This is a genomic window from Lacinutrix himadriensis (genome assembly GCF_001418105.1).
In the GTDB taxonomy this organism is placed as follows: domain Bacteria; phylum Bacteroidota; class Bacteroidia; order Flavobacteriales; family Flavobacteriaceae; genus Oceanihabitans; species Oceanihabitans himadriense.
In genome coordinates this window covers 173,015-288,357 of sequence record NZ_LIQI01000022.1, presented here as the reverse complement: position 1 = coordinate 288,357, position 115,343 = coordinate 173,015, and the positions used below count along the sequence as shown (strand labels likewise).

Sequence of the window (115,343 nt, the reverse complement as noted above, 5' to 3'; positions counted from 1 at the left end):
ATGCATCGTATTTTTACGATGAATTACGACATAATCAGTGGTTAGAAATTAAAGATACCGATAGTTTTCAATTAGATCACGCCAAAAAGAAGGATTCTAAATTTGGAACCGTTGGTGCCGTTGCTTGTGATAAGGATGGCAATATTGCTGCTGCAACTTCTACAGGAGGAATGACCAATAAGAAATGGGGACGCGTAGGCGATAGCCCTATGGTTGGCGCTGGAAATTATGCCAATAATAAAACCTGTGCTATATCCTGTACGGGAAGTGGGGAGTTTTTTATTCGTGGTGTGGTTGCTTATGATGTTGCTTGTTTAATAGAGCATAAAGAAATGTCTTTAGAAGCTGCTGCTAACGAAGTAATCAACAAACGTATTTTAGAAATAAAAGGTGATGGTGGATTAATTGCTGTCGATACCAAAGGGAATATCGCCATGCCTTTTAATACCGAAGGGATGTATCGTGCTAGTAAATCTTCTACTGGTACAGAAGAGGTTTCTATTTATAAATAAGACTTCTCGATACATTTGTTCATGCTTCACAAATCACTCGAAGTGACAAAACTAGAATTTTCATTAGATCGCATTGTCAGTTCGAGTGAAATTGCTTTTTTGCAATTTTGTATCGAGAACTATTTGGTAGTTCCATCTACTGCATTGTAGTCTTTTAAAATAAGCGCTTCTCGATACAATTTGTTCATGCTTCACAAATCACTCGAAGTGACAAAACTAGAATTTTCATTAGATCGCATTGTCAGTTCGAGTGAAATTGCTTTACGGCAATTTTGTATCGAGAACTATTTGGTAGTTCCATCTACTGCATTGTAGTCTTTTTAAAATAAGCGCTTCTCGATACAATTTGCTCATGCTTCGCAAATCACTCGAAGTGACAAAACTGTAATTTTCATTGGACCTCATTGTCAGTTCGAGTGAAATTGCTTTTTTGCAATTTTGTATCGAGAACTATTTGGTAGTTCCATCTACTGCATTGTAGTCTTTTTAAAATAAGCGCTTCTCGATACAATTTGCTCATGCTTCAAAAATCACTCGAAGTGACAAAACTTTGGTTTTTATTAGACCTCATTGTCAGTTCGAGTGAAATTGCTTTTTTGCAATTTTGTATCGAGAACTACTTGGTAGTTCCATCTACTGCATTGTAGTCTTTTTAAAATAAGCGCTTCTTGATACCATTTGCTCATGCTTCACAAATCACTCGAAGTGACAAGGCTAGAATTTTAATGGAACTTCATTGTCAGTTCGAGTGATTTCGATTTTTTATCGAAATTGTATCGAGAACCTATCTATTATCAAACTTCTTTTTAGAAAGATTAGGCAGTTTTTCAAATGCATTATTTATTAAAGCCTCTTTTTTAGCTCTGGACCATTTCTTAATTTGTTTTTCTGAAGCGATAGCGTGATTTGGGTTTGTAAACTCGGTATGAAAAACTAATTTGATTGGTCTTCTATTAAACGTATAACAATCTGGATATTTGCCTGTTTTATGCTCTATAATTCTAACATTCAATCTGGAGCTAAATCCTGTGTAGTAGCTTTTATCGGAACACTCTAGTATGTAAACGTAATATGTTTTCATGTTTAAAGTTAATAAAAAAGGTTGGCTTCTCGATACAAAATTGCTTTTTTGCAATTTTGTATCGAGAACTATTTGGTAGTTCCATCTACTGCATTTTAGTCTTTTAAAATAAGCGCTTCTCGATACAATTTGCTCATGCTTCACAAATCACTCGAAGTGACAAAACTATAATTTTCATTGACCGCATTGTCAGTTCGAGTGATGCGACCCAAGGAGCATTGTATCGAGAACTATTTGTGTTGACTTCTCGATACAATTTGCTCATGCTTCACAAATCACTCGAAGTGACAAAGCTGTGGTTTTTTGCGTTAAGGATAGCAACGGCATCCTTTTTATTTTTCATAAAAAGATATAGTGAATAGCCTGACGTTTTGTGATCCTGCGAGGTTTTTTTAACCTTGTAGGTATGCGCAAAAGGTAACGCCCAACCTTCGTTAAAACTTCGGTTGGCTAACCAGGCCTTCGTTAAAACTTCGGTTGGCTAACCAGGTCTTTCATTAAAACTTCATTAGATAATCAGAAAATATTAAGCTTCTACAAGCGTAGGAGTTCAGATAAAAGGAGCTTCCATTGGTAGCACTTCTACTTCTTTGTTTTCAATATTAAAACGGTCTCCATTAGATAGAATATGCGTTTTTAAATTGGTTAGAGACATTGGTGTGCCTTCTTTTAAAACCTTGTGGTTATTGTGTTTAAGCTTTCTTCCGTCAAAAATAATAACCATTCCAGAACCGATAACTTCTAGCATACCATTTTTAATGATAAGTCCGGTGTCTTCTGCTAAACCAAGTCCGACAAGCTTTGGAAATTGTGCAACAGCTTCCGATATGCGTCCGAAACGACCTCTTTTGATAAAATGGGTGTCGATAATTAATTCTGGGATTAAAGCTAATCCTTTATACATTGTAACTGCTCCTTTAATAAATGCTTCAGAAGCACTTCCTCCAGCAATCATTTCTTGAGACATCATCATTGCTCCAGCACTGGTACCGGCAATAACAAAACCAGCTTCATTTTTATAGCGATCTACCAAGATTTCATGTATGGCAGTACCTCCAATTTTATCGGTGATTTTAGATTGATCTCCGCCAGAAAACATCACGCAATTGGCAGTTTTAATTAAATCTATAGATGCTTGTTTTTCAGAGTCTTCTTTGCTTCTAATGTCTAAAATGGTAACATTTTTACAACCTAAAGTGGTAAACGCTTCCATGTAATTCTCACCAACTTCTACAGGGATACTAGATGCCGTAGGTATCACAACAATATTAGCGTCGATGCCACCAGCTTCTTTAACTACATGAAACAAAATACCTTCGCTTATAAACTCTAGCGTGTATTGTTCACTTTCTTCAATTCCTTTGTCTTCATTTCCTCCTATAGGAATTAACGTTCCGTTAAATCTATGCATCTATTTTTTCACTTAAAATTATATTGTACAAAAATAGGCTAATTTTTTTACAGAATTTGTATATATTTATAATCTTTCACATGAACTAATTAAACCAAAAACTGCATGAAGATACGCGAAATAAATGCCATGAGAGGACCAAACTACTGGTCTATAAGACGACATAAACTAATAGTAATGGTACTTGATTTAGAAGAAATGGAAGAATTTCCATCGAATAAAATTGAGGGATTTCCAGAACGATTAAAAGCGATGTTTCCTACTATGTATTCACATAGATGTTCGGAAGGTTGCGAAGGTGGTTTTTTTATGCGTGTGGATGAAGGTACCTGGATGGGACATATTATCGAACATATTGCTTTAGAAATACAAACCTTGGCCGGAATGGATACGGGTTTTGGAAGAACTCGTGGTTATGGCGAAGAAGGCGTGTATAGCGTTGTTTTTTCTTATATGGAAGAATCTGTTGGACGCTTTGCAGCAAAAGCAGCTGTTCGTATTTGCGAAGCATTAATTGCTGGCGAAGACTATGACTTAACCGATGATATTCAGGAAATGCGAGAACTTCGTGAATCGGATAGATTAGGTCCAAGTACAGGTTCTATTATTGAAGAAGCCGAGTCTAGAGGGATTCCTTGGATTCGTTTAAATAAATATTCCCTTTGCCAATTGGGTTATGGTGCCAATCAAAAACGTATTCAGGCAACAGTTACTAGTGAAACAAGTAGTATTGGTGTAGAGTTAGCATGTGATAAAGAAGATACTAAATATTTATTAGAACAAGCGGAAGTAGAAGTGCCTCGTGGTGATATTATTCGTCGCGAACGTAGTTTAGAGGAAGCATGTAGTTATGTTGGTTATCCTTTAGTGATTAAACCTGTAGATGGCAATCATGGAAGAGGAATTACCGTAGATATTAATAATTATGAAGATGCTTTAGCTGCTTTTCATCATGCAAAAGAAAGCTCTCGTAGCGGTGCTATTATTGTAGAGAAATTTATTACTGGTCAAGATTATAGACTTCTAGTGATTAATAATAGGTTGGTGGCTGGAGCCATTAGAACTCCTGCACATGTTATTGGTGACGGGAAATCTACAATACAAGAATTAATAGATAAAGTAAATAGTGATCCTCGTCGTGGTTTTGGACATGAAAATGTACTGACCAAAATTACTACCAACGAGTTAACGCAAACCATAATAAAAGATGCTGGTTATACTTTAGAGTCGGTTTTAGCAGCAGATGAAAGACTGATATTAAAAGATACTGCAAATCTGAGTACAGGAGGAACTGCAGAAGATATTACAGATATTATTCACCCTGCAAATATTGCTATGGCAGAACGTATTTCTAAAATTATAGATTTAGATATCTGCGGAATTGATATTATGACCACCGATATTTCTAAACCACTTTCAGAAACTGGTGGTGCTGTTTTAGAAGTAAATGCTGGTCCAGGATTTAGAATGCACTTAGCACCAACTACTGGATTACCACGTAATGTCGCTGCTCCAGTAATTGATAAATTATTTCCAGTAAAAGGCGAAACAGGACGTATTCCTATTGTCGCAATTTCTGGAACCAACGGAAAAACCACCACCACAAGACTTATTGCACATATTGCAAAAATGAATGGCCATCGTGTTGGTTATACCACAAGTGATGGTGTTTATATACAAAATAGATTACTAATGACAGGTGATTGTACAGGTCCGGCAAGTGCCGAATTTGTACTGAAAGATCCTACCGTAAACTTTGCAGTTTTAGAATGTGCAAGAGGTGGATTGCTTCGTGCTGGATTAGGTTTTAAAAAGTGTGATGTCGCTGTGGTAACAAATGTTGCAGCAGATCATTTAGGCTTAAAAGGAATTCATACGGTAGAACAATTAGCAAAAGTGAAAGCTGTAATTCCAGAAACCGTTTTACCAGATGGCTATGCGATTCTAAATGCAGACGACGATTTGGTGTATGGTATGCGTCGCAACCTAGATTGTAACGTTGCTCTATTTTCTATGGATGAAAACAATCCGCACATAAAAGCATTGCAACGTCTTAATGGTATCACTGCTGTGTACGAAAATGGTTGGGTAACTATTTGTAGAGGCGAATGGAAAATGCGTATTATGGAAGCGGTGCATATTCCGTTAACCTATGGCGGAAAAGCGAAATTCATGATTCAAAATGTACTTGGTGCGGTACTTGCTGCACATGTGCAAGGGATTAGTATTGAAGATATGAAAGCCGCTTTAGAAACCTTTATTCCTTCGGCAACACAAACGCCTGGTCGTTTAAATTTATTCGAATTTAATGACTTTTCCATTCTTTTAGATTATGCACATAATCCAGCAGGAATGCGTGCCCTTCAAAATTTTGTAGAAGAATTAGATGCCACCGTTAAAGTAGGAATTATTGCAGGAATTGGAGATAGACGCGTAGAAGATAATAATGAAATGGGTAGTATTGCTGCCGAAATGTTTGATGAAATTATTATTAGACAAGACAAACGCTTACGCGGAAAAACGGAAGAGGAGCTTATTAAAATGCTGAATGATGGTATTAAAATGAAAGATCCGAATAAGAAAACTACAATCATTCCATCGGAAAAAGAAGCCATTAAATTTGCAGTTAAAAACGCGGTGAAAGGTTCGTTGATTATTTTGTGTAGCGATGTGATTCCGGATGCTTTAGAACTAGTGAAAAAGTTTAAAGAGCAAGAAGCGAATGGTGAATTGAATTACGCGGATTAATTAGAAATAAAGCTTTCGAAAATAATATATAATGTCAGTTTGAGCGCAGTCGAAAACCTGAATATCTTTACCTTTAAAGTATTTGGACTGCGCTCCATATGGCATTTTTGGATTATAAACCTTTTAGTCAGCTTCTCGTTGATTTTAAATAATATTTAGTTAACAATGAATTACTCCGATAATAAATACGCTACTTTATTTAATACGCAAAAAGCAAATCAATACAACATAGGAAACACAACCTATACACAGCGTATTGCAAAACTGAATGCATTAAAAAAAGCGGTGGAGTTTACGTATAAGGATAAAATCCGTCAAGCATTGTTTGATGATTTTAAAAAGCCTTTTACAGAAACGGATTTAACAGAAATCTATCCGGTTATTGGTGAAATTAAATTCGCTAAAAGTCATTTGAAATCTTGGATGAAACGTCAAATTGTAGACACACCAATGTCTTTACTAGGGTCGTCTTCGTATTATATTTACGAACCAAAAGGCGTTTGTTTGCTTATTTCTCCTTGGAATTTTCCTTTAAACTTAACTTTCGGACCATTAGTTTCTGCAATTGCAGCAGGAAATACGGTGATTATTAAACCTAGTGAAATGACGCCAAACATTTCAAAAGTGATGGCAGAGATTGTAGTCGATTTATTTGATGAAAACGAAATTGCTTTGGTAGAAGGCGAAGTAGAAGTATCTCAAGAGTTATTAAAACTTCCTTTTAATCACATCTTTTTTACAGGATCTCCACAGGTTGGAAAGATTGTAATGCAAGCAGCATCCAAGCATTTAACTTCGGTAACTTTAGAACTTGGTGGGAAATCACCAACCATCATTGATGAAACGGCGAACTTAAAAGCGGCCGCTAAAAAAATTGCTTGGGGAAAGTTTTTAAACAGCGGACAAACCTGTATTGCTCCAGATTATATTTTGGTGAAAGATGCGGTGAAAGATGCTTTTGTTACCGAATTAAGAGAACAATTAAAAACGTTTTATACGGTCGATGCTTCGGCTTCTGATTCGCTTTCTCGTGTAGTGAATGCAAAACATTATGAGCGTTTAGTAGCGCATTTGGAAGATGCAAAATCCAATAATGCGACGATTGAAATTGGAGGTAAAACGACTTCCGAAGATAACTTTATAGAACCAACCGTAATTTCTAACGTACCAGAAAGTGCTTCGCTTTTGCAAGACGAGATTTTCGGACCTATCCTTCCTATAAAAACATATAAAACACTAGATGAAGCGATTACTTATATTAATGCTAAAGAAAAACCCTTAGCGCTTTACGTGTATTCTAAGAGTAAAAAGAATATAAATACGATTATAGCAAACACTAGAGCAGGAAGTACAGCAATTAATAATAACGTATTGCAATATACCAATCATAACCTGCCATTTGGAGGTAGTAATAATAGCGGAATTGGTAAAGCACACGGCGTTTTTGGTTTTCAGGAATTCTCGAATATGCGTTCTGTGTTAAAACAACATACCATAGGATCTATCGAGTTTTTGTTTCCGCCATATACCAATTTTAAACAGAAATTGGTAGACTTGACCATCAAGTGGTTTTAATAAAAAAAAGAGGCGTATTAGTTTTACCTAATTACCTCTTTTCTCGATTAATAGCGTCTTTAATGTTTTATTGAATCACAATTCTTTTGGTTACTTGTCCTTTTTCGGTTTCTATTTTTAGTAGATACATTCCTGTTTGAAAACTACTAACGTCGATAGTTTTTGCTGTAGTTGTGAGTACCTTTTTTCCTAGTAGATTATATAATGTAATAGAAGAAATGGATGTATTATCTGAAATAGAAATGTTTAAAATAGTATCTGCTGGATTTGGATATATTTGTATTGAATTAGTATCAAGAATGCTGTTTTCCGTAGAAAGTGTTGTGAATATAAAACTATCCAGCCCAGCTTGAGGCATTAGAAAGTAATCTAATGTACCACTACCAAGATTTGTGTTATAAAAACTATCTAATACACCACCAGCACCCATGGCAATAGGGTCAGAATTTAGTAAAAGAGACATGTTGCCAGAAGTCGGAGAATTCGTTACAGAGAAGCGTACTAAATCTATTTGATCTCCAACGTTATGAGCGAGTACACTTTGTCCAGGAGGTAAATTAAATTGAAAGACATCTTTAGAGCCATCACCAAGACCAATTCCTGTTAAAAAAGCAGCATCAAATTCCTGAACGGTCCAAGGTCTAGCAGAGAGCAGTCCGATAGGACTAGTAGCATCTGCAACACCTGTAGGAAGCACAATAGTGAAGCCAATATCAGATACATCCGTATCTCCAGTAGATGTAAAATCTGGGATTGCGATAATTTTAAAGTCGTAATTCGATATGTGAACAATACCTAGGTTGTAGTTTTGAGCAAAACCAAAATAAGAGATAAAAGCTAAAGTTAGAAGGAGGTAATATTTTTTCATAATTGTGTGTGTTTAAGATTAGTTGTTTGGTACCGTTTGTGAAATGGTAAACGTTGGTGAGTTAAAGCCATTACCAGGATGTGCTAGAACATTATCTTTTATGATATTACTATCGTTTCCGGAACCTGAAAATTTCGCGTTGCCATTCATATTGACATCTATATTTAAATAGCCAATTGAAGAAAATGTCACGGAATTAAATCCATTGGCTGGATCTGCTAAAACATAATCCTTTATAGCATTAGTGCCATTTTCTGAACCCGAAAACCTAATCCTATCACTCCTATTTGTGTCTCCTGCCCAAAGGGCTGTGTTTCCTGAGCCTAAAATTACTTGTGCATGATTTCCAAAAGTTGCAAAGCCGCTATTAGTAAAATCTACAAGGGTAGCAGTGTTTTCGTTTAATCCAATGGTTGTAGCACTCATGGCTCCTAAATGGTTTCTGTGTTTAACTACTACATAATAGTTGGTTGGCGCTGCTTGCAGCACCAAATGAGATAGACCATCTAAGGCAACCACATCACCGTCGCGTTGTAGTAAAGCCGACTTTCCGTTTATCAATTTTTGATTGTCGTTAGCAGCGCGTAGTTCTATCCAAACCCAATCTACAATGGCATTGTTTCCTGTTACTGAAAATACAGATGCATCGCAAGTAGCAATGTCAGGATACGGACTTGTAGTTGGAAGATAATTTAAACTACGCAGGTTATCATTCATTAATCCAGCAGTAGCAGGATTTAAAAACGGACCTTGTAAAAATAATTTTGTATCTAGTTTAACTTTTAAGATTCCGTTAATAAAACCTTCTGAAACCTGTGTGTTTGCAGCGCTTAATTCTTGTGTGTTTAATTCGCCAATAGTGTAAAGGATTTCTATGCCTCCAGCAGTTGCACTTGCACCTCCGCTATCGATACTGAATCTTTCTATAGTTTGCGCATAGCTCCATGTGGTGGAGCAAAATAGGATTACTATGCTTAATACTGTTCTCATAATTATTAGTTTTTAATTAATTGTATATGCACTATAACTTTTAGTTTCTGATATTTGATTAATTATAAGTGCCGTACCTGTGCATGGGTGAGTATAATCTGAAACTACACCGTTACTTACTCTTAATCATGTATTCTAAGGGTTATTGTCATTTGGTTTATCTAATACGTGCTATCTCAAAACTTGAAAATGGAGTTCCAATTACTATTTCTGCGGTCTCACTTTCATATTGTTACGAAAAAATTTCTATATGTTCACCAGATACTAGGTGTTCTATAGACGAAACAGAGATAGTATTATCGTATTGGTTGGTGTCAGTAAACCGATTTACTTCCCTTTATTATTGCGCTGTTTATTTGGATAGCTAGCTGTATAAAGTAATTTATACTTTATGCCGTTTTGGGCAAGGGTACTTGTTGAAACTAGCAACGCAATAATAAAAGAGTAACTATTTTTCATTGTCTGTAATTTTTTATTTTTTAACGGAAGTATTTTGAGTTATCAAATTTGGAGTACCACTTTCTATTTTAGAGGCAAGTGATAATACTAAATTTTCAAGTGAAGCATATTTGTCATTCTGAGCTTCAATAATTAACTGTTGTTCCTGAATAGCTTTAATCAACACCGGAATCAATTCGGTATAACTTACACTTAAGGTTTGTTCTTCATCGGTACCTATTTGCACCACATTAGGAATTACTTCTTCAATTTCTTGGGCTATTATACCTAAAGATTTATACGGTGTATTTTCCTTGTCTTTCCAGTTGTATTGCACAGGATTTAGTTTTAATATTTCGGCGATACCAAAATCTATGGTTTCAATATCTCGTTTTAGTCGTTTGTCAGATGCATGCGCAAGACTTCCGTTTACAAAAACATTACCACCTCCCGTCAAATACATAATATCTCCACCATCACTGTTATTAAATGTTAAGCGATCTAAGGAGGAGCTAGTTCCCGATATAAATGCGTCTAAGTCCCAACGATCATTTCCGCCACGGCCAGAACCCTGCATTCTTAGAGATACCGTGTTAATACCTTCTGATTTTAAAACGAGTAAAGGGATACCTATATCATTTTTAATCTCTAACCATCCATTTAAATCTACATCACCAAAGCCACCTAAGGACATTATATTTCCCTGATAACTACTAAAAAAATTGAGCCTGTCATCAATTCCCTGTTCTCCTATGAAGCCAGCAATATCCCAGTAACCATCACCTGGGCGATTGGAGTTCGTGAATTTTAATCGTGCAAAACCTGCATTATTTTCTACTAAAGATAGCTGGGGTGTACTTAATGAGCTATTACCTTCTATTTCTAACATACCGTTTAAACCGCTATGTTTTCCTATGCCTACACGCCCATTTTTGAGTACGGTTAGCGCATTAGATAGATTGCTAGTAGAAGTACCATTTCCTATTTCAAATAATGGGTCTGTGGATAACCAATTTGTTGGGCTACCTCCTCCAATATTATATTGACCAATTGCAGTATTGGAAAGGGCTTCGGCTTTTGTGTTTTTACCTAAAGACGTTGCGAAATTTGCGGAAGCTTGTGTATTCCTACCCAAAGCCGTAGAAGCAGTTCCTGAAGATATGGTGTAATCTCCCATTGCTGTAGACACAATACCAGAAGCAGTAGTGAAATTTCCTATTGCTGCAGAGGCATAACCTGCGGAAGTAGTATGGGAACCCTGAGCGAAAGATTTATCACCAGTAGCGCCATACGTTGTCGATGCGATACTGTTTATACTTAAATCGGTTGCGCCAACTCCAATATTTCCATAATTAGCTGAGTTTGTACCTTTTATTCGATATCCTATTCCGTTACCTTCGTCTATAGCCTCTAAACCAGAAGTTACTAAATTAATGTCAGCGTATTCTTTAGTAATAAGTGCTTTATCATCTATAATTTCTGCAATATCAAAACTAGGAGCCGTTATAGTTCCATTTTGTAACACAGTAAAGGCATTGCTTCGCGTACTATTTGTACCATTTCCGACTTCAAACAATGGGTTTGTAGAAGCGAAAGTGGATGGAGCACCTCCGCCTACATTATAAGAACCTATTGCTAAAGAAGCTAATGCCTCTGCTTTTGTGCGGTATCCCATTGCAGTGGCGTTACCACCAGAAGCTTCGCTTTCAAAACCAAAAGCAGCAGTGGAACTGTTGGAAGCAATCGTGTTTGTCCCTACAGCGAATGATCTACTACCAGTTGCTCCGTGGTCATCTGACACTTCGAAAGAAGTACTTAAATCTACAGCAAGACTACCAATATTTCCAAATTGTATCGGATTTTTCCCTTTTAATCTCCATCCTGGGCCAGCACCCTCATCAATGGATTCTAGCCCCGAAACATTACCGGCTTCTGTAGCAAAGGAGGCATAAGGCACAGTGCCAAATTGTGTTGTTCCAAGATCAACAAGTCCATTTCCGGTATCCATTTGCACATTTAAAAAATGATCATTTTCTCCCCATTCAATCGTTGAGAAATCATTAGAAGTAGTACCTTCTCCTATGTTTACAATAATAACCCCATTAGCATTGGTTGTTGGTGTATGGGTTTCTTGATATACGTTAGTTAGACCTTTTCGAATGATAAATTGAACGGTAATATTTTGGTTTGCTACTACATTACCAAGGTTGTCTTTTACAATAGCTTTATAGTTAATGCTATTGCCTTGCGCAAATGTAAAATGGATAATGAATAAGAAGGCGATACTTAAAATTGTGTTTTTCATAATCATGTTTTTTATGGGCTTTTTTATAGAAAGCACCGGATTGACTGCTTTTTATTGCGGCTTTATTTTCTAAAAAAAAAGGGTTTATTGAATAACTAATCTTTTAGTGACTTGACCTTTTTTGGTGGTAATTTTAACGAGATACATTCCTGTTTGAAAATCACTAACATCGATAGTTTTTGCTTTCGTTGTAAGTACGTTTTTGCCTAACATATCGTATATTTTAATAGCTGTGATAGTCTGATTTTCTGTAATAGAAATGTTTAAAATAGTATCTGCTGGATTAGGATATATTTGAATACTATTTTCCAATGTATTGCTATTGGTGCTTAATGTTTTTGAGCTGTAAATGGTAAAGCTTTTGTAAGATTCATTGTCTGCAAGTGCTAAGGTTCTAAACACACGAAGTTTGTAGGTAGTTCCCATTGTTAAGCCTGCGATAGTGCCTTCATCCTCAAAACAGCCTAGTTCATTACCATTGCAGGCATCGTATAGTGCAAAATTATTCCAGCTTAAAGTACCGTCGATAAAGAGATAACCATCAATTGGCATCGTGAAATCATACCAAACATCTGCGTAATCTGCTGCGGTTGTTCCGGAGCAACCGACTTCATTATTAATAGCGGCACCACCAATACCAAAGTTAATAGTGGTTGGTGTGTTGGTAACGCTAATGTTTTCTGCAGAAGCGCAATCGTCGTTATTAATTATTTCGAAAGCTTGAATAGTAAAGCTTCGGTAAGCATTATCTACATTATTTTCTGTTCTAAAAAGTCTTAATTTATAATCTACTGCAGCGCTTAATCCTGTAAAAAGTTGGTTGGCACTACTACATTGCATTTGTGTGCCACCGCAAGAATCATAAAGCGCTAAACGGTTCCAACTTACACTTGCATCTACATAAAGGTTTCCGTTTACAGGCATGGTGAAATGGTACCAAATGTCTGCATAGTCATCTACGGTTCCGGTGCATCCAACTTCGTTGTTTATAGATGCTCCACCAATTGCAAAATCTATGGTAGTTTCTGCTGTAGATACGGTAATGTCTTCCGCGGAAGCGCAATCGTCGTTGGTTACATTTTCGTACGCCTGTATGGTAAACGATTTGTAACTGTTATTATCGGCTGTTTCCAAAGTTCTAAATACTCGTAATTTATAATTGGTTGTCGCTGTTAAATCTGTGAATAGTTCGTTTGAATCTCCGCATTGTATTCGTGTACCACCACAAGCATCATATAAGGCAAATTGATTCCAGCTTAGTGTGCCATCTACATATAAGTTTCCGTTTACAGGCATGGTGAAATCATACCAAATATCTGCGTATTCTGCTGTAGTTCCTGTACAACCTTCTTCATTATTTATAGTAGCACCACCAATTTCAAAATTAACGATAGATATTGCTGTGGTTACCATAATGTTTTCTGCGGAAGCGCAATCGTCATTTGTAACGTTTTCAAAAGCTTGAATGGTAAACGATTTGTAACTGTTATTATCGACTGTTTCTAAAGTTCTAAACACACGTAATTTATAATTGGTTGTTGCTGTTAAATCTGTGAATAGTTCATTTGTTGGTGCACATTGTATTCGTGTGCCACCACAAGCATCATATAAAGCAAATTGATTCCAGTTTAGTGTGCCATCTACATAAAGGTTTCCGTTTACAGGCATGGTAAAATCATACCAGATATCTGCGTAATCTGCTGTAGTTCCTGTACAACCTTCTTCATTATTTATAGTAGCTCCACCAATTTCAAAATTAACGGTAGATACTGCTGTAGTTACTACAATGTTTTCCGCGGAAGCGCAATCGTCATTTGTAACGCTTTCAAAAGCTTTAATGGTAAAGGATAGGTAACTGTCATTATCGGCTGTTTCTAAAATTCTAAACACGCGTAATTTATAATTGGTTGTCGCTGTTAAATCTGTGAATAGTTCATTTGAATTTCCGCATTGTATTTGTGTACCACCACAAGCATCGTATAAAGCAAATTGGTTCCAGCTTAGTGTGCCATGTACATATAAGTTTCCGTTTACAGGCATGGTGAAATCATACCAAATATCTGCGTATTCTGCTGTAGTTCCTGTACAACCTTCTTCTGTATTTATGGTAGCACCACCAATTTCAAATTCGACGCTCGTTTCGTCTGTAGTAATGGTTAGTGTTTGTGCAGAAGCGCAATCGTCGTTAGCCACTTCTGGAAATACTTTTATGGAAAAGTTGGTGTAAGTAGCATTTGTTGCATAAGCAGCTGTTCTATAGACACGTAATTTATAGTTTGTTCCCGCTGTTAAACCAGAATACATTTCGTCGCCAGTACCACATTGTATTTGTGTGCCGCCACAAGTATCATAAAGCGCAAAACGATTCCACGAACTTGTTCCGATAATGAAAATATTTCCATTTATAGGCATGTTGAAATCATACCAAATATCTGCATAATCGGCTGCTGTATCGCCATCGCAGCCAACCTCGTTATTAATTACTGCGGTACTAATATCAAAATCAACAGCAGTGAAATCGGTTGTAACGTTTATAAATTCTGCATTAGCGCAATCGTCATTTGCAGGTTGTGCGAATGCAGACGGAATTAAGAATATTAATAAGATTGAAAAGTAGCGTTTTTTCATGATGATAATTTTTAATTGTTAAAAGTATTGACTAATTATTATTAGTTTTACTTGTGGTGTAAAATTCATACATTACCTACAAAATTTTTTCATCCTAATGGGTGATTTTTTAGAAAACAAGATGTTGTACTTTTGTATTCTAATGCTTACTAGTAAATGAAATTTTATTTAAAACTATTTTATACCTGTACTCTAATTTGCTCTTTGTCTTACGGGCAAGATGCAAAACCAGATGCCTACCAGGATAGCTTGCAATCTGTAATAAACGCGAGTACCATTAAAAAAGAAAAAAAAGAAGCTCTCTTAGTATTGGGAGAATATTTAGTGCAACGCGATCCTGAGTTGGCAAAAAAAATAGCCAACCAATTACAAAGTGAATTTATTCTAGAAAAAGATAGTATTGAAATAAGACGCAATAATTACATTTTTGCTGCAAGCAGTAGATGGCATGGGGATTATGCTACTGCACTTAACTATTATCAAAATATTTACGACTATTCTAAAACGCATAAAGACGCTTTAGATATTGCAATTAGCGGACATTTTATAGGTACCTTAAATATGTATTTAGGTAATAATGTGGTTTCCCAAAAGCATTTAATTGAAGCTGCTAAAATTTACGATAGTATTGGAACTGCCGAACAGAAAGCTAGAATAAATAATTCGTTAGCTGGTTTTTATATGAATTTAGATCAGCTTGAAAAAAGTAAAGAACAATATTTAAAAGCATTACAGCAGTTCGAAACTTTGCAAGATAGCTCTGGAATGGCAGGAACCAATGCAAATTTAGGTCTGTTGTATACGGAGTTGGGAGAATTTGATAAGGCAGAAATGCATTTAATGAAACAAAAAGAACTCAATAAGGTGTTTCCTACGCTAAGAGAAATGGGTTTTCATCATGACTTTTTAGGACTTTTACGTCAAGAACAAGGTAGGTTAGAAGAGGCGTATTCAGAACATTTTAAAGCCTTAAAAATTAGAGAGCAATTAAGTAGTACTTATAATTTATGTGAGTCTAAATTAAATATGGGAGAAATTTTAATTAAACTACAAAGGTATCCCGAAGCTATTACTCATTTACTAGACGTTTTTAAATATGATGAACACGAATCGTTGTATCAGCAACAAACAGCGTATCAGTTATTATCCGAAGCTTATGAAAAAAGTGGACGTTATAAAGAAGCCTTAAATGATTTTAAGTCCTATAAAAATATTAGTGATTCTATTTACTCTAAAGAATCGATAGAAATTATAGCAGAAAAGGATGCCTTGTATAAAAAACAAAAACAAGATGTTAAAATAGAATTGTTAAATAAAGAAAAGGAAGTTTCTGAAGCTAAATTTTCTAGAACGAGAGCCTTATCCATAAGCACGTTTATTGTATTGTTATTATTAACTATTGCAGTGTTTAGTCTTTATAAAATGTATGATAAGATAAAAACGAAAAATCAAATTATTACCAAAGCACTAAAAGATCGCGAATTACTATTACACGAAACCCATCATCGTGTAAAAAATAATTTACAAATGATTTCTAGTTTACTTAATCTACAATCTAAATATGTAAATGATGAAAAAGCATTTGAAGTACTTCAAAATGGAAGGAATCGAGTGCAATCTATGGCGATTTTACACAAAAACCTGTATGCTGGTAAAGATTTAACATTGGTAAATATTCAAGATTATTTTCAAGAGCTTGTAAATAGTATTCTAAACTCGTACAAAAAAGCAGAAAAAGAAATACAAGTTACTATTCAAGCAAAAGGTATTGTCATGGAAATTGAATCGGTTGTACCTATTGGTTTAATTGTAAATGAATTGGTAACGAATTCTCTAAAACATGCTTTTGAAGGTGAAATAGTAGCAAAACCTGAAATCAAAATTGTAATGAAAGAAGATGCTAATACCTATTCATTATCAGTTAAAGACAATGGTGTTGGTATTAATCAAGCAATTAATCTAGAAAAAGCAAAAGAAACATTTGGGCAACGATTAATTAAATCCTTTGTCCAAAAACTAAAAGCTACTCTAAAAATAGATAACAAAAACGGTACGGAAGTAGTATTAACGATTCCAAAAAAATTAACGAAGTAAGTTATTTAATAAGTTTATAGTTTCTAGGCGTGTATGCGTATTTAGTTTTTCGTAAATGTTTTTAACATGTGTTTTTGTAGTATTGATGCTAACAAATTGTTCGTCTGCTACTTGTTGGTTGTTTTTACCATCATATATTCCTTTTAAAACATCAAACTCTTTTTGTGTTAATGGCGTAGAAATTAGTTTGTTAATAACTTCTCTGTCCAGTTTTAAAGGAAGAATAAATTTCGAAAAATTATAAAAAGCAATTTCAATACTTGTAAATAGTTCTTGCTCATTAAAAGGCTTTACAATATAGCCCATTGGCAAAGTTTGTTTTGCTTGATTAATGATGTCTTTTCCAGAGTAAGAGGTTAAATAGAGAAAAGGAATTTTACGCGTTTTATTAATATGCTCTGCAATTTCGAAACCTTCATAATTGCCATCTAAATTAATATCTAATAAAACGACATCGGGTTTTGTTTTTTCAATGCAATGCAATGCTTCTTCCATATCATAGGCGATACCAGCAACTTGATAGTTTACGCTAGTAAGCATGTCCTTAATATCTTCAGCAATAATAGGGTCATCTTCAATAATTAATATTCGAATAGCTGGCATACAAATTCTATTTCAATTTTAATAAATAGTTATTACAAGCTAAAGTAAAGTTATTTGTAATTTATAAATAGTTTTTTCGATAAAATTATAAAAATCAGTTGTTTAGTTCTTTTTAATTTTGTGTTTAAAGCAGATTATGGAATTATTTATAATATTAATATGCTACCCCTTGTTTGTCTAATACCGTTTTTGTTCTAAAGGCATAGAATAATAAATAGGCAAAGCATAAAACAGCAATCCAGTAAGAAGATTGGATATTAAAAACATCTGCTAATTTTCCTTGAAGCGGAGGGATAATTGCACCACCAAGAATCATCATGATTAAAAAAGCAGAACCTTGAGAGGTGTATTTTCCTAGACCAGCAATACTTAATGTGAAAATACATGGCCACATGATTGAGCAGAATAATCCTCCAGATAAGAATGCAAATAAAGCCACATTTCCAGAAGAAAATAAACCGATTAACATCGCTAAAACCCCAAATAGGCTGAATATTTTTAAAGTTTTTACAGGGTTGTCTTTCGCTAAAAAGAAGCCAAAGATTTGTACTGCTACACAAATTCCGAAAAAGAGTATTTGATCGGATGAATATTTGCCAAAGTTTACTAATAAGATAACGCCAAACGCAAGGTATGGTACTATAATTAATAATGCTTTTTTAAGTCCTTTACTAGGATTGAAAACCGTTATTGCTCCAACCCAACGACCAACCATTAAACCTCCCCAATATAGCGAAATGTATGGTGCTAATTGTCCGTCATTTAATGTTGCTAAACCTAATGCGTTTAAGTTTGTTCCGTTTACAGCTTGTTTTAATAGTTCCCCTAAATTACTACCAATAGTAACTTCTACACCAACATAGGTGAAGATGGCCAACATACCTAGAACAAGTTGTGGGTATTTCATAGCTCCCCAACCTTCGGCTTTTTTAGAAGAACTAGAATACGCAAAAATAAGACTTCCAATTACAGCAAATAACGCTATAATTAAAAGGATTAGCCTAGTGTGTTCTAAAGCTTCCGAAGACACTTCTCCGCTAGTATAGGTACTGAAAATATAACCGAAACAAGCCATGATAATTACCGTTAAAACGAGTAGTGTATTTTTTGCTTTGTTTGCTGGTTCAAATGCTGTTTCCGATTTTAAAGCTGGTAGTTTTTTTGAAAAATGAAATAAAGCTGCAGCTACTAAAAACAATAACCCAACACCAATATAAAGTGCTTGAATGGTGGTTAGTTTTATTTCATTGTTTTTAATCATGGTAGTTAATTCTTCACCAGATAAAGGCGCAGAACCAAAAATGATAAATGCAACTACTATTGGTCCAATAGTGGTTCCAAAAGAGTTTATTCCTCCTGCTAAATTTAGTCGGTGTGATCCCGTTTCTGGATCACCAAGAGCAATGGTAAAAGGATTGGCTGCGGTTTGTTGTAACGAAAACCCTAAGCCGACTATAAAAAGGGCGATTAAAACAAAGTAGAAAACTTGTGTTTGTCCTTGTTCTGCTCCCATAGTTGCTGGATACATAACAAATGCACCAATTGCAGAAAGCAGCAAACCGTAAACAATTCCGTTTTTATATCCCCAAGAATTTAGTATGTCTTTTTTAATAGAACTAGATAAAACAAATAAGAATAAAGCACCTAGATAATATGCGCCATAAAATGCAAAATCGACTAGTTGTGATTGAAACTGATCGATGTTAAAGTAGGTTTTACAAAAAGGAATAAACACGCCATTAGACGCTGCTATAAATCCCCAAAAAAAGAAAACAGTAACTAAAGTAGTTAGTGCTGATTTGTTATTTTGATTGTTCATTTAGTTGGTTTTATTATTTAACGAATTGTAATATAATAAATCTTAAGGTATAGTTAAATATAAATGTGGAATGTTAAAATGGGCTTTAAAGAATTACATTTGATGAAAATTCATTAAATGAGATTTGTCATCACCCTAATAATAGTTTCCTTAGTCTTATTTTTTATAGAGTTTTATGCATTTCAAGCTTTAAAAACGATTACAAAAAACAAAATAATAAAATGGATTTGGATTCTTATTGCAGTAGCCATTTATACTCATTTATTTTATATTGTTTTTACAACACCTAGAAGTGCAGGACAAACCAACGGGTTTCAATTAGCAACAGGGTTTTTACTTACGTTTTTAATTCCTAAAGTACTGATTTTAGTAGTCATGTTTGGCGAAGATGTTTTTAGAGGTTTCGTAAAGCTAATATCTGTTTTTTCAAGTGGAGAAACGCAATCTATAACAGGAAGACGTGCGTTTATTTCTAAAATAGCATTGGGATTGGCAGCAATACCTTTTGCTTCTTTTTTATATGGAATAATTCAAGGGCGATACAATTATAAAGTACTTAAGTATCAATTGACTTTTGACGATTTACCAGCCGCTTTTGATGGGGTAACCATTACGCAAATATCCGATATTCATTCTGGTAGTTTTACCAATAAGGAGAAAATAGAATATGGTGTAAAAATGATTAATGATCAGCAATCGGATATTATTTTATTTACAGGAGATATTGTAAATAATAAAGCAGAAGAAATGAACGATTGGATTGACGTTTTTAAAACACTAGAAGCGCCAATGGGAAAATATTCGGTACTTGGAAATCACGATTATGGCGATTATGTGCAATGGGAAAAACCCGAAGATAAGATTCAGAATTTTCAAGATGTAAAGGATATTCACCCAAAAATTGGTTTTGATTTATTACTGAATGAAAACAGGTACATTGAAAAAGATGGTCAGAAAATAGCATTAGTAGGTGTAGAAAATTGGGGGAAAGGTTTTAACCAAGCAGGAGATTTAGAAAAGGCTTCCGAAGGAATTGATAAAGACGATTTTAAAATCTTGATGACCCATGATCCTTCGCATTGGGAATATAAAGTGAAAAATCATGATTTCAATTATCACTTATCCTTAAGTGGGCATACACACGGACTGCAAATGGGAATAGAAATCCCTGGTTTCTTTAGATGGAGTCCATCACAATATGTATATAAACAATGGGCTGGTTTATATAATGAATTTGGTCGTTTTATTAATGTGAATAGAGGTTTTGGTTATCATGCTTTTCCTGGAAGAGTTGGAATTTGGCCTGAAGTAACTGTAATAGAGCTTAAAAGAGGTTCTAGCAACACATAATTTCTAAGAAATGTTATTTTTAATATGAAAATGCTTATTTTTATAAATAACACGCAATTCAGCTATTAGGTGTTTGGATTTTAAGTAGATACGTGTTGGATTAAAAAACGATAGTATATGTCAAAATTTGGAGAACTTATAGACGTAGAGATTCCTGTACTGTTAGACTTTTTTGCAGTAGATGAGAAATCTAGTAATATGCATGCCATACTAAGAGATGTTGCTGCTGCTCTTGGCGATAAAGCAAAAGTGATTAAAATTGATGTAGATAAAAATAAAGAATTAGCTGAAGCTTTGCGAGTTAAAAATGTGCCGACTTTAATTATCTATAAAAATGGAGAAATGAAATGGAGGCAAACCGGTGAGCAGGATTCGGATACGCTTATTGGATTGATTCAAGAGTATGTGTAACTAAGTAATACTTTTAAAAGTATAGCCTTTATTGCTAAAATGTTCTAATACCTTAGGTAGCGCATATTGCATGTTTTTTGAAGCTTTTATGCTATCATGAAAAACAATAATACTTCCAGAATCCGCCTTAGTAATTACATTGTTTAGGCAGATTTTTCTAGAAACAAAATCATCCCAATCTATAGAAAGTACGCTCCACATAATTATTCTATAACCAAGTTTTATTATTTCTGAGCCTTGCTTTGGAGTTATTTGTCCGTACGGCGGACGAAAAAGATTGGAGATTGAAGATTGTGGATTGTTGATTTTTAAATCTATTACTTCTTGTGCAAGCTGTACATTATCTAAATAATCTGAAACCGAAGTTTTCCAGCCTTTAATATGATTATGCGTGTGGTTGCCTATGGCGTGACCTTCCGTTATAATATTTTGAAAGATCTCTGGATGCTTTTCAATATTATTTCCAATACAGAAAAAAGTTGCTTTTGCTTGGTATTGTTTTAGTAGGTCTAAAACCCAATTGGTGATTTCTGGCGTTGGGCCATCATCAAAAGTTAAGTAAATCTCTTTAGTACTAGAAGATATTTCCCAAGTATAATTTGGGAATATCTTCTGTACAACTAAAGGTGTTTTTACGGGTGTTAAATTCATGTTTTCCAGATTTTATTCTGGTGCAATAACCGTGTCTTTTTGTATTAAATCGATATCTTTTTCTTGCGTTCTTGGTGTTTCCTTAGAAATGCCAGCATTAAAATGATCGAATAACTGTAAGAAGTTAGTGAACGTTTTAGCTTCGGTTTTTGCTAATTCATCATCATAATCTAAAACAACATCTACAAGTGCTTTGTAGCGTTCGATATCTGTAATAATAAGCTCGCCTAATTCACGCTGTTTTCTTTGATCTAGCGTACTGTAATACGTTAGGTTTTCTTGATACTTAATACTTACATCTTTAAAAAGTTTACGTGCTTTTTCTTTAGCGCCAACTTCATAATAACCACTTATGTATGGTTCTAGTAAGGTGTAGTAGCCAAAATAGTCTACAGGCATTTTATCCATTGCTAAATCTGCAATTTCTTCTGCTTTTTTGGGTTGGTCTTCGTTTATAAATTGCTCCATTAAACGTGCAAGATTTCCTCTGTAGGTAATCGAGTTTGTTCTGGTTTCTATATCGTGATAAATGTCTGGGCTGTTACTATTTCCCCAGTCCCATTTTTTAACAATGTTGTACATTTTCTCGCTATCTACTCTTCCCATATCAAAAGGATTTGCTCTATCTACAGGCGTTTTAATAGGAGTTAATTTATAACACATACCATCTAATTGAAGGTAATCTTTCATCCAGATATAATCGTCTTCAGAAAAAGCACCACCTGTAAAGTAGATAGGTCTTTTCCAATCATTATTAGCAACAATATCTAACATAAGAAGGCGATTTTTGTATAATACACCATCTGTAATTTTAATCTGAATATGATCTTCAATTTTATCTGCATCTTTCGCAGCTACAATCCCATATTTTAAAGCATTTTCTTTATTAACAGGGATTACCACGTCTTCCACAGGGAAATAATTAGAATTCATATATTGATTAGGGTAATCATTAGGATTGTCACCTTGTTGTTCAATAATATATTTAAATTTTGTTTTAGGGTTTTCACTTCCTACAAAATCTAAGAAATCTTTAATTAACATGGTGTCTTTAGAGATCGCTCTTTTCATAATATAATCTCGTGTTCCATGTTTGTATTGGTCATGGGTAAATTGAGAAGGGATTGGGTCACTCTCATAAGCTTTACGCTTCATCTGGTCTATATACCAATCGGTTTGAAAAAGACTAGTGTTTACCACACGAACATCTGTTCTGTATCCTTCAATTTCTTGGGCATACCAAAGCGCAAAGGTGTCGTTATCTCCAATAGAAAATAGAATGGCATTTTCGTCACAAGAGTCTAAATACATTTTAGCCATTGCTTCTGCAGTGTATTTTCCAGATCTATCATGATCATCCCAATTGTTTGCTGCTAAAATTGCAGGAACTAATATTAGACAAACTAATGTGATTCCTGGAGCTAGCATTTTTGAAGATGCGTATTTTTTAAGAGTATCATAAATAGCGTAAACACCAAAGCCAATCCATAATGCAAATACATAAAACGAACCAACAACAGAGTAATCTCTTTCACGAGGTTCAAAAGGTCTTACGTTAGTGTATACTTGGATTGCTATTCCTGTAAATAGGAAGAAAACAAGCATTGTCCAGAATATTTTTTTGTCTTTATTGAATAAAAAGAACAAGCCAAGTAGTCCAAGAATTAATGGGAAGAAATAATAGGTGTTTCTAGCTTTATTGTTTTTTACATCTCCAGGAAGGTCTATTTGTGATTGACCTAAATGCCAAGAATCAATAAAGTTAATACCGCTAATCCAGTTTCCATGATTATCATATTTACCTTGAATATCATCTTGTTTTCCTGTGAAATTCCACATAAAATAACGCCAATACATGTAGCCTAATTGGTATTCAAACATGTAAACAATGTTACTCATTAAGGAAGGTTTTTCAATATCTATGTATTGTCCAAACTGCTTTAAAAAGTTGTTGTAATCTTCATAATCAATTAGTCCTTGAGATACATCCGATTTAAAATCACTAATTGTTTTTTTAAGTTCTGTTTCTTTAAAATATGCAGAAATTAATCCTCTATTCGAAGTAATAAAGTTTTCATAATCACTTTCCGATATCTCTCCGGATTGATAACGTCCAATAATTTCAGAAATATTAGAGCGTTGTTCATGATCTAAAGAGACTTCTGGTTTTAGTTTAAAATCTAAAATACCAGTAAACATTAAATAGTTTTCGGCATTTTCAGGACTCCACATTCTTGGAAGAATAGAAGCGTGCTTATGATTGTAGTTTTGCTTCGCGTTTTTATAATCGTTTACAATAACATATTCCCCTTTTACTAAGTCTTTCTCGTATTTAGGTTTGTCGTCTACATAAGGCTCAATGTCATCTAATCCAGAATATTGATCTGTAAATTGTGGTCCGTAAAACAGATGCGTTTCAGGATATTGTTCTAAATTATAATATGCTAATAATTCTCTAGCACTAGAAGGATTATTTTCATTAATAACCACATTAGCGTTTGCACGAATAGGAAGCATAGTCCATGAAGAAAAACCAATTATAATAAAGGTTAAACAAAGAATTGCAGTATTTAAATGTTTGTAATTTTTCTTTCTAGTGTATTGTAAACCAAAGTAAACCAATGCAATTAAAAGTATAGCAGCAATTATCGAACCTGAATTAAATGGCAGACCAATAGAGTTCACAAAGAACATTTCTAAAACACTAAAGAATCTTAGAATATTAGGAGCAAGAAGTTTAAAAATAAAAAGAAGAATGGCAACGGTAGCCACGTTTGCAATTATAAAATTCTTTACAGTAATTTCTTTATAATTTTTGAAATAATAAATTAATCCGATAGCAGGAATAGTTAGTAACCCCATAAAGTGGACTCCAAAAGAAAGACCAATAACAAAGGCTATTAAAATTAACCAACGGTTTCCTCTAGGTTTATCCATGTCTTGTTCCCAGCGTAATCCTAACCAAAATAAAATAGACATGATTAAAGTAGCCATGGCATATACTTCTGTTTCTACAGCATTAAACCAAAAAGAATCTGTAAAAGTAAAAGCTAAACTACCAACTAAGGCAGAACCTAAAATAGCTAAAGATTGATTCTCATTTAATTCTGAATCGTTTGCAACTACCTTTTTAAGTAAAAGACTAATAGTCCAAAACATAAATAATATGGTAAAAGCACTAGAAACAGCACTCATCATATTCATTAATAACCCAATTTGAGAAGGTTCTAAAGCGAATATGGAGAAAAAAGCGCCAAGCATTTGAAAAAGAGGAGCTCCAGGTGGATGTCCTACTTGTAGTTTTGAAGCGGTTAAAATATATTCACCAGCATCCCAAAAACTTACTGTAGGCTCAACAGTTAAGCTATAAGTGATTAAAGCTATTAAAAAAGAAAACCAGCCTAAAATGGTGTTCCATTTTTTAAAATTAAATTGTGTCATGTATCTATCTTGTTAACATGGCGAATTTAATAATAAATATGAAATGAGCATCGGTTTTAAGGTTTTCATAACTAAATTCGTACGAATATTAACTTGTTGTCAGGATTCAATTAGTTGATTTACTGCTGTTTTTAAAAAAAAATTAAAATTTATATTTTTTTTCTTCAAAAAAGTTTGTGCAAATAAAACTTTGTGTTAGATTTGCACTCTCGTTTTGAGATATTGGCCCATGGTGTAACTGGCAACACGTCTGTTTTTGGTGCAGAAGAGTCTAGGTTCGAGCCCTAGTGGGCCAACATTAATCAAATTAATCCTTACTTTAATAAAGTAGGGATTTTTTGTTTTATAATATGTTTGGGCGAGAAGTTTATACTGAGCGCAGTCGAAGTGAGCCCTAGTGGGCCAACATTAATCAAATTAATCCTTACTTTAATAAAGTAGGGATTTTTTGTTTTATAATATGTTTGGTGAGAAGTTTATACTGAGCGCAGTCGAATTGAGCCCTAGTGGGGCAATAAAAAAGTCTTCCTTGTTTAGGAAGACTTTTTTAATTTCAATACTTTGGTAAATTATATTTTAAAAGTAATCACTGGTCTTTTAGCGTGATTAACTAGGTCTTCACTAATACTTCCGTTAAAAAAATGAGCTATTCCTTGTCGGCCATGTGTGCTAATACCAATTATGTCTGCTCCAATAATATGGGAGAAGTTTAAAATACCGCTTTCTACAGATTCGTCATTAAAAATATGAATCTCATAGTTTGTGAAATCAGAATCCGAGATGAAATCTAATATTCTTGTGTTGGCTGTTGCTGTGGTTGTAAATCTATTTGGTGTGTTTACAAATAATAAATGAATTTTAGAATCAAAAGCTTTTGCTAGTTCTGTAGCTTGTTTATAGGTTTCTCTGCTGTCGTTTTTAAAGTCTGAAGCAAAAACAAAATCATTAATGGTGAAATCTTCGTGTTTGTTCTTGATAACAAGTACTGGGACATCCGAAGAGCGGACTACTTTTTCTGTGTTAGAGCCGATAAACATTTCTTTTAAACCGCTTGCTCCGTGAGAACCCATGATTATCATATCGACATTATTCTCTTTGCAAGTGTTTTTTATGCCTTGAAAAGTTTGGTGGAAATCTACGGTTTCATGAATAGTAATACCTTTTAAAAAGTCTTGACTTAAAATTTCTTCAAACTTATTATGTGCTAATTTCATAAAAAACATAGCTTCAGGTATATTGCCTACAGTTTCTCCTCCAAGTTCTGGTATTTGATTTAAAGGTAAATCTAGCATGTGTAGTAAGTAGATTTCTCCGTTGTATCTTTTTGCGAGTTGTGCTGCTACTTCTAGAGCATAATTTGCTTGTTCTGAAAAGTCTGTTGGTACAAGTATTTTTTTCATGTTATTTAAAGATTTAATTAGGAATTATAGCTTCTTAAATTTAAGAAATATAAATGACAATTTTTTGTTTTGTATGAATTTTCCCGTTTTTATGTGGAAACCTATTGTGATTAATGAAAAAATACCATTATATTCTAGAATATCATTAAACCTGAGAATGGTTAGCAATAGGTTACTTTTATTTAGTGTTTTTTTTATTAATCCTTATTAGGATGCTGTATCGTGTGTTTAAAGTGTGCAATGCTATTGATTAAAGACTGTTTTATCACGAAAGCTTAAGAAAAAGTAGGTGTTTAAGTGTTGTAAATAATAGTTTTTGTGCAAAGGACGATTTGCTGTTTAAAGAAGTTATTTTTTCTTCTATTACTATAAATTATGTGTATTCTAACTATTGTGTTTCAACAACTTTTGCAAATCAATATAAAAATTGTATATTTGCAGCGTTGAAACGAAAAAGAAAAAGATGAGGGGACGAAAAGTCCCCTCTTTTTATACCAAAAAATGTTTAAGAATACAGTAAAAGACTTATTAGAAGCAGCGCTTGAAGAAAAGCCAAATCTATTCCTTATAGAATTATCTATAACAACAGATAATTCTGTGAAAGTTATTTTAGATGGTGATGATGGTGTAACAGTAGAAGATTGCATATTTGTTAGTAGAGCTATAGAGAATGATTTAGATAGAGAAGAAGTTGATTTCTCTATAGAAGTAGCATCTGCAGGAGCAACCTCTCCATTAACACACAAACGCCAATACATTAAAAATATAGGTAGGCTTTTAGAAGTTAAGACAACAACAGAAAACATGGAAGGTACTTTAATAGAAGCTACTGAAAATGAAATTACTTTGCAATGGAAAAGCAGAGAGCCTAAACCAGTAGGTAAAGGTAAAGTAACGGTCCAAAAACAGGCAGATATTGCCTACGAAAATATTGTAGAAGCAAAAGTTATGATTAAATTTTAATTTAAAGGAGTTATGGAAAATCTTGCATTAATTGATTCTTTTTCAGAATTTAAAGACGACAAATTAATAGATCGTGTAACCCTAATGGCTATTTTAGAAGATGTTTTTAGAAACGCTTTAAAAAAGAAATTTGGTGATGATGATAATTTTGATATTATTATCAATCCAGATAAAGGGGATTTAGAAATTTGGAGAAATAGAATAGTAGTAGCAGATGGTGAAGTAGAAGAGCCAAATCAAGAAATATCGTTAACAGAAGCACAAAAAATAGAGCCAGATTTTGAAGTTGGTGAAGATGTATCCGAAGAGGTGAAATTAATAGACCTTGGTCGTCGTTCTATATTAGCATTAAGACAAAACTTAATATCTAAAATTCACGAACACGATAATACGAATATATACAAGCAATTTCAAGAGTTAGTTGGAGAGATTTATACAGCAGAAGTACACCATATTCGTCATAGAGCGGTAATACTTTTAGATGATGAAGGAAATGAAATCATCTTGCCAAAAGACAAACAAATTCCTTCCGATTTTTTCCGTAAAGGAGATAACGTAAAAGGAATTATTGAAAGTGCAGAGCTAAAAGGAAATAAGCCAGCAATAATTATGTCTAGAACATCACCATTGTTTTTAGAAAAATTATTTGAGCAAGAAATTCCTGAAGTTTTTGATGGTTTAATTACGATTAAAAATGTAGTTCGTATTCCTGGTGAAAAAGCTAAAGTAGCTGTAGATTCTTATGATGATAGAATTGATCCAGTAGGAGCATGTGTAGGTATGAAAGGATCTAGAATTCACGGTATCGTTCGTGAATTAGGAAACGAAAATATTGATGTAATTAATTACACAAACAATTTACAATTGTATATTACAAGAGCATTAAGTCCTGCTCGTGTAACTTCAATTAAAATTGATGAAGAGAATAAAAGAGCAGAAGCAATTTTAAAACCAGAAGAAGTAAGTAAAGCTATTGGTCGTGGAGGTCACAACATACGTTTAGCAGGAAAACTAACAGGTTATGAAATTGATGTATTTAGAGAAGGAGCAGAAGAAGACGTAGAATTACGCGAATTCTCTGACGAAATCGAAGCGTGGATTATTGCTGAATTTAGCAAAGCTGGACTAGACACCGCAAAAAGTGTACTAGAACAAGAAGTAGCAGATTTAGTGAAACGTACCGATTTAGAAGAAGAAACAATAAACGAAGTCGTTAGAATTCTTAAAGCAGAATTCGAAGACTAACACATTTTTAGGTTATATTACAAGCAATTTATGGCTGGAACAGTAAGATTAAATAAAGTATTACGCGAGCTTAACATCTCTATCGATCGTGCAGTAGATTTTCTAGAATCTAAGGGCATCGAAATAGAGAAGCGTCCTACTACAAAAATTTCAGAAGAAGTTTATCAAAAACTTTCAAACGAATTTCAAACGGATGCTTCCAAAAGGATGGCGTCTCAAGAAGTTAGTGAGGCAAAACTCAAAGAAAAAGAGGCTTTGCGTGAACTACGTGAGAAAGAACAAGAGGAAAAGCTAAAAGCTGAAGCGAAAAGAGAAGAAGCAAAACAACAAGAAATTGTTAAAGCGAAATCTACGCTGTCTGGACCAAAACAAGTTGGTAAAATAGACTTAAACCCGAAAGCTAAAAAAGCGAAAGAGGAACCAAAACCTAAAACCGAAGAAGTTAAGCAAGTAGAAGCGGTTAAAGAAGAAGTAGCTCCAACGCCTAAAGAAGTTGAGAAACCTCAGGAAGTTAAAAAGACTGAGGAAGTAAAAGCTGCTAAACCAGAAGTGCCAGTTAAGGTAGAGAAGGTGGTGAAAGTTGAAAAAACGGAAAATGTAGAGAAAACGGTGAAAGTAGAGAAGGTGGAAAAAGAGGTGAAAGCCGAGAAGCCAGATACTACTAAAAAAGAAGTGCCTTCTAAAAAAGAGGAAGCTACTAAAACCGAAGATCAACCAAATGTTGAAGAAAGAGTAGAAACAAAATATCAAAAACTTACAGGTCCGAAAATTGCAGGTACTAAAATTGATTTAAGCCAATTTAACAAACCTAAAAAGAAAAAAGAGGATCCTAAGAAAGACGATAAATCTTCAGATAATAAACGTAAACGCCGTAGAATTTCTAAACCAGGAGATAATAGACCAGGAGGAAATACAGGAGGTAATAGCAGATTTAAAGGAAAACCAGGCCAAGGAGGAAGAGGTAGAAAAACCATTGTAAAAGAAGAGCCTAGTGAAGAAGATGTTAAAAAACAAGTACGTGAAACCTTAGAAAAACTGCAAGGAAAGTCTAATAAAGGTAAAGGTGCTAAGTATAGAAGAGACAAAAGAGATCAACACAGAGAACAAACTGAAATTGATCAACAAATAGAAGCAGCTGAAAACAAAATTCTTAAAGTAACAGAATTTGTAACAGCAAATGAAGTTGCTACGATGATGAATGTTCAAGTTACACAAATTATATCGGCATGTATGTCACTTGGTATGATGGTAACCATGAACCAACGTTTAGATGCAGAAACACTTTCTATTGTTGCAGATGAGTTTGGCTACCAAGTAGAATTCATAACAGCAGATCTTGAAGAATCTATAGAAGAGGTTGCAGATAAACCAGAAGATTTAAAACCACGTGCACCAATTGTTACGGTAATGGGACATGTAGATCATGGTAAAACATCCCTTCTAGATTATATACGTAAAGAAAATGTAATAGCAGGAGAGTCTGGAGGAATTACACAGCACATTGGTGCCTATGGAGTGACTTTAGATAACGGACAAAAAATCGCGTTTTTAGATACACCAGGTCACGAAGCTTTTACAGCGATGCGTGCTCGTGGTGCACAAGTAACAGATATAGCAATTATTGTTGCAGCAGCAGATGATGATATCATGCCGCAAACTAAAGAAGCTATTTCGCATGCACAAGCTGCAGGAGTGCCAATAATTTTCGCAATTAATAAAATAGATAAGCCAGACGCTAATCCAGAAAAAATTAAAGAGAAATTAGCACAAATGAATCTTTTAGTTGAAGATTGGGGAGGTAAAATTCAATCCCATGATATTTCTGCTAAAGTAGGAACAGGTGTAAAAGAGTTATTAGAAAAAGTGCTTTTAGAGGCAGAGTTGTTAGAGTTAACAGCAAACCCAGACAAATTAGCACAAGGTACGGTTGTGGAAGCATTCTTAGATAAAGGACGTGGATATGTATCTACTATATTAGTACAAGCGGGTACATTACGTATTGGAGATTATGTTTTAGCTGGTAAAAACAGTGGGAAGATAAAAGCAATGCATGATGAGCGTGGAAATGAAATTATAGAAGCTGGACCATCCATTCCAGTATCTATTCTTGGTTTAGATGGAGCGCCACAAGCAGGAGATAAATTCAATGTATTTGAAGACGAACGTGAAGCAAAACAAATTGCAACCAAACGTACACAATTACAACGTGAACAATCTGTACGTACGCAACGTCATATAACACTAGATGAAATTGGTCGTCGTATTGCACTTGGTGATTTCCAAGAGTTAAATATTATACTAAAAGGAGATGTAGATGGTTCTGTAGAAGCATTAACAGATTCTTTCCAAAAATTATCGACAGAAGAAATTCAAATAAATATTATTCATAAAGGTGTTGGACCAATAACAGAAAGTGATGTATTATTAGCAACTGCTTCAGATGCTATTATTATAGGATTTAATGTACGTCCGATGGGTAATGCACGTCAAATAGCTGACAAAGAAGAAATCGATATCAGAATGTACTCGATTATCTATGATGCTATTAATGATCTTAAAGATGCTATGGAAGGTATGTTATCTCCAGAGCTTAAAGAAGAAATTACAGGTACTGCAGAAATTAGAGAAATCTTTAAAGTTTCTAAAATTGGAAGTATTGCAGGTTGTATGGCATTAACGGGTAAAATATTTAGAAGTTCTGGAATTCGTTTAATACGTGATGGTGTAGTAATTTATACTGGAGAGTTAACTTCATTAAAACGTTTTAAAGACGATGTGAAAGAAGTTGCTAAAGGTTATGATTTTGGTACACAAATCAAGAACTATAACGATATTAAAGAAGGAGATGTTATTGAAGCATTCCATGAAGTAGAAGTAAAAAAGAAATTAAAATAATTTCTATTATATAAAATGAAAAAGCGACCAATAGGTCGCTTTTTTTTTGTTTAAATTTTTGTTGTAAATAGATTTTCTCGTTCTTTGAGAAGCTAATTACAATTTTATGTTTAGTACTATCCCTAGTTTTTTGTAATATAACAAATGCACAAGAACCATTTCTTGGTGAAATAAGAATGTTTGCTGGAAAATTTACGCCTGTAGGTTGGGCAAAGTGTCAAGAGTAATCAATGCAATAGCTCAAAACTTAGCTTTATTTTCGCTTTTAGGGACCATGTATGGAGGAGATGGTGAAACAACATTTAATCTGCCAGATTTAAGAGGTCCTGTACCAATGCATTATGGACAAGGTCCTGGTTTGCAAAACTACCAACAAGGTGTAGGTACGGATGCTGTTTATCTAAACGTAGGTGATTTACCAGCACATAGTAATGCTTTTAATGCAGTGGTAGGAGTAGGAGATACTTCTTCGCCAGAAAACAACTATCCTGCAGATATAAAACTACTAGATAAAGAATATGCAGCAGGAGGGGAAGCCACTACAATGAACTTTTGTATGATAGGTAATACCGGAAGTAATCTTGCAGTAAATATTATGCAACCATATCAAACCGTTACATTTATTATAGCCATAACTGGTACTTTTCCTTCACCAAATTAAAATGTGGTTTAAGAAACAAGTAACAAACATTTTAACTATGTTTTTTATTATGATTTGTACAAGCGTTTTATCGCAAGCAACTATACTTAATGCATATCATTCATTAATAGAAACAGAAGACTTCACATTTAATCAAAACACATTGGATGTAACTGGGAGAAATACTTTATAAACCAATCCTGTAGATGAAAATTCCCCTTGTGGAGGAATTGCGAATTTCAAATTGCTTGGAATGCCACTAATTCTCGTTGGGAAATTTTAGCAGATGATGGAGATGGTACCTTTTTAAATACCTATGTATTGTATTATAATACCGAAGCATCAATGCTAAATCCTCCAAGTTTAACTTTAGGTACTTGGGTAGAAGATACTAATGTAACACAATCGCTTTGTGGTGTAATTAATAGTTTAACAGGAGATGTACAAGACATGACGCTTCGTGTTGCAGATGTAGTAATAGAACATACCATTAGCATGTATCCTAATCCGGTAAACAAACACTTTTCATAAAGCATGTTAATGCAAATATAGATACTGTTTCCTTTTATAATGTTTTAGGAGAACTCGTTATTGATACTAGTAATTCACGTGCTGTTGATGTTTCTAAACTTAATACAGGTATTTACTTTGTTGCCTTTAAAATTGATGGGAAAGAAGTAATTAAAAAAGTAGTTAAAGAATAAAAAATTGATTTTATATAAAAAAGAAAAAGCGACCATTGGTCGCTTTTTCTTTTTTATCCTTACTCTTTCTTCTTTTTAGGTTTAAAAAGAAAAGCATTTGGGAATTTCTTTTTTACTTTCAATAAAGCTCTTTCTGCTTCTAATCTAGTTCTAAAACTACCAATCCATACTTTATAGTTTGGTGTTTCGTAAACTAATTTACTAGACCATTGCGAATAATTACCTTTAAAATCGGTTTGGTTGCTTTCTGCGGTAGTTCTTCGTCCAGAATAAATCTGTATTTTATATCGGTCACTAGCGTCTTCATTGGTGTTTATTTCTTTTTTGAGCGCTAATAATTCCGTGATTTCTGTATCTTGATTCACAATTACAGTGCCTTGTTGTGCATTACAAATACCTGTAAATGCAAATGTTATAAATGTGTAAAGAATGGTTTGCTTTATTTTTAATAATTTCATTTTTCAGACTGTTTAATGCAAATGTAAATGTTCTAAACTAAATAGTTAGCTGTTTTATTATTTAGAATTTCTCTAAATTAGCAATTAACACTTCCCTAACATTTCTAAAATCGACTTTTAATATTACTTTTGCTTGAGATTTTATAACTGTATTTTTTCTTTTAGTAAATGAAAAAACCATACCAAAGTTTAGAAGTTAATTCAACAAATAATATGAAACAGGTGATTCACCGTAAATTAAGTGCAACTATTCTTCGTTTAAGCTTAATTATCTTACTAACGTTTTCCATGGCGCTTTCTGCTCAAGAAGGTGATCCAGCAAAGGGTAAATCTTTATTTAATGCAAATTGTGCTGCTTGTCATAAGTTAGACAAGAAAATGACCGGGCCAGCTTTACGTAATGTAGAGCAACGTTTGTCAGATGATGAAGGTTTAGATAAAGCATGGCTTGCTGCATGGATTCGTAATAGTTCAGGAGTAATTAAGTCTGGAGATGCATACGCAAACAAGATTTACAATGAGTTTGGAGGAGCTGCAATGACTGCCTTCCCTCAATTGTCAGATGAAGATATTGATAATATTTTAGCATATACTGCTGAAGAAGCAAAGGCGCCAGCGCAAGGAGCATCTACGCAAGTAGGAATGACTCCAGCTTCAGGAAGTGGAGATACTGTTTCTAATAAGTTAATTCTAGGAGCCCTAGCTGTATTGTTTGGTCTTTTAGCATTAGCATTAGTTTTAGTAAACAAAACGCTTCGCAGATTTGCCGATGCTAAAGGAGTAGATGTTGCTGCTAAAGATAAAAGTGTTCCGTTATGGAAAGCATTTGCACAAAACCAATTCTTAGTATTGGTTACTGCTATCTTCTTTTTATTAGCTAGTGGCTATTTTGTTTATGGCTTTTTTATGCAAGTAGGTGTAGATCAAGGGTACCAACCGGTACAACCAATACATTTTTCACATAAAATTCACGCTGGAGATAACGGTATCGATTGTAAATACTGTCACTCTTCTGCTAGAGTAAGTAAGACATCAGGTATTCCTTCCTTAAATGTTTGTATGAACTGTCATAAATCTGTTTATGAATATACTGGAGAAACATCTGCAGAATATACTAAAGAGTTTTACGATGGAGAAATCCAGAAATTATATGCAGCATCCGGTTGGAATGATGCAGATCAAAAATATTCAGGGAATCCACAACCAGTAAAATGGATACGTATTCATAACTTACCTGATTTTGCATACTTTAATCACTCACAACACGTAACGGTTGCAGGGTTAGAATGTCAAACATGTCACGGTCCTGTTGAAGAAATGGAGATTATGTACCAACATGCACCATTAACAATGGGTTGGTGTATTAACTGTCACAGAGAAACAAACGTAAAAGTTAAAGACAACGCTTACTATACAAAAATTCACGAAGAACTATCTAAGAAATATGGTGTTGAGCAGTTAACTGCAGCGCAAATGGGTGGATTAGAATGTGGTAAATGTCACTACTAATAATACAGTAGTTTTCCTTTTCGCTTTCGCGGAAAAATTTTAAAAATAATTAATAAGAAGTAATTCAATTATATAATATGTCATCAAACAAGAAATACTGGAAAAGTGTTGAGGAGCTAAACGAAAATAGCTCTATTGTTGAGACGCTAAAACAAAACGAATTTGTTGAAGAAATTCCTACAGACGAATTTTTAGGAGATAAAGACACTTTAGAGTCTTCTTCAACTACACGTCGTGATTTCTTAAAATATGTTGGTTTTAGTACAGCAGCAGCATCTCTTGCTGCCTGTGAAGGACCAGTTATTAAATCGATTCCTTATGTAGTGCAACCAGAAGAAATTATTCCTGGAGTAGCAAACTACTATGCAACTACCATTGCAAATGGATTTGATTTTGCATCTGTTTTAGTTAAAACTCGCGAAGGTCGTCCTATTAAAATCGAAAACAATACCATGGCTCCTTCTAATGGAAGTGCTAATGCTAGAGTTAATGCTTCGGTTTTAGGATTGTATGATAGTTTAAGAGTTCAAGGTCCAATGCAAGGCGAAAATGCTATTTCATGGACAGAACTTGATAATGCAATGATGCAAAAACTAGAAGCTGTTAAAGGTTCTGGTAAAGACATCGTTTTATTAACACAAACTTTTGCAAGTCCGTCAACTTCAAAATTAATTTCAGAGTTTACATCAAAGTATGGTAATGTTCGTCATGTAGTTTATGATGCTGTTTCAGAATCAGCTGCATTAGATGCTTACCAAGCGAAGTATGGTGAACGTGCCTTAGCAAATTATGATTTCTCTAAAGCAATGACCATTGTTTCTGTTGGTGCTGACTTTTTAGGAGATTGGCAAGGTGGAGGTTTTGATTCTGGATATGCGAAGAACAAAATTCCAACACATGGAAAAATGTCTCGTCATATTCAAATAGAGTCTAATATGTCTTTATCTGGAGCAAATGCAGATAAACGTATTCCTTTAACACCAAGCTTACAAAAAGTAGCTTTAGCGAAACTTTATTCTTATGTGGTTGGTGGTTCTGTTTCAGGAACCTTACCAGAAGCAACGGATAAAGCAATTCGTCAAGCAGCTTCTCAGCTTAAAAAAGCGAGAAGAAACGGAGTTGTTGTAACTGGTTTACAAGATGTAGATGCGCAAACAGTAGTTTTAGAAATAAACGAAGCTTTAAACTCTAAAGCTTTCGATACTACTTCGCCAATAAAAACAAGACAAGGAAATGATAAAGCAGTAAATGCTTTAGTTGCTGATATGAAAGCAGGTAAAGTTGGTGCTTTAATTATGAGTGGAGTAAATCCATTATATACCTTACCAAATGCTTCAGATTTTGCTGAAGGATTAAATAATAAAGATTTAGTTTCTGTTTGTTTTTCAATGAAAGCAGACGAAACAGCTACAGCTTCAACGTATGTTGCAGCAGCACCTCACTATTTAGAATCTTGGGGAGATGTAGAAATGAAAAAAGGACAATTCGCTTTAATGCAACCAACAATTCGTCCTTTGTTTGATACTAGACAATTTCAAGACACTTTGTTAAAGTGGACAGGAAGTGAAGTATCTTTTCATGATTATATTAAACAAAATTGGAAGTCTAGAATCGTAAGTGGCGGTTCTTTTAACAAAGCATTACATGATGGTGTTTTTGTTACTGGATCAACTCTTGGAGGAGCAAATGGTGCTTCATCGAATACTTTACATACGACTTCTACAGAATTAAACGATAAAAAAGATAGAACTTGGGTTGGTGGTGTCATTCATGATGCTGCTGTTGGAGTTGGTTTAAAAGAAGAAGATAAAGATACGTTTACAAGTACTACCTCTTCTACTACCACATCAAGCGCTAGTTCTGTAGGAATATCTGCTAAGTCTGGTGGTGATGCAGCAAGAGCTCTAGCAGCTTCAGCTAAAACGTCTCCATTAGAATTAACTTTATATTCTAAAGTAGGAATGGGAGATGGTCAACAAGCCAACAATCCTTGGTTACAAGAGTTTCCTGATCCTATTACAAGAACAACTTGGGATAACTACTTAACCATGTCTGCTAAAGATGCCGAGAAATTTGGTGTTAAAAACTGGCATGTTGCTACAGGTGGTTTAAACTCTAGTTTAGTAGAATTAACCGTTAATGGTGTTGCCGAAGTTCTTCCAGTAATTATTCAACCAGGTCAAGCTGTTGGTTCTTTAGGAATGTCTTTTGGTTTTGGACGTAAAAACGGATTAAAAGAAGAAATGCAAACGGGTAAGAATGCATTCCCTTTTTACCAAGACTTTAATACGGTTCAAAGTGATGTGTCTTTAAAGATTGTACCAGGAGAGCATGAGTTTGCTTGTGTACAATTACACAATACATTAATGGGACGTGGAGATATTATAAAGGAAACAACTTTAGAAGTATTTAATACGAAAGATAAAAAACACTGGAATGCAGTTCCTGTTGTTTCTTATAACCATGATGAAATTCCAGTAACCTCAAAAGATGCAGATCTTTGGGATGAGTTTGATCGTTCTATCGGACATCACTTTAACTTATCTATTGATTTAAATGCTTGTACAGGTTGTGGAGCATGTGTTATTGCATGTCACGCAGAAAACAATGTGCCAGTTGTAGGTAAAGAAGAAATAAGACGTAGTCGTGATATGCACTGGTTGCGTATTGATAGATATTATTCTTCGGAAACTACTTTTGCAGGAGATAACGAAAAGAAAGATAATATATCTGGTCTAAGTAGTTCATTAAGTGAATTTGGAGAATTGGAGCATGCTTCAGATAATCCTCAGGTAGCTTTTCAACCAGTAATGTGTCAACATTGTAACCATGCACCTTGTGAAACTGTTTGTCCAGTTGCTGCAACATCTCATGGTCGTCAAGGTCAAAACCACATGGCGTATAACCGTTGTGTAGGTACAAGATATTGTGCAAACAACTGTCCGTATAAAGTACGTCGTTTTAACTGGTTCTTGTATAATGGTAACGATGAGTTTGATTATCACATGAATGATGATTTAGGACGTATGGTATTAAACCCAGATGTTGTTGTTCGTTCTCGTGGTGTGATGGAAAAATGTTCTATGTGTATTCAAAAAACACAAAAAACCATTTTAGACGCAAAACGTGATGGACGTGAAATTAAAGATGGTGAATTCCAAACGGCTTGTTCAGCTGCATGTAGTAGTGGAGCAATGGTATTTGGAGATATCAATGATAAAGAATCTAAAGTTGCAGAACTTTTAGAAGATAACCGTATGTATCACTTATTAGAAAGTGTTGGAACTAAGCCTAACGTGCAGTACCATACTAAAGTGAGAAATACAACCGAAGCATAAAAATTAATTAAGAATCAATTATAAAGCATTATGGCGTCTCATTACGAAGCACCTATTAGAAGACCTTTAGTTACAGGTGAAAAATCATACCACGATGTTACTGTGGATGTGGCAAGACCTATAGAAGGTACAGCAAATAAGCAATGGTGGATAGTATTTTCTATTGCATTAGTAGCTTTTCTTTGGGGAATTGGATGTATACTTTACACCGTATCTACAGGTATTGGAACTTGGGGTCTAAACAAGACCGTTGGTTGGGCTTGGGATATTACTAACTTTGTTTGGTGGGTAGGTATCGGTCACGCAGGAACACTTATTTCTGCAGTACTACTACTTTTCCGTCAAAAATGGAGAATGGCAATTAACCGTTCTGCAGAAGCAATGACAATTTTCTCAGTGGTTCAAGCAGGATTATTTCCAATTATACACATGGGAAGACCATGGTTAGGATATTGGGTATTACCAATACCAAATCAATTTGGATCTCTATGGGTAAACTTTAACTCCCCATTACTTTGGGATGTATTTGCAATTTCTACGTATTTATCTGTATCGTTAGTTTTCTGGTGGACAGGTTTATTACCAGATTTCGCAATGATTAGAGATAGAGCAACAAGACCTTTTCAAAAGAAGATCTATGCTTTACTAAGTTTTGGTTGGTCTGGACGTGCAAAAGATTGGCAACGTTTTGAAGAAGTATCTTTAGTACTTGCTGGTTTAGCAACTCCTTTAGTACTTTCTGTACACACGATTGTATCTTTTGATTTCGCAACATCTGTTATTCCAGGTTGGCATACTACTATTTTTCCTCCTTACTTTGTTGCAGGAGCAGTATTCTCAGGATTCGCAATGGTAAATACACTTCTTATTATTATGAGAAAAGTATGTAACCTTGAAGACTATATTACAGTACAACATATCGAGTTAATGAACATTGTAATTATGATTACAGGTTCTATTGTTGGTGTAGCATATATAACAGAGTTATTTATTGCTTGGTATTCTGGTGTTGAATATGAACAATTTGCATTCTTAAATAGAGCAACAGGACCTTACTGGTGGGCATATTGGTCAATGATGACATGTAATGTTATTTCTCCGCAGTTCATGTGGTTTAAAAAACTAAGAACAAGTATTATGTTCTCATTCTTTATATCTATTGTGGTAAACATTGGTATGTGGTTTGAACGTTTCGTAATTATTGTAACATCATTACATAGAGATTACTTACCATCATCATGGACAATGTTCTCTCCTACATTTGTAGATATAGGAATATTCATTGGTACTATAGGGTTCTTCTTTGTATTATTCTTATTATACTCAAGAACTTTCCCAGTAATTGCACAAGCAGAGGTTAAAACAATTTTAAAATCTTCTGGTGAACGTTATAAGAAAATTAGAGAAAGAGGAGATAGCCTAGTTGGAACAGGAGCAGATTCTAGAACATCTGAAAAACCAGTTACAGCTTCTAAACCTAAAGTAAAGAAAGTAGTAGATACTTCAGCTGAAGATAATTCAAGTAGAGTAACAAACCTTTTGGGTACTATAGGAACTTTTGATCCGAATACACAAACAGCAGATGATCTTAAAAAGATTAATGGTGTTGGACCAAAAATGGAAGAAGTATTAAATAGCATTGGTATTTATACGTTCTTACAAGTAAGTAAGATGACTAAAAATGAATATGACTTGTTAGATTCTATTACAGAATCATTCCCAGGAAGAGCAGAACGCGACGATTGGGCAGGACAAGCTAAACAACTAATAAACTAAAAGTAGCATATGGAAGCTTCAAAAGTAATTCACGCTATTTATACAGACGACGATGTGTTAATGAATGCCGTAAAGGCCGTTAAAGCCGAAAGGTATCACATTGAAGAAATATATACCCCTTTTCCAGTTCACGGACTAGACAAGGCAATGGGATTAGCTCCAACAAGAATAGCAATTGCATCCTTCATGTATGGATGTGTTGGTTTAGCAGTAGCAACCTTAATGATGAATTTCATTATGATTGAAGACTGGCCACAAAATATTGGTGGAAAACCAAGTTTTAGCTATATTGAAAACATGCCAGCATTCGTGCCAATTATGTTTGAGTTAACGGTATTCTTTGCAGCACACTTAATGGTAATTACATTTTATTTACGTAGTAGAATGTGGCCATTTAAAAAAGCAGAAAATCCAGATCCTAGAACAACAGATGATCATTTTTTAATGGAAATTGCTGTTCATGGGAATGAAAAGGAACTAACAACCTTGTTAAATACAACAGGAGCTGTAGAAGTAAATATTATTGATAAAGAAGATGAACATTAATATGAAGCATTTAATAAAAATATTTGTATTCGTACTTGTAGTAAGTTCAATAGTATCTTGTAAAAAAGATTCTAGACCTAACTATCAATTCATGCCTAACATGTATGAACCTGTACCTTATGAGGCGTATGGCGAATCTACTGCCTTTGCAAATGGAGTAGAAGCACAATTACCAGTAGAAGGAACTATACCTAGAGGATATACTCCTTTTGAAATAGCAAATACTACTGCGGGTTACGAAGAAGCAAAAGCAAATTTAGTAAGTCCGTTGGCAGCTGGTCAATATGACGAAGATAAAGCAAAAGACTTATACAACATTTATTGTGGGATTTGCCATGGTAATAAAGGTAACGGTCAAGGGAACTTAGTAAAACGTGAAAAAATACTAGGTATACCAAGTTATGACGATGCAGGAAGAGCTATCAATGCAGGAAGTATTTACCATACTATTTATTATGGTAAAAATGCAATGGGTTCTTACGCAAACCAACTTAACGAAGAAGAACGCTGGCAAGTAGTTGCTTATGTTTTAACGTTGAAAGCTGATTTAGAAAAATAAGATTAGATAAAGTTTATATATAGATATGTACACATTCTCAAATAAATTAAAGACATTTTCTTTCGCACTAATGATTTTAGGGTTATTAGGAGTTGGATATGGTTTTATGACATCTCATAAATCCTTTGAAGACGTTGAAGCCATATTAGCGGAAGAAGCACATCATGGAGGTGGTCATGGCGAAGAAGCTGCACATGCTGCAGTAACAGAAAACGCACATGATACACATGCAACAGAAAATGCACATGCAGAGAATTCGCATGGAACAGAAACAGTTGCACATGTAGACGAACATAAAAAACATGTAGAACATGTACAACATCAAATTGCAAATAGACCTTGGGCTGCATTATATGTAGCGGCATTCTTCTTTATGATGATTGCACTTGGAGTTTTAGCTTTTTATGCAGTACAATGGGCTTCCCAATCTGGTTGGTCTCCTGTTTTATTTAGAGTAATGGAAGGTATCACAGCATATTTACTTCCTGGTGCTTTAATTGTATTAGCAATTGCTGTCGCTTCCGGTACCATTGGTCATTACAATATTTTTGTTTGGATGGATCCAGAAGTAGTAGCGCATGATAAATTAATACAAGGAAAATCTGGATGGTTAAATACTTGGGGATTTGCAATTAGAGGTTTAATCTTTATTGGAGGTTGGGTTTTATATAGACAGTTTTCTCGTAAATTTTCTATCGCTCAGGATAATGCAACAGATGATAAAAACTTTAAAAAGACTTTCCGTATTTCAGCAGCATTTTTAGTGTTCTTTTTATACACAGAATCTATGATGTCTTGGGATTGGATTATGAGTGTAGATCCACACTGGTTCTCTACATTATTTGGTTGGTATGTATTAGCTGGAATGATGGTTTGCGGTATTACTGTAATCGCATTCATTTCTCTATACTTAAAATCTAAAGGGTACTTAGAATTAGTAAATGATAGTCATTTACATGATTTAGCTAAATTCATGTTTGGGTTTAGTATTTTCTGGGCATACTTATGGTTCTCACAATTCATGTTAATCTGGTACGCTAATATACCGGAAGAAGTAACATACTTTATAACTAGAATTGAAGACTATAGATTACCATTCTTTGGAATGTTAGTATTAAATTTAGTATTCCCATTCTTAGTATTAATGAATAGTGATTATAAACGTATTCCTTGGTTTGTAGTTATGGCAGGTATTGTTATCTTAATAGGACACTATGTAGATGTTTTCAATATGATTATGCCAGCAACTGTAGGTGATAGATGGTTTATAGGAATTCCTGAAATAAGCGCAGTATTATTATTCGCAGGATTATTCATATATGTAGTATTTAATGCTTTAACAAAAGCACCGTTATTAGCAAAACGTAATCCTTTTGTAAAAGAAAGTGAACATTTCCATTATTAATAAGATATAAATAAAGACGATAGACAACAATGACTGCTTTATTAACAATTTTAGTTTTAGTATTTATAGCAATTGCCATTTGGCAAATGGTTAAAATATTTGATTTAGCTCAAGTAGGTACATCAAATAGCCAGGTTGCAACAGATAAAGATAATACCTTAAACGGTTATTTAATGATAGGTTTCTTAGCCTTCATTTATTTAATAACTATTTGGAGTGTTGTAGAATTAGGTGATTTACCTTTAATGTCTAATTCGGCATCAGCACATGGTCCTGAAGTAGATAATTTGATGATGATCTCCATGGTACTTATTTTTATAGTGCAAACCATTACACAATTTCTTTTACACTACTTTGCATACAAGTACAAAGGTGAAAAAGGAAAGAAGGCATTATTTTTTGCAGATAATAACACATTAGAGTTTATCTGGACAATCATTCCTGTTATCGTTTTAGCTGGTTTAATAATCTACGGATTGTTCACTTGGTCAGATATAATGAATGTAAATGAAGATGATGATCCTTTAGTAGTTGAATTATATGCACAACAGTTTAACTGGAAAGCTAGATATGGTGGTGCAGATAATACCTTAGGAAAAGCAAATGTTCGTTTGATCGATATCGACAGAGCTAATATTTTAGGTCTAGACGAAGCAGATCCAAATGCTCAAGATGATGTAATAACATCTGAACTGCATTTACCAGTTGGTCGTACTGTATTGTTTAAAATGCGTTCTCAAGATGTATTACACTCTGCTTACATGCCTCACTTTAGAGCACAAATGAACTGTGTTCCTGGTATGATAACACAATTTGGATTTACACCAACAGTAACCACTGCAGATATGCGCCAAAATCCGGATATGATTGATAAGGTTGCAAATATTAATAACATTAGAGTAGAAAAAAGCAAGAAGTTAATTGCTAAAGGAGAAGAAGCTCTAGAAAGATATGATTTTGATTATTTGTTATTATGTAATAAGATTTGTGGAAAATCACATTACAACATGCAAATGAAAATTATTGTGGAAACTCAAGAAGAGTATGACGCTTGGATGAAAGAACAAAAAGCTTTCAAAAACTCACTAATTAACTAAATTTAATAAGACAAAAGAATATTAAATTATGTCAGCACACGCAGATACACACGATCACGAAGCACACGAAGAGCATCACCATAAAGAAACTTTTGTAACTAAATATATATTTAGCCAAGATCACAAAATGATTGCAAAACAGTATTTAGTTACTGGTACAATCATGGGAGTTATTGGAGTAATCATGTCTCTTATGTTTCGTATGCAAATTGCATGGCCAGAAGAGCCAAATGTAATTTTTGAAGCATTATTAGGTAAATGGGCTCCAGGAGGAGTTATGGATGCAGATATTTATCTTGCATTAGTAACTATTCATGGTACCATCATGGTATTCTTTGTATTAACAGCAGGATTAAGTGGTACATTTAGTAACTTATTAATTCCGTTGCAAATTGGTGCACGAGATATGGCTTCCGGGTTCTTAAACATGGTATCCTATTGGTTGTTTTTCATCTCTTGTGTGATTATGTTAGGTTCCATTTTTGTGGAAGCAGGACCAGCAGCAGCAGGATGGACAATCTATCCGCCATTAAGTGCATTACCAATGGCGCAAGGTGGTTCAGGTATGGGAATGACTTTATGGTTAGTATCTATGGCTATATTTATTGCTTCTTCTTTATTAGGATCTTTAAATTACATCGTTACAGTAATCAACCTACGTACAAAAGGAATGTCTATGACTAGACTACCTTTAACTATTTGGGCCTTTTTTATAACAGCAGTAATTGGTGTTGTATCTTTCCCGGTATTATTATCTGCGGCACTATTATTAATAATGGATAGAAGTTTTGGTACATCGTTCTTCTTATCCGATATATTTATTCAAGGTGAAGTATTGCACTATCAAGGTGGTTCACCAGTATTATTCGAACACTTATTCTGGTTCCTTGGGCATCCAGAGGTATATATTGTAATCTTACCAGCAATGGGGTTAGTTTCTGAAATTATGGCAACTAATTCACGTAAACCAATTTTTGGTTACCGTGCAATGATTGCTTCCATTTTAGCAATTGCATTCCTTTCAACAATCGTTTGGGGTCACCATATGTTTATCTCAGGAATGAATCCATTCTTAGGTTCTGTATTTACATTCACAACTTTATTAATTGCAATTCCTTCTGCTGTAAAAGCATTTAACTGGATAACTACTATTTGGAAGGGTAACATTCAGATGAATCCAGCCATGCTGTTTTCTATTGGATTCGTTTCTACATTCATTACTGGAGGTTTAACAGGAATTATTCTTGGAGATTCAGCATTAGATATTAACGTACACGATACATATTTTGTAATTGCGCATTTCCACTTAGTAATGGGTATATCTGCTCTTTACGGAATGTTCGCTGGAATTTACCATTGGTATCCAAAAATGTTTGGTAGAATGCTAAATAAAAACCTTGGTTATATCCACTTCTGGATCACTGCAATATGTGCTTATGGAGTATTTTTTCCAATGCACTTTATTGGAATGGCTGGTTTACCGAGACGTTATTATACAAACTCAAACTTTCCATTATTTGACGATTTAGCAAATACAAATGTAATTATTACGATTTTTGCATTAATTGGTGGAGCAGTACAATTGATTTACTTATATAACTTCTTTAGCAGTATGTTCTTTGGTAAGAAAGCAGAGAAAAACCCTTGGAGAGCAACTACTCTTGAATGGACTACAGAGGTAAAACATGTTCATGGTAACTGGATAGGAGATATTCCTCATGTATACAGATGGTCTTATGACTATTCTAAACCAGGACATGATGTAGATTTTATTCCTCAAAACGTTCCTTTAAAAGAAGGTGAAGAAGAACTTCAACATTAAGATATACCTGTATAATCAGGAACATCATAACAATTAATAAAAGACCTTTGGATATATATAATATTCCAAAGGTCTTTTTCATTATATTTGTTTAGACTTCTTTGTCATTCTGAACTGGTTTCAGAATCTTTAATATATAACCAATACTAGATTACCACTTTCGTGGAAAGTAAGCATGAACGAAAACCTAGATCCAACAGACGATAATTTTTCACCAGGAGAATTAGATGTCGAAAAAAAGTTAAGACCATTATCCTTTGACGATTTTACGGGGCAAGAACAAGTATTAGAGAATCTTCAGATTTTTGTTCAAGCTGCAAACGGTCGTGGTGAAGCATTAGATCATACACTTTTTCATGGACCTCCAGGATTAGGGAAAACAACCTTAGCTAATATTCTAGCCAACGAGTTGGAAGTTGGAATTAAAGTTACTTCCGGACCTGTTTTAGATAAACCAGGAGACTTAGCAGGACTACTTACCAATCTAGAAGAACGCGATGTTTTATTTATAGATGAAATACATCGCTTAAGTCCAATTGTAGAAGAATACCTGTATTCTGCAATGGAAGATTTTAAGATTGACATCATGATTGAGTCTGGACCAAACGCAAGAACGGTACAGTTAAATCTAAATCCGTTTACCTTAATTGGTGCAACCACACGTTCTGGATTACTAACAGCTCCAATGCGAGCGCGTTTTGGTATACAAAGTAGACTACAATATTATAACACAGAATTATTAACGTCCATAGTACAGCGTAGTGCCGAAATACTAGAAGTGCCAATTTCTATGGAATCTGCAATAGAAATTGCAGGCCGAAGTAGAGGAACACCTAGAATAGCCAATGCATTACTGCGTCGCGTTCGTGATTTCGCCCAAATAAAAGGAAACGGTAGCATAGATATTAAAATTGCTCGTTATGCATTAGAAGCATTGCATGTAGATGCACATGGTTTGGATGAAATGGATAATAAAATACTTACTACTTTAATCGATAAGTTTAAAGGAGGACCAGTTGGTATCACCACATTAGCTACAGCAGTAAGTGAAAACTCCGAAACTATTGAAGAAGTATATGAGCCTTTCCTTATTCAGCAAGGATTTATTATGCGAACTCCTCGCGGACGAGAAGTAACAGAACTTGCTTATAAACATTTAGGAAGAGTTAAAGGTCCTACGCAAGGCGGTTTATTTTAGGGCATTCTCAACCTTCGCTAAAAAAAGCTTCAGTTGGTCACGCTTTTGCAAGTCGCTATCAGAGATGAGCTCCAACAATTGCTCAATCGTTAATGCAAAGAGGAACACAAAACAAAATAGAAACTATTTATAAAGTATAAATGAATAAGAAAATACCAGAAGTTTCTCTTTTTAGTTTTGTTAAGCATTCCTTAGAAATTCTTAAAAATCCGTTGCCTTTTCATCATAAATATTTCGTAAAGTTAGGAGACACTTTTGGTTTGAAAATAGGTTTTAAGTCTAAAGTTGTTTTTAGCAGAGATGCTGCATTAGCAGAATATGCGCTTCAGAAAAATCAAAAGAATTTTATTAAATCTAAAATTCAAACCGAAGATTTAGTAAAATATGTGGGTAGAGGTTTACTGACTTCCGAAGGAGAACATTGGCGAAAACAACGCAAACTCATTCAGCCAGCTTTTCATAAAAATCAATTAAATAATTTATTAGATAGCATTCGAGAAGCTATTCTTTCCGAATACACAAAAGTCACAGTAAACCAAACCATAGATGTTTTTCCAATATTTAATGATTTAGCATTTCAAACGGTGGTTAAATCGTTATTCAGTAGTGCTGTAAATCAGAAAGAGATTAACAGGTTACAGCATATTACAGAATCTGGACAAAAAATGTTGATTAAGGAATTACGTCAGCCTTATTTGGGATGGTGGTTTAAATTAAGTGGCCAAATAAAAAAAGAGTTAGCCTTAACTACAGAAGCTCGTAATATATTAAGACGTATTGTTAATGATCGAAAGTCTTCCGCCGAAAGGCAGAACGATTTATTAGACATGCTTTTAGATGCTAGATATGAAGATGGTGAAGCCATGGAAGAAGAGCAACTAATAGATGAAATTCTTATTCTATTTACAGCGGGACATGAAACTACATCAAATGCGTTAACCTTTATCCTTCAATTATTAGCGAAACATCCCGAATGGCAAGATAAAATTCATGAGGAGTTAGTACGAGTAGCTGCTGAAACGGATGATTTAATGACGCAAATCACATCTTCAAAGATTGCGCAACAAGTAATAGAAGAAGGGATGCGATTGTATCCACCAGCTTATTTTATAGATCGTGTAAACGTGAAGCCAGATAGTTTTAATAATCTGAATTTAGAAGCAGGTTCTAATTTGTTGTTTTCGGTTTACGAAATACATCGTCATCCAGATTTATGGGAACAACCAGATGCGTTCATGCCAGAACGTTTTGCAGAAGGAAGCAGAAAATTCTCCTCACAATATTTTCCATTTGGAGCAGGACCAAGAAAATGTATAGGAAATAACTTTGCGATGTTCGAAATGATTTTGGCTGTTAAAGAACTAGTAAAAAGTTTTAAAATTGAAGCCCAATTTGAAACTATAGCCATTACACCGTTAATAACATTAAAACCAAAAAATGCGTTTCTAAAGTTTGAGAAAAGAGCGTAATGATAGATAATAAAGCGAAATACACAAAAACGATAAAAGACGAAGCCAAACGCCTCGGTTTTTTGTCTTGTGGTATTAGCCAAGCAGTATTTTTAGAAACAGAAGCACCAAGATTGGAAAACTGGTTGAGCAAAAATATGCATGGAGAAATGCGTTATATGGAAAACCATTTTGATAAACGTCTCGATCCTACAAAACTGGTGGACGATTCTAAATCGGTGATTTCACTTTTATTAAACTATTATCCTTCCGAAATACAAAATTCAGAAAGCTATAAGTTATCCAAATATGCTTATGGAACCGATTATCACTTCATTATTAAAGATAAATTAAAACAGCTCTTAGAATATATTCAACAAGAAATTGGGGAAGTTTCCGGACGTGCTTTTGTGGATTCTGCTCCAGTTTTAGACAAAGCGTGGGCAGCAAAATCTGGTTTAGGTTGGATAGGCAAACACAGCAATCTACTCACACAACAAACAGGATCCTTTTATTTTATAGCAGAACTTATTGTGGATCTAGACTTAGAATATGATAGCATTACCACAGACCATTGCGGAACTTGCACTGCTTGTATAGATGCTTGCCCAACGCAAGCCATTACAGAACCGTATGTAGTAGATGGCAGTAAATGTATTTCTTATTTTACTATCGAGTTAAAAGAGCAACTACCAAATAGCATGAAAGGTGCTTTTGACGATTGGATGTTTGGCTGTGATGTGTGCCAAGATGTTTGCCCTTGGAATAAATTCTCAAAACCGCATAAGGAGCCACTTTTTAATCCGCATCCAGAATTGTTAGCAATGACAAAAAAAGACTGGGAAGAAATTACACAAGAAACTTTTAGTAAAGTGTTTCAAAAATCTGCAGTAAAGCGTACCAAGTTCTCTGGGTTAATGCGAAATATTCTATTCCTTAAAGAATAAAATTCATCTTATCATCTAACTAATTAATGTTTTATGGTAAAACATTTGACTAAATATAGAAAGTTTTCTATATTTAATTGTTGTTATTTAAAAAGTTGGTATGAAACGCAACGGAGTTCTTATTTAATTTGAAAATTAAAAAACAAATACTTATCCATATTCCATTACTAATAGAGCATTAATAACAGGTAAATCATACCAATTAGGATAGTAGTGGGATTTTATTTTGGTGATTACTCTAAAATAGCCCTAGATATTTTACTTGACCTAATCTTACCTTAATATTAACAAACACATAAATATTAAGGTGTTTATGTGGTTTAATTATTTTTTATATGAAAAATACTATTATTCTATTATTACTTTGTACTCTATTTATTAACTGTAAAAGTGTATTGTACAACTCCCATTTAAACAGAATTGGTATCTATAATGATATAATTAATTTACAGAGAATTACAAAAAAAGATCAACAGATTGTTTTCTTTCCTATCGCTCACTTAGATATAAAATTGTTTTATAAAGATGTGAAGAATAAAATAGACTCTTTAAAAAACGAGGGGTATTATTTCTATTATGAAAAGTTAAATTTGGATGTAAAACGAGACTTGCAAGTTGTCCAGAAACAAGTTGGTGGAATGACTGTTGGTTTGGGAGTCCATGCACTTGTATAGAATTTCATGATTGTGAGATTGAAGTAGAATATGAATTTTAAATAATACCAAATGAAAAATATAATTAAGGTAGTATTATTTGTTTTAATAATAAACTTTTCTTTAAATCACTTACTTGTAAGTTTAGTAGATAAAACAAATTATGAGCTTTTTTACTCTCTTAAGATTTGTCAAAAAATAGTAATGATACTTATATCGTTTTATTTAATAAGTAAAATTAAACTTAATTTAAGAAGCTATAAAGAGAATATAATTACCATTGTTATTACTTTAGTTATATTTTATTTTAGTTACAATTACGTTTCTACTAAGATTATAGAGACTAATCTGGATGTTTCTTGGTTTAATAATTTGTTGTTTTTTATATCTTGTTTATGTGTTGCAATTTTTGAAGAATTATTTTTTAGAGTTTATGTTTTTGAAAGAATTTATAAGTCCAAAAAAAAAATAATATTATCCATTGTTTTAACTAGCGTGATTTTTGGATGTGCTCATTTCTCAAACATGCTAAAAGCGGATGTAGAGCAATTATCTATAATAATACAAGTAATATCAGCAGTGGGTATCGGGTTAATTTTTCAAACGATATTAATTAGAGTAAAATCCATATTATTTGTAATAACATTACATGCTATAATAAATTATTTAGGGATGTATAAATCAAAACTTATTGAAAATCAAAATATTAGTAAAAATATCGATAGCTATACGATTAGTGAATTTATATCCAGCCTTATGTTTACTTTAATATTCATTGGTATAAGCTTATCCATATCCTACATCCTAATAAAAAAAGTTAAATATAAATCTAAAATTATAGGTTTATAATTTTAATAAGAAAAGTAAATATTACAAATTATAAAAAATTTTGATTTTTCATTAGAACAAATGATTACTTATTATTATTATTAAGTGTTTTTTTAACAATTCTTGCTGAAGAATAGGTTTATGAAAACTATAAGTAAAGTTTTTAAAAACGAATTAATTCTCAATTTTCGAAATGATTAGGTTGTAAATGAAGTAGTTATGAATAGACATAAAACAGCTCACATATTCCAAAGACATCAAATTAGTTGTTATAGTTCGATTATGAGTATATATTAATCTTATCAAATACTTTTTTTAAGTGTTTAAACAAACTTCAGAAAAGAGAAATAAGCTCTCTGGTTAGCACCAAATATCCATTTTATAAGAATTTAATTTCTTGTTATCGTCTAATAATTAATGTTTTAGAACAAAAACATTTTGTTTTGTATAGAAAATTTTCTATATTTAGTTATTATTAATCTTAAAAGTGGAATACGAAACAGAAAGGAAATAACTGAAAAAGAGAAAGCCTCTACTAGGTAAAGGCTCTCATAGGTTCGCTAAAACCAAAATAAACAGTGTTTATCTTTTATAAAGATACAAAAAAATTAAATAAGATAAAAGCGAGTTTGTTTTGAAGAGTGTAAAGCTTACACACTTTAAAAAGCCGTGTATACCGAAAAACGCATAGAGTAGGTAATCTTATTTAAATCTTATTAAAATGAAAAACTTAAAAAATGTAATGTCAGTTATTACTTTGACTTTGGTGATGTTGGTTTCATTTAATGTGCATGCGCAGAAAAATGAATATTCTAAGGAACAAGTTGAAGATGTTAAAACTAAACTTCGACAAGGAATGAATTCATTTGTAGAAAGTGTTAAGCCCTTTTATAAGAAGGGAATGTCTTTCGAGGAATACAAATTAGTTTTAATTGGAAAAAATAATAAAAATATTACGGTAGAAGGGAATGCATTGTTAAAAAAAGCATATATCTATATTAGTAATTCAACCTCTTCTGGAAAAATCATAGATGAGGATTCTACAATAGAATTTGTAAAGGCCCTAAGTTATATTAACAAATCTAATTCTGAAAAAAAATCTTCTGATAGTGAGTTTTTATTGTTCGGAAGCACTATGGGAAACACTTTTCCGTTAGCCAACAATACCAGCAACAAAAAAGATTACCCTTGTAGATGGTATCAAATACGATGTCATTTAGTTCAACTTTTTGGTGATAGCACTGCAGATGATATATTGGTGGCGGCAAGTTGTGCTTTTATTCTTTTAATAGGAGGAAGCTGTTAAATAATTTAAAAGCTGCTAGTGTTAAAATTGCTAGCAGCTTAATTAAAAATGAAGCTTCTAAAGTTTACACTTTTTATTAATAGTTTAATAAACGAAATCAAAATTATTACATTATGAATAGATTTTATAATTACATATCATTCCTTTTACTATTATGTGTATTGTCTTGTGCGAGTTGGAAAGCAAATTTAGCGCTTACAAAACTTGGGATTTATGATGACGATCTAAACATAGTTAGTTTTTTTAACAATAAACAAACTGTTGTTTTTGTTCCCATGAAGCATGCTGGAACGAAATCATTTTACAATAATGTTAAATTGGCCATTGATTCGTTGACTAAAGAAAACTACTTGTTTTATACCGAGTTTATTGATAATGATACAACTTATAAAGATTATAATATTTATTCTAAAAAACTTTTGAAATTAATGAAATTTGAAAAGCTTATTGGTAATGATTCTTTAGAAGGACCTGAAGATTTTTTCAAAGCAATATATGGTGGAAAAGTGAAGTTAAAAAAAGAATTAATTGCTCAACCAGCATATTCTGATTTAGGAATGTTAATTAGTAAAAATAAACATGTTGACATTACATCAAAAGAAATAGTGATGGAGTATCAAAGAAGAACGAATACCGAAGTGTTATTAATAGATGATTTTAATGTCGATAAAGAAGTATACAAAGATATAATTATAGAATATAGAAATAGGCACGTAATAAATGAATTAAAAAAGGATTCACACCAAAAAATTGCAATTGTATATGGTAGTGCACATTTTGTAGGCATTGAAAATAGACTATTAAATCTTAGTTATAATGAAACAGTTCATTCTAGAAAAAGCCAATAACCATTAGTTCTACTTAAAATAAAATATATTTATTACGATGAAAAAACTCATACACATAGCAATGCTATGCATACCTCTTATTGCCTTTTCGCAACAGAAAAATGTAATAGAAAAGAATACTGTTAGTAGCGAATTAATCTTTGGTAAATACACAGACTGTTTAAGACCTGGAGGTATTTGTACTTTTAATACAAGTACTACTAAAGCACAAGCAAACACACAAGTAACCTATAATAAAGAGAATACCATAACCTTAATTATAGATAGATCTAAAATTACAAAAGAGGAAGAATATAAAATAGTCGGGCAATACCTTACTACAACCTCTAAAGTAAAAGAATTAACCTTTATTATGGAAGAGGATTTAACGCTAGAAGCAGAAACCAAATCAGGTTTGAAAACAGCAAACCATCTAACCAAAATAGCAAAGGGGAATTATCCAGTAGCAATTACAAAAGATACGTTTACTATAACTTTAATCTTAGAATAGTATGGTACAATTCATAAAACATTTAATAGCAATAGTACTCTTGTTATTTATATCCTATTCTGGTTTTGCACATGTAAAACCAGGAAATGATATCGCTATTGTTTTAAACGAGTTAGAACAAGAAACAAAGGCTGTAACTTCACGTTATGATTTTAAAAACATTACTTTACAGCAAAGACTTATCGTTTTAAATGCAAAACTCATAACAACAAATAATATAAACAAGCAAGTCGCTCTTCTTATAAAAAAAGACAACTTAAAGGAACAATTAAATGTAAACGCTTTATCCGAAGCTAGTGATATTAGTAAAATACGCTATTTAAAGGGCTTGCAGATTATTAAAATACTATATGAAAAAACCTTGAGTTTAGATCATCATTTCTCTAGTGTAGCCACTTTTAATGAAATTAATAATTTGAGCAATCCCAACCACTATCCAGAGTTTGCCAAAATGAAGGATGTCATTAGTAGTAAGCAAGATAAAAAAGCAGGGTTTAATTTATCTAGTATTTTGGGAGATAATATTTATACTTCTGTGGTGCATTCCATAGTATCCTTATTTACTAACACCAGCTCTAGTCAAACCGAAAAAGAGGCCGACTTAAAAGGCGTGGAATGTATTTTAGATTTTACGTTACGCATGCATAATGATTTAAATACAATCTATTTTGAAACTGCTTTTTTACAAAAGAGTAACGATAATATTATTATAGAGTTGGAACAGTTATTTGTCGATTTTACAAAACCAATTCAATATAAAACACCTTTAAAGGAATGCAGAAACACAGACGATTGGGATGCTGTTAGAGAAAATCTTAATGGTTTTCTGGAAGAATTAAACAAAGTCATAAGTGATGATACACAACGTTACAAAGCACATAAAATGCAAATAAATTTGGAGTTTCCTATTGATAGATTATTACAATTTATTACCCAATACAATTCGCATATCAATCAAGGCGCAAAGTTTTATGAAAAATTCGGCATTATGCTAAATAGTTATGAAAATGAAAAACAATGTGCTTCAAAAATACCAGCAGAATACAAAACCCTAAAAGAAAACATAAAAGTTAGTATTGATAAATTTAATACCGCTTACAAGCCCGTTGAAATTAATGGAAGTAAAATGAAGCAAGTGCTTTACGGAATTAATGAATACGATTAATTTCTTTATTTTACATAGGAAAAGCTATTGGGGCAAATATTAGGTATTTAACGATAGAAGCATTAGTTTATAGATACGATTAACATATGACTTCAAAATAAATTTAGTTAATTTTGAAATGTCTGAAGAATTATCTCGACTACTATCGATTAATTAATAAAAAGAATATAAAAAATGAAAATACCTTATAACCTTTTAGGTTTGTTTTTAGTCTTAAATCTTGTAGCATGTAAAGAAACTACAAAAAAAGAAACAGCTACTAGTACGGAAGTGAAAACAACGGAAGCTGAATATAATATTCCAGAATATTGGATACAAGACAGAGTTGCAAAAGCGAATAAAAGACTAAATACTACAGAAGCAGGTAAGGTGCTGTGGAATGCTATGGAAGCACATGGAGGATTAGATAAATGGTATGGTAATGGTTATTTTTCTATGCGTTTTAATTATGAACCAGTAGATGGTAAAGGGATTAGAGACTCTTATCAAACCATAGATACTTGGAGCAATAAAGCAAGACATAATAGTATTACAGAACCAACCTCTATTTTTGGTTGGGATGGTCAAGAAGCTTGGATAAAAGCAAAAGACAGTACATCGTTTGCTTATGATACTAAATTTTGGGCTTTAACACCATTGTATTTTTCAGGGCATCCATTTGTTTTGGATGGAGAAGGTGTGAATCTAGAATTATTACCAGAACAAGAATTTCAAGGAACGATGCAAAAAGTAATAAAAGCTACTTATGATGCTGGTATAGGTTCTGCTCCAGATGATTATTATATTCTGTATGTAAATACAAAAACGAATTTGGTAGATGCCTTTAAATATATTGTTTCCTATCCAAAGTACTTTCCAAATGGAGGGCACGCACCAGAAAAAATTACGGTTACGCAAGGAACAACTACTGTAGACGGAATTGTTTTTGCAACCGGATTTAAAACCTATTGGTCTACTAATGATAAAGATGGACTGGGGGAATATATCACTAAAATAAGTGTTAGTGATCTTAGTTTCTCTCCAACAGTAGAAGAGAATTTCTTTTCTAAACCAGAAGGAGCAAAAGTGTTAATGGATTAGTTTTAATAACGAATAGTATAATAAAAGTCTTAGTAATCCTCTTGTGATTACTAAGGCTTTTTGTTTTTAAGAGGTTTTGTTTACTTCAGAAAATAGAATTATTCACAGCAATTATTAAGCTATTTCAATTTGCTTTTTTCTATGCTCTGTTCTTCTAATAGTTTATATTTGCTAGTTCCATAAATTAATAATAATTATGAGTAAACAAAGCAAACGAAGAGAAGCTTTAGTATATCACGCAAAGCCAACTCCAGGAAAGATAGAAGTAGTACCTACAAAAAAATATGCAACACAAAGAGACTTGTCTTTAGCATATTCGCCAGGTGTAGCAGAGCCTTGCTTAGAAATAGAAAAAGATAAAGAAAACGCTTATAAGTACACCGCAAAAGGAAATCTCGTAGCAGTTATATCTAACGGAACAGCAGTTTTAGGTTTAGGTAATATTGGTCCGTTAGCATCCAAACCAGTAATGGAAGGAAAAGGACTTCTGTTTAAAATATTTGCAGGAATAGATGTTTTTGATATTGAAGTAGATACCGAAAACGTAGAAGAATTTATTGCTACAGTTAAAAATATAGCACCAACTTTTGGAGGAATTAACCTAGAAGATATAAAAGCTCCAGAAGCTTTCGAAATTGAAAAACGATTAAAAGAGGAGTTGGATATTCCTGTAATGCATGATGATCAACATGGTACAGCAATTATTTCTGCAGCAGCATTATTAAATGCTTTAGAACTTTCCGAAAAGAAAATTGAAGAAGCTACAATAGTAGTTAGTGGCGCAGGACCAGCAGCAATCTCGTGTACTAGGCTATACCAAGCCTTTGGTGCAAAACGTGAAAATATTGTCATGCTAGATAGTAAAGGTGTGATTCGTGAGGATAGAGGAAATCTTTCCGCTGAAAAAGCAGAATTTGCAACCCATAGAAAAATAGATACACTAGACCAAGCCATGCAAGATGCAGATGTGTTTATTGGTTTGTCTAGAGCAGATGTGCTAACACCAAACATGTTAAAAGTCATGGCCAAAAACCCAATAGTTTTTGCAATGGCTAATCCAGATCCAGAAATAAGCTATCAACTAGCCATAGATACTAGAGATGATATTATTATGGCAACTGGTAGAAGTGACCATCCTAATCAAGTAAATAATGTATTAGGATTCCCATTTATTTTTAGAGGTGCTTTAGATGTTCGTGCTACTGCAATTAACGAAGCTATGAAAATGGCAGCAGTTAAAGCGTTGGCAGAATTAGCAAAAGAAGCAGTTCCAGAGCAAGTAAACATTGCGTATGGCGAAACTAGATTAACATTCAGTAAAGAGTATATCATTCCAAAACCTTTTGATCCTCGTTTAATAACAACGGTTCCACCAGCTGTAGCAAAAGCAGCTATGGAAAGTGGTATAGCAAAAGAACCAATAGAAGATTGGCAAAAATATGAAGACGAATTATTAGAACGCCTTGGTAGTGATAATAAAATAGTTAGGCTTTTATTAAATAGAGCCAAAACAAACCCAAAGCGTGTAGTATTTGCTGAAGCAGATCAATTAGATGTTTTAAAAGCGGCACAAATTGTATATGAAGAAGGGATTGCACATCCAATTCTTTTAGGAAGAAGAGATGAAATTGAAAGACTAAAAGAAGAAATAGAGTTTGATGCAGATGTGCTAATTATCGATCCTAAATCGGATGAAGAATTAGAACGTAAAAACAGATATGCAGATGCCTATTGGCAACAACGTAAACGTAGAGGAATCACATTGTATTCTGCGCAAAAAATAATGCGTGAGCGTAATTATTTTGCAGCGATGATGGTGAATGAAGGCGATGCAGATGCACTTATTTCTGGTTATTCTAGAAGTTATCCTTCGGTAGTAAAACCAATGTTAGAACTTATTGGAATGGCACACGGAACAACGCGTGTTGCTACTACCAATTTAATGATGACTAAACGCGGACCTTTGTTTTTAAGTGATACCGCAATTAATATTGATCCAACTGCTAAAGATTTAGCTATTATAACGCAAATGACCGCTAGAACTGTAAAAATGTTTGGTATGGATCCTGTGATGGCATTGACTAGTTATTCTAACTTTGGCTCTTCCACAAATGAGAAAGCTTCCAAAGTAAGGGATGCAGTTGCTATACTTCATAAAGCATATCCAGATATGGCTGTAGATGGTGAATTGCAAACCGATTTTGCCTTAAATAGCGAAAAGATAAAAGAAGTATTCCCGTTTTCTAAATTAGCTGGAAAAAAAGTAAATACGTTGATTTTTCCTAATCTAGATGCCGCAAATATTACTTACAAATTATTAAAAGTACTTAATAAAGCAGATTCTATCGGGCCAATTATGATGGGAATGCGCAAGCCTGTTCATATTCTTCAACTTGGAGCAAGTGTAGACGAAATTGTAAACATGACCGCAATTGCTGTTATTGATGCGCAAGAAAAAGAAAAATGGGAATTAAAACAGAAGAAAAAGTTAAGTAACATGTAAGTATTTTACCGATTAAATTAACATTTTATTGTGATTTAACATATCACAATGGTAATGCACAATAATTTTATTACATTTGAGAGTTTAATGCGAACTTTTACATGATTACACACATACAAGGAAAATTAGTAGAGAAAAATCCAACAGACGTTGTTATAGACTGCAATGGTGTAGGTTATATGCTTAACATTTCGTTACATACATATTCTCAAATTCCAGATCAAGAAAACCTAAAATTGTATACGCATCTTCAAGTTAAAGAAGATTCGCATACATTATTTGGGTTTTCTTCATTAGCAGAAAGAGAAATGTTTAAACTACTAATTTCTGTAAGTGGTATTGGAGCAAGTATTGCGCGTACCATGCTTTCTTCATTAACACCAAAACAAGTTAGAGAAGGAATAGCAATTGGTGATGTAGCTTTAATTCAATCTATAAAAGGAATTGGAGCAAAAACAGCACAACGTGTTATATTAGATTTAAAAGACAAGGTTTTAAAGATTTATGATATTGATGAAGTTTCAGTATCTCAAAACAATACAAGTAAAGATGAAGCGTTATCTGCTTTAGAAGTTCTTGGTTTTAATAAAAAGCAGGCAGAGCGTGTGGTGGATAAAGTTATTGCTATTCAACCAGATGCTACCGTAGAAGTAATTATAAAACAAGCTTTAAAAAATTTATAATAAGATTTGAATACAACTAACTATAAGTCCGCAATCGAAATTAAAACGCAACTTTTTACTATAGCTGCAATTTTATTGTCTTTTGTAGCTTGGTCGCAAGAACCAACACCACAAGATTCTACAAGTACAGGGTACAGTTTGGGTAATTTGCAAATGCCTAATCCTACCAGTATTGTTTCGCAATACACCTATGATCCTGTCACAGATAGATATATTTATACAGAATCTGTAGGAACATTTAATATTAACTATCCGGTAATTTTAACGCCAAAAGAATTTCAAAGTCTAGTTGCAAAAGAGAATCAAAGAAGCTACTACAAACAAAAAATAGATGCTTTCGATGGTAAAAAAGAAGGAAGTGAAGAAGAACAAAAAAACCTACTACCAGAATTTTATGTAAACTCCGGACTTTTTGAAACCATTTTTGGAAGTAACACCATTGAAGTAGTACCGCAAGGATCTGTAGAAATGGATTTAGGAGTGCTATTCACTAAACAAGATAATCCTTCCTTTTCTCCTCGAAATCGTAGTAATTTTACTTTCGATTTTGACCAACGTATTAGCTTAAGTTTATTAGGTAAAGTGGGTACGCGTTTGCAAGTAACAGCAAACTATGATACAGAATCTACTTTCGATTTTCAAAACCTTGTAAAGTTGGAATACACACCAACCGAAGATGATATCATTCAAAAAATAGAAGTTGGTAACGTAAGTATGCCACTTAATAGTTCTTTAATTACGGGAGCGCAAAGTTTATTTGGTGTAAAAACACAATTGCAATTTGGTAAAACGACTATTACAGCTGTTTATTCTGAACAAAAATCAGATACCAAAACCGTAGTTGCACAAGGAGGAGGAACATTAGAAGAGTTTGACTTTTTTGCTAGAGACTATGATGAAAATAGACACTTCTTTTTAGCGCATTATTTTAGAGATAATTATGATAATGCCTTAAATAACTATCCTTTTATAAACTCTCAAGTACAAATTACTAGAATAGAAGCTTGGGTTACTAATAGAAGTAACAGAACAGAAAACGTAAGAAATATTGTTGCATTACAAGATTTAGGGGAATCCAACCCAAATAATATAGGGTCTGCCGTAAACGTAGTAGATCCCAATCCAAATGCATATCCAGATAATGATAATAATGCTTTCGATCCAACAAACATTGGAGGAGGAGGATCACAACTTAATGATCTAATTAGAGACATTGCTACCGTACAAAATGGTATTACTGTTACCGGTGTTTCCGAAGGAGCAGATTATGCAAAACTAGAAAACGCAAGAAAGTTAGAAGAAGGTCAAGAGTATGTATTAAATACACAGTTAGGTTATATTTCTTTGAACCAACGTTTAAATAATGATGAAGTATTAGCCGTTGCCTTTCAATTTACCGTGGCAGGAGTAGTATACCAAGTTGGTGAATTTGCAAATGATGGTGTAGACGCAACTGGAGTTACTACAGATGTAGACGGAAACGTTACATCCGTTACTAATAACAACTTAGTTTTAAAATTAATAAAAAGTCCAATTACATCTACTTCCCAACCAATTTGGGATTTAATGATGAAAAACGTTTATGATACAGGAGCGTATCAATTAAGTCAAGAAGATTTTAAATTAAATATATTTTATAACGAAGGTTCTCCAGTAAACTTTATTACGCCAGTTACTTTAGCAGATGGAACTACTGTTCCATTTCCAACTTTTGATGCCAATACAACGGTAACTACAGATGATTCTGAAATAACTGAAACACCATTAATACGTTTGTTTCATTTAGATAAATTAAACTATAATAATGATCCACAAGTTGGAGGAGATGGTTTCTTCGATTTTGTTTCTGGGATTACGGTAATTCCGCAAAACGGAAAAATTGTATTTACAAAAGTAGAACCATTTGGACGTTATTTATTTGATGTTTTAGATAATGATGGCAACCCTTCAAATAATGAAGCAGACTATCAATCTAATACATATACAAATCCGAATCACGAAAAATTTGTATATGATATCCTATATAAAGAAACAAAAACTGCTGCTCTAGAGGAAGTAGAAAAAAATAAATTCCAAATTAAAGGTCGGTATACATCTTCTGGTAGTGGAGGAGGTATTTCCATTGGTGCGTTTAATGTACCAAGAGGTTCTGTGGTTGTTACAGCTGGAGGACGTGTTTTAGTAGAAGGTATCGATTATACCGTAAACTATCAATTAGGTACCGTGCAAATTTTAGACGAAGCGCTAAAAGCATCCAACACACCAATTCAAGTATCTACAGAGAATAACTCTATATTCGGACAAACTTCCAAGCGTTTTTTCGGATTGAATGTAGAGCATAAGTTTAACGAGAACTTTGTGATAGGTGCAACGTACATAGGACTAAAAGAAAGACCTGTAACGCAAAAAGCGAATTATAACAGTGAGCCAATTAATAATAAAATATATGGTTTAAATGCAAACTACTCTACAGAAGTTCCATTTTTAACAAGATTAGTAAATAAACTACCAAATATTGATACCGATGCACCTTCTAATTTTTCCATAAGAGGAGAAATTGCAGCCTTAAAACCAGGATCGCCTAGCGGAACAGATTTTGACGGAGAAGCAACTTCTTATATAGATGATTTTGAAGGTTCGCAAAGTGCCATAGATTTAAAGTCGGCTAGTTCTTGGTACTTATCAAGTAGACCAAAAGGATTAGCATCACCAGGTTCGTCGGAAGATAATGTTATTCAAAATGGTTTTGGTAGAGCAATGTTAAACTGGTATCATGTAGATCCAATTTTTTATAGTAGCAGAAGACCAGATGGTATTAGTGACGAAGACATGTCTGGTTTATATTCTTCAAGAGTATTTATTAATGAGCTTTTTCCGGTACAAGATATCGCACAAGGGCAAACAACCGTTTTAACTACTTTAGACTTGGCTTACTATCCGGAAGAACGTGGTCCTTATAACTTTGAGCCAGGTGCTGAAACTGGAAATTTAGATTTACCAGAAAACTCTTGGGCAGGGATTTCACGACAACTTACTTCCACAGATTTTGAACAAGCAAATGTAGAATACATTGAGTTTTGGTTACAAGATCCTTTTCAAGAAAATGCTACCAACCCTGGAGGTAAATTAGTGTTTAACCTTGGTAATATTTCAGAAGATATTATTAAAGATGGTAGAAAAGTCTATGAAAATGGTTTGCCACAAGATGGTAATATTGCTATAGGAACTACAAGTACAAGTTGGGGAACCGTTGTACCACAAAATCAATCTTTAATTTACGCCTTTGATACCACAGGGCAGGAACGTACCAATCAAGATGTTGGTTATGATGGATTTGATGATAGTGAAGAAGCTGTTCTTCCTCCAAATGTTACAGACCCTTTACTGGATGCTATTTATGGTCCGTATAGAGGATTAGATGATCCTTCAAACGATAACTACTCTTACTTTTTAAATACAGATGGAGATGTTTTTGAAAGATATAAACGTTATAATGGAGTAGATGGTAATTCACCAGATACCTTTAGTGATACCAACAGAGGAAGCTCTACACAACCAGATGTTGAAGATATTAATAGAGATAACACAATGAATACCATTGATGGTTATTTTGAATATGAGTTAGATATTACTCGTGCAACATTAAATGTGGATAGCAATCCGTTAATTGTAGATTCTAAAGTAGCGTCTAGAAATATGCCAAACGGAACATCACAAACCGTAAATTGGTATCAATTTAGAGTTCCAATTTCAGAACCTACAGCAGATGAAGGAGGTGATATTCGTTCTATGCGTTTTGCACGTATGTATTTGAAAGATTTTACAGAGACTACTTTTTTTAGATTTGGTTCTTTAGATTTAGTACGTAGCGAATGGAGAAGATACTCGCAAACTTTAGATTTAGATGATATAGATCCTACAGATGATGATACTAATTTTAGTATTGGTGTAATTAGTACTTTAGAAAATGATGGAGATTATGATTCTCCTCCAGGAGTAGATCCAGAAGAATTATATAACAACAATACCGTAATTAGACAAAATGAGCAATCCTTAGTCGTTAATGTTTGCGATTTGGAAGCGGAAGATGCAAGGGCTGTTTACAAGAATATAAATGTAGATATGAGGCAGTATAAACAACTTAAAATGTTTATGCATGCAGAAGCAGGAGAAGCTTTTTCTTCTTTGTCCGATGGAGAATTAGTTGGTTTTATAAGAATGGGTAATGACCTTTCTCAAAACTATTACCAAATTGAAGTGCCTCTAGTAGTATCTACAGGAACATCTAGATCCGATCTTTGGCCAGATGCCAATGAATTAGATATTGAATTAGCCATTTTACAACAAATGAAAGCAAAAGCTATTTCAGATAACTTTAGCGCAACAGAAGCAACGTTCTATGATGTTATAGATGGAAAATTAAGTGATAATCCTGTTGCCGAATTTTCAGAATATGTAGTCGGTCAACAACGTGTAGCAATATTTGGTAATCCAAATTTTGGAGACATAAGAAGTTTAATGGTTGGTGTTAAAAACGCTAGTGATATAGATAAATGTGGTGAAATCTGGTTTAATGAGCTTCGTCTTGCAGAAATGGATAACGAAGGTGGTTGGGCAACTGTGGTAAGTGCAGATGCAAATATTGCAGATTTTGCAAATATTAGCGCAACAGGTAGATATAGTACCTCTGGTTTTGGTTCAATAGAGCAAGGGCCTCAAGAGCGTAGTCTAGAAGATGTACAACAATATGATGTAGTTACCAATGTAAATGCAGGGCAATTGTTACCAAAGAAATGGGGAATTCAAATCCCGTTTAATTATGGTCAAGGGGAAGAAAGCATTACTCCTAAATATGATCAACTATACGAAGATATTGAACTGCAAACAAGAATAGATGCGGCAGAAACTAGTGCCGAAAAAGAGACTATTAAAGAACAATCTCAAACCTACACGAAAAGAAAAAGTATTAATTTTATTGGTGTAAGAAAAAATAGAACTACAGATAAAAAACCACAATTCTATGATGTAGAGAACTTAACATTAAGTTATTCTTATAACAAAGTAGAACATCGTGATTTTGAAATAGAACGCTCACTAGACCAACAAGTGCGAACAGGAGCAACGTATGCATATAGTTTTACACCACTATCTATAGAACCATTTAAAAAGAACGATTCTTTATTTACTGGAAAATACTGGAAAATGTTAAAGGATTTTAACTTTAACCCTTTACCATCAAGCTTTACCGTTAATTCTAACTTTAACAGACAGTTTAATAAACAGAAATTTAGAGACGTAGATTTAGGAGGTTCTAATATTGGTTTAGAAGAATTATATAGAAGAAATTATACCTATGATTTTCAATATACAATAAACTACAATTTAACAAAATCATTAAGTTTAGACTTTACTTCTTCTAGTGATAAAATTGTAAGAAACTATTATATTGACGATGAGTTAAACGGAAGACAAGATCCAGAATTAAACGTTTGGGATGGCTTTTTCGATTTTGGAGATCCTAACAGATTATACCAAAAACTTGGCGTAAACTACCAATTACCTATAAATAAAATACCAACCTTTAGCTTTATCGATGCTACATATACCTATGGTGGTGAATTTCAATGGCAAAAAGGATCTGATTTATATGGGGATTTAGAGCTAGACGGACAAACGTACGATTTAGGAAACTCTATATCTAATGCAAGTCAGCACAATATTAATGCATCTTTAGATATGAAAAAGCTGTATAAATATATTGGTATATCTCAAAAAAGAACCAGAGGTAACTTAGGTAAATCACAAAGAGCAACACCTCCTGGAGCTGGAGAAGACGGTAAAGCAAAAAAACCGAAACAAGCTAAAAAAACAGGAAAGCTAGCCAACTTCGGAATAGGCTTAATAACCAGTGTGAAGCGTATTCAGTTAAATTATAACGAAGCTAATGGTACCTATCTTCCAGGTTATAAGCAATCACCAGGATTTGCAGGTACATTAAAACCTACAGTTGGTTATACTTTTGGTAGTCAACGTGATATTAGAGATTTAGCGGCAAGAAACGGATGGTTAACGCAGTATCCAGAATTTAATCAGCAGTATACCGAAACACATTCCAAGCAATTTGATTACGCGATTAATGTAGAGCCGTTTAACGATTTGAAACTAGATATTGTTGGTAATAGAATATATGCCGAGAATTTAACCGAAAACTATAATGTAAATAGTGATTACGAATATGTGCACCAAACACCAAACACGTATGGGAACTTTACTATTTCGACTGCTTTAATTAAAACAGCATTTAATAAAAGTGATGAAAACGAATCTAAGACTTTCGAGAATTTTAGAACCAATAGATTAGTAATTGCAAACAGATTAGCAAATAAGTTTTATGGGAATGCAACTTTTAATAGAGATGCAGATGGGTACCCAGAAGGATTTAGTAAATCTAGTCAAGCGGTATTATTACCTTCGTTTGTATCTGCATACCAAGGTCAAGATGCAAGCAAAACAAAAACCAGTGCTTTTAGAGATATACCAATTCCTAACTGGGATTTAAAGTACACCGGTTTTATGAAACTAAAATGGTTTAAAAAACGATTTAAACGTTTCTCTTTATCGCATGGGTATCGTTCTGCATATACTATTAATCAGTTTAGAACAAACTTAGATTATGCTGCTCCAGATGCAACAGTAGATTATGCTAGTCAGCCATCTGATGCATTAGATCAAAACGGAAATTTTAAAAATGAAAACTTATACAGTAATATTAACTTAACAGAAATGTTTAGTCCGTTATTTCGTATAGATTTTGAATCAAAAAGTGCCGTAAAAGTGCTTTTAGAAATGAAAAAAGATAGAATGCTATCCTTAAGTTTCGATAATAATTTAATGACAGAAATTCAAGGTAAGGAATACGTAGTTGGTTTAGGATATCGAATTAAAGATGTAAGAATGAAATCTAAACTTGCCGGACCAACCAAAACAATAATTAGTGATATAAACTTGAAGGCAGATGTTTCTTTTAGAGATAATAAAACCATAATTAGGTATTTAGATTTAGATAACAACCAAATAACCTCTGGTCAATCGCTATGGAGCGGTAAGTTTACTGCAGATTATGCGTTTAGTAAAAACCTAACCGGAATTTTCTATTTTGATTACACGTTTTCAGAATATGCAATATCTACAGCATTTCCACAAACAACAATTAGATCTGGTTTAACATTAAGATATAATTTTGGTAATTAAAAGTTTAAAATTAAAAGACAATTAAATACATTTGCCAATAACAATAATTTATAAATAAAATGAATATCCCAGCAGAATTAAAATATACTAAAGATCACGAGTGGATCAAAATAGAAGGAGATGTAGCTATAATAGGTATTACAGACTTCGCACAAAGCGAATTAGGTGATATTGTTTATGTAGAAGTAGAAACAGTAGACGAAACATTAGAGGCCGAAGAAATTTTTGGTACCGTGGAAGCAGTAAAGACTGTTTCAGATTTGTTTTTACCATTATCTGGAGAGATTACAGATTTCAACGAAGCTTTAGAAGATGAGCCAGAAAAAGTAAATTCAGATCCTTATGGAGATGGTTGGATGATAAAAATGAAATGTTCAGATGTATCACAAGTAGAAAACTTGATGTCTGCCGAAGAATATAAAACACTAGTAGGTGCTTAAAAAATATGCGTTAATTATTACTTTGTCTTATACTGCAGCTTTAACAGTATTAAGTCTTATCAATGTTTCAGGTTTACCAGAAATTAATTATTCCAATACAGATAAAATATTTCACTTTATAGCATATAGTGCTTTAGCGTGGTTTTGGTTTCAAGTATTTTATAATAAATTTAAATGGTCTTACAATAAAGGATTGTTAGTTTCAGCAATTGTTTCTGTAATTTTTGGTATACTTATTGAGGCTATGCAAAGTATGTTAACTAATACAAGAGTAGCAGATAATAATGATATTTTAGCCAATACATTAGGTGTCAGTCTAACTATTATCATTTTATTACTCTTAAAAAAAAGTCTAGTTAAAAAATAATAAACCCTTGCTTATTTGCCAAATAAATGGTTATTTTAGCAACAAGTAAAAACATATAATCATGGAACTCAAGAAAAATCCTAAAGCAAACGTTGGTAGAAACAGTGGTCTATACTTTTTAGTAGGTTTAGCGCTAATGTTATTTTTAACAAATTTTGCAATTAATTATAAAACGTACGATAAGTCTATTATTGATATCGGACAATTAGATTTAGGTGAAGAGTTAGACGAGGAAGTGCCTATTACAGAGCAAATACAAACACCACCACCACCACCACCACCACCTGCAGCACCAGAAGTTATTGAGGTTGTTGAAGATGAGGTAGAGGTAGAAGAAACGGTTATAGAATCTACAGAAACAGATCAAGAAGAAGAAATTGTTGAGGTTGAAGAAGTAGAAGAAGTTGAAGAAGTAGAGGAAGATATTGAAGTTCCTTTTGCAGTTATTGAAAACGTACCTGTTTTTCCAGGATGCGAAAAGGAAGCGAATAACAATGCAAGAAAAAAATGTATGTCTGAAAAAATCAGCAAGTTTGTAAATAAAAAATTCAACACAGACTTAGCACAAGATTTAGGATTAAATGCAGGGAAGCACAGAATCAGCATTCAATTTAAAGTAGATAAAAACGGAAACGTTGTTGGTGTAAGAGCAAGAGCTCCACATCCAAAATTAGAGCAAGAAGCTGTAAAAGTGGTAAGTCAATTACCTAAAATGAAGCCAGGTATGCAACGTGGTAAAGCGGTAACAGTACCTTACGGTTTTCCAATCTCATTCCAAGTACAAGACTAAAAAGAATTTCTTTTTACATAATATTAAAATCCCGTTACAAATTAATGTAACGGGATTTCTTTTTTGGTATGCTTATTGTGATTTTGTCATAATATTAACATTAAAACCTTTGATATTATGAGAAACTTAAAGAATTCTTACGACCTCAATGACCAAAAAGAGGAAAACGTAAAAAAATCACAAAAGCATGATGCAAATTTACAAAAAAACGCAACTATTTACTTTCAAATAGGCTTAATTGTATGTTTGCTATTTAGCTACGGACTTTTAGAAATGGAGTTTGCTAGCAAAACCTACACGCCAGAAGTCGCTTGGGTAGATGATTTACCCGTAGATTATGTTCCAGATACCTTTAAGATTTTTGAAGAACCTGTTAAAGAGGTAAAAGAAACGCCTAAGAAAGAGGAGCCTAAGTTTGTGGATAAAGTAAAAGTTGTAGAGGATGATGATGTTATAGCTAAAGAAACAGCAGGAATGATTACAGAACCTGAAACAACAAATGTGTTACCAAGCGAACCAGATTTTACAGGTTTAGAAAAAGTTCCAGAAGAAGTAACCCTTCCATTTGCTAAGGTAGAAGAAGTTCCTGTGTTTCCGGGTTGTGAAAAAGCAACAACCAATGACGCCCGCAAAGCATGTATGTCAAAGAAAATAGCAAAACATATTCAGAAAAAATTTGACACAGATATCGCTAGTGAATTAGGCTTGTCTGGTAGACAAAGAATTAACGTAGCTTTTAAAATCGACCAAAATGGTGAAATAACAGAAGTTACTGCAATTACAAAATACAAAGAATTAAAACTAGAGGCAGAAGAGGTAATAGGTAAATTGCCAAAAATGAAGCCAGGAAAACAACATAATAAAAATGTGTCTGTGGTGTATTCACAACCTATTATTTTTAATGTGAATTAATAGGGAATAAATCATATTCGTTTTAAATCAAAGTCGTTAATAAGTAATTATTAACGACTTTTTTTTAATTTAACGGATTATAAAAAAATAGTATCTTACCACTTTATTAAAAACAGCAAAACACACTATGAAGAAATTCATCTTTTTACTTCTTCTTATTCCATACGTTACCTTTTCACAAGAAGATTCTTTTTTCGAAAAGCCTCCCGTTTTTCCTAATTGCGAAGCTTCAGAAATAGAAAGCCTTCAAAATTGTTTTGATGCGAACGTGTTAAATCATATTTACAATACCTTTAAAACACCAGAAGTCGTTTCCGAAGAAAAGTATAGCGGAGAAGTTGTCGTACTTTTGAAGTAGATAAGGAAGGAGCTTTTCGTGTTATTTACGTAGATGCCATGTATGATGAATTAAAAGACGAAGCAACTCGTGTTTTTGATGCATTGCCAAAAATTAAACCAGGAACCTATAATGGGAAACCAACGTTTAAGCAGTATTCTATTCCTATTCAAATTCCTATTGTAAACCAAGCGGTGGCAACCAAGAGTCTTGCCTCTAAAAGTCTTACAAAAGAAGAAGATAAAATGTCTATAGAAGATGCTATTAAAACCGAATACGATAGCGTTAATAAAAAGCTGGTTCCATACACAAACAAAGAATATACGAGTCAGTTAAATATCCCTTTTACACATAGTGGATATGCTAAATTTGATAGAAATATCAATCTAGTAGGTACAAATAGCCATACTGCATCTAAGCCATTTGTATATGAAGACGTTTCTAAATATTACGATTTTAAAGCAGAAAAAGAAGCTTTAACAAAAGGAAAAGAAACCTTAGTGTCTAGAAAATTATGGAACGAACATCTTGTGCGTTATCAAGCAGAAAACTACTGGTTTACTATAGATCCTATTTTTGATTTTGAAGTTGGTAAAGATACCGACGCCGATTTTAGTTCTACCTATAATAATACAAGAGGAATTAATATTCAAGGAGGATTAGGGAAGAAATTTAGTTTCTATGCTTCGGTTTTTGAAAGTCAAGGACGCTTTGCGCAATACTATAACCAATATGCGGAATCTATAAAAGCTTCGGATGAGGTTGCTATAATTCCGGGAAGAGGAATTGCAAAACGATTTAAAGATGATTCTTATGATTATCCGGTTGCTGAAGCATATTTATCCTATTCACCTACCGATTTTTTAAACGTACAATTTGGTCATGGTAAAAACTTTATTGGTGATGGGTACCGTTCCTTATTTTTAAGTGATGTTGCTAGTCCTTCCCCGTTTTTAAAGATCAATACCAAGTTCTGGAAGATAAAGTACACCAATACTTGGATGTGGTTAAAAGATGTTACACCAGCAGGTACAGATGCAGAAGGTGCTTATTTAAGTAAATACATGGCAACACATTTTTTAAGCTGGAATGCCACAAAGCGATTAAATGTTGGTTTTTTCGAATCTATTGTTTGGGCAAAATCGCAAAACAGAGGTTTTGATATAAATTACATCAACCCAATTATATTTTATCGTGCTATCGAATTTGAAACTGGACAAGACGCAGGAAATGCAATAATGGGTTTGTCGGCTAAATATAAAATTAACGATAACATCAATGCATACAGTCAGTTTGTGTTAGATGAGTTTTCTTTGAGTGATATTACAGGAGGAGAAAAAAGTTGGAAAAACAAATTTGGGTATCAATTAGGTCTAAAGTATTACAATGCTTTTAAAGTAGACAACCTGATGTTACAAGCAGAATATAATAGAGTGCGTCCATATACCTATTCGCACAACAGTACTTTTTTAAATTACGGACATAATAACCAGTCAATGGCGCATCTTTGGGGAGCCAATTTTAGTGAGTTGGTTTTAATTGGTCGTTACCACTATAAACGCTGGTTTGCAAATGCAAAAATAAATCTAGGAGCTAGAGGTTTAGATTTTGATAACACTATTAGTTATGGAAATAATATTTACCAAAGCTATAACGATAGACCAGGAAATACAGGGATTACAGTAGGACAAGGAAATAAAACCACAACGTTTTATTCCAACCTGCAAGCTGGCTATCTAATTAATCCTGCTACCAATCTAAAAATATTTGCAGATATAAGTGTTAGAGATTTTAATCCGGAAGCACAAACAGCCACTACCTTTAAAAATAATACCGTTTGGTTTAATTTCGGGATTCGAACCGACTTGTTTAACTGGTATTTTGATTTGTAGACAATTCCTTCGAAAGAAGGAATCTATAGAATACTCTTTCAAAAACATATAATTTAAACAACATCCAGTAACTCTAAAAACCACAAACTAAAACCTTGTGGTTTTTTCTTTTTAAATATCGTTTTATAAAGTATCTTTGCACTCGCAAAACAAAGCGTTTTATTTGAGTACAACAGCCACATCTACAGTACAACATAGCATAATTTCAGATTTTAAAGAAATTACTAAAATGCGCTTGGCATTAAGTGTCGTGTTTTCTTCGCTTGCAGGTTACCTGTTAGGTGTAGATATCGTGAATTATAAAACCCTTATTTTATTGGCCTTTGGAGGTTATTTTATGGTTGGTGCATCTAATGCGTTCAATCAAATTATAGAGAAAGATCTAGATGCTTTAATGGATAGAACCAAAGACAGACCAGTTGCTGCAGGACGTATGTCTGTAAATACTGCCTTTGCTATTGCTTCTGTTTTTACCATTTTAGGAATCGTTATTTTATATATCATAAATCCGCAAACAGCTATGTTTGGAGCGATTTCTATATTTTTATATGCTTGTGTGTATACACCGTTAAAAACAAAAACACCATTATCTGTGTTTGTAGGTGCTATTCCGGGAGCAATTCCATTTATGTTAGGTTGGGTTGCGGCAACAAATGATTTTGGTATCGAACCAGGAACCTTATTCGCCATACAGTTTTTCTGGCAATTCCCCCATTTTTGGGCTATTGGCTGGTTTTTATACGACGATTATGAAAAAGGAGGTTTCTTTATGTTACCTACAAGAAAGAGAGATAAAGGTACAGCAGTACAAACCATTGTATATACCGTATGGACAGTTTTAGCTTCGCTAATTCCAGCATTTGGTTTTACAGGAAAATTATACCTAACCCCAATTTCGGCAATTATAGTGGGGCTTTTAGGTTTAGGATTGCTTTATTTTGCTTTACAATTATTTAAAAAAATGACAACACAAGCAGCAAAAACATTAATGCTTGCTAGTGTTTCTTATATTACATTGCTACAAATAGTATATGTATTAGATAAATTTATACGTTAATAATGGATTTTACTCAAGGTACTTTACAAGAAAAACACGGCAGAGCAAAAAAGATGATGCTTTGGTTTGGTATAATTTCATTAGTGATGTCTTTTGCAGGATGGACAAGTGCTTTTGTAGTAAGTAGTGCTAGACCAGATTGGTTAAAAGACTTTGTGTTACCAAACGCTTTTATAATTAGTACTATTGTAATTATAATAAGTAGCATCACATTTATTTTAGCAAAACGTGCTTTAAAAAACAATAATAGACAACAAACTACTATATGGTTATTAACCACTTTAGTTTTAGGTGTTGTTTTCATAATTAATCAATTTCAAGGCTTTCAGCAAATCATAGATTTAGGGTATAATTTTACTGGTCCAACTAGTAATGTTACTATGTCTTATATTTATTTAATCGCAATGGTGCATATTTTGCACGTTATTGTTGGTATGTTTTGCCTGTTAGTGGTAATTTATAATCATTTTAAACAAAAGTATAATGCTACAAATATGCTAGGCTTCGAGCTAGCTGCAACCTTTTGGCATTTTATTGATATACTTTGGGTATATCTCTTTTTGTTTTTATATTTCGTGAGATAATTTTAACGCTTTTTTAAGGTTCTTTTTTAGCGTATTAGCTAAAGCTTACTTAGAGTCTTTTAAAATTTAGTGTTGTATGTTTCGTTAGAAAAATAAAATGATTATTTTTGTGCAACTTTAATAACTAAACCAATTATATGAATACTACAGTAGCTACTGGAACAGAAGGTAAAACTTGGGGTGGAGGGAACAAACCTCTAACAGCAAGTTATGGAAAGATGATGATGTGGTTTTTCATCGTTTCCGATGCATTAACCTTCTCAGCGTTTTTAGCAGCCTATGGCTTCTCAAGATTTAAATTTATTGATTCTTGGCCAATTGCCGATGAAGTGTTTACTCACTTTCCTTTCTTACATGGTGTAGAAGCACCAATGTATTATGTTGCATTTATGACATTTGTACTTATTATGTCGTCTGTAACCATGGTACTTGCCGTAGATGCAGGTCACCATATGAATAAAGCAAAAGTTACTATTTACATGTTTTTAACTGTAATTGGTGGTATTATATTCGTAGGTTCTCAAGCTTGGGAATGGAATACTTTTATTAAAGGGGAGTTTGGAGCGGTACAAACTAAAGGTGGAAACATTTTACAGTTTGTGGATGCAGAAGGACACCGTGTTGCTGTAGCAGATTTCGCAAAAGTGGAAACAGGAACAAGAACACAACACGAAAGCAAAAACGGTTTATGGTTTGTAGATGAAGGTGCTTTACCAACATATACAATGACGGAAATAAATAATGGTTTAGCTGCACATCCAGATGTGTTAGTAAGAACTCAAATTATTAACGCAGAAGGTGAAAAGACAGTCTTATCTAGAGAAGAGTCTATTAAACAACTAAAAGAAAATGGAAGATTATTTGTGCAAGGAGCAAACCTTCATGTAAATGAATACGGTTCTCCATTGTTTGCTGACTTCTTTTTCTTTATCACAGGTTTTCACGGTTTTCACGTATTTTCTGGAGTGGTACTTAATATCATTATATTCTTTAATGTTATTTTAGGAACTTATGAAAGACGTAAAAGTTACGAAATGGTTGAGAAAGTTGGACTTTACTGGCACTTTGTAGATTTAGTTTGGGTATTTGTATTTACTTTCTTCTACCTAGTTTAATTAATTAAAAATTTATTTTTCATTTCCTGGAAGAAGGAAATCTAAAAAACACATAGAATGGCACACGAACATAAATTAGAAATATTTAGAGGTTTAGTTAAATTTAAATCCAATACAGCAAAAATCTGGGGTGTTTTAGCATTCTTAACTTTTGTTACTATAATTGAAGTAGCATTAGGTATTGCTAAACCAGAAGCTTTAATGGGTAAGTTTTTAGGGATGAAAATCTTAAACTGGATATTCATCATCTTAACCATTGTAAAAGCATATTACATTACTTGGGATTTCATGCACATGCGTGATGAAGTAAAAGCTTTAAGACGTATGGTAGTATGGACAGCAGTGTTCTTAATATTATATCTTGTATTTATTCTTTTACAAGAAGGGGGTTATATAGAATCTGTATATGCTTCAGGTTTTATTAAAAATGATTTTTAAAACATAATTTTTCAGTTAAATTATATATAAAAGGCGGTTATTAAACCGTCTTTTTTTATTTTTGTACTATGAACAAAAAACTGATTAAAAGAAATGTAATTCTTGGAATTTTATTCTTCCTTCCAGTAGTATTTCTCCTGTTTTTATATCCTGCAAAACACAATTATATTGCTTTAGATATTCTTGAAGAAAATGTTTTAGACATTACTTCTTTTACTTCCACAGAAAACGAAAGTATCTTACTTAAAGACCATATCACTATTTTAGGGTTTCTAGGAAACAATCCAATAGATAAACTTACTGCAATGTCTAACTTGAAAGAGTTGATGTACGATAAGTTTAAAGGTTTTAAAAAGTTTCAGATTGTTATGGTAGTTCCCGATAGCGCTAAAGCGGAAGTGAAACAACTAAAAAGTGAACTGAGTAAATACGAATATTTAGAATATTGGAAATACGTTTCGGCTTCCGATAAAGAAATTCAAAAACTATATAATAGCTTGCATTTAATCAAAGATCTAGATGCAAATCTAGCTACAGATGATGTAGTTATTATTGATAAGGAATTAAATCTAAGAGGAAGAATAGACGATAGATCCGATAGCGAAAAGCAAAAGGACAAGCCAGCATATCAAATGAAATCCTACGATTGTATTGAAGTTGCTGAGTTGAAAAATAAAATGAGTGAAGATGTAAGAATCCTTTTTACAGAATACAGACAAAAACGAAAAGGAAACTTTAACTCCGAAACCAGAAGAGCCAACGATTTAAAAAACGTAACCGAATAAATTTGTCATTTCGAGCTTGTCGAGAAATCTATACAATACATTCGTTTAAAATATAAGTTATGAGCAAAAAAGCCAATTATTCCTATATAGGTATCGCACTAACCGTTTTAGTATTCGGAATTATTTTTATTCCTAGAATAGTAGATAGAGTTACCAGCAATGATATTACAAGAGAAGAGAGTAGAAGTGTTAGTGTGTCTAATGAAGATAGAACGATGCGAACTTCAGATTTAGCTTTTCTTGAAATTAATGGCGAAGCAAAAAAAGTGCCTAGCTTTAGTTTTACAAACCAAGATGGTAAAACAATAACCGATCAAGATTACCTTGGTAAGGTGTATGTAATTGAATTTTTCTTTACAACATGTCCTACTATTTGTCCTAGAATGAGTAGTAACTTGGTAGAGATTCAAAATACATTTCCAGATAATAGAAACTTTGGTGTTGCCTCCTTTACTATAAATCCTACACATGATACTCCCGAAGTATTAAAGGCTTATGCCGAAAAATTTGGAATTACAAACCCCAATTGGAATCTAATGACAGGAGATGAAGAAGCTATCTATAAACTAGCGAATCAAGGTTTTAATTTATATACCGCAATAGAGGCGGAAGCAGAAGGAGGTTTTGAACATTCTGGAAACTTTGCGCTAATAGATAAAAATGGTTTTATACGTTCTAGAATGGTAAACGGAAATCCAGTTATTTATTATAACGGAATGATTTCGGAAGAAGAACAAGTAGATGATGAAGGTCAAGAACAGCAAATAACCATGCTTAAAGAAGACATCAATAAATTACTTAGCGAATAATATTAATAATAAAATACCTTCCTTAATTTTGGGAAGGAGAGTTTGTTCCTTTTTTGGAATAATTACGGAAGGGTTAGCATATGAATCAAGAAGAAAAATTACAGGCAGAAAAAAAGTATAATAAATGGATTGTTATTTTATCTGTAGCTGTTCCTATTGTTGTAGCTATTCTATTTGGTGTTAAAATACCTAATGTAGCTCCGCTATCTTTTTTACCTCCTATTTATGCTACTATAAATGGTATGACTGCCATTCTTTTAATTATAGCATTTATTGCAATTAAAAAGAAAAATATTGTTCTTCATGAAAACCTAATGACTACAGCTGTACTGTGTTCTGCGGTGTTTTTAGTGCTCTATGTCGCATACCACATGACTAGTGATTCTACTAAGTTTGGTGGAGAAGGTGTTATTAAATATGTCTATTACTTTATCTTAATAACACATATTTTACTCTCTATAATAATTATACCATTTGTGTTAATTACGTATGTAAGAGCCATTACCCAAAATTTTGAAAGACATAAAAAAATAGCACGCATCACTTTTCCGTTATGGTTATATGTTGCAGTTACAGGAGTTATTGTGTATATTATGATTGCACCTTATTATGTTTAAATTGGTTGCCATGCTACGCTAGTCGAAGCAACTTTTATCTCAATAGTTATGAAACAAAAAATATTGTTTTTTATTTTCTCTTTCCTCTTTTTTATAGAGACCAATGCGCAATGTGCCATGTGTAGAGCAGTCTTAGAAAGTGAAGATGGCCAAGCTACAGCAGCTGGAGTTAATGATGGTATTGTGTACCTAATGGCAGTACCTTATATCTTAGTTGGAGGAATTGCATTCTTCATTTACAAAAAGTTTTCGAATACAAATACTGAATAATTTTATTTTTCTGTAACATTTCTACATAAAAACAGTCTTACTACTATAGCGTTAATATTTCTTAACAGTTTGTTAGCATAAATCATTTCAAGGTTTATGTAATATTGCAATGCTAATCAATCATCAATCAATCATCATGATAGAAATCAAAGATTTACACAAATCTTATCACATGGGAAGTAATTCACTTCACGTGTTAAAAGGTATTAATTTTAATGTGAAAGAAGGAGAGCTTGTGTCTATAATGGGTTCTTCCGGATCTGGAAAATCCACCTTACTTAATATTTTGGGTATGTTGGACGAAGCGGACTCAGGTTCATATACACTAGGAAACGTTCCCATTAAAAATCTAAACGAAAAAATAGCAGCAAACTATAGAAATAAGTTTTTAGGATTCATCTTTCAATCCTTCAACTTAATCAACTACAAATCGGCATTAGACAACGTTGCCTTACCATTATACTACCAAGGTGTAAAACGAAAAGAACGTGCAGATAAAGCAATGCACTATTTAGAAAAAGTAGGATTGGCAGAATGGTCTCATCATTTACCAAGTGAACTTTCTGGTGGTCAAAAACAACGTGTTGCAATAGCAAGAGCGTTAGCAAGTGATCCTAAAGTATTATTAGCAGATGAACCAACAGGTGCATTAGATACTAAAACCTCTTATGAAGTTATGGATCTTATTCAAGGGATTAATGACGAAGGAAAAACGATACTTATCGTTACACATGAGCCAGATATTGCGCAAATGACAAAACGTATTGTAAACCTAAAAGATGGTTTAATTATAGACGATAGTAAAGTAGAACAGATAAGAGCTTCAGCACATGTTTGATCTAGAACGTTGGCAAGAAATATTTGATACCTTAAGTAAAAATAAGCTTCGTACTTTTTTAACAGGGCTTTCTGTAGCTTCTGGTATTTTTATCTTAGTAATCCTTTTAGGTTTTAGTACCGGAATTCAAAATGGTGTAAAGTCTCAGTTTCAAAAAGATGCAACCAATTTGGTGAGTATTTGGGCAGGAACAACTACTAAAGAATATAAAGGACTAAATCCGGGAAGACGTATCCAACTAAAAAATGATGATTTTAATGCGGTTTCTAATAAATATGCAGATAATATAGAACATGAATCTTCTTTCTATACTATTTGGGGCGGATTAGTAAACTACAAAAATGAATCTGGAAATTATAGAATTCAAGGAATTTTACCAGGAAATCAATTCATTGAAAATGCAGATGTAAGCCAAGGACGCTTTATCAATATTTCTGATATTGATAATGTAAAAAAAGTAGCAGTAATTGGTAATAAAGTAGCAGAAGACTTGTTTAAAGGAGAAGATCCTATAGATAAATACATCACACTTTATGGTATTAGCTTTAAAGTAGTAGGTGTTTTTTATGATCCAGGAGGAGAACGCGATGAAAGTAAGGTATTCTTACCATTACCAACAGCGCAATTAGCTTTTAATGGAGCAGATAATATTCGTAATATGAAGTTTACGTTAAAAATGGCAGACGATTTTGATCAAGCAGTTGCAGAATCTCAAGCAGTTTCTGCTGCCATAGAAAACGAAATAAAGCTAAGACAAACCGTTGCTCCAGATGATACCAATGCAGTTCGAGTGTATAATACACTCGAAGAGGCGAGAAAAATATACTCTTTAGTAGATACCATTGCAGCCGTTTTTTGGTTTGTAGGTATAGGTACTATTATAGCAGGAGTAGTTGGTGTTGGTAACATCATGCTTATTATTGTAAAAGAACGTACCAAAGAAATTGGTATACGTAAAGCACTTGGTGCACAACCTTGGTCTATTGTAGGGATGATCTTGCAAGAGTCTGTGTTTGTAACTATGTTTTCTGGCTTATTCGGACTAATTCTTGGGTTAGGTTTGCTAGAACTAGTAGGCCCACTCATAGAAAGTGATTTTATAAAATATCCACAAGTAGATTTTAATACCGCAATAGCTACCGTTTTTATTTTAGTATTTGCAGGCGCTTTAGCAGGATTTATTCCAGCATATAGAGCTGCTAAAATTAGACCAATTGTAGCACTTAGAGACGAATAATATGTTTAGCAGAGATCGTTGGGACGAAATATTACAAGCACTTACAGCAAATAAGTTTAGAACTTTTTTGACTGCTTTTGGTGTGTTTTGGGGAATTACCATTCTAGTGCTACTTCTTGCATTAACAAATGGTTTAAGAAATGGGGTAACAGCAGATTTTGGAAACTTTGCTACAAACTCTATGTTTATGTGGACACAAGGAACCACAAAAGCATACAAAGGTTTACCAAAAGGAAGACGTTTTAGTTTTAAATTGGATGATGTAGAAACACTTAAACGTGAGATACCAGAATTGCGATATGTTTCTCCTAGACATCAATTAGGTGGTTTTAATGGCGCAAATAATGTGATAAGAGGAACAAAAACTGGCGCGTTTTCCATTTATGGAGATTATCCCGAATACATTAAACAACAACCTATGGATATTCTTCAAGGGCGTTTTATAAGTTATTCGGATATCGATAGTAAACGTAAAGTTTGTGTTATCGGTCAGGATGTAGTGAAGGCTATGTATGATAAAGATGAAGATGCTCTTGGTACTTATGTTAAAATAAATGGTGTAAACTTTTTAGTTATAGGAACTTTTAAAGCTTCCAATAGTGGTGATCAAGAAGAAGATGCAAATACTATTTTTATGCCTTTTACTACTTTCGGACAAGCTTTTAATAGAGGAGATAGTGTAGGTTGGATGGCAATTACTGCTAAAGATGGTACTAGCGTAACTTCGGTAAAAGCTAAGATTTTAGAATTAATGCGAGCAAGTCACAAAGTGCATCCAGATGATGAACGTGCTATTGGTAATTTCGATTTATCAGAAGCATTTGGCCGTGTAAATGGTCTGTTTTCTATACTTGGAGTTGTTGGTTATTTTGTAGGTGCTTTGGTATTAATGTCTGGAATTATTGGTATTAGTAACATCATGCTTATTGTAGTGAAAGAACGTACCAGAGAAATTGGAGTACGACGCGCTTTAGGTGCTTCACCTTGGACTATCAAATCACAAGTATTACAGGAAAGTTTATTGCTAACTATTATTTCAGGAATGGTAGGTATATCCTTTGCTGCATTTGTGATTTTCATTTTAAATTACATTTTAGATAATAGTGGTCCAGTAGATAATTTTGCAACCCAAGTGTAAGTATGTCGGTAATATTTATAGCCCTATTTATATTAGTAATCTCTGGTTTATTAGCAGGATTAATTCCAGCAAATAGTGCAACAAAGATGAAACCAGTAGACGCTTTACGTATGGAGTAAGAAGGTATTCCGTAAAGAGAAAAAAGAAATCAAATAATTAAAAAGCCATCCCGAATGCATACGAAGGATGTTATACGTTACAATCAAAAAACAATAAATTCAAACTCATGAAAAGAACCAAAACCCTAATCGTACTAGCAATTATTATTGCTGTTTTTGGTGGATCGCTATATTACTTATGGCAAAAAAATCAAGAAGATCCAGTTAGTTATACCACAGATACTGCTAGTGAACAAACGATAATCGTAAAAACGGTAGCAACAGGAAGCATCGTGCCAAAAGACGAAGTTTTAATTAAATCGAATATTTCTGGAGTAGTAGAAGAAATTTTTGTGGAAGCAGGAGAGTATGTAACCGCTGGAGATTTAATTGCTAAAATTAGAGTAATTCCTAATGTGTCTTCTTTAACAAATGCAAAAGGAAGTATCGCTAGTAATCAAAATGCATTACAAACGGCTAATATTAATCTGCAAACGCAACAAGTTAGTTATGATCGTCAAAAAGCATTGTTTGATAAAGGCGTAATTTCAGCAAATGATTTTGAAGCTATTAATAACACGTATTTACAAGCAAAACAAAGTGTTGCTCAAGCAAAGATAAATGTGAATAGCGCTAGACAAAACTATGATATTGTAAAAACAGGAACTACAAGTGGTTTGGGTAATATTGCACAAACGCAAGTAAGAGCAACGGTTTCAGGAATGGTTTTAGATGTGCCTGTAAAAGAAGGAAACCAAGTAATTGAAGCAAATAACTTTAACGAAGGTACTTCTATTGCATCTTTAGCAGATGTGAAGAAAATGATTTTTGAAGGGAAAGTTGATGAAAGTGAGGTTGGTAAAATAAAAGAAGGTTTACCATTAGAAATCACCGTTGGTGCCATTGAAGATACAAAATTTGACGCTGTTTTAGATTATATAGCACCAAAAGGTGTTGCCGAAAATGGAGCCATTCAATTTGAAATAAAAGGAACACTTCAAAAAATAGATTCTATTTTTATTAGAGCTGGATTAAGCGCAAATGCATCTATTATTTTAGATAAAGCAGATAAAGTTCTAGCCATCAAAGAAGCTTTAGTACAATATGATGAAGAAACAAAAAAGCCTTTTGTAGAATTAGAAACAGGTGATCAAAAATTTGAAAGAAAAGATGTCGAACTTGGTATTAGTGATGGTATTTTTGTAGAAGTAAAAAGTGGCGTTTCTAAAGACGATAAAATAAAGGTTTGGAACCAAGTTCAAGGTGTTCCAGAATACGCAAAAAAGAATTAATAAATATCTGTAACACAATTACATTTATATAGACTTATATTTTAATTATGAAACGAGCATGTTAAAAAGGGTGTCGCTAAACAAAACACGAATAGCGAACTGCATGTAATCGTTAATAACAATAAGAATTGATACATGAAAAAAATAATTTTTATACTGTTTGCTTTTTTAAGCATTACATCGCAAGCCCAAGATAAAAAGTGGACGCTTCAAGAGTGCGTAAACTATGCATTAGATAACAATATTTCTGTAAAGCAAAGCGAGTTAGATTTGCAAAATGCAGAACTTAATAAAAAAGATGCCTTTGGTAATTTCTTACCTAGTCTTAATGGTTCTGGATCGCATTCCTGGAATATTGGTTTAAACCAAAATATAACAACAGGTTTACTTGAAAATCAAACCACGCAATTTAGCTCGTTAGGATTGAATTCTAGTGTGGATATTTATAAAGGTTTGAGAAACTTCAATGAGTTAAGACGTTCTAATCTAGAAATATTAGCTGGTCAGTACCAATTAGATAATATAAAAGATAACATGTCGCTAAACATAGCGAATGCTTTTCTTCAAATACTATTTAATAAGGAGCAATTAAAAGTGCTACAAGCACAACAAGAAATTACCCAACAAGAATTACAACGGACTAATGATTTAGTGGAAGCTGGATCTTTACCAAGAGGAGATTTGTTAGAAATTCAAGCAACCATTGCAACACAAGAACAACAAGTGGTAGTGGCAGAAAATGCAATTTTATTATCTAAAATAAGTTTAGCACAATTACTTTTATTAGAAGATTATGAAACTTTTGATATTGTAGATAATGAGTATCAAATACCTCCAACTACTATTTTAAACGAGTCGCCTAAGACTATTATAGCAAAAGCTAAAGAGGCACGTTATGATATTAAAATTGCAGAAAACAATAGTGAAATAGCAGCATATAATCTTAAAATAGCTAAAGGAGCACTACAGCCAACACTTTCAGGGTTCTATAGTTATAGTACTAGAGCTTCGTATAGTGACCAGGTAACTGGTTTTAGTTTAGATGCGAGTAATCCTTCAACAACTACGCAAATTGGTTTTGTAGAAGGTACTGGGCAATCTGTATTTAACACCTCTCCTAATTTGAATCCAGTATTGGGAGGACCAGATCCAATATTTGATCAATTTAGCGCTAATGATGGACATAATTTTGGGGTACAATTAAGTATTCCTATCTTTAATGGCTTTGCAGTTAAAAACAATATAAGTAGAAGTAAGATCAATTTAGAGCGTACCAAGTATCAATTAGACCAAGCAAATCTAGATTTAGAAACGAATGTGTATCAAGCATATAATGATGCTAAAGGCGCTTTAAAAGCGTACGAAGCTGCTTTGAAAACAGAAGATGCTAGAAGGCAAGCTTTTGATTATTCGCAAGAAAGATATAATGTAGGAATGCTAAATGCTTTCGATTTTAGCCAATCTAAGAACAGATTAGAGAACGCACAAAGTGAAGTAGTAAGAACCAAATTTGATTATATATTTAAATTAAAAGTATTAGAATTCTATTTCGGAATTCCTATTACAGACCTAAACTAACAACCATGAGTAAGAAAACAGTAACTATTCTTGTAATTGCAGTAATTGCAGTACTAGCCCTTTTAATAGGAGGAAAAAAAGCAGGATGGTTTGGCGAACAAGGTAATTTTAAGGAAGTAGAAACCAAAAAAATTGCTAGAATTGATATTATTGAAACCGTTTCTGCTACCGGAAAAATTCAACCAGAAATTGAAGTGAAACTTTCTAGTGAAGTTTCTGGTGAAGTTATTGAACTTCCAATAGTAGAAGGACAACAAGTGAAAAAAGGAGACTTATTAGTTCGTGTAAATCCAGATATTTATCAGTCTAGTTTAAATCGTTCACAAGCATCTTTACAAAATGTTCGTTCTGGATTAAATCAAGCCGAAGCTTCTCTTAAAGAAGCAAAATCTAATTACGATAGAAATCAGCAATTATATGATAAAGGGATTATCTCTAAGGCAGATTGGGATAAAGTAATCTCTTCTTACGAAATTGCACAAGCAAGTAAACAATCTGCATATTATAATGTGCAAAGTTCTGCCGCAACAGTAAATGAAGCTAGAGATAACTTAAACAGAACCAATATTTACGCACCAATGAGTGGTACTATTTCTAAATTAGACGTAGAACTTGGAGAACGTGTAGTTGGTACACAGCAAATGGCTGGTACAGAAATTATGCGAGTTGCAAACTTAACCAACATGGAAGTAGAGGTAGATGTTAACGAAAATGATATTGTTAAAGTAAACATTGGTGACTCTACCATTGTGGAAGTAGATGCATATTTAAAGAAAGAATTTAAAGGATTAGTTACAGAAATTGCAAACTCTGCAGATGGTGTTTTAACAGCAGATCAAGTAACCAATTTTAAAGTGAAAGTTAGAATTCTTGAAGAATCTTACCAAGATTTATTAGAAGGAAAAGACGAAAGTTATTCTCCTTTTAGACCAGGAATGACAGCTACAGTAGATATTATTACTAATAAACGCGAAAAAGTAGTTGGTGTGCCAATTAGCGCTATTGTTATTAAAACAGATACCTCTTCCACTAAAAAAGCCATAAAAAAAGATGCTATTGAAAGTGAAAGCGAAGAAAAATTTGAATGCGTTTTTATTAAAGATGGAAGTAAAGCAAAACTCCGAGTAGTAAAAACTGGAGTACAAGATAATTCTAATATTGAGATTATTGAAGGCTTACAAGAAGATGATGAAATTATTACTGGTCCATATAATACCGTAACAAAATCGTTGAAGAATGGGGATGATGTAGCACTTAAAAAAGAGGAAAAAACGAAAGATAAAAACCAAGACGATTAATATATTTTGGCAATAATACTTAACATAGAAACAGCAACAACAAACTGCTCCGTCTCTCTTTCTAAAGAAGGAGAGACTTTTGCTTTACAAGAAGATAATAGTAAGCAATACTCACATGCAGAACGCTTGCATGTGTATATAGATGACTTGTTACAGCAAAATAATATAAAACCGACAGAATTGGATGCTATTGCAGTTAGTAAAGGACCTGGTTCTTATACCGGATTACGTATTGGTGTATCTGCAGCAAAAGGATTGTGTTTTGCTTTAGATAAGCCATTAATTTCTATTTCTACCTTAGAAGCGTTAGCAAGGCAGGTTAAAGCCGAGGACGGACTAATTGTACCGATGTTAGATGCAAGACGTATGGAGGTTTATTCTGCAGTATTTGACGCTAGTTTTAATACCGTTAGAGAGATTGAAGCACAGATTTTAGACGAACAATCTTTTGCTAGTTATTTAGAAAAAGGTAAAGTCTATTTTATTGGTAACGGTGTAGAGAAAACTAAAACCCTTATCACCCATGAAAATGCCGTTTTTATAGATGATAAATTGCCATCGGCAAATGAAATGTCTGTAATCGCTTTTCATAAGTACAAGAATAATGACATAGAAGATGTTGCTTATTTTGAACCTTATTATTTAAAAGATTTTGTGGCTTTAAAACCCAAGCCTAAAGTATAAATAAGTATAAAACATAAAAAAACCTTTCCACTTTTAAAGTAGAAAGGTTTTTCTTTTTAGAATAACAAAAAACCTATTAAGATTCTTTGTGTATTTCAACTTGATGTGGATACGGAATTTCTATTCCAGCAGCATCAAGAGCTTCTTTAACATTTTCTGTGGTTTCAAAGTAAACATCCCAATAGTGCTCTGCTTTACACCAAGGTCTTACCGCAAAATTAATCGAACTATCTGCTAATTCGGAAACATTTACAGTAGGAGCAGGATCTTTAAGTACTTTTGGATTAGCAGTTAAAACTTGCATTAAAACTTCTTTGGTTTTTTTGATATCTGAATCATAACCAACTCCGAAAGTTAAATCTACACGACGTGTACCTTCTGTACTGTAATTAATTATATTTCCGTTAGATAAAGATCCATTAGGAATAATAATTTCACGATTAGAAAGTCCTGTTAATTTAGTAGTAAAAATTTCAATTTCTTTTACAACACCAACTTCACCTTGTGCTTCAATTAAATCACCAATTTTAATTGGTTTAAAAATCATAAGTAAAACACCTCCAGCAAAATTACCAAGAGATCCCTGTAAAGCCATACCTATTGCTAAACCAGCAGCAGCTAAAAGTGCAGCGAAAGAAGTAGTTTCTACTCCTAATTTTCCAAGAATACTTATTACTAAAAGTATTTTTAAAATCCAGCCAATTAGGTTTAATAGAAATTTTTTAAGACTTTCATCATAGTCTCTTTTATCCATTATTTTACTAACAGCTTTCATTATTTTTTTAATAACCCAAGAACCAATAATCCATATTGCAATCGCTCCAAGAACTTTAATACCATAAGTACTTAAGAACTCTATGCCCATGTCTGTCCATTTTTGTATTTCCATAATTTTATTTTGTGATTAATTAATAATTTGTTTTGCAAAAATAAGTACTTAATTAAATAGTAGTGTTAAACAAATACTATTTAAAAAGCTATTCTTTGAAACTCTTATTTCATCGGTGTAATTAGAAAAAGAATAACACAGATACTAATGCTAGTATTGCAGGAACAGATTGAAAGTAAAACAATTTGATTTTTTTAGTAGAATACGCACCGTAAATTCCAGCAACGACAATACAACTTAATAAAAAGACAATCATATTGGTATTATTAAAGAGTACCCCAAAAACTAATCCTGCGGCTAAAAAACCATTGTATAGTCCTTGGTTTGCGGCTAATACTTTGGTTTTTTCGGCAAATGCAGTACTTTCAATACCAAAGGCTTTAATTGCTTTAGGGGTAGTCCATAAAAACATTTCTAGTACTAAAAAGTAAAAATGTTCAAAAGCTACAAAGGCTACTAATACGGTTGCTAATATGGTCATATCTATAAATAGTTTTTTTTAAAAGGTTATATATAGCCAAAGTTAGCTAAATTAAAGCAAAAAAAAAGCGCTCTATGAATAGAACGCTTATGCGATTATATACTTTTGAAATTATTTCACTTCAAAAGTTAGTTTTAAGTTTACTCTGAATTCAGTAACTTCATCATCATTAACAACTGCACTTTGTGATTGTACAAAAACAGATTTAATGTTTTTTACACTTTTCGAAGCATGTTTTACTGCTTTTTTGGTTGCATCTTCCCAACTTTTGTCAGAATTAGCAAGTACTTCAATTACTTTCATTATTGCCATAATATGTATTTATTTAAGTTAAACATTGTTTGAAACCTAAATTTACGAATAATTAAAGTAAAAGTGAAATGTAATTAATACGGATCGAACTATTAGATAAAATGCCTTTTTAGTAGTTAAAAGGGAATTTATCCATTTATCGCTTCCACAATCTCCACTCTACCTTTCATCATTTCTCTAAGCATATTTTCAATACCACTTTTTAAAGTATATGTAGAAGAAGGACAACCACTACATGCACCTTGTAAAATTACTTTTACTGTTTTGGTAGTAGGATCATAAGATTCAAACTGAATGTTTCCACCATCACTAGCTACAGCTGGTTTTACATATTCTTCTAAAATATTGATTATTTCTTTAGAGGTGTCGTCTAGGTTTTCGTAGGTTTTATCTAATGCTTCCGTAGATTTTTTTACTACTTCTGGTGCATTTGCAATTACTACTTCTTTTCCGTTTTCTATAAATGTTCTAATAAACTCACGAAGTTCCATAGTGATGTCATTCCAATCTGCTACTTCATATTTAGTAATAGAAACGTAGTTTTCATCTAAAAAGACACTTTTCACAAAAGGAAAATGAAATAATTCGGAAGCTAGAGGAGAAGCTTTTGCTTCATCAATAGAAGTAAACTCAAAAGTAGCAGCAACTAATTTTTTGTTAGCTACAAATTTTATTACAGAAGGATTAGGAGTACTTTCTGCATAAACGGTTACTGGAACTTTTTTTGGCGTTGCTTCTTCTTCAACAACAATACCATCATTATTTAAATAACTTTCTATTTGTTCTGCAACTTCAGCTTGTACATCTTTCCATTCTACAATGTTAAAACGTTCTACAGCGATAAAATTACTAGTTATATATACCTTCTTTACAAAAGGAAGATAGAATAATTGTTGTGCTAAAGGAGAGTTTTTTGCTTCGTCAATGTTGTTAAACTCAAAGCTTTGGTGTTTGGTTACAAATTGGTTTAACTCAAACTTAATTATAGTAGGATTGTTGGTTTCTTGTATAGAGACTTTAAACGTATTCATTGTCTATCAATTTTTTTTGCAAAAATACTAAAAGAACTCAACAGTTATCTATATATTTAGCTTTTCTTATGTGTGTTATTATGGATTTACGACAAAGAACTCAAATCTTTAACTTTTATATCATTATTTATAAAGACTAAATTTTATATATTTGGTGACTGATAATATAATTTAATTTGAAATATTAAGTTGTAACACATGAAAGAAAGTGCATTTCTACCAATTTGCCTTGAAAAATAAAACTATGAATTTAAAAAAGTTATCCCTTTTAGCTGTTGTTCTATTTTGTACACAGTTTGTAAACGCTCAAGAAGGACTTCCAATTTATACAGATTATTTAACCGATAATTACTACTTGATCCACCCGTCAATGGCTGGAGCTGCGACTTGTGCAAAGTTAAGAGTAACAGGAAGACAACAATGGTTTGGTCAAGAAGATGCACCACAACTAGCAACAGTAAGTGTTAATAGTAGAATTGGTGAAACACAATCTGGTATTGGAGCTATTGTATATTCAGACAAAAATGGATATCATTCTCAAAATGGAATTTATTTAACCTACGCGCATCATTTAATGTTTTCTAGAAATGAAATTGATTTAAATCAGCTTTCTTTTGGATTAAGTATAGGAATGATACAATATAAATTAGATGAGACGGCTTTTTTAAATGAACCTTTTGATCCTATTATTGCAGGAATAGAGCAAAGCTCTACCAATTTTAATATGGACTTTGGTTTTTCTTATAACTTATATAACTTTTATGCGCATGCAACAGTAAAGAATGTGCTAAACAATAAAGGGATTAATAACGACATACATGTTACAAGTAACCTAAGACGTTATTTACTTTCTGCTGGTTATGGTTTTGGTAAGTTTGGTAGCGATTGGTCTTATGAGCCTTCTATATTGTTTCAATATAAAGATGGAACAAAAGAAGCTTCTTTTGATATTAACCTAAAAGCCTACAAGAAAATGGAGTTTGGTAAACTTTGGGGAGGATTATCTTACAGACGTAGTTTAGATGGTGCAGAATATATTGATGGTACTAGTATTAATAGTCAGAAATTACAATACATTTCACCAATACTAGGATTAGATTATAATAACTTTATGGTTGCATATACGTATGCATATCAAGCCAACTCTGTAGTATTTAATAATGCAGGTTTTCATCAAATAACACTTGGTTTAAACTTTAATTGTAGAAAAGAGAAATACCATTGTAACTGTCCTGCAGTTAACTAAGGAATTCCAAAATATAAAAAAAGCCTTCATAATTTATGAAGGCTTTTTTATTGCATTTATTTTAAATTTTAAAACGAGTTCTTATTAATAAACTTGTAGTTTTTAAAAATTACTCCCAGGTATAGTTTTTCTTTTTGGCTTGTGTTTTTATTGCACCAAGCATTGCGTTTTCTAGATTGTCACTATCCCCTTTTTGTTGTTTTGCAAGATGTTGCTTACGCTTTACGTTTAAATCTTGAATTTGCGTTTGTATGGCTTCACGCTCTTTTCGTTTGGTATCTAAATAGGATTTTATTTCTGCTTCCTCTTTCCCTTTTAGTTCTTCTGGTAATTCGCTATCTTTTAATGTTTCATACGCAAAGGATTCGTCTTCACTGGCATCAATTAAATCCCAAGAAGCGTTTTTATATAAATGCGAACTTTTACTCACAGCTCTACTCACCGCATTTGCTTCACTATAACCTTGTGCGTTATCATCTTGCTCTGCTTGATTTTCCATTTTTTTATTTCCATGGCTTCCATAAGCAACATAGGTTTTGTTAAGCTTTCTGTTTAGTTGCAAAATAGAATCATCATAAGGAGAAGCGACATGTACGGTTGCACGATTATGGTTTATCGCCATATAATTACCATGTGTTAAATCGGCACCATCTTTCCAATAGCTAGAAATACCTTGGTTGTAATCTCCACAAAAAATAGTGTTTACAGTAACATCTTTGCTGTTTGCTAATGTACTTGCGTCTTTATAACTAACGCTTCCTTGTGTAAAAGGTTCGTTTCCTGCGATGAATATTAACTTTAGGTCGTCTGGATTGGTTCCCCATTTTAATTGATCGATGGATGTTTTAATAACATAACCACAAAATTCATTTCCGCCTCTTGTAGTTAGAGAAAATAATTCTTTGGAGATATCATCCAAATCTTGACTAAATGCTAATACTTGTCTGATGTAGCCTTCGTCGCCATTTAAATTATCATTACCATATTCGTATAAAGCGATTTGAAGATTTGGTTTTGCATCTTCACATTTGGCATACGAAAGCTCGTTTACTATTTCCCAAAGCTGTGCTTTTGCTTGGTCTATTAAGCCATCCATGCTATTACTCGTGTCTAGTAACAAAGCCACTTTTATAAACTGCTTGCTGGGTTCAGTAGTTTTGGTTTCGTGAATCACTAAAGCCGTGTTTTGATTCTTTTCTTTGGCTTGACATGCGGTGAGGCTAACAAAAAATAATGCTAGAACACTCCTTTTTAATACTGTTTTCATAGGTGTTGTTTTTTTTATTCCTAGTAAACCTATTACCAAAGTTTTTAAATAAAAATCGACAATTAGTAAAACAGCTAAATGAATACGTCAAGTAACTTTTATAATTAGTTAACAGGACTTTTAATACTTAAAAAAGAAGAAAAGACAAGGATTGATGTTTTTAAGTGTTAATTAAAGTGTGTAAGTTTATACTTTGTAACTATAATAAATGAAAGACATAAAAAAATATAGTATCCTTTTCAGCTTTTTGTTTTTAAGTCACTTTTTGTTTTCGCAACAAAATGATGAAAGTGTTGTAGAGAAACAAGAAACAAGTTTTGTGGTTCGAGGTTCTGTAAAAGAAGTGGAAACACATAAACCAATTTCTCATGTAGAAGTTTCTGTAAATGGAGGGGCTTATACAACTACTAATCTTGCTGGAGATTTTAGAATTGAAGTTAAAAAAGGAGATAAGTTAATTATTAGTCATAAAGATTTTATTACTGTTAATTATACGATTAAAAATGGCGAAAGAATCGTTGTTCAAGTACATCCAGGATCAGAAGAAGGCGCTTTATATAAGCGAAAAATAGTAGTTAAACCATTTAATAGTATCATCGATTCTGCGGTAGTATATTTAAAAAAAGATGCCGAAAAAAGTATTCAATTTATAACCGAAGCATTATCACAAAGCAACACTACCAAACAAAATGCGGAAGCGTATGAGGTTCTTGCAGATATATATTTACATTGGAAACAATATGATTTAGCAATTTCAAACTATAAAATTAGCCTTCAAAACAATACCTTAAATGAAGTCGTTTTAAAATTAGCCAAAGCATATTATAAAAATAAAGATTACCAAGAAAGCTTACAAACCTATCAAAACATAAATCTAGCTAGTCTTTCTAACTATCAAAAAACGGTTTATTATGAAGGTTTAGGGGATGTGTACAAGAAAATTGTACAACTAGATACCGCAATTTCCAACTACAAAAAAGGACTGGCTATTGCCGAAAAACATCTTATTAAACCAAAAATCACAGACTTAAATTCTAAAATTGGTGAAGCATATAATGCAAGCGGAGAATTAAAGGAAGCAAATACCTTTTTTGAAAATGCGTTAGACTTAGCGTCGCAAGAAAACAAAAAAAGAGCAGTAGAAGAGAAGGTGAAGGTTGCCGATTTTCAGAATGATAATATGGCTTATGAAGATGAAATTCAGTTACGTAAAGAAGCTATTGAAGAAATTTCAGAACTAGAGTCGGATACCTTAATAGATAACGAAAGCGCTTTAACCTTACAAAAGCAAAACTATAAGATTGGAAACGCCTATTACCAACAAAAAGATTATGTAAATGCGGTTCCTTATTTAGAGAAAAGTATTGCCGAAGCAGATAGTAGAGAAGATTTTTTGGTAAAAAAGGATGCCATCCGTAAGCTTTCAGAAACACATAGAGATGCAGGAGATTATAACAAAGCACTTGAAACCTACAAAGCATACCAAGAAGCAGTCGATACTTTGTACGTTAAAATGGATCAAGAAATTACGCAAGCAAGAAGGTTTAATAAAAGTATTGCCGAAAAACAAAACAGAATTTCTAGCTTAGAAAGTGATAGAGCATTAAGTCTGAGTAATTACCAACTTTCTATAGAGCAAAGTAAAAGACAGAAGTTGATTATTTATTCGCTTTTTGGAGGTGTGCTTTTATTGCTAATTGCAGCATATTTAATGTATAAATATATCAAGCAACAAAAATTAGCAAACAATCTTTTGGCTCTAAAATCCTTGCGAAGTCAAATGAATCCACATTTTATTTTTAATGCATTAAACTCGGTAAATAGTTTTATAGCTTCTAATGATGAGCGAACGGCAAATAGATATCTTTCCGATTTTTCCCAACTCATGCGAGCCGTTTTAGAAAATAGCGAACAAGATTTTATTCCGTTACAAAAAGAAGTCGATCTATTAGAACTCTATACACAATTAGAACATTTTAGATTTAAAGATAAGTTTTATTATAGCATTACCGTAGAAGATAATGTGGCTATTAATGAATTTCAAATTCCGCCAATGTTACTACAACCATATATCGAAAATGCGGTTTGGCATGGCTTACGCTATAAAGAGGAAAAAGGAAAATTAGAAATAAATATAAGCCAAAAGAGTGCAGATGAAATTACCATTGCTATTATGGATGATGGCATAGGAAGGGAAAAGTCGAAAAGCCTAAAAACCGAAAACCAGAAAAAACAAAATTCGCAAGGGATGAACAACATTAAAAAACGTGTTGCCATTTTAAACGAAATGTATAAAGATAAAGTAAATGTGTTTATTGACGATTATCAAACCGAAGGAGATAAAGGAACCAAAGTGGTTGTAACGCTGAAGAAAGATTAACGATTGAAGATTTGCGATTGTTGATGCATCAATATTTGTCTTACGGAAATTGTTTCCGTATCTAAAAAACATAAGTAATAACCTTAATAAGATTCCTGCCTTCGCAGGAAGTGACCATGAAACTAAACGCTATAATAGTAGAAGACGAAAAAACCAGCAGAGATATTTTAAAAAACTATCTCGCTAAATACTGTCCTAATGTCAATATTCTAGGCGAAGCTGCTAATGTAGAAGAAGCATTGGTGTTAATACGTAATAACGAATTAGATCTAGTTTTCTTAGACGTAGAAATGCCGTATGGTAATGCCTTCGATTTGCTTGACAAAGTTGGTGACAGAACCTTCGAAACCGTTTTTGTAACCGCTTACAACCATTATGCAATAGATGCTTTAAATGCACACGCGAGCTATTATTTAATGAAACCAATTTCTATTGACGAACTTATAAAAGCAGTAGATTATGTTGTGGAAATTAAAACCAAAGAAGACGCATTACAAGATGAAGTGTTAGTGCCAAAAACAAATACCGTAAACGGAAAAATAACCATTCCGCAACAAGATGGTTTTGAAGTTTTAGAAACTGCGAATATCTTGTATTGCAAGGCAGATGATAATTACACCAAAATATATTTAAATACCAATAAAAAGAAGCTAGTAAGCAAGACGCTAAAATATTTTGAAGAAGCTTTAAATGGTTCCGGATTTGCACGAGTACATAAAAGCTATTTGGTAAACGTTAACGAAATCACCAAATACGTAAAAGGAAAAGGAGGACACGTTGTTTTAAGTAGCGGAAAAGAAATCCTAGTTTCTGCATCACGAAAAGCCGATTTACTTTCGTATTTTAAGTAATGCATTCCTGCGTTAGGCAGAAATCTAATTAATAAGAATGATGCTGTAACAGATTAAGAAGGTCTAAAGCATTCGAGCGAAGCAAGAATTTATATAATACAGCCATTGTCATTTCGAGCATGTCGAGAAATCTCTAAGAATAAATTAAAACGAACATAAAGCAATCAATTATGCCAGTAATACTACCAGTAAATAATAAACATCCACAAATACCAGAAGACTGCTTCGTAGCAGAAAACGCAACCATAGTTGGCGAAGTAAGTTTTGGAAGCCAATGTAGCGTATGGTTTAACGCAGTCATTCGTGGCGATGTTCATTTTATAAAAATGGGCAACAAAGTGAATGTGCAAGATGGTGCTGTAATTCATGCCACTTATCAAAAATCACCAACAACTATTGGGAATAACGTCTCTATTGGTCATAATGCCATCGTTCATGGTTGTACTATTCACGATAATGTTTTAATAGGAATGGGAAGTATTGTTATGGACGATTGCGTGATAGAAAGTAATAGTATTGTAGCTGCAGGAGCGGTAGTAACCGCAAATACTAGAGTAGAAGCAGGTACTATTTACGCCGGCGTTCCAGCTAAAAAAGTAAAAGATATTAGTAAAGAATTAATTCATGGGGAGATTAATCGCATTGCCGAAAACTATGTGAAATATTCTGGTTGGTTTAAGGAGTAATTTTTTGGCGCCTGCCTGCCTGCAGGCAGGTTACCACAAGGGGCTTGCTTTCCGTTGTATCTTTTTTTCGTGTTCTCGATACAATGCTCCTTTAGCGCATTACTCGAACTGACGTGAAAAAGGGTGTTACTACAAATGCATAGCATTCACGATTTCATTATTTAAAAGTATTACCGATGAGTAATCGCTAACGCAAATAGAACTTCAATAGTAAAATAGAATATATTTAAAAATCTAAATAATCGACTTCAAAGCCTTCCCCTAAAAGTTGCGACATCACTTTTGGGTTTCCGTTAGAATAGAATTGCAGTTTTGGTTTATTGGTAGTGTTGTTTAAAAGTTCATGTTGTCTTAGAACCGCTTTGGTTTGTTTAGCAACCGCTTCACCAGAATCTATTATTTTCACATGACTTGGTAGTATTTCTAATAACTGCGGAATTAAATACGGATAGTGTGTGCAGCCCAAAACTAGATAATCTATATTAGCATCCAGCATCGGTTTTAAGTATACTTGTAGAAGCGCTTTCATTTCTTTGCTATCCACATTACCATTTTCAATTAAAGGCACAATACCTTCGCCTACTTGCTCTATAACTTGAATATCATTAGTAAATAAATCGGTTGTTTTATGAAACAACTCACTAGAAAGGGTTCCTTTTGTAGCAAGAATACCAATGTTTTTTGTTTTTGTATTTAATGCAGCAGGTTTAATCGCTGGCTCGATGCCTATAAATGGCACATTATAGTTTTCGCGTAAATGTTGTACGGCATTAGTAGTTGCTGTATTACAAGCTACTACAATGAGCTTACAGCCTTTGTCTAATAACAGTTCTGTATTCTTTTTACTTAATGCAATTATTTCTTCTTTACTTTTATTACCATAAGGAGCATATTTGCTATCCGCTAAATAAATAGTGTTTTCATGCGGAAGTAAAGCGTTAAGTTCTCTCCATATAGAAGTACCACCAACACCAGAATCAAAAATACCAATAGCTTGTTTGCTCATGTTTTGTTTATTGCTCATAAAAGTAAATAATTCCTTTTAAATAGTTTTAAAGTTTATGGCATAAAAAAAAGCTGTCTTTTTAAAAGACAGCTTTTTAATTGTTCTGGGTAAATGTTAATTAGAAACCTAATTCTTTTTTAACATCAGCAAGTAAATCTTTACCTTCTGCCATGATAACGCCACCACCTTGAGTAGAATCTAATACATAGTTAAAACCTTGTGCTTTTGCTACTTTTAAAATTGCAGCTTTTGCTTTTTCAGTAATAGGCTTAAGTAAGTCTACTTCTTTCTTTTGCATGTCTTGTTGTGCTTGACCTTGGTATGCTTGTATGTTTTGTTGCATTGTTTGCACTTCTACCATACGTTTTTGATTTTCTTCTGCAGTTTTAGTAGCAGCTTCTGCATCATATAATTTCATTTTGTTTTGGTACTCAGTAACCATTGATTTAATGTCAGCTTCATAGGTTTTACCTAGTTTGTCCATTTCAGCTTGTGCCGTTTTCATTGCAGGCATTGCAGCAATAAGATCTTGTGTGTTTATATGCGCAACTGTAGTTTGTGCTTGCATAAAGCTTGTTCCTGCAATAAATAATGTTGCTGCTAATAATAAAGTTTTAATTTGTTTCATTTTTAATAGTTTAATGTGTGTTATAAATTGTTAATTATCTTCGCCTTCTTCTTCGGCATTATTGTTTTCGCGTTCTTCTTTTGCTTTTCTACGCGCTTCTAATATTTTCGCTTTTCTTTCTTCTAGTTCTTGTTTGCGTGCTTCTCTATCTCTTATTTTTTTTGCGGCTTCTTCTTCTCTAGTGGTAGGTTCTTTACCATCTGTTGTTTTAGTGTCCTTTTCATCTCCTGAGGCTGCACTTGCTTCTTTTTGGTCTTCGGTATTACTTTTTTCATCAAGTGTACCTTCTTTTAGTTCTTTTCTAGCTTGAAGAATACTATCTCTTCTGTTTTGTGCTGCTTCTTTTTTAGCTTCACGTGCTTCTAGAATTTCTTTTCTGCGTTGTTCTGCTTCCGCTGCACGGGTTGCTTTTTTATCTTCCAATGCTTGTTTTCTAGCATCTAATGTTTCGTTTACTTCAGGAACAACTTCTTCGTCTTTAGCATTTTTTCTTTCTTTTTTAGAATTTGCTTGATCACGTTTAGAGGTACGTACAATAGCTCTAATAACTTGTTCACTAATATCAAATCTATCTGCCGAATAAAGCATTACTACGTCTGCCGATTTATCGAATATAAAATCATACTTTTTTGTAGAAGCTATATCTTGTACTGCTGCAAATATTTGATCTTGTATTGGTTGAATTAATTGTCTTTTTTGAATCATTAAATCACCAGTAGGACCAAATCTATTTTGTTGGTATTCTAATATCTCTAGTTCTTCAAAATCAAGATCTTCTTCACGTTCCTTAACAAGTTCACTAGTTAAAAGCGTTTTTTCGTTACTTAAGTCTTTTCGTTTTTGTTCTATTACACCTAAACGAGAGTCTATTTCAGATTTCCATTTTTGAACTTTACTTTCTAGCTGTGTAGTTGCTTCTTGGTATTCCGGTATGTTTTCTAAAATGTACTCGGTATCAATATATCCTATTCTTACACCACGTTGTGCTTGAGTAGTAGATATGCTAAGCATGAATACAATTGCCAGTAAAAAAAGAACTTTTAATTTCATCTGTTTTATATTTTATAAATTATTGGCTTTATAAACTCTAAAAAGGACAAACGATTATTTATAGTTTTTTGTCATTTTTGGAATTAAGCTTTTCAAAATTAACGAATTTTAATTTTAAAAATTTTAATTCTTCTTTTAAATAATCAAAATGTTAATAGAAAATATCGTGCCAAATTTTTTTAGGTTCTTATTTTGGTTAGAAAAATAATCAAATTTGTTATCAATACCTATAGCATTGAGATGCAATATTTTCTAGAATTGTTGTCCAATAATAAAGTGAGTTTGCCATCCACTTATTTGATTTGGTTGCCCTGGAATACTATCAAACCCATAACCGAAATCAATTCCTAATAATCCGAAAGCAGGCATGAATAAACGTAGACCTAGACCTGAAGATCTTTTAAGATCAAAAGGATTGTAGTCTTTAAAGTTATTATAAGCGATACCACCTTCTAGAAAACCTAACATATAAATTTTTGCGGATGGTTTTAATGTAATTGGGTAACGTAATTCTAAAGAGAACTTGTTATAAATAGAACCACCATCACTTGTTACAAAGCCATCTTCATCTACTGGTTGTATAGATTGGTTTTCATAACCACGTAAAGCAATAGATTCTCTACCATCTAAACTATAGCTACCTAAACCATCTCCACCTACGAAGAAACGTTCGAAAGGAATAACACCTCTATCATTATTATACGCTCCTAAGAAACCAAATTCTAAACTAGGACGTAATACTAAGCTGTTTTTACCAATTTTTAAGACTTCTGTATACCAGTCTGCTTTGAATTTTATTTTGTAAAATTCTAACATTTTAAAACGTTCTTGATCTATTTCTGATATTCTAGTAAAAGCATCATCATTACCATTCGTGGTTTCCATTAATTCTGCTCTTTCGTCTGCTAATTCACCATAATCTACATTATTAAATAAAGAATATGGTAAAGATAATTTTGCACTTACATTGAAGTTAGAACCTCCTGTTGGGAAAACAGGATCGTTGTATGTGTTATTTCTGCTTAAACCAATAGTGTATGCTAGATTGTTTGAATAACCATCACCAAAAGTAAATAGTCCAGTGTTATAATTTTTTAAATCATAGTGTTGGAAACTTACCGCTTGAGAAAGTGTAAAGTAATCATCAGGAACAGAAAGTCTTTTTGCTAAACCAACAGATATACCTGTAATATTAAAACGCTTGTCTTTATCTGCATTTCCGGTACTTGAATCGTATAAAAATTGCTTAGAGTGTGAAACAGACGTAGAAAATTGTACTGGTTTTTTACCACCTAACCATGGTTCTGTAAATGAGAAACTATACGTTTGGTAAAATTTACTTGCTTGTAAACGAAGTGCTAGTTTTTGACCATCACCACGAGGTACAGGTTTGTATGCTTTTTTATTTAAAATGTTTTTAATAGAAAAGTTATTAAAGGATAAACCTAGGGTTCCAATAAAACCACCTCCACCATAACCACCTTGTAGTTCTATTTGGCTAGAACCAGTTTCTACAACACCATATTGTAGATCGATAGTACCTTCGTTAGGGTTTGGATTTTTAAAGTCTGTAGATATTTGTTCTGCATCAAAGAATCCTAATTGACTTAATTCTCTAATAGTACGAACTACATTTGCTTTACTATATAATTGTCCTGGTCTGGTACGAAGTTCACGGTAAATTACTTTATCGTTTGTAACATCATTACCATGTACCGTTACACTATTGAAATAGGTAGGTTTTCCTTCAGCAATTCTAATTTCCATATCAATAACATTACCTTCTGCATTAACTTCTACTGGGTTTATAGTAGAAAATAAATAACCGTTATTCTGATATAAATTGGTTAAATCTGCTGCGTCTGGTTTCGTATTGTCTGCAATTCTTTCTTGTAGTAAAACACCATTGTAGGTTTCTCCTTTATTAACACGTAGCACTCTTTTTAATTGCTCGTCAGAATATACTGTGTTACCAATAAATGAAATATCTCCAAAGCTATATTTTTCTCCTTCTTCTAGATTAATTTTTAAAGAAACGGTGTTGTCTTCGTTTTTTATTAAGCTGTCAGATAGTATTCTAGCATCTCTATAACCGTTTTCTTTATACTTGTTTATTAAACTGGTTAAGTCTGTTTTATAGTCTTCTTCTATATATTTAGAACGTTTCCAAAGTCTAGGGTAGACTCTTTTTTTGGTGTTCTTCATTGTACCACGTAGCTTTTTATCTGTTAAAACAGAATTACCAGTAAATACAATATCTTTTACTTTAACTTTTTTACCTCTATCTATTGCTAAAACCATGTTGACTTTAGCTTTCTTTAAAGTGTCTACAACTTCTATCGTGTTAATATTAACTTTCGCGTTATAGAAACCATCTTTTTTATACTTGTTTTGTAAGTAGTTTTTTGTAGTAGTTACCAGGTTTTCTGTAACCTTAACTCCATCTTCAAGCTTGTTTTCTTTTGTTATCGTTTCTCTTTTACTTTTTCTAACTCCTGTAATTTTAAGAGCATTAAGTTCTGGTAAGTCAGATAATCTAATTTCTAAGAATGCATTGTTGTCTTCTACTTTTAATAGATAGATGTCGATATCATTAAAAAGATTGGAGTTCCACAGTTTTTTAATGGCAGCACTAATGTCCTCACCAGGAATCTGTATTTCGCTTCCTTTTCTTAAACCAGAATAGGTAATAATGGTTTGCTCACTAAATGATGTATTACCATTTACTGTAATTTCTGCAATAGTGTATTTGTTACCTTTTGTAAATGTAGTTTGTTGAGCATAAGTGCTTAAACTAAATATGGTTACTATTACTGCTAAAAAATGTTTAGTACTTATTTTTAAATACTTTAGCTTAGCTAAGTTGTTCACTTGTTTTCCCAAATCTTCTTTCTCTTTTTTGATATTCTATTATGGCTTCGTATAAATTTTGCTTTGTAAAATCAGGCCATAATGTTTCCGTAAAATACAATTCTGCATAGGCAATTTGCCAAAGCAGAAAGTTACTAATACGTTGTTCGCCACTAGTCCTAATCAGCAAATCTACATCTGGTAAATTTTGCGTGTAAAGATGCTCATTAATAAATGATTCATCAATATTTTCGGGCGAAATTATATTATTTTTAACTTTAATTGCTATTTTTTTAACGGTATTTAGTATTTCTTCTCTTGAACCATAGCTTAAAGCTAACGTAAGAGTCATTCTGTTATTTGTTTTTGTCTTATCTATTACTTCTAGAAGTTCGCGATGTGCTTTTGAAGGTAAATCGGATAAATTACCAATAGCAGTTAATTTAATATTGTTTTTTTGAAGTGTTTTTATCTCTTTCTTTAATGCCGAAACTAAAAGTTTCATTAAAGTTTGTACCTCTAGCTTTGGTCTATTCCAGTTTTCTGTAGAAAAAGCATAAAGCGTTAGGTTTTCAATACCCAGTTCTGCGGTTGCTTCCACGGTTTCCCGAACAGATTTTGTGCCATTTTCATGACCAAAAGCACGAAGCATACCTTTCTGTTTTGCCCATCTACCATTGCCATCCATTATAATAGCTAGATGTTTAGGTAATTTGTTGATATTTATATTTTCTTTCAAATCCATTTAGAAGGAACAATAACAAGGTGTTTCACCAAAAGTATAGGTTAGTATAAAACCAGTAAATACATACCAGTCATTATTATTTAGATTTCCAAAAGCAAATCTATCATAAGCTTCTACCGCATCTGGAACACTTCCATCAATTTCATCTGTGAAGGTGTAACGCGCTCCAACTTCTCCTGCAAGTATTAAGTTTTGTGCTATTTGATGCTTGTATCCTAAAACCATTGGTATACCAAAGGCTACACTTGACGTTTCGTCGTCTACTAATTCGCCCTGGAAATTGAAATGAAAATTATCGTGTGTTGCAACGGTAATTCCTGTGTATAAATATGGTGTAGAGTTTGTTTTTCTACTGTGTAAGTTAAAATCAAGGAAAGTAAATTCGATACCTAATGAAGCTTCAATTATTGGATTGGTAAATTTGTAGTCTCTTTCTTTTCTTCTTGGATCTTTAGATTTGCTGTCGTTTGCTTCTAGTTCTGAGTATATTAATGAAAAACGAAAAGAATGTCTTGCACTTCTATTCCATTTAAAGACACCGCCAATTGCTGGTTGGTTTGGCGAAATGTACTTTGTTGCACCAACATCACCAATAAAATTACTACCACCAGCGAACACACCTATTTCATAGGTTTGTGCTTGCGATAGCTGAAAAGTTAAAGCGCTTATTACAATAATAATAAAATACCTCATATACGATTAAAGTTTGCAAATATAATAAATAAGATTAGCCAATAACAATTTGAATCAAATTGTATGGGAATAAAACAGTATTTCGGTTAAAATATTGTTTAATTCCGTTTATCCTCACCCCAAAGTAGTTTTTTTCTGAGTGTATCTAGAAAGCTTTCTTCTAATAACTCTAGCATTTTCACTGTGAAATCTGCTTTTTTAATCTTTATAATGGTGTTATTATTTAGTGTGGCTATTCTAGAATCTAAAGAAACTAAATGCTGGTCTTCTCTACCGTCTACCATTAATTCTATTTCTGTAGAGTCTGGTATTACTAGTGGTCTTGCACTTAGGTTGTGAGGCGCAATAGGAGTTAATACAAAACTATTGGTGTCTGGCGTTATTACTGGTCCGCCACAACTTAGTGAATATCCTGTAGAGCCAGTTGGCGTAGATACTATCAAGCCATCACTCCAGTACGACGTTAAATATTCTCCATTCAATTTGGTGTCTACAGTAATCATAGAAGTGGTGTTTTTTCTACTTACTGCAATTTCATTTAAGGCAAAGTTTATTTCTTTAATATCGGTATTTTCAGGAGAGGTTTCAATACTTAGTAAACTACGTTCGGAAATTTTATAGTTTTTATTTAAAATATTTTTAAAAGCTTCTTCTATATCGTCTGTTCGTATGGTTGCTAAAAAGCCTAAACGTCCTGTGTTTATTCCAACAATTGGAATGTTTAAATCTTTCACATAGGTTATTGCTCGCAAAATAGTACCATCTCCACCAATACTTATTAATAGATCAAAACTTCTGTTTAATTCTGTGAAAGATGGAATAGTTGCATTTTTTATCGAAGATTTTATATGATTTAAAAACTCTTGTTCTATGCAGATTTCGACATCTTCCTTTAATAGCAATTGCAATAAAATTTGAAATGCATCTATGGTTTTTTCGGAATAATACTGACTATAAATAGCTATCTTCATCTTAGATATTTAGATATTTGTTAAGATAGTCTGATCGTTCTTTTAGACTTTCAAGATAACTGTCCTCTTCATGTCCAGAAACTACATTATAGCTATAACGTCTAAAAGTTTGCATAATGTCATTCAATCCTGTGTTTCCTACTTTTAATGTTATTTGGACTACATCGTTTTCCATTTTAGAAATAAAAGCACCTAATAGTTTTCCGTCATTAGATTCTACTATTTGACTTATTTCGCTAAAGGAATAATCATTTAAACCTTTCTCTACTATTAATATACCTCCAGCTTCCGAGAAAAAAGGAGTGTCATTAAACAAACCAATAACATCTTTAAGTTCGTAATATCCTAAATAAGTATTGCTCTTGCTTAAAACAGGCATGATATTCGTCGAGTTCTGTGCAAAAGCTTCTAATGTATCTAACCAATTGGTGTCTTCTCTAACAAAAAAGCCTTCCACGGAATATGTAATTTCACTTACTAGTTTTGTAGTCTCAAAGCAATGTACATCTGTTTCAGAAATACAACCTAAATAAACACCTTCCTTGCTTTCTATAGGAATATGGGAATAGGTGAGTTGGTTAAACAGCACTTGTAAATCACGAACGCTATCTGTTAGTGTAAGTGGTTTGATGTCGTTTATTATATAATTAGAAAGATTCATTTTTCTTCATTTTTACTTCTGCAAATTAATCAAAAAAATAGTACAATAAGCTTGTTCTAGTTTGTATTTTTGTACTATAATACTTTATATAATGACAAAACTAAGTGTAAATATTAATAAGATAGCAACTTTACGAAATTCTAGAGGTGGCGATTTGCCAAATGTAGTACAGTTTGCAAAAGATGTACAGCGTTTTGGAGCAGAAGGAGTAACAATTCATCCAAGACCAGACGAAAGACATATTCGCTATCAAGATGCTTACGATTTAAAGCCAGAAGTATACACCGAATATAATATAGAAGGAAATCCAATTCCGAAATTTATAGATATGGTTTTAGCAATAAAACCAACCCAAGTTACTTTGGTTCCAGATAGCGTAAGTGCAATTACTAGTAATGCTGGATGGGATACTATTAAGCATAAAGATTTTTTAGTAGAAGTGATTCAAGAATTTAAAGCGAACGGCATTAGAACTTCCATTTTTGTAGATCCAGATGTAAAACAAATGGAAGGAGCAAAAGAAACTGGTGCAGATAGAATTGAATTATACACCGAAGCTTTTGCGCATCAATATGGTTTAGGTAATCATGACGCTATTAAGCCATATACAGTTTGTGCGGAATTGTGTAACCAACTTGGTTTAGGAATAAATGCTGGGCACGATTTGTCTTTAGATAATATGAAGTTCTTTAAGGAAAACATTCCAGGATTATTAGAAGTCTCTATTGGACATGCATTAATTTCTGAAAGCCTTTATCTTGGTGTAGAAAATGTAATTCAAATGTATTTACAACGACTTAAATAAGAACTCTAAATACGAATAGCTTGTTGACAAATAAAGAAATTTTACACTCCAATATACTAGGCGAAGGAAAACCATTTATAATTCTTCATGGTTTTTTAGGTATGAGCGATAACTGGAAAACCCTTGGTAATCAGTTTAGCGAAGCAGGTTTTCAAGTGCACCTTGTAGACCAACGTAATCATGGTAGAAGTTTTCATAGTGATGTTTTTAATTATGAAGTTTTAGTAGAAGACTTAAAGAACTATTGTGAAGCACATCACCTAGGAGATATTGTTTTACTTGGTCATTCTATGGGAGGGAAAACGGCCATGTTGTTTGCTACAGAATATCCAGAATTAGTTTCTAAATTAATTATAGCAGATATCTCTCCAAGATTTTACCCAATTCATCACGATGCTATTTTAGACGGATTAAGTAGTCTGAATTTTGAAGAACTAAAAACACGAGGAGCTGCAGATAAAGTATTAGCTAATTTTGTTTCAGAACCTGGAACCAGACAGTTTTTACTTAAAAATCTATATTGGATAGAGAAAGGAAAATTAGCACTTCGTATAAACTTAGAGGCTTTAAAAGAAAATGTAAGTGAAGTTGGCGAAGCATTACCAATGCATGCAAAATTTGACAAAGACACTTTGTTTCTTCGTGGTGACAAAAGCGAATACATTGCGCTACAAGACGAAGCATTAATTACTAGACATTTTCCTTTAGCAAAGATTACGACTATTGCTAACGCCGGACATTGGTTACATGCAGAAAACCCTGAAGATTTCTATAAAGCTGTAATAGATTTTGTAAATTAGATGGTAACTAATTATGGTTATTATATACTAATTAAATAAACAAAAATATGAACTTAATAATAAGACTTCTATTAAATGCTATTGCTGTATTTGTATTAGCGAATATATTATCTGGAGTACAAGTAGATGGTTATCAAACCGCAATTATTGTAGCCATTGTACTTTCTCTTTTAAACCTTATAGTAAAACCTATTTTAGTAATTTTAACCTTACCAGTAACCATTGTAACACTAGGTTTATTTCTGTTTGTTATTAATGCGTTTATTATACTTTTAGCCGATAATTTTATAGATGGTTTTGCGGTACGTAGCTTCTGGACAGCAATGCTTTTTAGTGTGCTATTAAGCATCTTGCAATCTATCTTGCAATCTTTTTTGAAACAAGATAAAAAGTAGGCTAATTTTCAATACGTTAAAAACTTTGTTGTAGTGTAAAAAAGTAGTATTTTTGCACTCCTTTAAAAGGAATTATTTGAAGTTTCTTTTAAATTTTATTTCTCGTAAAACGGAAATCTAAACTAGTGTTAAATGCCCTTTTAGGGTTTTATATCATTTATAATGAATATTACAAGAGAAAACATTGATGCATTAAATGCAGTAGTAAAAGTAGAAATCGCTAAAGAAGATTATAGCGACAAAATTGAAAAAATCTTAGTTGATTATAGAAAAACTGCTAACATTCCTGGATTTAGAAAAGGGCACGTGCCAATGGGAATGGTTAAGAAACAATATGGTAAAGCCGTTTTAGTAGACGAGGTGAACAAACTTTTACAAGAAGGTTTAAATAAATATTTAACCGAAGAAAAGTTAGATGTTTTAGGGCAACCGTTACCAAAAGTACAAGACGAAATCAATTGGGAAGCCGAAAACTTTTCTTTTGAATTTGAATTAGGTTTAGCACCAGAATTTAGCGTAGACTTAAAAAGTAAAAAAGCAATAACACATTATAATATTGTTGCTGGAGATAAAATGATTGATGATCAAATCGTAAACATCCAAAAACAATACGGTAAATTAATTTCGCAAACAGAAATCGAAAAAGACAGTGAAATAACTGGAACTTTTAAGAACGAAGAAAAAGAAATTGAAAATACAGTAACTATCACTTTAGATAAACTTAAAGGAGCTGCAAACGCAAAGAAATTTGTTGGTGCTAAAGTTGGTGATGTAATTACTTTAAAAACAAAAGGTTTATATAGTGACGATCATGATTTAATGCATGCATTAAAAGTACAACATGAAGATGCACATGGTTTAGAAATTGAAGTAACTTTTACGGTTACAGAAATTAACAAACGTGAGCTTGCAGATTTAGACCAAGAGTTATTTACCAAATTATTTGCAGATGGTAGCGTAACTTCTGTTTCTGAGTTAAAAGAAAAGATTAAAGAAGATGCCGAAAAACAATTCGTGCAACAAGGAGATCAAAAACTTTTAAATGATGTTACAGAATATTTAGTAGCAAATACTAAATTTGATTTACCAGCAGCATTTTTACAAAAATGGATGCAAACTGCAGGAGAACAACAATTAAGTGAAGACCAAGCTAAAGACGAATATGAAAAATCTGAAAAAAGCTTACGTTACCAATTAATTGAAGGGAAACTAATCACAGATAACAAAATCCAAGTAACCTTAGAAGATATTCAAGGGCATGCTAAAAACATGATTAAAGCACAAATGGCGCAGTTCGGACAAATGAATCCTTCAGAAAAAGAACTAGACGATATTGCTGCTCGTGTTTTATCTAACCAAGAGGAAGCTCGTAAAATATCAGAACAAATCGTTAGCCAACGCTTATTAAGTATCTATAAAGAAAAGGCAAACGTTAAAGTTAAAGAATTAACGTACGAAGACTTTGTAAAAGAAGTTTACGGAGATAAATAAGAAGGCAAAATAGTTACACTTAGCTTATATAAGTGTTAACATAATTTTAAAGAATAAATCCTTATATTTAGGCGTTGAAACTTTTACGTTTTAACGCCTTTTTAATAACTATAATTTTTATATCAACATATGGATTACGGAAAAGAATTCGAAAAATTCGCAATAAAAGACCAAGGAATTAGCAGTACATACTACAACAAGATAATTAGTAGCATGTATCCTACAAACTTGACACCAAATATAATTGAAGAGCGTCAAATGAACATCGCTATATTTGATGTGTTTTCACGTTTAATGATGGATAGAATCATCTTCTTAGGAACTGGTATTAACGACCAAGTTGCTAATATCATTCAAGCACAATTATTGTTCTTAGAAAGTACAGATGCTAATAAAGACATTCAAATTTACATCAACTCTCCAGGAGGAAGTGTATATGCAGGATTAGGTATTTATGATACGATGCAGTTTATTAAACCAGACGTAGCTACAATTTGTACAGGAATGGCAGCATCTATGGGAGCTGTTTTATTATGTGCAGGAACAAAAGGAAAACGTAGTGGTTTAACACATTCTCGTGTGATGATTCACCAACCTTTAGGTGGTGCACAAGGACAAGCTAGTGATATAGAAATTACTGCGCGTGAAATCTTAATCTTAAAAGAAGAGCTTTACAATATTATTAGTAAGCATTCTGGTCAAGATTACGACAAAGTATACAACGATTCAGATCGTGATTATTGGATGAAATCTGATAAAGCGAAAGAATACGGAATGATTGATGAGATTTTAGTGAGAAGCTAAAACAAAAGTAAACTGTCATATCTAACGTAGTAGAAATCTCTTATAAGGATAGATTTTTAATAGGTTAAGAATGATAATATAATTTAAGTAATGGCAAAAGAAGATTTAGAATGTTCGTTTTGTGGACGTAAAAAACCCGAAACAAACTTATTAATTGCAGGATTAGATGCACATATCTGTGATCGCTGTATTGAGCAAGCACATGGTATTGTTATCGAAGAGTCTAAACAAACCGATAACAGCGACCTTTCTGCAGAATTAGTATTACGCAAGCCAAAAAAAATTAAGGGCTTTTTAGATGAGTATATCATCGGACAAGAAGCTACTAAAAAAGTAATGTCTGTTGCTGTATATAATCACTATAAAAGATTATTGCAACCACCAAGTGATGACGATATTGAGATTCAAAAATCAAATATCATTATGGTTGGGCAAACTGGAACAGGTAAAACTTTAATGGCTAAAACGATTGCTAAAATGCTTAATGTGCCTTTAGCTATTGTAGATGCGACTGTGTTAACAGAAGCAGGTTATGTTGGTGAGGATGTTGAAAGTATTTTAACAAGACTACTTCAGGCTGCAGATTACAATTTAGAAAAAGCAGAAAAAGGTATTGTTTTTATTGACGAAATAGATAAAATTGCTCGTAAGAGTGATAATCCATCTATAACTCGTGATGTTTCTGGTGAAGGTGTGCAACAAGCATTATTAAAACTTCTTGAAGGTACTGTTGTAAATGTGCCGCCAAAAGGAGGTCGTAAACATCCAGATCAGAAATTTATTGAAGTAAATACAGAAAATATTTTATTCATAGCCGGTGGAGCTTTTGATGGTATTGATCGTGTAATCTCTAAAAGATTAAACATGCAAGCCGTTGGTTATTCTGCTTCTATGAGTGATAATGTTGTAGATCAAAACCACTTATTACAGTATATTATTCCTAAAGATTTAAAAGACTTTGGTTTAATTCCTGAAATTATTGGTCGTCTTCCAGTATTAACATACATGGATCCTTTAGATGCTAAAACGTTAAGAGCGATTTTAACGGAGCCTAAAAATGCGATCATTAAACAATACAAGAAATTGTTTGAGATGGATGAAATCGAATTTACCATTGAAGATGGTGCTTTAGATTTTATTGTTGGTAAAGCAATAGAATATAAGTTAGGTGCTCGTGGTTTACGTTCCCTTTGCGAAGAAATTTTAACCGATGCAATGTTTGAATTGCCAGGAGGTAAAGAGAAAGCATTAAATGTAACGCAAGAGTACGCAGAAGAAAAACTGACGAAAACAACGATTAAAAAATTGAAAGCAGTTTCTTAATTTTTATTTGTTGTAATTCTTATAAAAGCCATTTATAAATTTATTTGTAAATGGCTTTTTTTATATATTGAACTATGCAATTTAAAGACGTTCCAGAAATACAAACCAAAAGAGTAACATTACGTATTTTGAATACGAAGGATGTAGCTATCGTTTTTGCACTTCGCTCTAATGAAGAAGTAATACAATACATAGCAAGAGCACCTATTAATTTTGCTGAAGCTGAAATTAAAACACAAGAGTTAGTAAAATATATAGATAATAACGAATCTATTTCTTGGATTATAAACCTTAATGATCAAGCTGTACAAATAGGAAGCATTTGCCTATGGAATTTTAGTGCAGATCGAAAAACAGCGGAGGTTGGTTATGATTTATTGCCAGAATATCACAATAAAGGATTCATGAACGAAGCTTTGCAACGTGTTGTGCATTTTGGTTTGGATACACTTAAATTAGAGGTTATAGAAGCGTTTACTAGTAAACACAATAAAGGTTCTATTGCTCTATTAGAAAAGAATAGTTTTAAACGGGAAGAGGACAGAAAAGATGAAGGGTTTCCGGATAATATTATTTTTAGTCTTATACCTTAGTTTTTTTGTTTTTAAAATAACGATATAATTCTATATTCATGAAAATAAGAAGCAATCCGTAAATGGAGTCTTCCACAGGAATATTACCAATTCTAATTCCTAGATTTTCCGCATCATTATACCAAACAATCGGTTCTACTAAAAAGCTTCCAGTAAGAATACCGTTACTAATAAAAAAGAATGGTAGAATTAAAAAGTACGTGAAATAATGGTAGGAAAGATTGACTTTCTTCATTTTTAAATAGATTAGAAAAACAGCTGTACTTAAAAAAGTAATAGAAGTATACAGTTTTTCAAAATGAAAAAGGCCAACTACAAAAAGAGTAATTATGAAGAAAGAACTTAAAACCGATGCTATTTTTTCTAAAGGATTATGGTTAATAATATGTTGTAAGGCGAAATAGGTAAAGACACAGCAATATGGAATGCAGATAAAAAATAAAACTTCTTCTATTGGTAAATTACCTAAGTGAATTCCTGTTAGGTAATCGGTATTAAAACCCCAAATTCCTAGGTTTGTGAAAATAGAATCCCATATAATAAATAGTATAGCGACAATAATATTCGCTTTAAAAAAAGAATTCCATTCTTTGTAAAAAGCATGTTTTTTATAAAAACTCGCTATAAACGGAACAGAAATACAAGCTAAATCTACAAAAAGATAGGTGTATGATTGCATGTGTTATTTTTTAAACGTGTTATGATACTTTTTCGGAACAAATAACATTCCAAAACATTCTCCTTCCTGTTTTCCTAAATGTTTATGATGTACTTTATGTGCTTTTCTTAAACCGATAAGGTATTTGTTTTTTGTGTTTTTAAACCATTTAAAACGTTGGTGAATAAGTACGTCGTGAATTAAGAAGTAACTCATGCCATAAAAGAAAATACCTAAACCAATAAAGAACAGGTAATTTAAATTTGGATGTACACCAAAGTATAATAGTAGTATGCTAGGAATGGCGAAAATGACAAAAAAAGCATCGTTCTTTTCAAAGGCATGCGGGTATTTTGGTTGGTGATGATCTGCATGTAAATACCATAAAAAACCATGCATTACATATTTATGAGTAAGCCAAGTCACCACTTCCATACAAGAAAATGTGGCTATTGTAATTAGTATGTATAATATAATATTCATGATGTTGTAAGATACTTAATCGGTTAAAACTAATACGCATTTAATTTATATCGTATGTACGATTTAGTCAGTATAACTAATTTTAATGGATTGGAAACTCTAATTCTTCCGCTTAAAATCTTTTCAGGGTCTGCTTTTTTAAGTTTCTTTAGTAATTTTAAATAATATCGATACGCAATATAAACGCCAAGTCTGCTTTCTAAAGGTAATTGGATGATGCCTTTATATGCTTCGTGAAAATCATTTTCAATGTCTTTTATTATTTCTTCTTTATTCGAATTGTTTAGTGAATTACTATCCAAATTTGGAAAATATGATCGGCCTAAGTTTTCGGTATCTTCTTTAATATCTCTCAAGAAATTCACTTTTTGAAACGCAGAGCCTAAACGTGTTGCAGATTCTTTAAGTGCTTCAAATTTTTTATCATCATTATTTACAAATACCCGTAAGCACATTAAACCAACAACATCTGCAGATCCATAGATGTAATTTTCATACGCTTCTTTAGTGGTGTAATCTGTTACCATTAAATCTGCTTCCATGCGCTTTAAAAAATCTTCAGCATAGCTTTGTAGATGATACTTTCGAGCTACTTCTTGAAACGAATTTACAATAGGATTTAAACTTATCTTTCTGTCTAAGGATTTTTTATAATCGGCAACAAAATCATAGAATAAATCTTCTTGCGGATAATCTTCAAAAGAATCTACAATTTCATCGGCATAACGCACAAATCCATAGATTGCATAAATAGAAGGACGTATAGAAGGAGCAAATAGTTTTATGCCTAGCGAAAACGATGTGCTGTAGCTGTTAGTAACAATCTTGCTACATTTTAAACTGGATGTATCAAATAATGCTTTCATGTTATGCGATGTTTTTTATAATTAAATCACTTACTATTTTACCCGAAATTAAAGAAGGAGGAACACCTGGTCCTGGAACAGTTAGTTGTCCGCAGAAATATAAATTATCCACTTTTTTACTTTTTAATTTTGGTCTTAGTACATGTGTTTGTGTAAGCGTATTCGCCAAACCATAGGCGTTACCTTTATACGAATTGTAATCGTCTTTAAAATCTTTTACGCAATACGATTCTTTAAATAAAATATTATTTTGAAGATCTTCTCCAGTGATTTTTTCTACTCTATCTATAAGTTGCTTAAAATAGTGTTCTCTAATTTCTGGCGTGTCTTCTACATCTGGCGCAATAGGAATTAAAAATATGCCAGCTTCTTTTTCGTCAGGAGCAGTGGATGCATCTGTAATACTTGGAAAACTTGCGTAAAATAAAGGTTTTTCGGCCCATTCTTTGGTGTCGTAAATGGTTTTGGCGTGTGCATCAAAATCGGTATCAAAAAATAAGGTATGATGTGAAACGTCTTTTAGTTTTTTGTTAAATCCAACGTAGAATAATAACGCAGAAGGAGCAAAGGTTTTTTTATTCCAATACGATTCCGAATATTGTCTTAGTTCTTTTGGAAGTAAGGTTTCTGTATGATGGTAATCTGCACCACTTAATAGTATATCACATGGCATTACGCCTTGTTTAGTACTAACGCTTACTACTTTTTTATTTTCAATATTGATGTTTTCAACAGCGCAATCTGTTATTGTTTTTACGCCAAGACTTTCGAAAGGGATGTCATTGCTTTAACAACTTCGTACATGCCACCTTCTGGATGCCAGGTACCCAATTTGAAATCGGCATAATTCATAAAATTATAAAACGATGGCGTGTTGCTTGGTTTTGCTCCAAGAAATAGCACTGGGAATTCTAATATTTTCTGTAGCTTTTTGTTTTTTACATAACCGGTAACTTGTTTTTTGATGGTCAAAATAAACTCATATAACTTTAAGATCGTTTTACTGTTTATAATTTCAAAAACATGCACTCCAGGTTTGTAGACTAAATCTTTAATCGCAATGTTGTAGTTTCTTTGTGCTTTGTCAATAAATTTCTGAAGCTTATTAGCGCTACCTTTTTCAATACCTTCAAAAGTTGTTTTTATATCTTCAAAGTTGTCCGAAATACTAATCGAATCTTTCTTCCCAAAATAAATTTGATAGGCAGGATTTAGTTTGTTGAGGTTGTAGTAGTCTTTAGTCGAAGTATTAAAATCATTAAAAAAACGTTCAAAAACATCAGGCATCCAGTAAAAAGTTGGACCAATATCGAACACAAAACCGTCTCTTTTTAATTGTCTTGCTCTTCCACCAACCGTTTTATTTTTTTCTAAAATAGTTACATCAAACCCTTTGCTTGCTAAATAACAGGAAGCAGATAAGGATGAAAACCCAGAACCAACGATTATAATTTTTTTTGAACTCATTTTGTGTTTTTAATTAAATAAACCGACAACATAATTGCGTTGTCGGTTTATTAAGATAACCAATTTAGGGGAATTGGTTATTTTTAGTTGTTAATCATTACTTTGTTAATAACGTGTATTACACCGTTTCCAGCTTGTACATCCACTGCAACGATACCAATATCTGTTGCTCCAGAACCATCTGTAATATCTGCAATGTTACTTCCAGAACCAGGTAGTGTAATCGTGATATTATCACCTTCTAATGTTGCAGCAGTAGTATCTCCAGGGTTGTTTAACATGCTAGAAGTAATGTTAGCTTCTTTGATTACATGATGTAATAATATTTGTGTTAAAGGTCCTTCCGCAGGAATTGCAGCTAAAGCAGTAAAGGCATCATTTGTTGGTGCAAATACAGTGAAATCAGGATCTAGAGTGTCTGCGTTTCCTGTTGCTGTTCTCGATAATATTCCAGCAAAATCCGTTGCAGGAGTTAAAGTGGTTAAAGCAGTAACAAGCGTTGAAAAATTTGGATCTGCAACCGCAAAAGTTACTACTGTTGGTATGTCAATTACAGTATCTACTGCGTGAATTATTCCGTTAGTACCTACAACATCTGCTTGCGTTACCGTAGAAATTCCATTAAATATTACGCCATTTGATGTGTTGTAATATAAGCTTAAAGCATTCCCTCCAGGACCACTAGCGCCTGTGTTTTCATATCCAGCCCCAGCATCTACTAAAGTAGTTGAAGTAACTGTGGAACCAATTATTACATGATTCAATAATATTTGAGAAAGTACAGCAGTATCCACATTACCTAAAGGAGTACCATTTAAAAATGTGCTAAATGCAGCGTCATCTGGTGCTAAAACAGTAAATGGTCCAGTACCGCTAAGTACATTTACTAAATCTCCATCTGCGGCACCCAAGGCAGCTACTAAATTGGAGAAAGCTGGATTTGCAACTGCATGATCTACTACGCTTGGTAATCCTAGTACAGCATCTATAATATGTACTGTTCCGTTAGAAGCATCTGCATCTGCGGTAGTTACTGTTGCAACGTTATTAAACATCACACTTCCTGATGCATCAAAATAGATGCTAATATTTAACCCGTCCGGGCCACTTGCGCTTCCTGAAGTGTACCCAGATCCCATTGTTACTAAATCACTGGAAGAAACATCTGCCATGATAACATGATTTAATAGTACTTGAGATAATACATCTGTTGGTACATCTTCTAAAGATGCAAAACCGTTAGCAGATAAGAATGCTGTAAATGCAGCATTAGTAGGAGCAAGAACTGTATAAGGTCCGTTTCCACTTAAAACAGTTACAAGATCTCCATCTGCTCTAGTAAGAGCGGCGACTAAAGAACTTAAATCTGGAGTTGCTTGTGCTAGTTCAACAATATTTGGTGTAGGTGTAGGATTTGAGTTGTTGCTATCATCATCATTACTGCATGATGTTGTTAATAAGGATAGACTAAAAAGTGCGATAAAAAAGAATTTCGTTTTCATAATGTCTAATGTTTTTTGTTATTGTTTAGACAAATATATAAAATTTATTCAGTTTGTCAAATAAAATAAATAAAAAGTTAGACAAAGTTTTTTTGTTTGAAATATTGGTTTCCTAATTTTTTGTTTAACTTTGTCTAGTAAATAATTAGACATGAGTAAATATACAATGGCCCAAATTGTGACTTTAACAGGAATAAAAGCACACACATTACGTAAGTGGGAGACTAGATATAATTTTCTAAATCCGGAACGAACAGATACTAATATTCGGTATTATTCAGATCTTCAATTAAAGAAGTTGTTGAATATTGGGGTATTAACTAGGAATGGTTATCGGATTTCTAAAATAGATAAGATGTCGGATACCGAGATTCACCAAACTATTTCAGATAAATTTATTTCAGGAAATTATGAAGATGAGATTAGTGCACTAGTGGTTAGTATGCTCGATATGGACGAAGTGGCCTTCAATGAAATATTAAGAACTCAAATTGTTAAAAAAGGTTTGTTGGCTACTACTACAGAACTTATTTATCCTTTTCTAAACCAAGTTGGAGTGCTTTGGGGTATTAATAAAGTAATGCCTGCTCAAGAGCATTTTATTTCTAATTTAATTAAGAAAAAAATGTTTGCTGCTATTGATTTACTTGCTTATCCGCACAAAGACGCACCTAGTATATTGATGTTTTTGACGGAAGGGGAACACCATGAAATCGGACTTCTACTTGCTTATTATATAGCAAGAGAAATGGGGTGGAAAGTATATTACTTAGGGCAAAATGTGCCTACCGAAAATATAAAACAAGTGATAGAGGAAGTTGGACCAAAATTAATACTGTCTATGTTTGTAACGCCAACCGAAGAATCTGTTTCTGGTAAAATAGAGACGATATTGGCACAAGGGGATATCCCGCTTTTGGTTTCTGGAAACCCAACTATTCTAGAAGATATTAGCCAAGATAAAAGGGTGGAATACTTATCACATCCCGACGAGCTAATCCAAATATTAAAAAATAAAAAACCCAAGTAAATTTACTTGGGTTTTTGTTTATGGACGATAATTAATACTACATTATTAGTATATGGATATCGATTAATAGCAAGGCTAAAGTAGTTCTAATTTATTTAATAATTAACTGTTTTAGACAAAGCATAACTTATACTCGTTGTAAGAAAATAGATTGTTTTTTTCTTCGATTAACGACAACTATATATTCAACTTTAGTAATTCTTCTATATAATCTCTAGTGTTAGAAAGTCTAGGTATTTTGTGTTGTCCACCAAGTTTGTTGTTCTGCTTTAACCAATCGTAAAATAATTTTTCTCTAGCAACGTGAACGGTTGGTTTATTGAGGGTTAGGTTGTTATATCTTTTTGCTTCATAATCTGAATTCAAAGCTTTCAAAGCATTATCAAACAATTCGTTAAACATGTGAATGTCTTTAGGAGGTGTTTTAAATTCTATTAGCCATTCATGTGCGCCTTTTTCTCTGCCTTGCATAAAAACTGGAGCTGCGGTATAATCTACAATTTCAGCTTTAGTTTTTTTACAAACCGTTTTTAGTGCGTCTTCGGCATTTTCAATAATAAGCTCTTCACCAAAAACATTAATATGGTGTTTTGTTCGTCCGGAAACCTTTATTCTATATGGTTTGGTAGAAGTAAAACGAACCGTATCTCCAATTTTATAACGCCATAATCCAGCGTTTGTGGTAATAAGAACGGCGTAGTTTTTACCAATAGTTACTTCCGCCAACGGAATGATTTTTTCACTAGTACTTCCATAAGTATCCATAGGAATGAATTCGTAAAAAATACCATAATCTAACATTAATAGTAGCTCACTAGAATTGTTTTGATCTTGGATTGCAAAAAATCCTTCCGAAGCATTATAAATTTCATAATACTTAAAGTTGTTTTTAGGTAAAATATTTTTGTATTGCTCTTGGTAAGGAGTGAAGCTAACGCCACCATGAAAGTAAACTTCTAGGTTTGGCCAGATTTCATGTAAGTTATTTTTGCCTGTAGTTTCTAGAACATTGTTTAGTAAAACCAACATCCAAGAAGGTACACCAGCAAGACTGGTTACGTTTTCGTTAATAGTTTCGTCTACAATGGCTTGCATTTTATGTTCCCAATCACTCATGAGTG

At 33.0% G+C, this 115,343-nt stretch carries 94 protein-coding genes, 1 tRNA gene and 2 pseudogenes (2 of these 97 running past the window's edge); 66 read left to right on the top strand and 31 right to left on the bottom strand.

Features of this window, described 5'->3' with window-relative positions:
- Positions 1–512 carry the 3' portion of an isoaspartyl peptidase/L-asparaginase family protein gene (locus AMD28_RS08980; RefSeq protein ID WP_055443801.1) on the top strand. 418 nt of this gene lie to the left of the window's left edge, so the window shows 512 of its 930 coding nt (coding positions 419–930); its start codon lies off the left edge, out of view; the stop codon is at positions 510–512.
- A 784-nt stretch (positions 513–1,296) separates the two neighbouring features.
- On the opposite strand, the gene AMD28_RS08975 is transcribed toward AMD28_RS08980, so the two are convergent.
- Together AMD28_RS08975 and AMD28_RS08970 are read right to left on the bottom strand one after the other, a co-directional pair.
- Complete coding sequence (locus AMD28_RS08975) at positions 1,297–1,593, bottom strand: GIY-YIG nuclease family protein (protein WP_055443800.1); 297 nt, start codon at positions 1,591–1,593, stop codon at positions 1,297–1,299.
- A gap of 550 nt (positions 1,594–2,143) precedes the next feature.
- Complete coding sequence (locus AMD28_RS08970; protein WP_055443799.1) at positions 2,144–3,004, bottom strand: cyanophycinase; 861 nt, start codon at positions 3,002–3,004, stop codon at positions 2,144–2,146.
- A gap of 105 nt (positions 3,005–3,109) precedes the next feature.
- Between AMD28_RS08970 and cphA the strand changes: the two genes are divergently transcribed.
- Positions 3,110–5,752: a cyanophycin synthetase gene (gene cphA, locus AMD28_RS08965; RefSeq protein WP_055443798.1), complete on the top strand. Its 2,643-nt coding sequence runs from the start codon at positions 3,110–3,112 to the stop codon at positions 5,750–5,752.
- A gap of 165 nt (positions 5,753–5,917) precedes the next feature.
- Positions 5,918–7,327 carry an aldehyde dehydrogenase family protein gene (locus tag AMD28_RS08960; protein ID WP_055443797.1) on the top strand — a complete coding sequence of 470 codons (1,410 nt, stop codon included), beginning with the start codon at positions 5,918–5,920 and terminating at the stop codon, positions 7,325–7,327.
- Between the two features lie 67 nt (positions 7,328–7,394).
- On the opposite strand, the gene AMD28_RS08955 is transcribed toward AMD28_RS08960, so the two are convergent.
- The 4 genes from AMD28_RS08955 to AMD28_RS08940 form a co-directional block, all read right to left on the bottom strand.
- Entirely contained in the window at positions 7,395–8,195 is an 801-nt protein-coding gene (locus AMD28_RS08955) for a T9SS type A sorting domain-containing protein (RefSeq protein WP_055443796.1), read from the bottom strand.
- Positions 8,196–8,213: 18 nt separating this feature from the next.
- The gene (locus AMD28_RS08950; protein WP_055443795.1) at positions 8,214–9,185 is read right to left on the bottom strand and encodes a hypothetical protein; all 972 of its coding nucleotides are present in this window, start codon (positions 9,183–9,185) and stop codon (positions 8,214–8,216) included.
- 472 nt (positions 9,186–9,657) lie between these two features.
- Positions 9,658–11,928 carry a tail fiber domain-containing protein gene (locus AMD28_RS08945; protein WP_161804629.1) on the bottom strand — a complete coding sequence of 757 codons (2,271 nt, stop codon included), beginning with the start codon at positions 11,926–11,928 and terminating at the stop codon, positions 9,658–9,660.
- 84 nt (positions 11,929–12,012) lie between these two features.
- Complete coding sequence (locus AMD28_RS08940; RefSeq protein ID WP_055443793.1) at positions 12,013–14,556, bottom strand: T9SS type A sorting domain-containing protein; 2,544 nt, start codon at positions 14,554–14,556, stop codon at positions 12,013–12,015.
- Positions 14,557–14,712: 156 nt separating this feature from the next.
- Here AMD28_RS08940 and AMD28_RS08935 point away from each other — a divergent pair, with 156 nt between their 5' ends.
- Entirely contained in the window at positions 14,713–16,650 is a 1,938-nt protein-coding gene (locus tag AMD28_RS08935) for a histidine kinase dimerization/phosphoacceptor domain -containing protein (protein ID WP_055443792.1), read from the top strand.
- Here the strand turns inward: AMD28_RS08935 and AMD28_RS08930 are convergent.
- Together AMD28_RS08930 and AMD28_RS08925 are read right to left on the bottom strand one after the other, a co-directional pair.
- Positions 16,639–17,253, bottom strand: a complete 615-nt coding sequence (locus AMD28_RS08930; protein WP_055443791.1) for a response regulator — start codon at positions 17,251–17,253, stop codon at positions 16,639–16,641. The two genes, AMD28_RS08935 and AMD28_RS08930, sit on opposite strands and share 12 nt — an antisense overlap.
- A gap of 154 nt (positions 17,254–17,407) precedes the next feature.
- Positions 17,408–19,072, bottom strand: a complete 1,665-nt coding sequence (locus AMD28_RS08925) for an MFS transporter (protein ID WP_055443790.1) — start codon at positions 19,070–19,072, stop codon at positions 17,408–17,410.
- Positions 19,073–19,189: 117 nt separating this feature from the next.
- On the opposite strand from AMD28_RS08925, the gene AMD28_RS08920 reads away from it, so the two are divergent.
- Together AMD28_RS08920 and AMD28_RS08915 are read left to right on the top strand one after the other, a co-directional pair.
- The gene (locus AMD28_RS08920; RefSeq protein WP_055443789.1) at positions 19,190–20,422 is read left to right on the top strand and encodes a metallophosphoesterase; all 1,233 of its coding nucleotides are present in this window, start codon (positions 19,190–19,192) and stop codon (positions 20,420–20,422) included.
- 117 nt (positions 20,423–20,539) lie between these two features.
- On the top strand, positions 20,540–20,833 hold the full coding sequence (locus AMD28_RS08915) for a thioredoxin family protein (protein WP_055443788.1): 294 nt from the start codon (positions 20,540–20,542) through the stop codon (positions 20,831–20,833).
- Here the strand turns inward: AMD28_RS08915 and AMD28_RS08910 are convergent, their stop codons facing one another.
- Positions 20,834–21,484 (bottom strand): polysaccharide deacetylase family protein, encoded by a 651-nt coding sequence (locus AMD28_RS08910; RefSeq protein ID WP_055443787.1) that lies wholly within the window; start codon positions 21,482–21,484, stop codon positions 20,834–20,836.
- Positions 21,485–21,496: 12 nt separating this feature from the next.
- Positions 21,497–24,925, bottom strand: a complete 3,429-nt coding sequence (locus tag AMD28_RS08905; protein ID WP_055443786.1) for a glycosyltransferase family 117 protein — start codon at positions 24,923–24,925, stop codon at positions 21,497–21,499.
- A gap of 223 nt (positions 24,926–25,148) precedes the next feature.
- On the opposite strand from AMD28_RS08905, the gene AMD28_RS08900 reads away from it, so the two are divergent.
- Positions 25,149–25,221: transfer RNA gene (locus tag AMD28_RS08900), tRNA-Gln, on the top strand.
- Positions 25,222–25,494: 273 nt separating this feature from the next.
- Here the strand turns inward: AMD28_RS08900 and AMD28_RS08895 are convergent.
- Positions 25,495–26,325 carry a universal stress protein gene (locus AMD28_RS08895; RefSeq protein WP_055443785.1) on the bottom strand — a complete coding sequence of 277 codons (831 nt, stop codon included), beginning with the start codon at positions 26,323–26,325 and terminating at the stop codon, positions 25,495–25,497.
- 501 nt (positions 26,326–26,826) lie between these two features.
- Between AMD28_RS08895 and rimP the strand changes: the two genes are divergently transcribed.
- The 6 genes from rimP (at position 26,827) to AMD28_RS19160 (ending at position 32,772) form a co-directional block, all read left to right on the top strand.
- A complete protein-coding gene (gene rimP, locus AMD28_RS08890) occupies positions 26,827–27,288 on the top strand; it encodes a ribosome assembly cofactor RimP (protein ID WP_055443784.1) in 462 nt (153 codons plus the stop codon).
- Positions 27,289–27,300: 12 nt separating this feature from the next.
- Positions 27,301–28,533 (top strand): transcription termination factor NusA, encoded by a 1,233-nt coding sequence (gene nusA, locus AMD28_RS08885; RefSeq protein WP_055443783.1) that lies wholly within the window; start codon positions 27,301–27,303, stop codon positions 28,531–28,533.
- A 30-nt stretch (positions 28,534–28,563) separates the two neighbouring features.
- The gene (gene infB, locus AMD28_RS08880) at positions 28,564–31,428 is read left to right on the top strand and encodes a translation initiation factor IF-2 (RefSeq protein WP_055443782.1); all 2,865 of its coding nucleotides are present in this window, start codon (positions 28,564–28,566) and stop codon (positions 31,426–31,428) included.
- 214 nt (positions 31,429–31,642) lie between these two features.
- Positions 31,643–32,089, top strand: coding sequence for a phage tail protein (locus tag AMD28_RS08875; protein WP_241492473.1), 447 nt, complete (start codon positions 31,643–31,645; stop codon positions 32,087–32,089).
- A gap of 198 nt (positions 32,090–32,287) precedes the next feature.
- Positions 32,288–32,599, top strand: a complete 312-nt coding sequence (locus tag AMD28_RS08870; protein ID WP_055443781.1) for a hypothetical protein — start codon at positions 32,288–32,290, stop codon at positions 32,597–32,599.
- On the top strand, positions 32,596–32,772 hold the full coding sequence (locus AMD28_RS19160) for a T9SS type A sorting domain-containing protein (RefSeq protein ID WP_083478297.1): 177 nt from the start codon (positions 32,596–32,598) through the stop codon (positions 32,770–32,772). The genes AMD28_RS08870 and AMD28_RS19160 overlap by 4 nt, the downstream gene beginning before the upstream one ends.
- Before the next feature lie 59 nt (positions 32,773–32,831).
- Here the strand turns inward: AMD28_RS19160 and AMD28_RS08865 are convergent, their stop codons facing one another.
- On the bottom strand, positions 32,832–33,230 hold the full coding sequence (locus AMD28_RS08865) for an SPOR domain-containing protein (protein ID WP_055443780.1): 399 nt from the start codon (positions 33,228–33,230) through the stop codon (positions 32,832–32,834).
- 213 nt (positions 33,231–33,443) lie between these two features.
- Here AMD28_RS08865 and AMD28_RS08860 point away from each other — a divergent pair, with 213 nt between their 5' ends.
- The 41 genes and pseudogenes from AMD28_RS08860 (at position 33,444) to tsaB (ending at position 84,258) form a co-directional block, all read left to right on the top strand.
- Positions 33,444–34,739 (top strand): cytochrome c3 family protein, encoded by a 1,296-nt coding sequence (locus AMD28_RS08860; RefSeq protein ID WP_055444347.1) that lies wholly within the window; start codon positions 33,444–33,446, stop codon positions 34,737–34,739.
- Between the two features lie 77 nt (positions 34,740–34,816).
- Positions 34,817–38,077: a TAT-variant-translocated molybdopterin oxidoreductase gene (locus tag AMD28_RS08855; RefSeq protein WP_055443779.1), complete on the top strand. Its 3,261-nt coding sequence runs from the start codon at positions 34,817–34,819 to the stop codon at positions 38,075–38,077.
- Positions 38,078–38,107: 30 nt separating this feature from the next.
- Entirely contained in the window at positions 38,108–39,853 is a 1,746-nt protein-coding gene (gene nrfD, locus AMD28_RS08850; protein ID WP_083478271.1) for an NrfD/PsrC family molybdoenzyme membrane anchor subunit, read from the top strand.
- 9 nt (positions 39,854–39,862) lie between these two features.
- Positions 39,863–40,399: a DUF3341 domain-containing protein gene (locus tag AMD28_RS08845; protein WP_055443778.1), complete on the top strand. Its 537-nt coding sequence runs from the start codon at positions 39,863–39,865 to the stop codon at positions 40,397–40,399.
- Between the two features lies 1 nt (position 40,400).
- Complete coding sequence (locus AMD28_RS08840) at positions 40,401–40,958, top strand: c-type cytochrome (protein ID WP_055444346.1); 558 nt, start codon at positions 40,401–40,403, stop codon at positions 40,956–40,958.
- Between the two features lie 25 nt (positions 40,959–40,983).
- On the top strand, positions 40,984–42,363 hold the full coding sequence (locus tag AMD28_RS08835) for a hypothetical protein (RefSeq protein WP_055443777.1): 1,380 nt from the start codon (positions 40,984–40,986) through the stop codon (positions 42,361–42,363).
- Between the two features lie 29 nt (positions 42,364–42,392).
- Entirely contained in the window at positions 42,393–43,460 is a 1,068-nt protein-coding gene (locus AMD28_RS08830; RefSeq protein WP_055443776.1) for a cytochrome c oxidase subunit II, read from the top strand.
- 28 nt (positions 43,461–43,488) lie between these two features.
- Complete coding sequence (locus tag AMD28_RS08825; protein WP_055443775.1) at positions 43,489–45,282, top strand: cytochrome c oxidase subunit I; 1,794 nt, start codon at positions 43,489–43,491, stop codon at positions 45,280–45,282.
- A gap of 175 nt (positions 45,283–45,457) precedes the next feature.
- Positions 45,458–46,480 carry a Holliday junction branch migration DNA helicase RuvB gene (ruvB, locus tag AMD28_RS08820; protein WP_055443774.1) on the top strand — a complete coding sequence of 341 codons (1,023 nt, stop codon included), beginning with the start codon at positions 45,458–45,460 and terminating at the stop codon, positions 46,478–46,480.
- A 140-nt stretch (positions 46,481–46,620) separates the two neighbouring features.
- Complete coding sequence (locus tag AMD28_RS08815) at positions 46,621–47,949, top strand: cytochrome P450 (RefSeq protein ID WP_055443773.1); 1,329 nt, start codon at positions 46,621–46,623, stop codon at positions 47,947–47,949.
- Positions 47,949–48,875 carry a tRNA epoxyqueuosine(34) reductase QueG gene (gene queG, locus AMD28_RS08810; RefSeq protein WP_055443772.1) on the top strand — a complete coding sequence of 309 codons (927 nt, stop codon included), beginning with the start codon at positions 47,949–47,951 and terminating at the stop codon, positions 48,873–48,875. The genes AMD28_RS08815 and queG overlap by 1 nt, the downstream gene beginning before the upstream one ends.
- A 725-nt stretch (positions 48,876–49,600) precedes the next feature.
- Positions 49,601–50,377, top strand: coding sequence for a CPBP family intramembrane glutamic endopeptidase (locus AMD28_RS08800; RefSeq protein ID WP_055443770.1), 777 nt, complete (start codon positions 49,601–49,603; stop codon positions 50,375–50,377).
- A gap of 700 nt (positions 50,378–51,077) precedes the next feature.
- Positions 51,078–51,662 (top strand): hypothetical protein, encoded by a 585-nt coding sequence (locus tag AMD28_RS08795; protein ID WP_055443769.1) that lies wholly within the window; start codon positions 51,078–51,080, stop codon positions 51,660–51,662.
- 113 nt (positions 51,663–51,775) lie between these two features.
- The gene (locus AMD28_RS08790) at positions 51,776–52,510 is read left to right on the top strand and encodes a hypothetical protein (RefSeq protein WP_152975577.1); all 735 of its coding nucleotides are present in this window, start codon (positions 51,776–51,778) and stop codon (positions 52,508–52,510) included.
- Between the two features lie 37 nt (positions 52,511–52,547).
- Positions 52,548–53,000, top strand: coding sequence for a hypothetical protein (locus AMD28_RS08785; RefSeq protein ID WP_152975576.1), 453 nt, complete (start codon positions 52,548–52,550; stop codon positions 52,998–53,000).
- A 1-nt stretch (position 53,001) separates the two neighbouring features.
- Positions 53,002–54,165 (top strand): hypothetical protein, encoded by a 1,164-nt coding sequence (locus tag AMD28_RS08780; RefSeq protein ID WP_055443766.1) that lies wholly within the window; start codon positions 53,002–53,004, stop codon positions 54,163–54,165.
- Positions 54,166–54,339: 174 nt separating this feature from the next.
- Entirely contained in the window at positions 54,340–55,245 is a 906-nt protein-coding gene (locus tag AMD28_RS08775; RefSeq protein WP_055443765.1) for a hypothetical protein, read from the top strand.
- 196 nt (positions 55,246–55,441) lie between these two features.
- Positions 55,442–57,748 (top strand): NADP-dependent malic enzyme, encoded by a 2,307-nt coding sequence (locus AMD28_RS08770; RefSeq protein ID WP_055443764.1) that lies wholly within the window; start codon positions 55,442–55,444, stop codon positions 57,746–57,748.
- 101 nt (positions 57,749–57,849) lie between these two features.
- Positions 57,850–58,431 (top strand): Holliday junction branch migration protein RuvA, encoded by a 582-nt coding sequence (gene ruvA, locus AMD28_RS08765; RefSeq protein ID WP_055443763.1) that lies wholly within the window; start codon positions 57,850–57,852, stop codon positions 58,429–58,431.
- Positions 58,432–58,437: 6 nt separating this feature from the next.
- Positions 58,438–65,682 carry a T9SS outer membrane translocon Sov/SprA gene (sov, locus tag AMD28_RS08760; RefSeq protein WP_083478270.1) on the top strand — a complete coding sequence of 2,415 codons (7,245 nt, stop codon included), beginning with the start codon at positions 58,438–58,440 and terminating at the stop codon, positions 65,680–65,682.
- Positions 65,683–65,741: 59 nt separating this feature from the next.
- The gene (gcvH, locus tag AMD28_RS08755; RefSeq protein WP_055443762.1) at positions 65,742–66,122 is read left to right on the top strand and encodes a glycine cleavage system protein GcvH; all 381 of its coding nucleotides are present in this window, start codon (positions 65,742–65,744) and stop codon (positions 66,120–66,122) included.
- The gene (locus AMD28_RS08750; RefSeq protein ID WP_055443761.1) at positions 66,115–66,489 is read left to right on the top strand and encodes a VanZ family protein; all 375 of its coding nucleotides are present in this window, start codon (positions 66,115–66,117) and stop codon (positions 66,487–66,489) included. The genes gcvH and AMD28_RS08750 overlap by 8 nt, the downstream gene beginning before the upstream one ends.
- 61 nt (positions 66,490–66,550) lie before the next feature.
- Positions 66,551–67,279 (top strand): energy transducer TonB, encoded by a 729-nt coding sequence (locus AMD28_RS08745; RefSeq protein WP_055443760.1) that lies wholly within the window; start codon positions 66,551–66,553, stop codon positions 67,277–67,279.
- A 117-nt stretch (positions 67,280–67,396) separates the two neighbouring features.
- Positions 67,397–68,191: an energy transducer TonB gene (locus AMD28_RS08740; RefSeq protein ID WP_055443759.1), complete on the top strand. Its 795-nt coding sequence runs from the start codon at positions 67,397–67,399 to the stop codon at positions 68,189–68,191.
- Positions 68,192–68,318: 127 nt separating this feature from the next.
- The gene (locus AMD28_RS19080; protein ID WP_338035232.1) at positions 68,319–68,549 is read left to right on the top strand and encodes a hypothetical protein; all 231 of its coding nucleotides are present in this window, start codon (positions 68,319–68,321) and stop codon (positions 68,547–68,549) included.
- A 38-nt stretch (positions 68,550–68,587) separates the two neighbouring features.
- Complete coding sequence (locus AMD28_RS08735) at positions 68,588–70,420, top strand: gliding motility protein RemB (protein WP_338035231.1); 1,833 nt, start codon at positions 68,588–68,590, stop codon at positions 70,418–70,420.
- Between the two features lie 163 nt (positions 70,421–70,583).
- Positions 70,584–71,477: a heme o synthase gene (gene cyoE, locus AMD28_RS08730; protein ID WP_055443758.1), complete on the top strand. Its 894-nt coding sequence runs from the start codon at positions 70,584–70,586 to the stop codon at positions 71,475–71,477.
- A 2-nt stretch (positions 71,478–71,479) separates the two neighbouring features.
- Positions 71,480–72,061, top strand: a complete 582-nt coding sequence (locus AMD28_RS08725; RefSeq protein WP_055443757.1) for a cytochrome c oxidase subunit 3 — start codon at positions 71,480–71,482, stop codon at positions 72,059–72,061.
- Positions 72,062–72,198: 137 nt separating this feature from the next.
- Entirely contained in the window at positions 72,199–73,176 is a 978-nt protein-coding gene (locus tag AMD28_RS08720) for a cytochrome c oxidase subunit 3 (protein ID WP_055443756.1), read from the top strand.
- Between the two features lie 57 nt (positions 73,177–73,233).
- The gene (locus tag AMD28_RS08715; protein ID WP_055443755.1) at positions 73,234–73,614 is read left to right on the top strand and encodes a cytochrome C oxidase subunit IV family protein; all 381 of its coding nucleotides are present in this window, start codon (positions 73,234–73,236) and stop codon (positions 73,612–73,614) included.
- 68 nt (positions 73,615–73,682) lie between these two features.
- Positions 73,683–74,399, top strand: a complete 717-nt coding sequence (locus AMD28_RS08710) for a hypothetical protein (protein WP_055443754.1) — start codon at positions 73,683–73,685, stop codon at positions 74,397–74,399.
- A 59-nt stretch (positions 74,400–74,458) separates the two neighbouring features.
- Positions 74,459–75,208: an SCO family protein gene (locus AMD28_RS08705; protein ID WP_055443753.1), complete on the top strand. Its 750-nt coding sequence runs from the start codon at positions 74,459–74,461 to the stop codon at positions 75,206–75,208.
- Between the two features lie 80 nt (positions 75,209–75,288).
- Positions 75,289–75,825 (top strand): DUF420 domain-containing protein, encoded by a 537-nt coding sequence (locus AMD28_RS08700; RefSeq protein WP_055443752.1) that lies wholly within the window; start codon positions 75,289–75,291, stop codon positions 75,823–75,825.
- Positions 75,826–75,873: 48 nt separating this feature from the next.
- Positions 75,874–76,095: a hypothetical protein gene (locus AMD28_RS08695; protein ID WP_055443751.1), complete on the top strand. Its 222-nt coding sequence runs from the start codon at positions 75,874–75,876 to the stop codon at positions 76,093–76,095.
- 136 nt (positions 76,096–76,231) lie between these two features.
- Positions 76,232–76,933 (top strand): ABC transporter ATP-binding protein, encoded by a 702-nt coding sequence (locus tag AMD28_RS08690; protein ID WP_055443750.1) that lies wholly within the window; start codon positions 76,232–76,234, stop codon positions 76,931–76,933.
- Positions 76,926–78,170 (top strand): ABC transporter permease, encoded by a 1,245-nt coding sequence (locus AMD28_RS08685; protein WP_055443749.1) that lies wholly within the window; start codon positions 76,926–76,928, stop codon positions 78,168–78,170. The genes AMD28_RS08690 and AMD28_RS08685 overlap by 8 nt, the downstream gene beginning before the upstream one ends.
- Position 78,171: 1 nt before the next feature.
- Positions 78,172–79,427, top strand: a pseudogene (locus tag AMD28_RS08680) (ABC transporter permease).
- 107 nt (positions 79,428–79,534) lie between these two features.
- Positions 79,535–80,698, top strand: coding sequence for an efflux RND transporter periplasmic adaptor subunit (locus AMD28_RS08675; RefSeq protein WP_055443748.1), 1,164 nt, complete (start codon positions 79,535–79,537; stop codon positions 80,696–80,698).
- Between the two features lie 135 nt (positions 80,699–80,833).
- Positions 80,834–82,276 (top strand): TolC family protein, encoded by a 1,443-nt coding sequence (locus AMD28_RS08670; RefSeq protein WP_055443747.1) that lies wholly within the window; start codon positions 80,834–80,836, stop codon positions 82,274–82,276.
- A 5-nt stretch (positions 82,277–82,281) separates the two neighbouring features.
- Entirely contained in the window at positions 82,282–83,574 is a 1,293-nt protein-coding gene (locus tag AMD28_RS08665) for an efflux RND transporter periplasmic adaptor subunit (protein WP_055443746.1), read from the top strand.
- A gap of 6 nt (positions 83,575–83,580) precedes the next feature.
- Positions 83,581–84,258, top strand: coding sequence for a tRNA (adenosine(37)-N6)-threonylcarbamoyltransferase complex dimerization subunit type 1 TsaB (gene tsaB, locus AMD28_RS08660; protein ID WP_055443745.1), 678 nt, complete (start codon positions 83,581–83,583; stop codon positions 84,256–84,258).
- Positions 84,259–84,334: 76 nt separating this feature from the next.
- Here tsaB and AMD28_RS08655 read toward each other — a convergent pair whose 3' ends face one another.
- The 4 genes from AMD28_RS08655 to AMD28_RS08640 form a co-directional block, all read right to left on the bottom strand.
- Complete coding sequence (locus AMD28_RS08655; RefSeq protein WP_055443744.1) at positions 84,335–85,147, bottom strand: mechanosensitive ion channel family protein; 813 nt, start codon at positions 85,145–85,147, stop codon at positions 84,335–84,337.
- Positions 85,148–85,268: 121 nt separating this feature from the next.
- Positions 85,269–85,628, bottom strand: a complete 360-nt coding sequence (locus tag AMD28_RS08650) for a DUF1304 domain-containing protein (RefSeq protein ID WP_055443743.1) — start codon at positions 85,626–85,628, stop codon at positions 85,269–85,271.
- A gap of 111 nt (positions 85,629–85,739) precedes the next feature.
- Positions 85,740–85,940, bottom strand: a complete 201-nt coding sequence (locus AMD28_RS08645; RefSeq protein ID WP_055443742.1) for a dodecin family protein — start codon at positions 85,938–85,940, stop codon at positions 85,740–85,742.
- 128 nt (positions 85,941–86,068) lie between these two features.
- Positions 86,069–86,971 carry a NifU family protein gene (locus AMD28_RS08640; RefSeq protein WP_055443741.1) on the bottom strand — a complete coding sequence of 301 codons (903 nt, stop codon included), beginning with the start codon at positions 86,969–86,971 and terminating at the stop codon, positions 86,069–86,071.
- Between the two features lie 244 nt (positions 86,972–87,215).
- Here AMD28_RS08640 and AMD28_RS08635 point away from each other — a divergent pair, with 244 nt between their 5' ends.
- On the top strand, positions 87,216–88,217 hold the full coding sequence (locus tag AMD28_RS08635; protein WP_055443740.1) for a PorP/SprF family type IX secretion system membrane protein: 1,002 nt from the start codon (positions 87,216–87,218) through the stop codon (positions 88,215–88,217).
- A gap of 109 nt (positions 88,218–88,326) precedes the next feature.
- On the opposite strand, the gene AMD28_RS08630 is transcribed toward AMD28_RS08635, so the two are convergent.
- On the bottom strand, positions 88,327–89,484 hold the full coding sequence (locus AMD28_RS08630; RefSeq protein WP_055444344.1) for a vWA domain-containing protein: 1,158 nt from the start codon (positions 89,482–89,484) through the stop codon (positions 88,327–88,329).
- A 208-nt stretch (positions 89,485–89,692) separates the two neighbouring features.
- Between AMD28_RS08630 and AMD28_RS08625 the strand changes: the two genes are divergently transcribed.
- The 3 genes from AMD28_RS08625 to AMD28_RS08615 all read left to right on the top strand — a co-directional run bounded on the left by AMD28_RS08625 (position 89,693) and on the right by AMD28_RS08615 (position 93,401).
- Complete coding sequence (locus AMD28_RS08625) at positions 89,693–91,864, top strand: tetratricopeptide repeat-containing sensor histidine kinase (protein ID WP_055443739.1); 2,172 nt, start codon at positions 89,693–89,695, stop codon at positions 91,862–91,864.
- Between the two features lie 116 nt (positions 91,865–91,980).
- Positions 91,981–92,715 (top strand): LytR/AlgR family response regulator transcription factor, encoded by a 735-nt coding sequence (locus AMD28_RS08620; RefSeq protein WP_055443738.1) that lies wholly within the window; start codon positions 91,981–91,983, stop codon positions 92,713–92,715.
- A gap of 170 nt (positions 92,716–92,885) precedes the next feature.
- Entirely contained in the window at positions 92,886–93,401 is a 516-nt protein-coding gene (locus tag AMD28_RS08615) for a gamma carbonic anhydrase family protein (RefSeq protein ID WP_055443737.1), read from the top strand.
- 226 nt (positions 93,402–93,627) lie between these two features.
- On the opposite strand, the gene murI is transcribed toward AMD28_RS08615, so the two are convergent.
- The 8 genes from murI to AMD28_RS08575 form a co-directional block, all read right to left on the bottom strand.
- Positions 93,628–94,407: a glutamate racemase gene (gene murI, locus AMD28_RS08610; protein WP_055443736.1), complete on the bottom strand. Its 780-nt coding sequence runs from the start codon at positions 94,405–94,407 to the stop codon at positions 93,628–93,630.
- A 118-nt stretch (positions 94,408–94,525) separates the two neighbouring features.
- Entirely contained in the window at positions 94,526–95,035 is a 510-nt protein-coding gene (locus AMD28_RS08605; RefSeq protein ID WP_055443735.1) for an OmpH/Skp family outer membrane protein, read from the bottom strand.
- A gap of 30 nt (positions 95,036–95,065) precedes the next feature.
- Positions 95,066–96,085: an OmpH/Skp family outer membrane protein gene (locus AMD28_RS08600; RefSeq protein WP_055443734.1), complete on the bottom strand. Its 1,020-nt coding sequence runs from the start codon at positions 96,083–96,085 to the stop codon at positions 95,066–95,068.
- A gap of 252 nt (positions 96,086–96,337) precedes the next feature.
- Positions 96,338–98,956, bottom strand: a complete 2,619-nt coding sequence (gene bamA / locus AMD28_RS08595; protein WP_152975575.1) for an outer membrane protein assembly factor BamA — start codon at positions 98,954–98,956, stop codon at positions 96,338–96,340.
- On the bottom strand, positions 98,940–99,680 hold the full coding sequence (locus tag AMD28_RS08590) for an isoprenyl transferase (protein WP_055443732.1): 741 nt from the start codon (positions 99,678–99,680) through the stop codon (positions 98,940–98,942). Before AMD28_RS08590 ends, bamA begins: the two co-directional genes overlap by 17 nt.
- On the bottom strand, positions 99,681–100,373 hold the full coding sequence (gene porG / locus AMD28_RS08585) for a type IX secretion system protein PorG (RefSeq protein WP_055443731.1): 693 nt from the start codon (positions 100,371–100,373) through the stop codon (positions 99,681–99,683).
- A 98-nt stretch (positions 100,374–100,471) separates the two neighbouring features.
- On the bottom strand, positions 100,472–101,344 hold the full coding sequence (locus AMD28_RS08580) for an NAD kinase (protein ID WP_055443730.1): 873 nt from the start codon (positions 101,342–101,344) through the stop codon (positions 100,472–100,474).
- A 1-nt stretch (position 101,345) separates the two neighbouring features.
- Positions 101,346–102,005: a CBS domain-containing protein gene (locus AMD28_RS08575; RefSeq protein WP_055443729.1), complete on the bottom strand. Its 660-nt coding sequence runs from the start codon at positions 102,003–102,005 to the stop codon at positions 101,346–101,348.
- Between the two features lie 91 nt (positions 102,006–102,096).
- Here AMD28_RS08575 and AMD28_RS08570 point away from each other — a divergent pair, with 91 nt between their 5' ends.
- From AMD28_RS08570 to AMD28_RS08540, 7 genes are all read left to right on the top strand, one after another.
- Positions 102,097–102,810 (top strand): pyridoxine 5'-phosphate synthase, encoded by a 714-nt coding sequence (locus tag AMD28_RS08570; RefSeq protein ID WP_055443728.1) that lies wholly within the window; start codon positions 102,097–102,099, stop codon positions 102,808–102,810.
- Positions 102,811–102,833: 23 nt separating this feature from the next.
- Complete coding sequence (locus AMD28_RS08565) at positions 102,834–103,610, top strand: alpha/beta fold hydrolase (RefSeq protein ID WP_055444343.1); 777 nt, start codon at positions 102,834–102,836, stop codon at positions 103,608–103,610.
- A 47-nt stretch (positions 103,611–103,657) separates the two neighbouring features.
- Positions 103,658–104,005, top strand: coding sequence for a phage holin family protein (locus tag AMD28_RS08560; RefSeq protein WP_055443727.1), 348 nt, complete (start codon positions 103,658–103,660; stop codon positions 104,003–104,005).
- Positions 104,006–104,167: 162 nt separating this feature from the next.
- Entirely contained in the window at positions 104,168–105,496 is a 1,329-nt protein-coding gene (gene tig / locus AMD28_RS08555) for a trigger factor (protein WP_055443726.1), read from the top strand.
- A 129-nt stretch (positions 105,497–105,625) separates the two neighbouring features.
- A complete protein-coding gene (gene clpP / locus AMD28_RS08550) occupies positions 105,626–106,300 on the top strand; it encodes an ATP-dependent Clp endopeptidase proteolytic subunit ClpP (RefSeq protein ID WP_055443725.1) in 675 nt (224 codons plus the stop codon).
- A gap of 90 nt (positions 106,301–106,390) precedes the next feature.
- Positions 106,391–107,623 carry an ATP-dependent Clp protease ATP-binding subunit ClpX gene (gene clpX / locus AMD28_RS08545; protein ID WP_055443724.1) on the top strand — a complete coding sequence of 411 codons (1,233 nt, stop codon included), beginning with the start codon at positions 106,391–106,393 and terminating at the stop codon, positions 107,621–107,623.
- 74 nt (positions 107,624–107,697) lie between these two features.
- On the top strand, positions 107,698–108,216 hold the full coding sequence (locus AMD28_RS08540; RefSeq protein ID WP_055443723.1) for a GNAT family N-acetyltransferase: 519 nt from the start codon (positions 107,698–107,700) through the stop codon (positions 108,214–108,216).
- Here AMD28_RS08540 and AMD28_RS08535 read toward each other — a convergent pair.
- From AMD28_RS08535 to AMD28_RS08515, 5 genes and pseudogenes are all read right to left on the bottom strand, one after another.
- Positions 108,206–108,895 (bottom strand): lycopene cyclase domain-containing protein, encoded by a 690-nt coding sequence (locus AMD28_RS08535; protein ID WP_055443722.1) that lies wholly within the window; start codon positions 108,893–108,895, stop codon positions 108,206–108,208. The genes AMD28_RS08540 and AMD28_RS08535 overlap by 11 nt on opposite strands.
- A 3-nt stretch (positions 108,896–108,898) precedes the next feature.
- On the bottom strand, positions 108,899–109,357 hold the full coding sequence (locus tag AMD28_RS08530; RefSeq protein ID WP_193787281.1) for a sterol desaturase family protein: 459 nt from the start codon (positions 109,355–109,357) through the stop codon (positions 108,899–108,901).
- Positions 109,358–109,386: 29 nt separating this feature from the next.
- Positions 109,387–110,223, bottom strand: coding sequence for a phytoene/squalene synthase family protein (locus AMD28_RS08525; protein WP_055443721.1), 837 nt, complete (start codon positions 110,221–110,223; stop codon positions 109,387–109,389).
- Position 110,224: 1 nt separating this feature from the next.
- Positions 110,225–111,690, bottom strand: a pseudogene (locus tag AMD28_RS08520) (phytoene desaturase family protein).
- Between the two features lie 83 nt (positions 111,691–111,773).
- Positions 111,774–113,192: a fasciclin domain-containing protein gene (locus tag AMD28_RS08515; RefSeq protein ID WP_055443720.1), complete on the bottom strand. Its 1,419-nt coding sequence runs from the start codon at positions 113,190–113,192 to the stop codon at positions 111,774–111,776.
- 151 nt (positions 113,193–113,343) lie between these two features.
- Here AMD28_RS08515 and AMD28_RS08510 point away from each other — a divergent pair, with 151 nt between their 5' ends.
- The gene (locus AMD28_RS08510) at positions 113,344–114,222 is read left to right on the top strand and encodes a MerR family transcriptional regulator (protein ID WP_055443719.1); all 879 of its coding nucleotides are present in this window, start codon (positions 113,344–113,346) and stop codon (positions 114,220–114,222) included.
- A 177-nt stretch (positions 114,223–114,399) separates the two neighbouring features.
- On the opposite strand, the gene AMD28_RS08505 is transcribed toward AMD28_RS08510, so the two are convergent.
- Positions 114,400–115,343: the 3' portion of a GH3 auxin-responsive promoter family protein gene (locus AMD28_RS08505; protein ID WP_055443718.1), read on the bottom strand. Its footprint extends 571 nt past the window's final position; the window shows 944 of its 1,515 coding nt (coding positions 572–1,515); its start codon lies off the right edge, out of view; it ends in the stop codon at positions 114,400–114,402.

Excerpts from the sequence above, each read along its gene's own strand:
- AMD28_RS08640 (WP_055443741.1), bottom strand. The coding sequence starts at position 86,971 with ATGAATACGTTTAAAGTCTCTATACAAGAAACCAACAATCCTACTATA.
- AMD28_RS08720 (WP_055443756.1), top strand. The coding sequence starts at position 72,199 with ATGAATACTACAGTAGCTACTGGAACAGAAGGTAAAACTTGGGGTGGA.
- AMD28_RS08655 (WP_055443744.1), bottom strand. The coding sequence starts at position 85,147 with ATGGAAATACAAAAATGGACAGACATGGGCATAGAGTTCTTAAGTACT.
- AMD28_RS08800 (WP_055443770.1), top strand. The coding sequence starts at position 49,601 with ATGAAAAATATAATTAAGGTAGTATTATTTGTTTTAATAATAAACTTT.
- AMD28_RS08635 (WP_055443740.1), top strand. The coding sequence starts at position 87,216 with ATGAATTTAAAAAAGTTATCCCTTTTAGCTGTTGTTCTATTTTGTACA.
- AMD28_RS08955 (WP_055443796.1), bottom strand. The coding sequence starts at position 8,195 with ATGAAAAAATATTACCTCCTTCTAACTTTAGCTTTTATCTCTTATTTT.
- queG (WP_055443772.1), top strand. The coding sequence starts at position 47,949 with ATGATAGATAATAAAGCGAAATACACAAAAACGATAAAAGACGAAGCC.
- AMD28_RS08515 (WP_055443720.1), bottom strand. The coding sequence starts at position 113,192 with ATGAAAACGAAATTCTTTTTTATCGCACTTTTTAGTCTATCCTTATTA.
- AMD28_RS08540 (WP_055443723.1), top strand. The coding sequence starts at position 107,698 with ATGCAATTTAAAGACGTTCCAGAAATACAAACCAAAAGAGTAACATTA.
- AMD28_RS08855 (WP_055443779.1), top strand. The coding sequence starts at position 34,817 with ATGTCATCAAACAAGAAATACTGGAAAAGTGTTGAGGAGCTAAACGAA.
- clpX (WP_055443724.1), top strand. The coding sequence starts at position 106,391 with ATGGCAAAAGAAGATTTAGAATGTTCGTTTTGTGGACGTAAAAAACCC.
- AMD28_RS08715 (WP_055443755.1), top strand. The coding sequence starts at position 73,234 with ATGGCACACGAACATAAATTAGAAATATTTAGAGGTTTAGTTAAATTT.
- AMD28_RS08745 (WP_055443760.1), top strand. The coding sequence starts at position 66,551 with ATGGAACTCAAGAAAAATCCTAAAGCAAACGTTGGTAGAAACAGTGGT.
- AMD28_RS08705 (WP_055443753.1), top strand. The coding sequence starts at position 74,459 with ATGAGCAAAAAAGCCAATTATTCCTATATAGGTATCGCACTAACCGTT.
- porG (WP_055443731.1), bottom strand. The coding sequence starts at position 100,373 with ATGAGGTATTTTATTATTATTGTAATAAGCGCTTTAACTTTTCAGCTA.
- AMD28_RS08930 (WP_055443791.1), bottom strand. The coding sequence starts at position 17,253 with ATGCCAGCTATTCGAATATTAATTATTGAAGATGACCCTATTATTGCT.
- AMD28_RS19080 (WP_338035232.1), top strand. The coding sequence starts at position 68,319 with ATGAAGAAATTCATCTTTTTACTTCTTCTTATTCCATACGTTACCTTT.
- AMD28_RS08845 (WP_055443778.1), top strand. The coding sequence starts at position 39,863 with ATGGAAGCTTCAAAAGTAATTCACGCTATTTATACAGACGACGATGTG.
- AMD28_RS08925 (WP_055443790.1), bottom strand. The coding sequence starts at position 19,072 with ATGAACAATCAAAATAACAAATCAGCACTAACTACTTTAGTTACTGTT.
- infB (WP_055443782.1), top strand. The coding sequence starts at position 28,564 with ATGGCTGGAACAGTAAGATTAAATAAAGTATTACGCGAGCTTAACATC.
- AMD28_RS08935 (WP_055443792.1), top strand. The coding sequence starts at position 14,713 with ATGAAATTTTATTTAAAACTATTTTATACCTGTACTCTAATTTGCTCT.
- AMD28_RS08945 (WP_161804629.1), bottom strand. The coding sequence starts at position 11,928 with ATGAAAAACACAATTTTAAGTATCGCCTTCTTATTCATTATCCATTTT.
- AMD28_RS08725 (WP_055443757.1), top strand. The coding sequence starts at position 71,480 with ATGGATTTTACTCAAGGTACTTTACAAGAAAAACACGGCAGAGCAAAA.
- AMD28_RS08905 (WP_055443786.1), bottom strand. The coding sequence starts at position 24,925 with ATGACACAATTTAATTTTAAAAAATGGAACACCATTTTAGGCTGGTTT.
- AMD28_RS08780 (WP_055443766.1), top strand. The coding sequence starts at position 53,002 with ATGGTACAATTCATAAAACATTTAATAGCAATAGTACTCTTGTTATTT.
- AMD28_RS08650 (WP_055443743.1), bottom strand. The coding sequence starts at position 85,628 with ATGACCATATTAGCAACCGTATTAGTAGCCTTTGTAGCTTTTGAACAT.
- AMD28_RS08605 (WP_055443735.1), bottom strand. The coding sequence starts at position 95,035 with ATGAAACAAATTAAAACTTTATTATTAGCAGCAACATTATTTATTGCA.
- AMD28_RS08685 (WP_055443749.1), top strand. The coding sequence starts at position 76,926 with ATGTTTGATCTAGAACGTTGGCAAGAAATATTTGATACCTTAAGTAAA.
- tig (WP_055443726.1), top strand. The coding sequence starts at position 104,168 with ATGAATATTACAAGAGAAAACATTGATGCATTAAATGCAGTAGTAAAA.
- AMD28_RS08975 (WP_055443800.1), bottom strand. The coding sequence starts at position 1,593 with ATGAAAACATATTACGTTTACATACTAGAGTGTTCCGATAAAAGCTAC.
- cphA (WP_055443798.1), top strand. The coding sequence starts at position 3,110 with ATGAAGATACGCGAAATAAATGCCATGAGAGGACCAAACTACTGGTCT.
- AMD28_RS08825 (WP_055443775.1), top strand. The coding sequence starts at position 43,489 with ATGTCAGCACACGCAGATACACACGATCACGAAGCACACGAAGAGCAT.
- AMD28_RS08920 (WP_055443789.1), top strand. The coding sequence starts at position 19,190 with ATGAGATTTGTCATCACCCTAATAATAGTTTCCTTAGTCTTATTTTTT.
- AMD28_RS08695 (WP_055443751.1), top strand. The coding sequence starts at position 75,874 with ATGAAACAAAAAATATTGTTTTTTATTTTCTCTTTCCTCTTTTTTATA.
- clpP (WP_055443725.1), top strand. The coding sequence starts at position 105,626 with ATGGATTACGGAAAAGAATTCGAAAAATTCGCAATAAAAGACCAAGGA.
- AMD28_RS08690 (WP_055443750.1), top strand. The coding sequence starts at position 76,232 with ATGATAGAAATCAAAGATTTACACAAATCTTATCACATGGGAAGTAAT.
- AMD28_RS08560 (WP_055443727.1), top strand. The coding sequence starts at position 103,658 with ATGAACTTAATAATAAGACTTCTATTAAATGCTATTGCTGTATTTGTA.
- AMD28_RS08950 (WP_055443795.1), bottom strand. The coding sequence starts at position 9,185 with ATGAGAACAGTATTAAGCATAGTAATCCTATTTTGCTCCACCACATGG.
- AMD28_RS08630 (WP_055444344.1), bottom strand. The coding sequence starts at position 89,484 with ATGAAAACAGTATTAAAAAGGAGTGTTCTAGCATTATTTTTTGTTAGC.
- AMD28_RS08600 (WP_055443734.1), bottom strand. The coding sequence starts at position 96,085 with ATGAAATTAAAAGTTCTTTTTTTACTGGCAATTGTATTCATGCTTAGC.
- AMD28_RS08590 (WP_055443732.1), bottom strand. The coding sequence starts at position 99,680 with ATGGATTTGAAAGAAAATATAAATATCAACAAATTACCTAAACATCTA.
- AMD28_RS08700 (WP_055443752.1), top strand. The coding sequence starts at position 75,289 with ATGAATCAAGAAGAAAAATTACAGGCAGAAAAAAAGTATAATAAATGG.
- AMD28_RS08530 (WP_193787281.1), bottom strand. The coding sequence starts at position 109,357 with ATGAATATTATATTATACATACTAATTACAATAGCCACATTTTCTTGT.
- AMD28_RS08785 (WP_152975576.1), top strand. The coding sequence starts at position 52,548 with ATGAAAAAACTCATACACATAGCAATGCTATGCATACCTCTTATTGCC.
- AMD28_RS08860 (WP_055444347.1), top strand. The coding sequence starts at position 33,444 with ATGAAACAGGTGATTCACCGTAAATTAAGTGCAACTATTCTTCGTTTA.
- AMD28_RS08865 (WP_055443780.1), bottom strand. The coding sequence starts at position 33,230 with ATGAAATTATTAAAAATAAAGCAAACCATTCTTTACACATTTATAACA.
- AMD28_RS08570 (WP_055443728.1), top strand. The coding sequence starts at position 102,097 with ATGACAAAACTAAGTGTAAATATTAATAAGATAGCAACTTTACGAAAT.
- AMD28_RS08665 (WP_055443746.1), top strand. The coding sequence starts at position 82,282 with ATGAGTAAGAAAACAGTAACTATTCTTGTAATTGCAGTAATTGCAGTA.
- AMD28_RS08710 (WP_055443754.1), top strand. The coding sequence starts at position 73,683 with ATGAACAAAAAACTGATTAAAAGAAATGTAATTCTTGGAATTTTATTC.
- AMD28_RS08535 (WP_055443722.1), bottom strand. The coding sequence starts at position 108,895 with ATGCAATCATACACCTATCTTTTTGTAGATTTAGCTTGTATTTCTGTT.
- AMD28_RS08970 (WP_055443799.1), bottom strand. The coding sequence starts at position 3,004 with ATGCATAGATTTAACGGAACGTTAATTCCTATAGGAGGAAATGAAGAC.
- AMD28_RS08735 (WP_338035231.1), top strand. The coding sequence starts at position 68,588 with ATGTATGATGAATTAAAAGACGAAGCAACTCGTGTTTTTGATGCATTG.
- AMD28_RS08740 (WP_055443759.1), top strand. The coding sequence starts at position 67,397 with ATGAGAAACTTAAAGAATTCTTACGACCTCAATGACCAAAAAGAGGAA.
- murI (WP_055443736.1), bottom strand. The coding sequence starts at position 94,407 with ATGAGCAAACAAGCTATTGGTATTTTTGATTCTGGTGTTGGTGGTACT.
- AMD28_RS08775 (WP_055443765.1), top strand. The coding sequence starts at position 54,340 with ATGAAAATACCTTATAACCTTTTAGGTTTGTTTTTAGTCTTAAATCTT.
- AMD28_RS08670 (WP_055443747.1), top strand. The coding sequence starts at position 80,834 with ATGAAAAAAATAATTTTTATACTGTTTGCTTTTTTAAGCATTACATCG.
- AMD28_RS08625 (WP_055443739.1), top strand. The coding sequence starts at position 89,693 with ATGAAAGACATAAAAAAATATAGTATCCTTTTCAGCTTTTTGTTTTTA.
- gcvH (WP_055443762.1), top strand. The coding sequence starts at position 65,742 with ATGAATATCCCAGCAGAATTAAAATATACTAAAGATCACGAGTGGATC.
- AMD28_RS08910 (WP_055443787.1), bottom strand. The coding sequence starts at position 21,484 with ATGAATTTAACACCCGTAAAAACACCTTTAGTTGTACAGAAGATATTC.
- AMD28_RS08575 (WP_055443729.1), bottom strand. The coding sequence starts at position 102,005 with ATGAATCTTTCTAATTATATAATAAACGACATCAAACCACTTACACTA.
- AMD28_RS08940 (WP_055443793.1), bottom strand. The coding sequence starts at position 14,556 with ATGAAAAAACGCTACTTTTCAATCTTATTAATATTCTTAATTCCGTCT.
- AMD28_RS08795 (WP_055443769.1), top strand. The coding sequence starts at position 51,078 with ATGAAAAACTTAAAAAATGTAATGTCAGTTATTACTTTGACTTTGGTG.
- AMD28_RS08895 (WP_055443785.1), bottom strand. The coding sequence starts at position 26,325 with ATGAAAAAAATACTTGTACCAACAGACTTTTCAGAACAAGCAAATTAT.
- AMD28_RS08645 (WP_055443742.1), bottom strand. The coding sequence starts at position 85,940 with ATGGCAATAATGAAAGTAATTGAAGTACTTGCTAATTCTGACAAAAGT.
- AMD28_RS08620 (WP_055443738.1), top strand. The coding sequence starts at position 91,981 with ATGAAACTAAACGCTATAATAGTAGAAGACGAAAAAACCAGCAGAGAT.
- nusA (WP_055443783.1), top strand. The coding sequence starts at position 27,301 with ATGGAAAATCTTGCATTAATTGATTCTTTTTCAGAATTTAAAGACGAC.
- AMD28_RS08675 (WP_055443748.1), top strand. The coding sequence starts at position 79,535 with ATGAAAAGAACCAAAACCCTAATCGTACTAGCAATTATTATTGCTGTT.
- AMD28_RS08915 (WP_055443788.1), top strand. The coding sequence starts at position 20,540 with ATGTCAAAATTTGGAGAACTTATAGACGTAGAGATTCCTGTACTGTTA.
- ruvB (WP_055443774.1), top strand. The coding sequence starts at position 45,458 with ATGAACGAAAACCTAGATCCAACAGACGATAATTTTTCACCAGGAGAA.
- ruvA (WP_055443763.1), top strand. The coding sequence starts at position 57,850 with ATGATTACACACATACAAGGAAAATTAGTAGAGAAAAATCCAACAGAC.
- AMD28_RS08580 (WP_055443730.1), bottom strand. The coding sequence starts at position 101,344 with ATGAAGATAGCTATTTATAGTCAGTATTATTCCGAAAAAACCATAGAT.
- nrfD (WP_083478271.1), top strand. The coding sequence starts at position 38,108 with ATGGCGTCTCATTACGAAGCACCTATTAGAAGACCTTTAGTTACAGGT.
- AMD28_RS08615 (WP_055443737.1), top strand. The coding sequence starts at position 92,886 with ATGCCAGTAATACTACCAGTAAATAATAAACATCCACAAATACCAGAA.
- AMD28_RS08510 (WP_055443719.1), top strand. The coding sequence starts at position 113,344 with ATGAGTAAATATACAATGGCCCAAATTGTGACTTTAACAGGAATAAAA.
- AMD28_RS08830 (WP_055443776.1), top strand. The coding sequence starts at position 42,393 with ATGACTGCTTTATTAACAATTTTAGTTTTAGTATTTATAGCAATTGCC.
- AMD28_RS08525 (WP_055443721.1), bottom strand. The coding sequence starts at position 110,223 with ATGAAAGCATTATTTGATACATCCAGTTTAAAATGTAGCAAGATTGTT.
- AMD28_RS08815 (WP_055443773.1), top strand. The coding sequence starts at position 46,621 with ATGAATAAGAAAATACCAGAAGTTTCTCTTTTTAGTTTTGTTAAGCAT.
- AMD28_RS08840 (WP_055444346.1), top strand. The coding sequence starts at position 40,401 with ATGAAGCATTTAATAAAAATATTTGTATTCGTACTTGTAGTAAGTTCA.
- AMD28_RS08960 (WP_055443797.1), top strand. The coding sequence starts at position 5,918 with ATGAATTACTCCGATAATAAATACGCTACTTTATTTAATACGCAAAAA.
- rimP (WP_055443784.1), top strand. The coding sequence starts at position 26,827 with ATGTTTAAGAATACAGTAAAAGACTTATTAGAAGCAGCGCTTGAAGAA.
- AMD28_RS08790 (WP_152975577.1), top strand. The coding sequence starts at position 51,776 with ATGAATAGATTTTATAATTACATATCATTCCTTTTACTATTATGTGTA.
- AMD28_RS08835 (WP_055443777.1), top strand. The coding sequence starts at position 40,984 with ATGTACACATTCTCAAATAAATTAAAGACATTTTCTTTCGCACTAATG.
- AMD28_RS08770 (WP_055443764.1), top strand. The coding sequence starts at position 55,442 with ATGAGTAAACAAAGCAAACGAAGAGAAGCTTTAGTATATCACGCAAAG.